This window comes from Bradyrhizobium sp. AZCC 1721 (genome assembly GCF_036924715.1).
Lineage (GTDB): Bacteria > Pseudomonadota > Alphaproteobacteria > Rhizobiales > Xanthobacteraceae > Bradyrhizobium.
Map to the genome: position 1 here is coordinate 6,602,709 of NZ_JAZHSB010000001.1, position 113,225 is coordinate 6,715,933.

Here is a 113,225-nt window from a genome sequence, read left to right on the forward strand (position 1 = left end):
GACGAAACGCCAGTCGAGCGCCGCCGTCATGGCGCCGAACTGGATCGTGTCATGCGCGGAGATGTCCCGTGGCCGCTGCGGCTCGCCGCGCGCCCGGAGATAGCCGGGCGAAGCCACCACGATCCGCCGCATCTCGCCGACATGGCGCGCCACCAGCGTCGAGTCGGGCAGGTGGCCGATTCTAACAGCGAGATCGACGCCGTCCTCAACGAGGTTGATCATGCGGTCGGACAGACGGAGATCGACGGAGACCTCGGGATAGCGCTTCAGGTAGGCGGTCACGATTGCGCTGACATGCAGCCGGCCGAACCCGACCGGCGCCGAGATGACGAGCTGCCCCTCGGGGCGCGTGCGCTCGCCCGCGACGGCGCCCTCGGCCTCCTCGACGTCGGCAAGGATCCGCCGCGCCCGCTCCAGATAGCGTGAGCCGGCGTCGGTCAGCGTCACCTGCCGCGTCGTCCGCTGCAGCAGCCGTGCGCCGAGACGATCCTCCAGCGCCGCAATCAGCCGCGTCACGCCAGACGGAGACAGCCCGAGTTTGCGCGCCGCGGGGGCAAAGCCCCGCAGGTCGGCCACCGCAACAAAGGCCTGCATGGCATCGAGCCGGTCCATGCCTATTATTGCATATCCAGCAATAGTGAAGTGTCAATTCCAAAGATTGTTTAAGTTACGGGAACGTCCATCTTGAAGCCCAAGGACGGTCGTTTAGGCGCTCCGCGGGAGGCTCAGATGTCTGACGTTCACACCTATTCCAGCGATGTCGCCTTCACGCCGGCGGTGAAGGCGATCCAGACCCGCAAGGGCTCGCGCGAGGCCTATGCCAGCGTCGAGGCGCGCGGCGGCTGGCGCGTCGAGATCGACGAAAACCTCGCCAGCTTCCTGGCGGAAACCACGAGCTTCTATCTCGCGACCGCTTCGGCCGACGGCCAGCCTTACATCCAGCACCGCGGCGGGCCGAAGGGCTTTGTCAAAATTCTCGACAACAACACCATTGCGTTCGCCGATTACAGCGGCAACCGGCAGTACATCAGCCAAGGCAATCTATCGGAGAACCCGAAGGCACATATTTTCGTGATGGACTATGCGCATCGCCGGCGCGTGAAGATCTGGGGCGAGGCGCGCGTGGTGGAGGACGATCCGGCGCTCACGAAATCGCTGATGCCGCACGGCTACAAAGCGCGGCCTGAGCAGGTCATCCTGTTCAAGATTGCGGCGTGGGACACCAACTGCCCGCAGCACATCCCGCAGAAGTTCGACGCCGCCGACGTCGCACAGGCATTGGCCGTGCGCGACGCCCGCATTGCCGAACTTGAGAGCGAGCTGGCCGCTTTGCAGGGCCGGCCCGCAGCGGCAACGTCGTAATCAGGCGGCCTGCTGCACCGGCGCCCAGGCGAATTCCGGATAGTACAGCAGCATCATCCGGTCGACATAGGCCGTGAGATTGGCGAACTGCTCGGTCCGCTGCCGTAGTGCCGACTCGAAGAACGGCGTCAGGATTCCGGCGAGCGCGCCGAACGCGGTGGCGTCCATGCCGCAGGGTGTTTCGCCCATCAGGAACGGCTTGTCGCCGAGCTGGACCGACAAAGCAAACAACGAGCGCGCGGCAAGATCGATGTCTTCATCCGGCGCATGGCGGCCGAGGCCGCTGAGCAGGTAGTTCTCGGCGACGCGGAACTGGGCGTCCTCGCGCATCTTCTCGCGTAAGTGCGCCGGCGCGCTATCGAAGAAATGCGCAGGGCCCTTGGCAAAATTGTCGCCATCGACCCAGCGCGCGCCGACCAGCGCCCAATAGATATGATGCTCGATCATCCGCTCGAACGCCCAGGCCTGTGCCCGCGCCTGCAGGCTGAGCGGCGCATCGAAATCGAAACCATATTTGGCTTCCAGATGCGCGCGAATGAAGGTGGAATCGGCGATGGTCTCGGCCTCGTCGACGATGTACGGCAACTGCCCCTTGGGCGAAGCCGGCGGCTTGGCCTTCTCCTTGCGATAGGCAAGACCGGCCATCTTGAGCTGGACCTCGGTCTTGGTCACAAAGGGGCTGATCTCCGGCAGGCCGAAGCCGGCACCGAAGCCGAAAAGGGTAATCATGCTGGTCTCCCGATCTCAAAAACGCGCCCGAGGCTAGCGCCCCCCTGCTGCCACCATGGTGTCAGCAGCAGCAGTGCCGGCCGCCTTCCTCCTGCCGCGGCGAACGGGGCTTGCGCGCCCACGACGCAAGCTGCTCATGCGCCAGGGCGCACACGGCGACGAGCGACCGCCATGCCAGCTCAACCATCGCCCAGCGCAGGTCGGTGGTGACGCAGTGGATGGAAACGAGCTGTTCCAATGCAAATCGGTGGGTATTCACGAGGGGTCCGCGGCTTTGCCGGAAGCCGAATTCGCTGAAAATCGTCATGGACAAGTTCCCTTTAATTGAGGTGTTGTCCCGATATACAAAACCCCTGCTGCCAACATGCTGTCAGCATCGCGGGCCATCGATCAGGAAAAGAGACGAGCCATGAGACGGGCCGACCGGCTGTTTCAGATCATTCAGGTGCTCCGGCGCACCCGGAAGCCTTTGACCGCGGACGCGATCGCGGCGGAGCTGGAGACTTCGAAGCGAACCATCTACCGCGATATAACGACCCTGATCGAACAGCGCGTGCCGATCCGCGGCGAAGCCGGCGTCGGCTACATCCTGGAAAAAGGCTTCGACCTGCCGCCCTTGATGCTGACGCCAGATGAGATCGAGGCCTGCGTGCTCGGCGCGCAATGGGTGGTCGGCCACGCCGATCCCGCATTGGCGCGCGCAGCCCAGGACCTGATGGCGAAAGTCGCCGAGACGGTGCCGGAGCGCTTGCGGCCATTCGTGCTGGAGCCGGCAAGCCGCGCCCGGCGGGCATGGAACCGGGAGCCGGACCGCATCGACATGGTGCGGACACGGGCGCAGATCCACGACGGCAAGAAGATCACGCTGAACTATCGCGACGAGCATGGCCGCGACAGCCAGCGCACGATCTGGCCGATCGCGGTCGGCTATCACGAGGCGGTGCGGATACTGGCGGCGTGGTGCGAACTGCGGAAGGATTTTCGCAGCTTCCGCACCGACCGCGTCGTCGACGCGGTCTATCACGACGAAAAATATCCGGAACGACGCGATATCCTGCGGGCGAAATGGCGGCGCAGCCTGGTCTGGGAAGCGCCGAAAGATACCTGAGGCCGGTCGCTGGTCGCGGCCGTCATTCCGGGCTAAACGCTGAAACATGCAAGGAATCGCCGCCGACAACCAAAACCCCTGCCAAGCCTGCGGCGCCTGCTGCAGCTACTCGCAGAACTGGCCGCGTTTCACCACCGAGGACGATGCCGCGCTCGACCTGATCCCGGAACAATTCGTCAACGAACGGTTGTCGGGAATGCGCTGCGAGGGCGATCGCTGTTCGGCGCTGTCAGGCAAGGTCGGCGAGACGACGTCGTGCCTGGTCTACGCGGTGCGGCCCGAGGTGTGCCGCACCTGCATGCCCGGTGACGTGGAATGCGCGATGGCGCGAAAGCGGCACGGATTGCCGGTGTTGGACGTCGTTCCTGCGAACGCAGGGACCCACAACCACAGGGTTGCGTTGTTGAAGAAGGCCGTCGACCCGCGTGCCCAATAACCACGGCCGCGGCGTATGGGTCCCCGCGTTCGCGGGGACGACTGATAGAGCCTACGCCGTCACCGCTTCGGCAAAATCTTCGTCGTCGATCTCATCCTCGATCGGCTTGAAGGTCGAGAGCGGTTTGGTCGAAAGGGTGATCGGCTTGCGGCCGCCGTGCGATGACGATGAGGCGGAACGCGCGGCGGGTTCGCGCGACAACGCGTAGAGCGTGGAGCCGACCCGGCCGCCGAAATGGATCAGCTCGCGTTCGGTGCAGCTCGCGGCGATGGCGATGGCCAACGCGTGGAGGTGGCTGCGGCGGTAGCAGAACAGTGCCAGCATGGCGCGGACGTCGGATGAAACGCTTTCCACCAGCAACGACAGCCCGTGCGGATTGGCACGGTACATCTCGCCGAGCAGCTCGTCCCGGACCGGACAGAAATCGTTCTCGAAGGCGTCGCGGCTTGAAAACATTGCGGGTTCTCCCTATCCGGAAGATGCCGCGTAATTCTCTAATGAAGGGTTAACCACCTGCACCAGTAGTGTTCCGGGGCGCTTGCCAGTGAAGCCTGAACCGGAATCAGAACGTGATTCGTGCCAGCGTGGGTGCGCCTTCCGAATTCGGAGAAGATTGGACTGATGCCCGCCAGGCGGGGTCAGTTCGCCGCCATGAAAATCGCCAGGCCGAAACCGGTGAGATGATGCAGCGCCTGATCGACGCCGATCAGCGTCCAGAACCACGGATGCTCGTTCTCGAGGGTGACGCCGAACCGGGAGGCGATGATCCCCTTGAGGCGGTCGACGGTGATGTGGATGAAGAAATCGATAAGCGCGACGAACCAGAATCGCGGCGCGACGATCAGGATCAACGCCAGCGATACCGCGAGGTGCACGAGGCAATGCGCAAGCAGCGGCATCGCCCAGCCGGTCTTTTGATCCTTGCCGATCGCCATCCAGGAAGTTTGCAGCATGAAATCGGCAATGACGTGCTTCACCGTGAGAAGCAGCATCCATCCGATCAGCGCACCTACCGGGATCGAGGACGACATCGAAGGAAACAACAAAGCTGACGCCCTTTGGCTGGGACTGACGAGATGGCGAAAAACCGGGGCCTAGGCTGTCAGCGCAATGTTCTTGTCAAACCCGGACTATTCGAACGTTGCATTATTTATGACATCTCCCGCGGCGGAATGCACCTGTGGGTAGTCTGAAAATCGCACGGTGTGGCGGAACTGCGATACTGCGGCAACCTCCCGCAGCGTGGCCCGGGGTAAGGTTACCGGCTGGCGCGGTTTGCAATCCCATGGGAGGGGGCTATCATCGGCCGGCGGGCAAAATTATCATCCTTTTGTATATATTTACGAATTCATTCGGACGGCCCGCGGCGCCAGCTCGGCCGGCGACACGTCCCTGATCCCCGGGTACGAGCCATGAGTGCTGAAGCCGCAACGCCGCATCCGAAAATGCCGCGTCGCCGCATACGGGCCGTCAAGAGCAACCGGACCCAGATCCTGCTGTTTTCCATCCTGACGCTAGTTCTGACCGCCGCCGTGGTGTGGGGTGGCCGGACGCTGCTGCGCAATTCCGAGACGCTGGTATTTGCCGTCGGTGATACCAGCGGCCCGGAGGCGCGCTTCGCCGCCCGGCTGGCGACGGTGCTGAAGAACAACTCCTCGCGGCTGCAGCTCAAGATCGTGCCCAACGGCGACAATGCCAGGGCGTTGTCGCAGTTTGATCGCAAGGAAGCCCACCTTGCGATCTTGCGCACCGACGCCAGGATTCCGCCCCGCGCCCGCGCGCTGGCGATCCTCGAACACGACCTGCTTCTCTTGATCAGCCCGAACGGCAAGAAAATCAAATCCATAGCGGAGCTGAAGAAAAAGAAAATTGCCGTCATAGCCGACAACGAGAGCGGGGCTGCGCTGGTGCGCAATATTCTCGAGCTCTCCGACACCCCGGATGCGGCGGCGCGGGTCCAGATGGCTCCGCCGGGCGCGACCTTCGACCAATTGTTCGCCGCGGGCTTCGGCGCCGTGATCAAGATCGCGCACGCCTCGCAGATCGTAAAGGACAAGAGCTACGCGCAATATGCCAGACGCGGCAGTTTTACACTGAACGCGATCGAATCGGCAAAAGCGATCGCGAGGAAGTACCCGGCGATCTCGGAGGAGACGGTGGCGACCGGAATGCTGTCCGCCTCCCCCGCCGTCCCTGCGGAAGACGTCGAGACGATCGGGCTCGAATGGCTGCTGGTCGCCCAATCCAAGCTCTCGACCACCACCGTGGGCGATCTTGCGCGGATCATCTACGAGAACAAGGCCGAGCTTGCGCTACCCGACGGCTTTGCCTCAAAGATCGAGCCCGCAGAGACCGACAAGGACGCCTTCGTCGTGGCGCATCCGGGCGCTGCCGAATACATCAACGACGACACCAAGTCCTTTGTCGAGCGCTACAGCGATTTGATGTATGTGGCGCTATTGGCGCTCAGCATCATCGGCTCGATCTTTGCCGCCATCTACGCCAAGATCACCCGGATCGCGCCGGAGAAGGCCAGCCAGCTCGCGACCGCGATTCTCGATATCGGCGAACGCGTCGAATACGCCAACTCTCTCGACGCGCTCGACGAACTGCAGGACGAGCTGGAAGCGATCCTGCGCGGCGTGGTGATCGGCTTGCGCGACGGCACCATCAGTAGCGACGGGCTGGATACCTTCAAGCTCGGCTATGAATTCGTGCGCGACGAAATCGGCCTGCGCCGCGAACATCTCAAGCGGCATGCCGCGCAGGATCTTCTGCAGGACGACAAGGTCGTGGTCGTGAAGACGGCGCAGAGCGCGTAAGCGAAGCATGCCCACCATCAGGACCTCGCGCATGGATAGATGGTGGGCACGTCGCTCACGCTCCTTTGCCCACCCTACACGTTAACGGACACCCGTGCCCTTATCTCGGCGATCTTGCGCTTGAGCGCGGCCTGCCGCGGGTCGGGCGAGACGGCGGCGCGCGCTTCGGCTATCGCGCCGGCGAGATCTGACAAGGCCAGCACGCCATCGAAGGTCGGCTTGGCAAGCCCGTCGATGATCGCGTTCCAGTCCGCCATGCCCTGCTGATAGACGTCGCCATAGCCCTCGATCATGGTCGCGGTCTGGATGATCGTGGGCGCGGCTTGGGGTTGTTTGGTCAGGCTGCGGTCGATCATGTGCAGCCAGCGTTCGACCCAGACCCGCTCCTTGGCATAACGCACCGAAAGCAGCCGCCATCGCCGCAGCCCGGCCTCGATCTTGAGGCGGCGAATGCCGAAGCGGCTTTTCGTACTGAAGCGGATGGAGACACGCTTGTGCGACCATCCGGCCCATTCCAGCGCATCCAGGACGTATTCGGCAATGACGGCGGGAAGCACGCCGATCAGCTCTTCAAGCCGGAATTTCCTGATATCCACGGACCCGGCCGACGCGCCGGGCGGGCCATTGAGTTCGGCGAGCTTGAGCTGCGCGATCCGGATCGGGTCCTGATAGCTCATGCGCACCGCCATCAGCCGCGCCATTTCGCCGAGCATCACGTCGTCGACGCCTCGTTTGCCGATGAACCGCCGCAGCCGGTCGACATAGAGCCGGGCGTAGCTCGGGCCCTGATAGTCGGTGAGGAGATGGATGGCCTCGCTCGCCACCGCCATCACCGGCTCCGGCAGTCCATCGGGCAGGAATGGCGGCTCGTCGTCATCCTCGCCGATGAAATCGGCTAGGAGATAACGTAAAGACGACAGGAACCCGCGGTCTGACACTCTCCGTGCTCCGGCCTCTACGCAGGCTTCGGCTCGGCGGTGGACGCCAAATGCTGAGCCAGCCGCTTTTCCGCCGCGTCCAGGTTCTGGAACAGGCGAGCGCTGGCAAGGCGAAGGAAGTAGAAGCCGAACGCGGGGTTCTGCACGTAAAGTTCCTCGACCTTGGTGTAGCTGACGCTCAGGATGAGGCCGCTCTCGATACATTCCAGCGTCTGGGTTCGCGTGTTCGAAGGCGACAGCATGCCGAGTTCGCCGACGATGGCGCCGACCGGCAGCACGATGCCTGATTCAACCAGCTTGAATTTGCCGCTGACGATATAGAGCATGTCCTCGGCCTTCTCGTCCTTGTAGAACAGGATCTCGCCGGCCGTGCAGTTGCGTTCGGTCATGAACGGCTTCAGCCATTCCATCGACAGGTCGCTGTTGACTGATTTCTTCACGTCGCGCACCAACTGCAGCATCTGATGCAGGCGGTAGGAGTTGACCAGCAGCATGGCGAGCTGCACCACCATGACCAGGTAGTTGCGGGCCGGGATCGCCGTCAGGATCAGGATGACGTTGGCGAGAATACCGAAGACCCGCAACGGGATCATGGTCTTCATCGTGGTGGTGGCGACCACGAAAATTGTTGCGAACAGCGCGCCCGCCGTTCCTGCGTGTTGTGCCAGATGAGACGTATCCATTGGAAGCCAACCAAATTCTTCAGGGCGTGAATTTTTCGCGATTCTGCCGCGGCGCCCACTATCGTAATGCCCGCAGGGCCCTTTTGGTATACGAGGAAAAGGCGACGTTTTGTCGGGATTCTCACTATTCCCGGGTAAAATTCACGTCCATATAGCGGCCCGAACCCGACCGCCTGGCGCAGCGGGCGCGAGGGCATCGTTGACGGCCTTCCCGGCGGCAGGCACGGTTCGTTCGCAATGACGGCTGAACAATGGAGCGAATAATGTCCGATACAGCCGAGGCGGCAAGCGCGCCCATCCTCGAGATCAGCGGCCCGCGAGCCACCATCCGCCTCAACCGGCCGAAACATCTGAACCGGCTGCAGAGCGAGGACCTCGGCGAACTCATGAAACTGTTCGACCGGATCGAGGCCGATCCCGCGATCCGCGTGCTGGTGCTGACCGGCACCGGCCGCGCGTTCAGTGCGGGCTATGATCTCAATTCGGTCGCGGACCGAGCGACCAGCGAGAAGGAACAGCCGAGCGCGGGATCGGCATTCGAAGCAGTGGTCGACCGGCTGGAGGACCTCGGCGTGCCAACGATCTGCCGGCTCAATGGCGGCGTCTATGGCGGCTCGACCGACCTGGCGCTGGCCTGCGATTTCCGTGTCGGGGTCGATACGGCCGAAATGTTCATGCCGGCGGCGCGGCTCGGCCTGCACTACTACAAGAGCGGAATTAAGCGCTACGTCTCGCGGCTCGGCGTCGACAATGCAAAGATGCTGTTTCTCACCGCGCAGAAAATTGCCGCGCCGGAAATGCTGCGGATCGGTTACCTCACTGCCATGGTGCCGGTGGAGATGCTGGACGAGGAAGTGGATGGTCTCGCCGCTATCCTGGCCGGCAACGCGCCGCTGGCGATGCGCGGCATGAAGCGCGCCATCAACGAATTCGCCCGCGGCAAGCTTGACGAAGCGGCCGCCGACCTGCGCCATCGCGAAAGCATGCGCAGCGCCGAGATCAAGGAAGGCATCGAGGCGTTCGCGGAAAAGCGGCCGCCGAAGTTCTGAGCGAAAAGTTCAGGCACGCCTGGTACGCATCGCCCGGACCTGCTGGATAGCAGGATCGCGCGCAAGCGCCTGGTAGCGCTTGCTGTCAACCGCATGGATCGCGACGCGCCCCTCGGCATCGGCGTGCACGCCCCAGCCGAAGCGCTTGCCGAGGCCTGACGCTCTCAGGCATGCCTGCCCTTTTGAGAAGAATTCCTCGCGGGCAAGGCTTAGCTCCTGCTTCGTCGCCTTGGCACCGAGCTGCCGGCCGCGGGCGGAGGTCGCGAATATCACGTCGTCGGACGTGTATTTGTAGGGCGCTTCCGCAATCATCTTGTACTGCAGGCCGGCAACCGTCGGATTGCCCGCGCGGGCCGGCGGTTCCTCGCCGCTACGCGCGGGACAATCCTCCGCGACCTGGATGAAGGTGTTGAAGCAGTTGGTGGTGTGAACTGTCTTTGTCATCCAGCGATCAAACCTCGTCGCGCCACTCACCCGCAAGCCGCGGCGTGCTGCGCCGCCATGGCATCATCGGCGGCGCTGATCCGCTGGAAGGCGGGCCCGGCGACGTAATGCGCTCGGCATAGGCCTTGAACACGTCCTTTTCGGGCACGAGGCCGAACATCATCGTCCAACTGAACGCGACGCCCCAGAGAATATCGGCAGCCGTCATGCGGTCCCCGAGCAGATAAGGCCCCCTGGAAAGCTGCGTCTCCAGGACGCCCAGCATGGAGTCGTAGTCGGAATAGGGCGATTGCGTTGGCGGTGCCGGTTCGTGCTTCATGAACTTGTCGATCAGAGCTGGCTCGAAGGACGAACCATAATAGGCGATCCAGCGCAGATACGGGCCACGCCTGGGATCGTCGAGCGCGGGCGTCAGCCCGGCTTCCGGAAACAGGTCGGCGAGATAGATGTAGATGGCGACCTGTTCGGTCACCAGCGCCTCGCCATGGCGGATCAACGGCACCTTGCCCAGCGGATTGATGGCGAGATAGGCCGGCTGCCGCTGCTCGCCCGCCTTCATGTTCAGGACATGAAGATCGTAAGGCGCCCCCAATTCCTCCAGCAGCACCCGCGTGCCGGTCGCGCGGGTCTGCGGCGAGTAATAAAGGGTGATGCGATCCTTGCTGGCCATTGGCAGTCTCCTTTTCGCCCCCACGGGCATCCCCTCTATGCCCGACCATACCTGACATCTTGTGTCAGGTATGGTTTAAGAGAAGCCATGCGCGCAAGCCGGTTGCTTTCCATCCTCACCACCTTGCAGGCGCGGGGACAGGTCACCGCGCCCGAACTCGCTGATACCTGCGAGGTTTCGGTGCGCACCATCTATCGCGACATCGATGCACTCGCCGCCGCCGGCATCCCCATCTATGCCGAGCGCGGCGCGGAAGGCGGCTATCGCCTGCTTGACGGCTATCGCGTGCGGCTGAATGGCCTGTCGCAACCGGAGGCCGAGGCGCTGTTCATGACGGGACTGCCAGGGCCCGCAGCCGCGCTCGGCCTCGACGCCGCAATGATGGCGGCGCAGACCAAGCTGATGGCGGCGCTGCCGGCCAATCTGCGCCCGAATGCCGGCCGGATGCAGGAGCGCTTTCATCTCGATGCCCCAGGCTGGTTCGGCGAGGGCGAGCAGCCCAAACATCTGCGTGCGATTGCCAGCGCGCTGCTGCGCGAGTGCCTGATCGAAATCCGCTACCAAAGCTGGAGGGCCGAGAAGCGCCGCCGCGTCGCGCCGCTCGGGCTCGTGCTGAAGGGCGGAAGCTGGTATCTGGCCGGACACATCGACGGCAGCGTGCGCACCTATCGCGTCGCGCGTGTTCTGGATTGCAACGTTTTGGATGAGCGTTTCGTCCGGCCCACCAATTTCGATCTCGCTGCCTATTGGCAAACCGCAACGCTTCGGCTCGAAGCCGAGATGCATCCGGACTCCGCCACCGTCCGGCTATCGCCGTTTGGCGTAAAACTGCTCGACGCCTTGAGCCAGCCCTATGTGAGGACGCGCACCCGTATCGAGGAGACTGCCGATGCGGCCGGCTGGCGGATTGCCGTCGTGCCGATCGGGAAAACGGTGTGGCATGCCGCCGCCGAACTGCTGCGCCTCGGCGCGGAGGCCGAGGTGCTGGCACCAGCCGAACTGCGCGACAAGATGGCCGAGCTCACACAAGCCATGGCCGCCCGTTATCAGACGGTGCGGAGCGCACATCCTGATCGAAAGGATGTCCGAAAATCTCGTCCCACGAAACACTCCTGAAACACGATTCTCCCCTTCGCACGTGAACGCAAGCCGCGCCTGATCCGACTGATGCGCAGGGACGCAACAACGGCCTCGTGCCAAGCAACTGGAGAGAATGAGTATGTTTCGCAAGGTTACCCTCGGACTGATTGCCGCCGCCTCGCTGACCATTGCCGCTGCAGCGCCCGCTTCCGCCGGCGGCTTCTACCACGGCCATCACTGGGGCCATGGCTACGGCTGGGGTCCTGCCATCGGCGTCGGCTTCGGCGGCGTCTATGTCGACACCGGTTTCAACGGCTGCCTGCAGCAGCGCTGGGTCGAAACCCGCCGCGGCATGCGCCTGCGCACCGTGAACGTCTGCGCCTACTGATCAAACCAGCGCTTGTAAGAAAGATCCCGGCCGCGCCAGCGACCGGGATTTTTCCGCTTGCCTGACACGTTGACCCCTGCCCGCTGCAGCCATATTGTGGCGGCTGCGGTGCAAGCCGCGCCCGGGCCCGCGGGAAGGGTTGAACCCACTTGCAGCTTTCGAGCGAGATCTAGAGCCTTTGTGCAGCCGGTATTGCGGGCCGTCGGCGATGTCATGCACGGAGGTGTCTGATGAACCGGTCTCCCGATCGATTGAATCTCGATCATCTGAAGAAACAAGCCAAGGAATTGATCCGCCTGTATCGAAGCCGCGATCCGGCGGCGATGGCGCGGTTTCGCCATGCGCTGCCGGCGGCGGCCAGCCGCAGCGATGGCGACATTGCGTCCCTCGAACTTCGCCTGCACGACGCGCAATCATGCATCGCGCGCGAGCACGGCTTTGCTTCCTGGCCCGACCTGAAACAATACGTCGAAGTGCAGATGGCAGCGCGCAACGAGCGCGCCGCTCGCGTCCTGCACTGGGCTCAGCTCATCTATTCCGGCGACGTCAGCGGCGCGGCCAACCGCGCCAACCCGCGCGTCGCGCTGCGCATCCTGGCCGATGATCCCGAACTCGTCGCGGGCGATCCTTATCTCGCCTGCGCGACCGGCGACGAAAGCGCGCTGCGGCGAGCGACACAAGCCGATCCGGACTGGATCAACCGTCCCGGCGGCCCGCTGCGATTGCCGCCGCTGTTCGCGGTCGCGCATTCGAGCCTGCTGCGCGTGGAAGAACTTCGCGAGCGCCTGCATCGCTGCGCGCAATCGCTCATCGCGGCAGGCGCCGACGTCAACCAGCACATCTACAGCCGCTGGCCGCCTGGATCGCTGAACGAGCCCGACCAACGCTATCCGCTATCAACGCTCTATGGCGCGGCCGGCAGCAACCATGATCCGACGCTGACCAAATTGCTGCTCGAAACGGGAGCAGATCCCAATGACGGCGAATCGCTTTATCATTCATTGGAGAATCCGGCGTGCACGCGGCTATTGCTGGAGCACGGCGCACGGATCGCAGAGAGCAACGCGATCTACCGTTCGATCGATCTCGAAGACGACACCGCGCTGAAATTGCTTCTGGAGCACGGCGGCGATCCGAACGAGCCGGCGCGGAATAAGCCGCTGACCGATTGGGGCTCGCCTTTGGCATGGGCGATCTACCGCCGGCGCCCCCGCCATGTGAAGGCATTGCTGGAGGCCGGCGCCGACCGGTTGCGACCAACCGGTGACGGCATCAGTCCCTACAGGCTGGCGCTGCAGTTCGGACTCTCCGATGTTGCGGCCCTGCTGCGCGGGCCAGCCGATGCGCCTGACATATCTGATGAGGAACGCTTCGTCGCCGCCTGCGCGCGTGGCGACGAAGCTGAGGCGCGCGCGATTTGCACACGCCGGCCTCATTTGCCGGCCTCGCTGCCGCCGGCACAACTGCGCTTGCTACCCGACATGGCCGCGGCGGGCGCCGACGACGTCGTCAAGCTGATGGTCAGGCTCGGCTGGCCGATCGCGGTGCGCGGCGGCGACTGGGATGCATCCGCGCTCAACCTCGCGGTGTTCCGCGGCGATGCCGCGCTGACGCGCTTCCTGCTTGAATACGGCGCTGATTGGACCGAGCAGCATGGCCACGGCGACAATGCCTGCGGCACACTGGGTTGGGCGTCCTGCAACGAACCGGTCGAAGGCGGCGACTGGCTCGGCTGCGCACGCGCACTGCTCGATCACGGCATGCCGGGTGCGACGGCGATCCCCAACGATCCTGATTGGGTGCTGATCGCCGGCATGCGAAAACGCTTTTCCGACGAGGTCACCGAGGAGCTGCTGGGTCGCGGAGTTTGAACATTCTCCCCTCTCCCCTTGTGGGAGAGGGTGGCTTCGCGAAGCGAAGACGGGTGAGGGGTTGTCTCCGCGGATGGAGACCCCTCATCCGGGCGCCGTAGCCGATGCGAAGCATCGGCGTTCTAAGAGACGGCGGCCAAAGGCCGCCTATGCCACCTTCTCCCACAAGGGGAGAAGGGCTACTCGTCCACAAACGTAACCGTATCTGCCACGCTCGCCCGCGACGTGCGGTAGCTGTTGACCTTGTGGGCGTGGTCGGCATAGCCGAAGGAAATGCCGCAGACCACGCGCCGATCATCCGCCAGATTGAAGTGACGCCGGATCGATCCGGAATGCCGCGCCAGCGCGGCCTGCGGAATGGTGCCGAGGCCGAGCGCTTGCGCCGCCAGCATGAAATTAGAGACATAGGCGCCGCAATCGACCGCGCCATAGATGCCTAGCGGCTCGTCGGTATGAATGATCGCGACATGCGGCGCGCCGAAGAAATTGTAGTTCTGCAGCGCTTGTTTGGCGTAGGCCATCTTGTCGCCGCGCGCGATGCCGAGCGTGTTGTAGAGCTGAAAGCCGCTCTCGCGGCGGCGTTCGAGATAGACGCCGAGATATTCGCGTGGCGGCGTGAAGTCATGATCGTCCTTGGCGCCGGAAGCGGCCTCGGCATAGATCGCCTTGCGGAAGCGCTCCTTGGCCTCACCGCTCGCGATCAGCACCTGCCAGGGCTGGCTGTTGCACCATGACGCCGTGCGCTGCGAAACCTTGAGGACATGCTCGATGGTCTCGCGCGGCACCTCTTGCGGGAGGAACGCGCGCACGGAGTATCGCTCGTTCAGGAGGTCTTCGAGCACGTCGATGCGGTCTTGTTGGTTCACGGCAGTATCCATGGCCTTGCTCGCTTTCGTGCCCCGGACGCAGCGCAGCGCAAAGCGGTGCGCTGCTGAGCCGGGGCCCGTCCAGTGTAGGTCCCGGCTCTGCGGAGCGGCACTGCGCGCCGCACCGCGTCCGGGACACGAGAAATCAACGCACCTTAGCGAGAGATCAGCGCCCCTTGGTCGGGATCTTGTTGAACGGCACGTCCTTGTCGACACGGATGTCGCCGGGGAGGCCGAGCACGCGCTCGGCGATGATGTTGCGCAGGATCTCGTCGGTACCACCGGCAATGCGCATCGAGGGCGAAGAGAGCAGCATCTGCTGGAACTGACCGCGCGCCATTTCCTCATCCGCGCCGGTGAGCGCGCCGGCCGCACCCTGCAGATCCATCGCATAGGTCGCGATATCCTGCAGCATCGAACCCGACACCAGCTTGCCGATCGAGTTTTCCGGGCCCGGCCGTTCGCCCTTCGACAGCGACGAAATCGCGCGGTAGCTCGTGTATTTCAGCCCGCTCGCCTTCACGGCCCAACTCGCTAGCTTGGAGCGCGTGGCGGGATCGTCGATTGCAAGCCCGTCATCGGTCATCAGGTTCGAGCAGAACTCGAACATTTCCGGAAAACCCGTCGCGAGCCGCGAGCCGATCGACATGCGCTCGTTCATCAGCGTGGTCAGCGACACGTTCCAGCCGTCGCCGACCGCGCCAAGGCGCTGGCTGTCCGGAATCACTACATCGGTGAAATAGACCTCGTTGAACTCCTGCATGCCGTTGGCCTGCTTGATCGGCCGCACCTCGACGCCCTTGCTCTTCATGTCGAGGAAGAACATCGTCAGGCCCTTGTGCTTGGGCACGTTGGGATCGGTGCGCGTGATCAGCAGGCCGTAGTCGGAATAGTGCGCGCCAGAGGTCCAGATCTTCTGGCCGTTGACGATCCAGTTGTCGCCCTGCTTCTCCGCGCGCGTGCGCAGCCCCGCGACATCCGAGCCGCCGGCGGGTTCGGAGAAGAGCTGACACCAGATGTGCTCGCCGGAAGCGAGTTTCGGCAAATAGTAGCGCTTATGCTCCTCGCTGCCGAACGCCATCACCGTCGGGCCGCACATGCCCTCGCCGATCTGGAACGGCTGCGTCAGCTTGCCGTAAACGCCCTCTTCCTGCTGCCAGATCACCTTCTCGATCGGGCTGGCGCCGCGGCCGCCATATTCTTTCGGCCAGTGCAGGCAGGCCCAGCCGCCCTCGGCCTTCTTCTTCTGCCAGGCCTTGCCGACATCGACGATATCTTCCTTCTCGAGCCGGATGCGGCCGAGCGAGGATTTTGAGAGCTCCGCCTCGTATTGCTTCGGCGCGTTGGCATCGATCCATTTGCGAGCCGTGGCTCGGAATTCGGCTTCCTGTGGCGTATCGTCGAAGTTCATTGCGGCTTTCTCCTTTGTCTCCGGAGACGTGCCCCGGACGCAGCGCAGCGCGGAAGCGGTGCGCTGCACAGCCGGGGCCCATCAAACTGGCATCGTGTGGGTCCCGGCTCTGCGGAGCGGCGTACCGGACGATGCTTCGCATCGCCGGGGGAACGCCGCACCGCGTCCGGGACACGTGATCTATCTTCCCTTGGTCGGGATCTGATTGAACGGCACGTCCTTGTCGACCCGGATGTCGCCGGGCAAGCCAAGCACGCGCTCGGCGATGATGTTGCGCATGATCTCGTCGGTGCCGCCTTCGACGCGGGTGCCCGGTGCGCGCAGCAGCATCGCCTGGAATTTGCCGGCAACTTCGGCGTCTTCCAGCCCGCTCAGCACGCCGGCAGCGCCCTGCAGGTCGAGCGCATACATCGCGACTTCCTGGACCATCGATCCCGCCACCAGCTTGCCGATGGAATTTTCCGGACCGGGACGCTCGCCCTTCGAGAGCGCCGAGATCGCGCGCATACTGGTGTATCTCAGGCCGCTGGCCTTCACCGCATAGTTCGCCAGCCTCGAACGAACGCTGCGATCCTCGATTGCAGGCCCATCTTCCAGCATCAGGCTGTTGCAGAACTCGAACAGTTCCGGAAAGCCTGTCGCCACGCCTGCTCCGATCGACATGCGCTCGTTCATTAGCGTGGTCAGCGAGACGTTCCAGCCGTCATTGACGGCGCCAAGCCGCTGCGAGTCCGGGATCTTCACGTCGGTAAAATAGACTTCGTTGAAGTCGGACTGGCCGCTGGCCTGCTTGATCGGCCGCACCTCAACGCCGGGGCTCTTCATGTCCAGGAAGAACATCGTGAGGCCCTTGTGCTTCGGCACATTGGGATCGGTGCGCGTGAGCAGGATACCGTAATCCGAATAGTGCGCGCCCGAGGTCCAGATCTTCTGGCCGTTGATGATCCAGTCGTCGCCCTTCTTCTCGGCACGGGTGCGAAGCCCTGCGACGTCGGAGCCGCCGGCGGGTTCGGAGAACAACTGACACCAGATCTTCTCGCCGGAAGCGAGCGGCGGCAGATATTTGCGTTTCTGCTCCTCGCCGGCATAGGCCATCATGGTCGGCCCGCACATGCCATGGCCGATGATGAACATGCCCGAGAGTTTGCCGAACGGCCCCTCTTCCTGCTGCCAGATCACCCGCTCGATCGGCGAGGCGCCGCGGCCGCCATATTCCTTCGGCCAGTGCAGGCAGGCCCACCCCGCTTCGGCCTTCTTCTTCTGCCAGGCCTTTGCGACCTCGAGAATGTTCGCGCCTTTCAGCACGGTGCGGCCGAGCGAGGACTTTCGAAGTTCTTCCTCATACTGCTTCGGCGCGTTGGCGGATATCCATGCGCGGGCCTCGGCGCGGAATGCGGCTTCCTGCGGAGTGTCGTCGAAGTTCATCGGTTTCGTCCTTCAAACTTGGCCCGTCGTCCCTGCGAAAGCAGGGACCCATAACCACCGGCCAAAATAGTAGGCCCGTCTCTCGCAACTTGATTCCAATCGAGGGGCCGCGGAGTATGGGTCCCCGCTTTCGCGGGGACGACGCCGGGTGAACCCTACGCCGGGTTCTTCTTGCGCATGCGATCGATCAACTGATCTTCCCAATACGACAGGCTGCCGAGCGTCAGCGCTGACGCGTTGGCGCGGCGGTAGTACATGTGGCAGTCGAATTCCCAGGTGAAACCCATGCCGCCGTGAACCTGGATGTTGTTCTTGGAGCAGTGCTGGAACGCCTGCGTCGCGCTGATGCGCGAAGCAGCGGCGGCTTCCGGCAATTCGGCGGCATTGGTCGAGAGCGCCCAGGCGCCGTAGTAGCAATTCGAGCGCGCCAGCGTCGCCGAGACGTACATGTCGGCGAGCATGTGCTTCACTGCCTGGAACGAGCCGATCGGCCGGCCGAAAGCGATACGGTCGAGCGCGTAGTCGCGGCCCATCTCGAGCGCGCGATCGGAGCCGCCGACCTGCTCGAACGCCAGCAGCACGGCGGCGCGGTCGAGCACTTGCGTGAGGATGCTCCAGCCATCGCCTGCCGCTCCAAGCGGTTCGGCTTTGGCTTTCGTGAAGGTGAGTTCGGCTTGCCCGCGGGTCGGATCGACGTTGGTCAACGGCTTCGCCTCGACGCCGCCGGCCTTGAGGTCGACCAGGAACAGCGAGATATCGGAATCGCGACCGGTTGAACCGGTCCGGGCAGCGACGACGGCGAAATCGGCAATTGCGCCATCCGGCACCGGCTTCTTGATGCCGTTGAGCGTGCCGCCGGAAGCCTGCAGCTTGATCGCCTTCGGCGACGGATTGCCCTTGCCTTCGAACAGCGCCAGCGTACCGATCGCCTCACCGGACGCGATCTTCGGCAGCCATTTCTGCTTCTGCGCGTCGGAGCCGGCCAGCAGCAGCGCCTCGGCGGCAAGATAGACCGTGGAGGAGAACGGCACCGGCGCATTCGCGCGGCCCATTTCTTCCGCGATCACGCAAAGCTCAAGATGGCCCGCGCCGGCGCCGCCGAACTGTTCGGGAATTGCGACGCCGAGAAAGCCCATTTCGGCGAGGCCTTTCCACAATTCCGTGTCATACGGCACCTTGCCGTCGAGCACCTCGCGCACGGCCTTCGGCGGGCACTTCTCAGTGAGAAATTTCCGCGCCGCGTCGCGCATCTGTTTTTGTTCGTCGGAGAAATCGAAGTTCATGGCGTGTTACTCGGGTTTTGTGTGAGGTGTATCTTTTTAGCTCGTCGTCCCCGCGTTCGCGGGACGACGATGAAGGGTGGTTTTTTCATTGCAGCACAATCACGTCCTCTCCCGGCTGATCAGCATAAAGCTTCTCCACCAGCGCGGCGCGGCGTTCGAGGCCGGCGCGCTGGTTGATGTAGCCCTTGTCGGTGAGTTCATTGCCGTCGATCGAGGGCGGCTCGGCCATCAGCATGGCGCGCGCAATCCGCATGCTGCTGCCGGTGGCGGAGGCGTTATGCGCCTCCAAGCCACGCTTCAGGCAGGCGATCACCTGGGGATGCTTGACCACCTGCTCAAACGTCGCATCGGGACTCCCCACGATCTGCCGGCAGGCGTGCAGATTGGGCCAGGCCAAAAGTCCGATGAACGGACGATCCTGCCCCGTGACCAGCGCGTCGTGCACCACCGGCGTCGCGGCCGCGATGGCATCGGTGCGCAATGAGCCGACATGGACGAAGGTGCCGGTCGTGAGCTTGAAGTCTTCAACCACGCGGCCGGCGAAGATGATGCCCTGCAGCGGATCCTTCTCATCGACGAACACGCCGGCGTCGCCGATGCAGTAAAAACCTTCCTCGTCGAACATCTTCTTCGTCAATTCAGGCTGGCCGAAATAGCCCGGCGTGACGTTGATGCCGCGCAGGCGCAATTCGTATTTGGAGCCGCACGGCACCATCTTCAGCTCGACGCCAGGAAACGGCAGGCCGATCAGGCCGACGCGCTCAGTGTCCCAATAGGTGCCGGTCGAGGTCGGCGCGGTCTCGGTCGAACCCCAGCCGGTGTAGAACACGATGCGCTCGCCGGTGGTCTTCACCGCCAGCGCCTGCATACGGTCGTAAAGATCGTCCGGCAGCCGCGCGCCGCCATAGGCCATCACGGTCAGGTTCTTGAAGAAGCTGCGGCACAGCGCGTCGTCCTTCTCCATCGCAGCAGCTAGCGCCGCGTAGCCGGCGGGGACGTTGGCGTAATAGGTCGGCGATATCTCGTGCAAATTGCGAATGGTCTCCTCGAACTGACCGGGCATCGGGCGGCCGTCGTCGATATAGAGCGTGCCGCCGTCGATCAGCGCCGGGTTGAACAGCGCATTGCCGCCCATGGTGTGATTCCAGGGCATCCAGTCGAGATAGGTAGAAACCGGCCCGTTCGGGTCGCGCCGGCGCACCTGCATCATCATCGCCGCGTTGGCGCACATCATCTCCTGGGTGTTGATGACGGCCTTCGGCATGCCGGTCGAGCCCGAGGTGAACAAGAGCTTGCCGACGGTCTTCGGCGTGATCTTTGAAATCGAGTCTTCGACATCTTTGGTAGCCGGCGTTGCCGCGAGTTCGGCGAACGACACACTCTTGATACCTTCGCAGGGGCGCGCGACATGAACCACAGTGACGCCGGCCAGGTCGATCGCCCTGAGCGCCTTCTCAAAGGTCGGACCGTCCTGCACCATCACGACCGCAGGCTTGATCAGGCTGTAGAGATATTTGAGCTTGAGATGATCCTGGCTCATCAGCGAATAGGCCGGCGACACCGGCGCCGCCGGCAGCCGCGCCTGCATCGCGGCCTGCGTCATCAGTGCGTGCTCGATGGAGTTGCCCGATAGGATCGCGACGGGGCGGCCTGGTTCGAGGCCAAGGTTGAGCAGGCCCTGCGTCAGTCCGTCGACGACGCGCTTGGCTTCGCCGTAGGAGACTTTCCGCCATTGCCGCTCAGCGCCGCCGCGTTGCGCCAGCCAGGTACGCTCCGACGCTTCCCTCGCCCATTTCGAAAGCGACGCCGGAATGTGCTTCTCGTAGGGCTGCAGCGGAATGCGCGACTTCAGGATGATGACGCCATCGGGACGACGCTCGACCGCGATGTCGCGCGGCAACCATTCGATCTTGCGGAAGGCCGGCTTTGTCAGCACCTTTGCTGCACTCCCACTCATATTGCGTCTCCCGGAATTTTTGTCCTTTGCGGATCTTGTCGTCATCGCCTGATATAGACAGGCTTTCGCTTTTCGAGGAAGGCCCTGATGCCTTCGTTGAAATCTTCCGAGCGGCTGCACAACACCAGCGGTTGAGTCACGAGGCGCTCCGCATCACCGTCGTCCCGGCCAAGCGAAGCGCGAGCCGGGACCCATAACCACAGGTCTTCGTTGTTGCGCTACGCTGGGGACCCATCGCGCTTCAACGAGAGCGCTGTGGTTATGGGTCCCCGCGTTCGCGGGGACGACGACCGAGTTTGCCCTACCGCGGCGCCATGCGGATGGCGCCGTCGAGGCGGATGGTCTCGCCGTTGAGCATCGCGTTCTCGACGATGTGCACCGCGAGCGCGCCGTATTCGTCGGGCTCGCCAAGGCGGGCCGGATGCGGCACCTGGGCGCCCAGGCTCTTGCGGGCTTCCTCGTTCAGGCCCATCAGCAGCGGCGTGAAGAAGATGCCGGGGGCAATCGTGTTGACGCGGATCTTCAGGCTCGCGAGATCGCGTGCCGCCGGCAAAGTGAGGCCGACGATGCCGCCCTTGGAGGCGGAATAGGCGATCTGGCCGATCTGGCCTTCATAGGCCGCAACGGAAGCGGTGTTGACGACGACGCCGCGCTCTTCGCCGATGGGGGGCGCGGTGGCGAGCCGCTCGGCGAACAAGCGCAGCGCGTTGAAGGTGCCGATCAGGTTGACGTTGATGATGCGGACGAACTTTTCCAGCGGATAGACGCCGTCCTTGCCGACCACGCGCTGCGAGCCGCCGATGCCGGCGCAGTTCATCAGTACGCGCGCGACACCATGAGCGGCTTCCGCCTTGGCGATCGCCGCCTTCATCTGCTCCTCGCTGGTGACGTCGGCATGAAGGGCTACGCCCTTCACTTCGGCTGCGACCTTCTCGGCATTCTCCTTGTTCTGGTCGAGCACGCCGATCTTGGCGCCCTTCGCGGCCATGGCGCGGGCGGTCGCGGCCCCTAAGCCGGAGCCACCGCCGGTGATGAGAACGGCAACGTCTTTCAACTGCATTTTGAGAACCTTTCCTTGGGTGTTTTCTTCTCTAGTTGGCGAATAGCGAGCGGCGAATGGGTCTATTCGCTACTCGCTATTCGCCCCTTCCCTTCTTCCAGCATTCCGCCGCAGATCAGCGCTTCCATGTGCTTGATGTATTCGCGGCAGACCTCGTCGGTGACCGGACCGACCCCGGTCGCGCGCGACATCGCGTGGCGGCCGAAGAACAGGTGATCGCAGGCGCCGATCAGGCTGGTGTAAAACATGACCGGATCGACCTTGCGGAACTCGCCGGCCTTGATGCCTTCGGCGAGCAGACGGCGGTGAAAGTCGAGCAAGGGCGCGACAAAGAATTGCGAGACTTCGTCTGAGGCTTCCGCGCTGCTCTCGTGCAGGAGATAGTGGATCAGCCGGTTCATGTAGGGGAACTGGTGATAGGCGCGGATGATGCCGCCGATATGCAGGCGAAGCTTTGCCGTCGGCGAGATCGGCTGGCTGATCAGATATTCGAGTTGCGACATCTCGGTCGCGGCGTCCCTGGCCAGAAGCGCCAGCAACAGCCCGTCCTTGTTGCCGAAATGGTATTTCACCAGCGCGGCATTGACGCCCGACTTCTGCGCGATGTCGGACAGCGACACCTCGATCGAGGCGCGCTCGATCATCAGCTCGCTCGCCGCCACAAGCAGCTTCTCGGCGGTGGTGTTTTTGCCGCTCGGGAGCCTGGCCGGTACGCTGGTATTCAACGGTGATCCCATCACTGCTGAGGGGCGGGAAATCTGGCCGCACATAAGCGCATGCCGCGGCTGCACTCAAGAGTTAATTGATTGATTGACTAAATCCCGCAGCCCCCCTTAAATCCGGCCCATCTTTCCAAGCCACAAACAACATTCAGGGAGAACAGACATGGCCGAGGCCTATATCGTCGCCGCCGCACGCACTGCCGGTGGCCGCAAGGGCGGACGTCTCGCAGGCTGGCACCCGGCCGATCTCGCCGCTTCCGTGCTCAATTCGCTGGTCGACCGCACCAGCGTCGACCCGGCCCAGATCGAGGACGTGATCATGGGCTGCGTGATGCAGGCCGGCGAACAATCCAACAACATCGCGCGCAACGCGGTGATGGCCTCGAAGCTGCCTGAGAGCGTGCCCGCCACCTCGGTCGACCGGCAGTGCGGCTCGTCGCAGCAGGCGCTGCACTTTGCGGCGCAGGCAGTGATGGCCGGTTCGATGGATATCGTGATCGCCGCCGGCGTGGAATCGATGACGCGGGTGCCGATGGGGCTTGCTTCGTCGCTGCCGGCCAAGAACGGCTTTGGCCACTACAAGAGTCCAGGCATCGAGGCGAAATATCCGAACATCGTGTTCAGCCAGTTCACCGGCGCGGAAATGATGGCGGAGAAGTACGGGCTCTCCAAGGACCAACTCGACGAGTACTCCTACAACAGCCATCAGCGCGCGATTGCCGCGACGCAAGCCGGCAAGTTCAGGGATGAAATCATTCCGCTGCAGATCACCCGCGCCGACAACTCGACTGACACCCACCATATCGACGAGGGCATCCGCTTCGACGCCAGCCTCGACGGCATCAGGGGCGTCAAGCTGATTGCCGAGAACGGCAAGCACACCGCCGCCAGCGCCAGCCAGATCTGCGACGGCGCCTCCGGAGTGCTGGTGGTCAACGAGAAGGGCCTGAAGTCGCTCGGCGTCAAACCGTTGGCGCGCATCCATCACATGACCATGATGGGCGGCGATCCCGTGATCATGCTGGATGCGCCGCTGCACGCGACCAAGCGGGCGCTGGAAAAGGCCGGCATGTCGATCAATGACATCGACCTGTTCGAGGTCAACGAAGCCTTCGCGGCCGTGCCGGTGGCGTGGCTGAAGACGACGGGCGCCGATCCTGACAGGCTCAACGTCAATGGCGGCGCGATCGCGCTCGGCCATCCGCTCGGCGGCTCCGGCACCAAGCTGATGACCACGCTGGTCAATGCGCTGAAGCAGAACAACAAGCGCTACGGCCTGCAGACCATGTGCGAAGGCGGCGGCATGGCGAACGTGACGATCGTGGAGCGGCTGTAAGTAGCACGCCCTCAGGCGTCACAACAGCAAAGGTGTCGTCCCTGCGAATGCAGGGACCCATAACCACAAATGTTTGTGGTTGTACGTAGCTGGGGCTCCAGCTCGTTTCAATATTCAGAGCGGTGGTTATGGGCCCCTGCGTTCGCAGGGGCGACCACATTATTTTCGGGATTATGAATGACTCACCCCTCGATCCACGCCCGGAATACGCCGAACAAGATCGCCTACCAAATGGCCGGCACCGGCAAGGCGATCACCTATCGCGAGCTTGACGAGCTATCGAACCAGGGCGCGCAATTGTTCCGCAAGCTCGGCTTGAAGGCCGGCGACCACATCGCATTCCTGATGGAAAACCGCCTGGCGTTCATGGAGATCTGCTGGGCGGCACAACGCGCCGGGCTCTATTACACCGCGATCAGCCGCTATCTCACTGAGGAAGAGATCGCCTATATCGTGAACGATTGCGGCGCCAAGGTCTTCATCACCACGCCGCAATGTGCCGACAAGGTCAAGGGCCTGATCAAGGGCGAACCCGGCGAGCCGCTGTTCTTCATGGTTGACGAGCCGGCGCCCGGCTTCCGTTCCTTCGACAAGGAAGCGATTGCGATGCCTGTGACGCCGATTGCAGACGAGGTCGCCGGCTATGACATGCTGTATTCGTCCGGCACCACCGGCCGGCCCAAGGGCATCAAGAAGGAGTTCGAGGGCAAGGCGATCGACGTGCCGAACCCGCTGTTGAAAATTCTCTGCGCCGACATGTGCGGCATGTCGTCCGACAGCATCTATCTGTCGCCGGCGCCGCTCTATCACGCAGCTCCCCTGCGCTTCAACATGATGGCGATCACGCTCGGCGGCACCTCCATCATCATGGAGCACTTCGACGCCGAGGAATTCTTAAAGCTTGTCGAGAAGTACAAGGTCACGCAGTCGCAGCTCGTGCCGACCATGTTCGTGCGGATGCTGAAATTGCCGGACGAGGTGCGCGCGGCTTACGACGTCTCGACGCTGAAAGGCGCGATCCACGCCGCCGCGCCCTGCCCGGTCGACGTGAAAGCGAAAATGATCGAGTGGTGGGGGCCGATCCTGATCGAATATTACGCCGGCTCCGAAGGCAACGGCGTCACCGTTTCAACTTCGCAGCAATGGCTGACCCACCGCGGCACCGTCGGCCGCGCCGTGGTCGGCAAGGTTAAAATCCTCGACGAGAATGACGAGGAGAGACCGACCGGCGAAATCGGCACGGTCTATTTCGCCGACGCGCCTGTTTTCACCTATCACAACGATCCCGAGAAGACCAAGAAGGCCTACAACGCCAAGGGCTGGTCGACGCTCGGCGACGTCGGCTACCTCGACGAGGAAGGCTATCTCTATCTCACCGACCGCAAGAGCTACATGATCATCTCCGGCGGGGTGAACATCTACCCGCAGGAGACCGAGGACATCCTGATCACCCATCCTGCCGTCTCCGACGTCGCCGTGTTCGGCGTGCCCAACGATGAAATGGGCGAGGAGGTCAAGGCCGTGGTGCAGCCGCACGACATGGCAAAAGCCGGCAGGGATCTCGAGGCCGAACTGATCGCGTTCTGCCGAAAACATCTGTCGCCGATCAAGTGCCCCAGGAGCATCGACTTCGAAGCCGAGTTGCCGCGCACGCCGACGGGAAAATTGGTGAAGCGCCACCTGCGCGACAAATATTGGCCGAAGCCGGTGAAAGCGTAATCTCTCCATTGTCGTCCCTGCGAACGCAGGGACCTATAACCGCCGCTGTTGATCGCTTTACAAAGCTGGGGCCACAGCCTTTTATCGCGGCGAACATTTGTGGTTATGGGTCCCGGATCGCGCTCGCTACGCTCACTTGTCCGGGACGACAAGGGAGTGCGCCAGATGAACAAAACAACTTCCCTCCCCGAAATCCCCCTCCCCTCCACCATCCGCTCCCGCTACGTCGATGGCATCAACGGCCTCCGCATGCACGTGCTGGAGGCCGGCTTCGAGACACCCGGCCGTCCGTGCCTCCTGCTCCTGCACGGCTTTCCCGAACTCGCCTATTCCTGGCGCAAGGTGATGCCGGTTCTCGCCGGCGCGGGCTATCACGTGATCGCGCCGGACCAGCGCGGCTATGGCCGCACCACCGGATGGAATCCGGACTATAACGGCGACCTCGCCTCGTTCCGCCTCACCAATCTGGTGCGCGACGCGCTGGGGCTGGTGTCGGCGTTCGGCTACGCAAGCGTCGATGCCGTGATCGGACATGATTTCGGCTCGTCGGTCGCGGCCTGGTGCGCGCTGATACGGCCCGACGTGTTTCGCTCGGTCGTCATGATGAGCGCACCGTTCGGCGGACCTCCATCGCTGCCGTTCAACACCGTGCACGAGCCCGCCAAGCCGGCCGATGATCCCATTCACCGCGAGCTCGCTGCGCTGCCACGCCCGCGAAAACATTACCAATGGTATTACTCGACGCGCGAGGCGAACAACGACATGCACCGCGCGCCGCAGGGCGTCCATGATTTCCTGCGTGCCTATTACCACCACAAGAGCGCCGACTGGAAAGCCAACCAGCCCTACCCGCTGAAATCCTGGAGCGCAGACGAGATCGCAAAGCTGCCGACTTATTATGTGATGGACCTCGCCAACGGCATGGCGGCCACCGTTGCCGAGGAAATGCCGTCGGCCGCCGAAATCGCCGCCAACAAATGGCTGCCGGACAATGAGCTTGCCTTCTACAGCGCCGAGTACCAGCGCAACGGATTCCAGGGCGGGCTGCAGTGGTATCGCTGCGGCACCTCCGGCGCGTTTGTGCCGGAATTGCAGATATGGTCCGGCCGCACCATCGACGTGCCGTCCGCTTTCATCTCGGGCAAGCAGGACTGGGGCACCTATCAGCGCCCCGGCGTCTATGAGGCGATGCAGTCGCGAGCCTGCACCAACATGACCGGCTGCCATCTTGTCGACGGCGCCGGCCACTGGGTGCAGCAGGAGCAGCCCGGCGAAGTGAGCCGGTTATTGATGCAATTCCTGCAACAAGCAGAGGACAACGCAGGGACAAAGGCGAGCCAGTAACGTACCGGCAAGAGACGACCGCCGCTGTACAGCTATTGCTCTTGCCGCACGCACCCAAACTGCGCATCATCCGCGCCGTATTCGGAAACAGAGCGGAGCGTACGCCTTGGCCAAATCGCAATGGAGTTTCAAGACCGCCGTTGAACTATCGGCCGCGCTTGCCGCAAGGAAAGTCTCCGCGGTTGAACTGGCCGAGGACGCGATCGGCCGGATCGAGCGGCACGATGCGAAGATCAACGCGATTTGCGTGCGCGATTTCGAACGCGGCCTTGCCGCCGCCCGCGCGGCCGACGCCGAACTTGCGCGCGGCGTGAAGAAGCCACTGCTCGGCCTCCCGCTGACCGTGAAGGAATCCTACAATATCGCGGGGCTGCCGACGACGTGGGGCATTGCGGCGCAAAAGGATTTCACGCCGACGGAGGATGCGCTGTCGATCTCGCGCGTCAAAGACGCCGGCGGTGTGATCCTTGCGAAAACCAACGTGCCGCTCAACCTCGCGGACTGGCAGAGCTACAACGACATCTACGGCACCACCAATAACCCTTATGATCTCGGCCGCACGCCGGGTGGCTCGTCCGGCGGCTCCTCGGCCGCGCTCGCGGCCGGCTATGGCCCGCTATCGCTCGGCTCCGACATCGGCGGTTCGCTGCGCGTGCCGGCGTTCCATTGCGGCGTCTATGCACACAAGCCGACCTTTGCGCTGGTGCCGGGGCGTGGCCACACCCCGCCGCCATTCCAGCCGCTGCCGCTCGACCGCGACCTTGCCGTGATCGGCCCGATGGCACGCAGCGTCGCCGATCTCTCGCTGCTGCTCGACACCATCGCCGGTCCCGATCCGCTGGAGGCCGGCAAGGGTTACAAACTTGCCCTGCCGCCGCCGCGCCACGGCGCGCTGAAAGATTTTCGCGTGTTGGTGGTTGATACCGACCCGGTCATGCCGACCGACGAGGTGGTGCGCGGCACGATCCACAAGCTCGCCGCCAACCTCGAAAAGGCCGGCACCAAGGTCGATCGCAACAGCCCGTTGCTGCCAAACTTTTCCGAGACGTCCCGGCTCTACATGCGGATGCTGATGTCGTTCCTCGCCGCTTCCTTCCCGCCGGAAATCTATGCCGGCGCGCAGGCCGCCGCCGCCGCGCTACCGCCGAGCGATGTAAGCCTTGCTGCCGAACGCCTGCGGGGCATGGCGCAAAGCCACCGCAACTGGTTGATGGACGACGTCGCGCGTGCGCGCCTGCGGGCGCAATGGCGCGAACTGTTCAAGACCTATGATGCTGTGATCTGTCCGATCATGCCGACCCCGGCCTATCCGCACGACCATTCCGTCGATCAGGAAAAACGTCGCATCGAGATCGACGGCAACGAGCACGTCTATCCCGATCAGCTTTCGTGGCCGGGCATCGCCACCCTACCCGGCTTGCCCGCGACCGCGATCCCGACCGGCTTTTCGCCGGACGGATTGCCGGTCGGTGTGCAGATCGTCGGGCCGTGGCTGGAGGATCGCACAACGCTGAAGCTGGCGGAACTGATCGAGCGCGAATTCGGCGGCTTCAAGCCGCCGCCGATGTTTGATGATTGAAGATCCCTCGTGCCGGGGAGTTGCGCGCAAGCGTATCTCCTCGCCGGGAGGTGAAGCGGTATCGTTGAAAGCGCCATGCGGACTTTCATTCGAAGCGTCATCGCCGTCGTCGCCGGCTTCCTGCTGATGTGGCCGCTTGGCTATGCCTATGCCGCGCTCGGCTGGCCAACGTTCCACTTGTGGGGGCTGATGCATGGCACCTTTGTCGCTGCCTGGCCTACCCTGTCGATCCTGGCATTCCTGGCACTGGGGTATCTGCCGCTTTTCCCGCGCATCGACGACGCAGCGCTTCTGATGGCCGGCCTTGTTTGGGGTCTGTTGCTGGCCACTGCTTTCAACATCCGCCACGCTCTCGGCTTTGAGATTGCCTATGGCCTGTTCAGCGTCACGGCGGTTATCGTTGCAGTACTATGCATCTTTGCCAAACGCCGGCTCCGTTTGGCGCTGCTCGTGGTATCGCCGCTTGTTTTCCTGAACTTGGATCTTCTGCTGGTGCCGCCAGCGCTTGAACAACTCGTGTCTCGAGCCATCTTTGATCTCAAGCAGCTCTTGCCGCCTGTCGCCTTCTCGCTCGCGGGTTACGTGCTTGGCTCGCTCGCCCGTGTCGTGATCAAACGCTCGCCGAGAACAGCGTGATAGCCGCTCTGCAGTGACGAACAAGAACCGGAGGAATCATGAACAACGACCTCGCCGAGCTGACAGAGCTCAACCGCGATTATGTCGCTTCCGTGCAAAACTCCGACGTCAAGCGCTTCGATGAAATCCTTGCCGCCGACTTCTATTGCTCAAATCCCGACAAGACGCTGGTCGACCGCGCGACGTTTCTGAAGCAGACGGCTGTGCCGGTCACGATCAAGAATCTGACCGCGCACGACGTCAAAATCCGTGTGCTCGGCGACTTCGCCATTATCCACGCCGCGACGAGCTATACGACCGCGGACGGCCAGCAGGCTCACGGGCGCTATACCGATTGCTGGGCGAAGCAGAATGGCAAGTGGCTTGCGGTGTCGGCGCACGTGTCGCGGTGAGCAAACATCCAACCCCGCGTCGTCCCTGCGAAAGCAGGGACCCATGACCACTGACGCCGGTTGGGAGAGAAGCCGTCTCACCTTGTACCCATTCCGTGGGCCGCGGCGTATGGGTCCCGGCGTTCGCCGGGACGACGGATGCAATTGCGAACTACGCCTCACGCATCAAACACGATCACGCTGCGTAGCGTCTTGCCGGCTTTCATGTTGGCAAAACCCTCGTTGATTTCGGAGAGCTTCAGCTTGGCCGAGATCCAGTCCTCCAGATGCAGCTTGCCGCGCATGTAGAATTCGACCAGGCGAGGCATGTCGACGCGGAAATGGTTGGAGCCCATCGACGAGCCCTGAATGCGGCGCTCGCGTAGGAAGTCGAAGCCGTGCAGCTCGATCTTCTGGCCGAACGGGATCATGCCGACGATGGTCGCGGTGCCGCCGGCCGCCAGCATCGCGAAGGACTGTTCGGCGGTCTCCTTGCGGCCCAGCACCTCGAAGGAGTGATGCACGCCGCCGCCCGTCAGCTCGCGCACCTGCTGCACCACGTCGCCCCTGGAAGGATCGACGATGTCGGTGGCGCCGAGTTTTGTGGCCAACTGCAGCTTGGCCGGATTGGTGTCGATCGCGATGATGCGGCCAGCGCCAGCGATCGCGGCGCCATTGATCGCGGCCATGCCGACGCCGCCGCAGCCGATCACGGCCACCGTTTCGCCGGCCTGCACTTTTGCGGTGTTCACGACCGCGCCGTAGCCGGTGATGACGCCGCAGCCGATCAAGGCGGCCAGTTCCAGCGGCATGTCCTTGCGGATTTTGACGATGGCGTTCTCGTGCACCAGCATCTGCTCGGCGAACGACGAGAGATTGAGGAACTGATGAAGCTTCTCTTCGCGCGCCCAGGACAGCCGGTTTGACTGACCGGGCAGCATCTTCACGGTCGTGTCGGTGCAGAGCACGGTGCGGCCGGTGGTGCAGTTATCGCAGGTGCCGCAGAACACCGAAAGACACGTCACGACGTGATCGCCGGGCTTTACATAGGTCACATCGGAGCCGACCTTTTCGACCACGCCCGCCGATTCATGCCCAAGCACGGCAGGCAGCGGGTGCGGATACAGTCCCTCCATGAAGTGCAGGTCGGAATGACAGAGGCCGGCGACGCGCGTGCGGATCAGGACCTCGCGCGGACCGGGATTCGGGACGCTGACCTCCTCTATCACGAGCGGCTGGTTGACTTCATGCAGAACGGCGGCCTTCATCGGTGCTTCCCCTTCAATTCTGTTTTTTTGAACCGGTACTGGCTGCAGCCTACGCTGCGACAAGCAATTCGCCAACCTCGGCCATGCCGACGCTGCGTTCGCCGAGCAAATGGCCTGATATCACGCGCTGGGTGGCATTTTCCGCAAGCCGAAACGGATCGCTCGGCGTGACGCGATGGTCGACCACCATCCGCGATAGCAACAGCCGCCTGGCGTCGCCGCGCATCTCGTGGATACGGCCGCCCTCCCAGGCCAGCGCAACGGCGCTGGCGACATGGTAGAGCAGGCTGGTGGCGCGCCGCGCATCGCCTTCATTGTCGGGCCGGCTGGCTACCTCGCGGGCAAAGCCGACCGCGCTGTCGGTCAGTTCACGTAAGCGATTGCGCCAGGCCTGCGGCACGTTGGTGCTGTCGTCGAGGCGGGCGTGCAGATCGGTCGCGAGCGCGGCGTCGGCGCCGTGGCGGCCGACCGCGCGGGTCAGCGCGTCGATTGCGACGATGTTGCCGGTGCCTTCCCAGATCGAGCCGAGATGCGCGTCGCGCAGCAGCCGCGCGGTGGCAAACTCCTCAATGTAGCCGATGCCGCCGCGCATCTCCAACGCATCGCCGCAGACTTTTCGCGCGTCGCGCGTGGCGCGGAATTTCAGCGTCGGCGTCAGGATACGCAACAAAGCCGCCGCATCCTGGCTGCCGGCTTCCGCGCGATCGAGCGCGTCAGCCGTGAGAAAACTCATCGACAGCGCCTGCTCGGTCGGCAGCATGATCTTCATCAACTGCCGCCGCGCCAGCGGCAGGTCGATGATGCGCTGCCCGAACACCACACGGTTCTTCGCCACCGTCATCGCGTCATGGTGCGCGCGCCGCATCAGCGCGGTGGACTTGACGCCATTGGACAACCGTGAGGAGTTGACCATCTCGGCCATCTGCACGAAGCCGCGGTCGAGCTTGCCGACGGCGTAGGCAATCGCGCCCTCAAACTTGATCTCGCCCGACGCCATCGAACGGGTGCCGAGCTTGTCCTTCAGGCGAACGATCCGGTACTGATTCTGCGAGCCGTCATCGAGATACCGTGGCATCAGGAACAGGCCGACGCCGCGCGTGCCGGGACCTGCGCCCTCAGGCCGCGCCAGCAGCATCACAATCTTGGCGTCGGCATTGGAGCAGAACCATTTCTCGCCGTAGAGACGCCAGTGATCGCCTTCCTGCACGGCCCGCGTCGTCAGCGTGCCGACGTCGGAGCCGCCTTCCTTCTCGGTCATGAACTGGCCGCCCTGAGTCAACTTGCTCATGTCGGTCTGGGTCAGGCCGTCGAGATATTTTGCCTTCAACGCGTCGCTGCCGAAACTGTTAAGCAGTTTCGCGCAACCATCCGTGACGTTGATCGGACAGCCCATGCCGAATTCGGTCTGATTGAACAGGAACGTGAAGGCATGCTTGGCGACGACGGGGTATTTATCCGGCCACCCCATGATGCCCTTGCGGATCGACATCGCGTGAATGCCGAACTCGCCGAACGCGGCTTTTTCCAGCTCGCGATAGGCCGGGTGATATTCGATATGTTGGATATCGCGGCCGAACTTGTCGCGCTGGTGCAGCACCGGTGTATGGCGGTCGGCAAGCCGCGCGCATTCGTCGAGATAGCCGCCGGCCAATTCGCCGAGTCGGTCGAGATGCGGCTCGATATGGCGAAACAGCGCGTCCGGCAGATGCAGGCGAAGCAGATCCGTCAACGCCGGATCGGCGCGGTAGAAATTCATCCCCGTCGTATCAGGTGCGAGCAATCCCGGCTGATTGGCTGACGCGGCTGCACGGTCTTGCATGAGTGGATGCATTTTTAGCCCTTGTTCGTTCCGCCCGATGTTGGTCAACTATCGATAACGCGGGCGGACGTGCCGTCAACAACCATAATTGGAGGGCCGCCATGGCGGACGATTGCCAGGCGGAATCGGGTTCCTAGATTACCTAATCCCCACCATCGAGGACTGCGCCCATGGAATTGCCAAGATACAAGATTGCCCTGATTGTTGGTGTCGGCGAGGGATTGAGCGCATCGCTGGCGCGACTGTTCGCGCGCGAAGGCATCAAGGTTGCGCTTGCCGCACGCAAGATCGAGAAGCTTGGCGCGCTCTGCACCGAAACCGGCGCCCGCGCCTTTGCCTGCAACGCGACGGAAGCCGATGAAGTCGAAAGGCTGTTCGGCATGGTCGAACGCGAGATCGGCACGCCCGATCTCGTTGTCTACAACGCCAGCGGCCGCGCGCGCGGCGCCTTCACCGACCTGGTTCCGGCCGAAGTTGCGAATGCGATCGCGGTCTCCGCCTTCGGCGGCTTTCTGGTGGCCCAGCAGGCGGCGACACGCATGCTGCCGAACAAGCACGGCGCGATCCTGTTCACCGGCGCCTCCGCCAGCGTGAAAGGCTATCCGCAGTCGGCGCCGTTCGCGATGGGCAAGTTTGCACTGCGCGGGCTGGCCCAGAGCATGGCGCGCGAATTGTCACCGCAAGGCATCCATGTCGCGCATTTCGTCATCGACGGCGGCATCCGTAGCGCTGCGCGTACGGAGGCTGCCGATCGGCCGGATTCGATGCTCGATCCCGACGCGATTGCGCTGAGCTACTGGAACGTGCTGCAGCAACCGCGCAGCGCCTGGACGTGGGAAGTGGAGCTGCGGCCGTGGGTCGAGAAGTTTTGAGGCAGCCACCGCCGTCATTGCGAGCGCAGCGAAGCAATCCACCGCGCCGCATAAAGGAAGATGGATTGCTTCGTCGCTTCGCTCCTCGCAATGACAGGAATGGGGAAACCATGACAACCGAAACCAGAATCGACACCGGCACCGACGAGCTGCTCTGCGTGATCCGCGACCGCGTCGCCATCATCACGCTGAACCGCCCCGAAGCGCGCAATGCGTTCTCGGATACGCTGACGCCGGCGCTTCGCAGCATGATCAAGAGCTGCGGCGAAAACCCCGAGGTCGGAGCGCTCCTGCTCACCGGCGCGGGCACCGCGTTCTGCGCCGGCGGCAATGTGAAGGGCATGGGCGCGCATCGCCACAAGAAAAAGCTCGAAATGGCGTATGACGAGAAGGTCGCCGACCTGCAGGAGCGGCAGCGCCTGCTTACCGGCGCGCTTGCCTCGGTGCGCAAGCCGACGATTGCGGCGCTGCCCGGCCCCGCGGTCGGCGCTGGCCTCGCGCTCGCGCTGGCCTGCGATATCAGACTAGCGGCGCAATCCGCCTTCGTCTCCACCGGCTATGTCCGCGTCGCGCTCTCCGGCGATTACGGCATCGCCTGGCTGTTGACGCGGCTGGTCGGCACCTCGCGGGCGCGCGAACTGATGTTTACCGGCGACAAGATCGATGCCGCCAGATGCGAGGCGATCGGCCTCGTCAACCGCGTGGTGCCCGACGATAAGCTGCAGACTGAGGCCTTCGCGCTTGCCAGATCCATGGCCGAAGGCCCGACGCTCGCGCTGCGCTACATCAAGGACAATCTCGACGAAGCGCTCCAATTCGATTTCGCCACCGCGCGCGACCACGAGGCCGAGCGCCTCGTCCGCCTGACCACCACCGCCGATCACAAGGAGGCGGTGCAAGCCTTCATCGACAAGCGCAAGCCGGTGTTCAGGGGAAGCTAAAGTTCCTTTCCGCGGGTAGCGGAAAATGGCCCGGTTCTGGAGCGGCCAGAACCGGGCTCAGTGGTCAAACCGCAAGCGAGGACATTGCGCGGGGAGAGACGGCGGCAAGCCGCCAACTGGCGCATGGGATTTCCTGCGGTTCGATACGAACGTGACTTTGGATATCTTTCTGGAAGCGCGTCAGCTTCCAGTCGCCGGGCGTATTGGTAAAGCCGTAGCCGGACTTGCGGGCGAGCGCGATCATGGCATCGTTGGAACGCAGCGTGTCGCCGAAGATGCGCTCGGCGCCGAACGCGGCCGCGCGGCATTCGAGGTTCTTCAACAGCGCCTTGCCGATGCCGTGCCTCTGCCAGTGATCGTCGATCGACAGGCCGAGTTCGATTGCAGCAGTCTGGCTGTCGAAGGCATAGCGCGCTTCGCCGACAATGGTCTCGCGGCCGTCGACCGGCGTGGTCGCGACCACACTGAACCGATCCGCCTCGCCGACATGGATGAAGCGATCGAGTTCGGACGGCGGCAGTTCGCTGGCGGCGCCGAGGAAGCGGTTGTAACGGGAGCGCGCCGAGAGCGCGCGGAAATAGTTCTGCAGCGCCTCGGCGTCGCGCGGCTCGACGAAGCGCACGGTCACGGCCTGGCCATGCCGCGAGCGCAGCACGTCCGAATACTGCCTGAGATCGTCGAAACGCATCGTGGTCATGGCGCGCTCCCGCCGGTCCTCAATGAAAATGGCCGGCGTCCCCCAGACGAGGCGGCGCCGGCCGGCTGCTACTCAAGCCCGCCAGAACGGTTTTTCTGCCTCGTAGGCGACGTCGCTCCAGGAGACGCCGATGTCGTGCAGCTCGCGCTCGGACCACTTGGCCAGCTCGCGGCGGGACTGGTAGCGCTGCCGCCAGACATGGAGGGTCTCGGCCAATTGGCTCAAAATCCCTGGTCCATGATGATTTATCATCGATTCATGCGTGTAAGTGGACATTTTCGGCTCCTGTAGTAATCTGTTGGCGCTAATATCTGCGCTCCTGGGGCCGTTCACAAACGACACTTTGTACCGCTTCGGATGATATAAACTCATGCATTAGGGAGAATCCGGCAATGACCGGCAGACTGCCGTCGCTGAATGGTCTGCGCGCCTTCGAGGCAGCCGCCCGGCATCTGAGCTTCACGCAGGCCGCCTCCGAGCTGAACGTCACGCAGACCGCGATCAGTCACCAGATCAAGCGGCTGGAGGAAGAGCTGGGGGTTCGCCTCTTTGTCCGTCAGAACCGCTCGCTGACGCTGACGGCGGAAGCGCAGGATTACCTTCCCGGCATTCGCGCCGCCTTCAACGATCTCCGGCTCGCGACCGATCGACTGCTGCGCAAAGATGACGACCATGTGCTGACGGTGTCGACGCTGGCCTCGCTGGCCGCCAAATGGCTGCTGCCGCGCCTCACGGCCTTTCAGGAAGCGCAACCGGGGATCGACGTTCGCATCACGACCTCGATCAACCTCGTCGACTTCCAGCGCGACAAGGTCGATGCCGCGATCCGCTACGGCCGCGGCCAATGGCCTGGCGTTCGCGCCGACTGGCTGATGGCGGACGAACTCTTTCCGGTGTGCAGTCCGGCGCTGCTCAAGGGGAACAAGCCACTGAAATGCCCCGAAGACCTCCGCGATCACGTGCTGCTGCATACCAGCAACGCGAATAGCGACGACTGGCGGCTGTGGCTGACGGCGGCCGGGCTGCCGGCCGATTTTTCGAAACAGCCGGGCGTGACTTTCGACATGATCTTCATGACGGTGCAGGCCGCGATCGACGGCCTCGGCGTTGCGATGGGCCGCACCGCCTATGTGCAGGAGGACATCGCCAAGGGACGCTTGGTCGTTCCCTTCAAGATGGCTTTCCCGGTCGATGCCGGTTTCTATCTGGTCTCGCCGGCGGGTAGAGCCGATCCGCCAAAGCTCGCGGCCTTCCGGCAATGGCTGCTCGCCTCCGTTCAGAACCGCGCCTGAGCGTGCAGATATTCCGCATGGCCAGGTGCATGCGACATCGTCGCATGCGGCCATGCTGACGACTGATGCAGGCGCACGAGAGGCGTGACGCGGCCGCTGCATCAGGCTAGAAAATCGCGGGCGGATGGATTTGCCTGGCCGAGCGCCGGTTTGATTTTTGAGGCCAACAACGACAACAAGAGCGCATGGCCGATTTGACAGTCAAGTTCGATGTGCTGGTGATCGGCGGCGGCAACGCCGCTCTCTGCGCCGCCATCAGCGCCCGGCGCGCAGGTGCTTCCGTGCTGGTGCTGGAAGGCGCTCCGAAGTTCTATCGCGGCGGCAACACCCGCCACACCCGCAACATGCGCTGCGCGCACGATGCCGCGACCGACATTCTCACCGGGCCTTACACGGAAGAGGAGTTCTGGGACGATCTGTTGCGGTTGACCGGCGGTCAGACCGACGAGGAACTGGCGAAATTCATGATCAGGGAGTCCAAGGACATTCTGAACTGGATCGTCGAACAGGGCGTGCGCTGGCAACCCTCGCTCGGCGGCACGCTGAGCCTCGGCCGCACCAACTCGTTCTTCCTCGGCGGCGGACGCGCGATGCTGAACGCGCTCTATCTCACCGCGGAAAAACTCGGCGTCGAAATCGTCTACGATGCCGAGGTAATCGACCTCGATATCGAGCACGGCATGTTCCTGTCGGCGAAGCTGAAGCAGCCGATCGACGGCACGAGCGAAATCCGCGCTTCCACGCTGGTCGCCGCCGCCGGCGGCTTTGAAGCCAATATCGAATGGCTAAAGGAATATTGGGGCGAGGCGGCGGATAATTTCCTGATCCGCGGCACGCCCTATAACCGCGGCTCGATCCTGAAAATGCTGCTCGACAAGGGCGTGCAGGACATCGGCGATCCCACCCAATGCCACGCGGTTGCGATCGACGCTCGCGCACCGAAATTCGACGGCGGCATCATTACCCGCCACGACTCGGTCGTGTTCGGCATCGTCGTCAACAAGCACGCCGAGCGCTTCTACGACGAGGGCGAGGATATCTGGCCGAAGCGTTACGCGATCTGGGGGCGGCTTGTGGCCGCGCAACCGGACCAGATCGCCTACATTGTGTTCGATGCATCCGTTCGCAACAGTTTTATGCCGACGCTGTTTCCGCCGCTCGAGGGCGGGAGTATTGCCGAGTTGGCCACCAAGCTCGAGCTCGATCCGGCGGCGCTGGAGAAGACCATCGCCGAATTCAACGCCGCGGTTAAGCCCGGCACATTCGATCACACCATCCTCGACGATTGCCGCACTGAAGGCATCACGCCGCCGAAGACGCATTGGGCGCGCCGGATCGAGACGCCGCCTTACCTCGCCTATCCGGTGCGGCCCGGCATCACCTTCACCTATCTCGGCACCCGCGTGAACAGGCAGGCGCGCATGGTGATGAAGGACGGCACGCCTTCGGCCAACATGTTCGCGGCCGGCGAGATCATGGCCGGCAACGTACTCGGCAAGGGCTATGCGGCCGGTATCGGGATGACCATCGGCAGCGTGTTCGGTCGGGTCGCGGGACGGGAAGCGGCGAAGAATGCGCGGAATTAGACACGCGCTCGGTTCACCTCGCCCCGCCCTTTGCGGGTAGAGGGAGAGAACAACGAAGGGAGGACTTGTGATGCGGCTTGTGATCACTACTGCTGCAGTCGTTCTGATGAACGCGACGCTGGCCCACGCCGCCGAGCCGATCGCGCTACGCGACATGGGTTCGTTCCATGTCGGCGGCCGGCTGGTCGAAATTTCAGGCAAGCCGGTAAAGGAAGTCACCTTCACCCCCGGCGGTGTGCCGGCAAAAGTCGATCCCAACGGCACCTATCAGGTCGAGCAGATGTATGTGCAGTATTTTCTGCCCGCGAACGAAAAGGGCGCCTATCCGCTTCTGATGTGGCATGGCGGCGGGCTCACCGGCGTCACCTACGAGACGACGCCCGACGGGCGCGAGGGCTGGCTGAACTATTTTCTGCGCAAGGGCTGGGCCGTCTACAATTCCGACGCGGTCGAGCGCGGCCGCGCCGGCTGGGCGCAATACCCAGATATCTTCAAGAGTGAGCCGGTATTCCTCTCGACGGCCAATCCGTTCGAGCGGTTTCGGATCGGCGACGGCGTCGGCTCCTACAATCCCGATCCGGCCAAGCGGAAGCTGATGCCGGGCAGCCAGTTTCCGAACGAAGGCTACGAGAATTTCGTCAAGCAGAACGTGCCGCGCTGGACCACCACCGACGATGCCATCATCGCCGCCTATATCGCCGAGATCGACCGCGTTGGCCCTTCCGTCATCCTGTTCCACAGCCAGGCCGGCAGTTTCGGCTTCAAGGTGGCGCAGGCGCGGCCCGACAAGGTCAAGGCGCTGATTGCGATCGAGCCGGCCGGCGTCGGCGATCCCGCCAAGATCGACGTGCTGAAGAACATTCCGACGCTGATCGTCTATGGCGACTACATCGAGAAGGATTCGCGCTGGCCGAAGATTCGCGCCAACGGCCTTGCGTTTGCGGACGCGATCAAGGCGGCGGGCGGCAGCGTCGATGTCGTCGATCTGCCGCAAGCAGGCATCAAGGGCAATTCGCACATGGTGATGATGGACAAGAACAACGCCGAGGTCGCCGCCCTGATCCAGAAGTGGCTGGAGGGCAAGGGGTTGACGAAATAACCGGGTTGGCCGCGAGGGCAGGAAGCAGCACGTCATGCACGGAACGAAGATTCTGGAGGAAGCCGACCGCCTGATGACGGTCTGCAATTCCTGCCGCTATTGCGAGGGGCTCTGCGCAGTGTTTCCGGCGATGGAAATGCGCCGTGCTTTCTCCGACGGCGATCTCAATTATCTCGCCAATCTCTGCCACGGCTGCGGCGCCTGCTACACCGATTGCCAGTTCTCGCCGCCGCACGAATTCAACGTCAATGTGCCGAGGACGCTTGCGGTGGCGCGCGCGGAATCTTATGCGGCCTATGCATGGCCACGCGCTTTCGCGGGCACGTTCGCACGCAACGGACTTGTCATCAGCCTCGTTGCCGCGCTCAGCGTTGCTGCATTCATTTTCGGCTTCGCCGCTTTACACGATCGCCAGGTGCTGTTTGGCACGCATACCGGGCCGGGCGCGTTCTACAAATTGATGCCGCACAATGCGATGGCAGCCCTGTTCGGCGCGGCGTTCCTTTACGCTATCGCAGCGCTGGCGATGGGCGTGCGCGCCTTCTGGCGCGACATCGGCGAGCCCATCGGCATGAAGACCGATGCACGCGCGCTGATGCAGGCCATCCGCGACGCCGGCGAACTGCGCTATCTCGACGGCGGCGGCGTCGGCTGCTTCAACGAGGACGACCGTCCGACCGACCGCCGCCGGCTCTATCATCACCTCACCTTCTACGGTTTTGCGCTGTGCTTTGCCTCGACCTGCGTCGCAACGCTCTATCACTATCTGCTGGCGCGCGAGGCGCCGTATCCGTGGTGGGATCTGCCCGTGGTGCTCGGCACGCTCGGCGGCATCGGGCTGTTGATCGGGCCGATCGGTTTACTCGCTGAACGATGGAAGCGCGATTCCATCCTGGTCGATGAAGCGCGTTACGGCATGGATGTCGCGTTCATCGCGATGCTGCTCCTGACGAGTCTCACGGGCATGGCGCTGCTGATCTTGCGCGAGACGGCAGCGATGGGACCGCTGCTGGCGCTGCATCTCGGCGTGGTGTTTTCGCTATTCGTCACCATGCCCTATGGCAAGTTCGTGCACGGCATTTATCGTTTCGCCGCGCTGGTGCGCTATGCGATGGAGCGGCGGGAGATGGAGCATGTCTGACATCGTCATTGCGAGCCAACGGCTCAGCGGCTTCTTGTGGGCCTTCAGCGCTAGCGTCTAGCGTCAGTACCGTTCCACGATCTGATCGAGCTTCCTGCTGAGCAACCAGGACAGGCCGAGGAATGCGACCAACATCACGATACCCAGGCCCGAAGAGGCATTGTTGATCGACTTCTCCGAGAACTGACCGAAGGCATAGCCGGCCGAGACAACGGCGCCGGACCAAAGACCAGCCGCAACGAAGTTGAGCGCAAGGAAAGTCGACCAGGGCAACCGCGATATCCCGTAGGCAAACCCCGCAAGCCCGCGGATGCCGTGCGGGAAACGATGAAACAGGATCATCCAGACATAGTGACGGTCCGTCAGGCGGACGACGGTCTGCACGGGTCGTTCGAACCGCGGAAAACGATCGAGCAGGCGGGCGCCATAACGCCGCCCGATCCAGAAGCGAATGACGTCGCCGGTGAAACTGCCGAACCAGCACATCACGATGAGCGGGCCAAGACCCAGCGCACCCGAGTGCGCCGCGTAGCCCGCAAATAGCGCTAGCAGCAGGCTATGCGAGGCCGCATAGGCAAACATGAGACTGTAGGCCACATCGCCGTGTTGGCGTATGATGTCGAGGAACGAGGTGAGGTCCGTCGGAAACAGCAATGTAAGCCCGCCCAAACTGGTTCATATGAATATTCCCCCGATTAGCGGGTTCGGGTTGAACGCTAGCACTTCGAAGGACAAGGAAGCCAGTGGGCATACCCACAGCCGCCAGCTTGCACGCCGAGCGTGTTTGCAAGTGAGGCGGGCCGTACAACGGGTTAGGACGCGCACCCATTAATCGAGCTTGATCGGTGCGGCTTGATCGATGTCCACCATGCCCCGATCGCGACCAAATTCCAGAGCACAGCAAAATGACCCGATGTGCCAGAAGGAGACCTCAGCACGAAACTACTCGGCTGCCTTGGTGGATCGACTGAACTCAGCAAAACGCATTGCTGGCCTAGAGCTTCCCAAACTTCAGTTGCTTCCGAAGCTGCTGCGTCTGACCTCTCAGCGTCTCCGAAGGACTTTCTCCAAAGTGCGTGCGGTACGTGACTGAGAACCGGCCCATGTGGGTGAACCCCGTGCTCATGGCAATGTCGGTGACATTCGCTTCCGGATCGGCTCGCAGCAAGGCTTGGCGAACTTGCCTCAAGCGGGCGTTCCGTAGGTAGCGCATCGGCGAGACGCCCTTGAAATCCCTGAAGTGCATATAGAGTGTTCGGCCCGCAACGCCGGTCGCCGTAACGAGGTCGGCCACTGTGACTGCCTGGTCGAGGTGGGCTTCGATATAGTCGACCGCACGCTTCACGTCACGCGGCGCAACCGGCCTCTCGAGACGTCGCAGCGCGTTGCTGTAATTGTGGGGGTGCGACAGCAGCAGCGCGGTAATAATGAACTGCTCGAATTGGCTCATCGTCGTCGGGCTCCAGAGCACCGATCCCGCCTGTTCCAGGTCCGCGACGGCCATCAGCACGTAGCGTGCCAGGCTGCGGCCGTACCCCGCGGCGAGGTCGATGGTGGGCGCAAAGTCGAGGGGGGCGGTTGGTGGCTCGCCGAGTAGGGCGGCAAGCTGACCGGTAAGGCTGGATTTGGTCAAAGACAGTTGGATGCGGCTGCTATCGGCCTCCGATACCAGCCGACAACTCTCGCGCATCGGCGAGATGATCGTGGCGAGGTTCGGATTGCAAACGATGTTGTCATGGCCAATGGTAGCTTCAAGTTGCCCGCGAAGCGGCAGGTGGATCCAGGTGTCCGTGCGGGCGGGGCTCGGAGACAGGACGACCGATGCGCCGCCGTACTGCACGTAACCCACGTAGAAGCCCGGCATGTAAACGCCGTTGAGGCGCGCATCGAGCTGGCGGGCCTGCCGCGCTGCGATGTCGAAGCGGTAGCCTTTCGCGCGCAGAAATGCACCGGTTTCTTCCACATTGCGGCTGTGGAAGATGGGGAGCTGCTCCAGAAGCGGCGCTGTGCCAAGCTGCATGCTCGCCTCCGTGTTGATCGAACATACCACGCATACCGGGGCATGGGCACCGGGGCCGGCAATGTTCCGATCATTCTTGCAGTTTTTGGATAATGATCGTTGGTTCCCGGAGGCGATTTACGCGCCTTGCGGATAGGCCCTCGCGGCAATCGGATATCTAGCACCCAAATGCGCCAGTTAAGCTTCGCGCCCAATGGGGCGGTGCCTATCGACAGAGTGGCCCATCAAGGAGGGAAGCGTCGTGACTGCAGGGCATGTTCACAGAATAGCTCGGCGCCAATTTCTGGGTGAATCGGCTGCAGCGGCTCTGGCCGCAGCCGCGTGCGTGTCTTCGCTGCGACCGACAAGGGCAGCCGTCCATACGGTACCGGTCCACAAATCAGGCAGCCTCGAGACTCTGGTCGTAAGCGACGGCCATTTCTTCCTTCCAGCGGGCTTCCTGGTGACGCCGGACTCTCCGCCCGCCGAGCGCGAAGCCGCCCTGAACGCAGCCGGACAAACCGGCGAACAGCTCCAGCTCGTGAACACTGTCGCGGTGATCCGTAGCCAGTCCGATGTGGTCCTGGTCGACACGGGCACCGGCCCGCGCCACCAGCCCACGGCGGGAAAGCTTGCGGAGAATCTCAAAGCTGCCGGCATCCCACCTGCGGCCGTGACCAAGATCGTTCTGACCCACGGCCATCCCGACCACCTCTGGGGCATCCTCGACGCGAATGACAACCCGATCTATCCGAATGCGAGCTATCTCGTTTCGGCCGCCGAATGGAACCTTTGGGCCAGCCCGGATGTGATGCGAAGGTTGCCGCCAGTGTTGGCAACCAGCGATCGCATCATCAATGGCGCCAAGAACCATTTCTCGCACGTCAAGGACAAGATAAGGACGGTACGGGATGGCGAGGAGATCGTCAGTGGCGTCCAGGTCATCGATACGCCAGGGCATACGCAGGGCCACATCTCGGTCGAAATCGCCGGTGGGGATGGTCTCGTCGTCGTTGCGGACGCGCTTACGCACGCTGTGATCTCGTTCCAGCATCCGTCGTGGCCGGTGCCAGCCGACCATGAGCCCGATCGCGGCATCTCGACCCGCCTACGCCTGCTTGATCGACTCGTCATCGATAAGCGCCGGCTGATCGGCGCGCACCTGCCATTTCCTGGCACGGGCTTCGTCGAGCGCAAGGACGGCGCCTATCGCTTCGTTCCGACCTGAAGTTCGCGCAAAGTCACGTTGAGCGTCATCGCTTTCGGAAGGCGCAGTGAGATGACTGATCAATGGCTGTTCAAGAGCGAGACTTATGACAACTGCAACTGCGCTATGAATTGCGGTTGCCAGTTCAACTTGCCGAGTACCCACGGCTATTGTCAGTCGGCCTTCGTCGGCACCATCGTCGAGGGCCACTTCAACGATACGCCGCTCTCAGGCTTGAACTGGGCGGCGCTGTACAAGTGGCCTGGCGAAATCAAGGACGGAAACGGCCGGCGCCAGATCGTTATCGACGAGCGTGCGGATGAAGCTCAACGGATCGCGCTTGAAACGATCGTCTCAGGCGAGGCATGCGAACCATTGAGCAATCTTTTCGCCGTATTCGCGTCCACATGCTCGGAATTTTGCGAGACGTTGTTCCTGCCGATTGATCTCGATGCGGACTTGGAACTCAGAACCGCAAGGGTAGAGATACCCGGCGTCATGCGGAGCATCGGCAGGCCGAAGATCGACGAGTTTACTGGTCAACCATTCCACATTGCGCTTGCGCGTCCTAGTGGCAGTTTCGAGTTTACCTACGCAGAAGTCGGGCTAGGTACCACGTCGGTCACAGGTGACATGGAAATGGCGTTCGACGATTCATGGGCGCACTTTTGTGTTCACCACTTCAATCAGGATGGCTTGGTCAGGGAGAGATCAAGGCTCACGAAATGGCTTGGCACATGACCGCGCGCTCCCGTGAATGACGCCAGCGTTACCGTTCTGGAAGCGTGACTCCGGAGACGCTTTGAACGCTCACTCGCTGGAGACTCTGTATTGGGTCAAAAGTGGAAGTGGCGGCATTTCCAGAACATGTCGGGTTGGAAAACTCAGGACAGCTTTGCTTGATCGAGAAATGGTTTCCAGCAGAGCGCCTCACAAATCCACCACCACGTAATCGCTCTCCACCGAGACCGCGATGGTCTCTGCCACATACGGTCCCTTCACCACGGCTGATCCCGGCTCGACATTGACCGGATAGGCGCGGGCGCGGAAGCGTTTCGGGTCGCAATAGGACTGCCCGGTGCGGATGTCGAACTCCCAGCCGTGCCAGGGACAGCGGATGATTTCGCCGAGTTTTGTGTATTCGATTTCGCCGGGGTCGGAGGATTGCGCGAGGCCAATCAACGGGCCCTCGCACAGGGCCGCGCCCTGGTGCGGGCAGCGGTTCAGCAGGCCGAAGAACTCGCCCTTGATGTTGAAAATCGCGATCGGCCGGCCGTCGATGTCGAGGAATTTTCGTGTCCCCGGCGGCAATTCGTCCACCGGCGCAATGACGTGCCGAACCATCAAGAAATTCCGTACAGCTTCTTGGCGTTGCCGAGATAGAACGCTTCGCGGTTGGTATCGCTGACGCCGGCCGGCAGGACGCGCGACGGCTCATCAAAGTCCCAATGCGGGTAGTCGGTGGCGAACAGCAGCTTGTCCCAACCGATCCATTCGATGGTCTGGAACAGGTGATCGCGGCGCTCCGGATCTTCCATCGGCTGCGTCGTCCACCAGATGTGGTCGCGGATATATTCCGACGGTTTTCGCTTGAGATGCGGCACCTCGCTGTGCAGCCTCTCAAATGTCTTGTCGAGCCGCCAGCTAAGTGACGGCGCCCAGCCGAAGCCGGCCTCGATCATGACCATCTTCAGTTTCGGGTACCGCTCGAACACGCCTTCGAGCACGAGGCTCGCCAGCGCGGTCTGCTGGCACTGCGAGTGGCCGACCATCTCCTCGATGTAGAAGCTCGGCCAGCCGGACGGCGTGAGCGGATTGCCGCCGAAGCCGAAGGCGTGGACGCCGACCGGCAGCCCGATCTCGTGCGCGGCCTCGTAGATCGGCCAATAGCGGCGCTGGCCGAGCGGTTCGACATTGCGCGAGAGCAGCAGCACCTGAACGAAATTCGGATCGCCCGCGCGCTTGCGGATTTCGACGGCCGAGGCAGGACCGTCCTCATTGGGAACGACGATCGAGGCCTTCAGACGCTTGTCCTTGCTGGTCCATTTCTCGATCTGCCAGTCGTTGATCGCGGAGCAGATCGCGCCGGCCAGATCCTGGTTGCGCAGGCCCTGCCCGCTGGCGAGCGGATTGAGCACCCCGAGTGCTACATTGTAGGGATCGAGAAGCTGTTTCTGCATGAAGGACAGCGAGGAGCCCTGTGGCCCGCCTTCCGGCGGCCAGGCATCGCGGCGCGAGGCGTTGGGCTGCGCCTTCGGATAGGGTGGGCCTTCCATCATGCCGTGATAGGCCTGCTTGCCGTAGGCCTCGAGGTGTTCGTGCCAGCGTTTTGCGAGGAAGGGATAGAGTTCGGTCGCGGTCGCGCGCGCCGGATGGATATCGCAATCGGCGATCGCGGTTTTGAGGCTGACCGGTGATGCGGGCTCCGGACGGTCGCGGAACTGCACATTCATGGCGTCGTCTCCTTCGCGAATTCCAACCGGCCGTAGGTCGCGAGTGGATTATCTATCATAATCTTGCGCACCAGATCGGGCGACAATCCCGGCGGCAGCGCCTCGTCGCCGTCGAACTGCCAGTGCGGATAGTCGGTCGAGAATAGGAGCAATTCGTCCGACTGCATATGGTCAAACAGGCGGTTCAGGGTTGCGGGATCCGGCGGCGCATCTACCGGCTGCAGCGAGAAGCGGATGTTGCTGCGCACAAATTCCAGCGGCGCGCGATCGACCCACGGCGTTTCCATCCGGATGCCGCGCCAGAACTTGTGCAGCCGCCAGAGATAGGCCGGCAACCAGGTGAAGCCTGATTCCAGCATCACCATTTTCAGCTTCGGATGGCGGGCGAACACGCCCTCCACGATCAGGCTGGTGAGCTGGGTCTGGAACGCGGTCGCTTGGGCTACATAGTCCTCGATGTGATAGGAGCCCCAACCGATCGAGGTCGGCGGGTTGTGATAGGCGCTGCCGGCATGGATGCCGACGGCCAAGCCCAGCCGTTCGGCGGCGGCGTAGATCGGCCAGTAGGCGCGTTTTCCGAGCGGCATGTCGCCCATGACCAGCATCAGCACCTGGACGAAGCGCTTATCCTCAGCGCAGCGTTCGATCTCCGCGACCGACTTCTCGACGCTTTGCGTCGGGATCACGATCGAGCCGCGCAGCCGATCGTCCTTGTCGAGCCATTCTTTGGCCAGCCAGTCGTTCAGCGCGCGGCAGAACGCGTCCTGCATGTCCTCGGAGAACACCATCTGCACGCCATAGAGCGGATTGCAGATGCCGAAACGAACGGCGAACCGGTCGAGCGCCTGCTTCTGCATGTCGGCCAGATCGGCGCCCGGCTTGCCCTGCGCCGGCCTCCAGTCCGGCCGCGACGAGATCGGCGAATGGGTGGGATAGGATTGCGAGACCAGATCGGTCATGCCGCGGGTCGTCACCTGGTCGCGCCAGTAGTCGTTCATGTAGGGCAACAGGCTGGTCAGATGCGGAACGGCGGGATGCAGGTCGCAGTCCACGCCACCCGCGATCGGCGACGTCATGGTGTTTCCTCGTATGGCCGCGTCGACGCAGTTGTTTGAGGCATTCAATCAGGGCGGCTCGCGTGCCGCAACTCGGCAAACGTGAACCTCCTGTGCTAGGTGAACATGACTGGCGGGATTTCTGGGAGGTGAGATGAAAGAACTCATAACGATCGCCGAAAAGATCGCGACCCAACTGATCGCGCGGAAACAGACGATTTCGGTGGCGGAATCCTCTACCGGCGGGCTGATCTCGGCGGCGCTATTGTCGGTGCCGGGCGCATCGGCCTATTTCCTGGGCGGCGCCGTGGTCTATACCCGCGACGCGCGTCGGCTGCTGATGGATATCCCGGACGAGGCGATGACGGGCATCCGCTCGGCGTCCGAACCATACGCGAAATTGCTCGCCGCCCAAGTCCGCCAGCGCTTTGCGACCGACTGGGGATTGTCGGAAACTGGCGCGACGGGACCAACCGGCAACCGCTACGGAGATGCCGCGGGCCATAGCTGCATGGCGGTAGCGGGTCCGCAAAACGAAGTGTTCACGCTGGAAACTGGGAGCGCCGACCGACAGGCGAACATGCAGCAATTTGCGAGCACGGCGTTGAATTTGCTGTTGGAGAATTTGTCCAGGTGAGACGTCGTCCCTGCGAACCAGGCCGTGCAAAAACCACGCTCTGGTGCTGGATATTGGGGGCAGAGATTGATTCGGGAGCAGGATGGCACATGTGGAGGGCCAGTCGCGGTATCAGGCGACGCTGTATCCGGAGACGTTGGACGAGGTGATCGCGGCAGACAGCGCGGTGCGGGTCATCGACGGCTTTGTGGACAGCTTGGACCTTGCCGGGCTGGGTTTTTCGAAGGTTGAGGCGGAGGCGACGGGGCGGCCGCCTTACGATCCGCGGGATCTGTTGAAGCTTTATATCTACGGGTATGTGAACCAGATGCGTTCGAGCCGACGGCTCGAACGTGAGGCGCGGCGCAATGTGGAAGTATTTTGGCTGATCAACCGGGTGAGCCCGGCGTTCAAGACCATCGCGGATTTTCGCAAGGATCATCCGGAGGCGATTGCCGGGGTATGCCAGGCCTTTATAAAGTTCTGCCGCGAGCAATCGGCATTTGGAGGCGAAGTCCTGGCGATCGATGGGAGCAAGATTGCTGCGGTTGCAAGCCGCAAGCAGGTGATCACGCAGAAGAAGCTTGCAGAGCGGGATGCGGCGATCGAGCGCAAGATCGCCGAGTATCTGGCGGCGATGGATGAGGCCGATGCCGAGGAGACGCCGGTTGAACCGGCAAAGACCGACGTGGCCGCGGCCCTTGCGGCGTTGAAGGCCCAGCGCGCGGAACTGCAGCAGCAGGCGGAACAGCTGGTTCGGGAAGGGCTCAAGCAGAAGGTTTTGACCGAGCCCGAGGCCAGGCTGATGCGCACGCCGCGCGGCCATCAGGTAGCTTACAATGCACAGATCGCAGTCGATGCCCAGCATGACCTGATCGTCGCTTTCGATCTGACCAACGAGGGCAACGATCTGCAGCAACTCCATCCGATGGCCCGGCAGGGCAAGGCGGCCGTCGGAAGCGATCAGGTGATCGCCGTGGCCGACACCGGCTACTCCAACGGCGCACACGGCAGGCAATGTGAACAGGACGGCATCAAGGCGATCGTACCGCATGCCGAGCGGGTCAACCCGAAGGGAAAGCAATACTTCAGCCGCGATCAGTTCAGCTACGACCGAGAGAGCGACAGCTGGAGCTGCCCGGCAGGTGAGGTCCTCAAGCTCTTCAAGACCTCCCAGACGAAGCAGAAGAAGGAATATAGCACGCGAGCCTGTCCCAGCTGTCCGCTGAAGTCGCAATGCACCAAATCGCCGCGGCGGATCATCGTGCGCAGTTTCCATGAGGACGATCGCGAGGCCATGCACCAGCGGGCTCAGGCCGATCCGAGCTGGATGAAGCTCCGTCGGGAAGTCGCTGAGCACCCCTTCGGGACCATCAAATGGCTGATGGGTATCCCGCGCTTCCTCGTACGAGGATTGCTGAAAGCCAAAGCCGAACTTGCGCTCAGCATCACCGGCTATAACCTCAAGAGGTTGATCGCCATCAAGGGCACACCCGCGCTGCTCAAAGCGCTCAAGCCCTGTGCAGCCTGAGGGCACTTCCTCGTCCACCCGCTTTCCGCGCCTCGCCGACCTTCTTGCACGGCCTGGAACGCAGGCACCCATACGCCGCGGCGGCTTTTTGAGACACGCTGTTCGACGGCTTCGGCTCAACAACCAGACCCGGTGGTTATGGGTCCCTGCGTTCGCAGAGACGACAGAACCTACGCGACAACCTCACCTCTCCCGGAACGAGCGCATCAGTTGGTCGCTGAACGGCTTCATCAGATAGGAGAGCATGGTGCGGTCGCCGGTTTGCACGAAGGCTTCCACCGGCATGCCCGGAATGATCTTTACCTCGCCGAGGCGGGCGACTTCGTCCGGCGGCATCGAGACGCGGATGGTGTAGTAGCTCTGGCCGGTGCGCTGGTCGGTGGTGACGTCGGCGGAGACGCGGGTCACCACGCCGTTGAGTTCCGGCGTGGTGCGCTGGTTGAAGGCGGATAGCCGCAAGAGCGTCTTCTGGCCGATCTGCAGCTTGTCGATGTCCTGCGGATTGACCTTGGCCTCGACCGAGAGATCGTCGGCCTTCGGCACGATCATCATGATGGCGTCGCCCGCGGTGATAACGCCGCCGACGGTGTGCACGGTCGACTGCAGCACCACGCCGTCCTGCGGCGCGCGGATGTCGATGCGGCGCAGTTGATCCTCCGCGGTGACCTTGCGCTCGACGAACTCGCCGATCTTGTCGTTGGTCTCGCGCAGATCCTTGGAGACTTCGCTGACGACGTCCTTGTCGACCTGGATGATCTGCAGTTCGGTTTCGGTGATCTTGCCCCTCGCCTGCGCGCGCGCGGCGATGTATTGCGCACGCTCGCCCGACAGCCGGGCGAGATCGCGCTCCAAAACCGTCAGGCGCGAGATCTGGATCAGGCGCTGCTCGTAGAGCTGACGGACGCCGATCAGCTCTTTCTCGACCAGCGCGATTTCCTTTTCCTTGGCCTGTTCTTGTGCGGTGAGGCCGGCGATTTCCTCATTGAGCTGGGCCACGCGCTCGCGCAGTTGCGATTTCTGCCCCGCGCGCCCGAACACGCGAACCTCGAACAGTTTGGTTTCGCTCGCGATGATGTCGCGGACGTCAGGGTCGTCGGCGCGATCGGAGAGCTGCGGCGGGAACTTGATCTTGTCGAGGCCGCGCTGCTCGGCTTCCAGCCGCGCCGCCCGCGCCCACAAGCCGTTCAGCGTCTTGACCACGATGGCCAAGCTCGCCTTGACCACGGTCTCGTCGAGCCGCACCACGACGTCGCCCGCCTTGACCACGTCGCCGTCGCGCACCCGGACCTCGCCGACCACGCCACCGGTCGGGTGCTGCACCTTCTTGACGTTGGAATCGACCACCACCGAACCCGGCGCGATCAGCGCGCCCGAGATCTGCACGGTCGAGGCCCAGCCGCCGAACCCGCCGGCAATGACCAGCATCAGCGCCAGACCTACGATGAGATGCGAGCGTATCGAGCGGCGCGCGCCTTTCAGGTCCGCGGTCATGATTTTTTCGCAGCTCCCGCTTCGGACACGATCTTGATCGGCGGCGGCGACGGGACGCGCTGCAGCACCTGGCCGAGCACGGTTTCCTTGGGACCGAACGCGTGCATGCGGCCGTCCTTCAAGACCAGCAATTGATCGACGGCCTCGATGCCGATCGGCCGGTGCGCCACCACAACCACGATGGCGCCGCGCTCGCGGGCGGCGCGCACGGCGCGGGTCAGCGCCTCGTCGCCCTCGCTGTCGAGATTGGAGTTCGGCTCGTCGAGCACGATCAGGAACGGATTGCCATAGAGCGCGCGCGCCAGCGCCACGCGCTGCGCCTGACCGGCGGAGAGAGCAGCCCCCTGCTCGCCGATCTGGGTATCGTAGCCCTCGCGCATCTTGATGATCATCTCGTGCACGCCAGCCTCCTTGGCGGCGGCAATGATCGCCTCCGATTTCGCCTCGGGGTCAAAGCGGCAGATGTTCTGCGCCACTGTGCCGGCGAACAGTTCGACGTCCTGCGGCAGATAGCCGATGTGGCGGCCCAGCACGTCCGACGACCATTGGTCGAGCGCCGCGCCGTCGAGCCGCACCTTGCCGCGGCCGGGTGTCCAGACGCCGACCAGCGCACGCACCAGCGATGACTTGCCGGAACCGCTCGGACCGATGACGCCGACGCCGGACCCGGCCTCGACGGCGAAGCTGACGTCCTGCACGATGACGCGCTGGTCGCCCGGCGGCACGATACTGACCGCCTCGACCGACAGCCGCTTCGTGGGCGCCTGCAACAGCGTCTGTTCATTTGCCGGCGGCATTTGCTGCAGGAGTTTTGACAGGCGATGCCAGCTCTGGCGCGCGGCGACAAAACCTTTCCAGTGGGCGATGGCGAGATCGACCGGCGCCAGCGCCCGCGCGCTCAAGATCGAGCCCGCAATGATGATGCCGGCGGTGGCTTCCTGGTGGATCACGAGGTAAGCGCCGACCGCGAGCACCGCCGATTGCAGCATCATGCGCAGGACCTTGGCGACCGCGCCGAGACCGCCGGCGATATCGCTGGCGCGCTGATTGCCTGCCAGATAGGTCTCGTTGGCCTCGCTCCAGCGCTTCATCAGCCGTCCGGACATGCCCATCGCCACCAGCACTTCGGCGTTGCGCCGGCTGGTGGCGGCGAGGTCGCTGCGCCGCGCGGCCAGCGTCATCGCCTCCTTCGCCGGCGTGCGCGACAGGAACTCGGTGATCAGCGTCAGCGTCACCAGAATGACGGCACCGACCAAAGCGGTGACGCCGAGCAGCCAGTGGAACAGAAAGCAGATCGCCAGGTAGAACGGCAGCCACGGCAGATCGAAGAACGCGCCCGGCCCCATGCTGCCGAGGAACGACCTGACATTGTCGAGATCGCGCAAGGGCTGCAGGCCTTCGTTACGGGCGCCGACCATCAGCGGCAGCCGCACCACGGTTTCGAACACGCGCGCATTGATGGCTTCGTCAAGCGCGGTTCCAATACGCCCGAGAATGCGGCCGCGGATCAGGTCGAGACCGCCCTGGGCGATGTAGAGTCCGCCAGCGAGAATCACGAGGCCGACCAGGGTGGGCACGCTGCGGCTGGGCAGCACGCGGTCGTAGACCTCCAGCATGAAAATCGAGCCGGTGAGGTACAGCAGATTGATCATGCAACTCATGACGCCAACGCCGATAAAGGCGTTGCGGCAGGCGCGCAGCGCCTCACCGAGCTCTGAACGCCGGACGCCGGGAGCGGCTGCCATAAATGCGTGTCTCGCCAAAAGGATCAGGTGACGTGCAGGTTTTACCGATGTTTTCGGACACCGTCTATTTAAGTCACGTTAACCCCGATCCAGTTCACCCCCATGACGCGGCTGGAGGCGGCATTCGCGTGATTGGGCAGCTAGTTTGACGGGTTCAGCCTTCGCCTGGCGCGGAAACCGCACCAGAATCACCGAATCGAGACCCGGCCGATCTCGCCGTTGGTATAGAGAAGGACGCCGCTTCCGGCGCCCAGGCCCGCCCGTCGGCCGCCATCGGGCTTGCGCGCGAACGCCGACCCATTCGCCAGCAGGCCGGCGGAATGGGCGATGCCGTGGGTCCGGTCCGCCGGGCCGGCGATGCTTGAGGTTGCCGAACAGGGCTTGGCGTGATGCTCGGCATGGCGCCGCTGATCAAGGCACGGCCCTTCTGCAGTGGATCGCAGATGTGGTGGCCGCGCGAAATAGCGCCGCGCTAGAACCGCCCGCCGGTCCGCAACAGCCGGACGATCAGCAGCAAGATGACGGCGCCGATGGTGGAGTAGACGATCTCGGACACCAGTCCGGTGCCGAGACGGATGCCGAGCTTGGGAAACAGCAGGCTCGCAAGCAGCGCGCCGGCGATGCCCACGAGAATATCGCCGATGATGCCAAAGCCGGTGCCGCGCACGATCTTGCCGGCGAGCCAGCCGGCCACCAGGCCGACAAACAGAATGACGAGAATGCCTTCGTTGGAAATCTGCATGTGAAGCCCCCGGGGTTGCGGCGCAGCCGTACGACAGACAGCCTATCCACGATTGTCCGATGTGACGAGCCGCAATCCGCGCGCCGGTCAACTGCACCTGCGAAGTGAACTTTTTTATGTCACGCGCGTTATGTCGGCATGAAACAGGGCGATATTTGGTATGTGACTTTCGGTCCGGACAAGACGGACGATACTGCGGAGAGCACGGCCCGCTCGACCCGCACCTTCAAATCTGAAATCGACGCCAAGCTGTTTGCAATGCAAATTTTGGCCAAGGGCTGGTCCGCCAGCGCCGGCACGCTCAATTCGCATCAGCCAAAGCAGGTGGTCGGGCCGTCGCAAATCGAGCAGTGGGCTGATCCCGGATTGGGTGGGTGAATCAAATCAGTGTATCGCTTCACCTCTCCCGCTTGCTGGGGAGGTCGCATCGCATCGGAGATGCGATGCGGGTCGGGCTCTCTCCATACGAAGGGTGCGACTCGCGGCGGCACCCCCACCCATAGCCGATGCTACGCATCGGCGTTCTTAAATCAAGGACGGCGGCCCATCGGCCGCCTACGCCTCCCCCGCAAGCGGGAGAGGGAGTGCAGCGCCCGTGTGGCGATCAGGTCGCAGCAGAAACTTCCGCCGCCTCCGCCAGCACACAACGCGCCGTTCGATCCGGCGATACCTGCACATTCGGCGGCAGACGCTCGCTGCAGCGCGGCTGCGCAACCGTGCAGCGTGGCGCGAACGAACAACTGACGGGCGCCTTGTCGAGCGAGGGCGGCGTGCCCGGGATGGTCTCCAGCCGCTGGCCGCGTTTTGCGCCGTGGACGGTAGCAGCCAATAGCCCCTTGGCATAGGGATGCACCGGGGTGCGGACGATGTCGCGCAGGCGGCCCTGCTCCACGATCTGGCCGGCATACATGACCGCGACGCGGTCGCAGATTTCGATGGCGACGCCGATATCGTGGGTCACGAAAATCACGGACATCCCGAACTCGCGCTGCAATTCGCGGAGCAGCAGCAGGATCTGGATCTGCACGGTGGCGTCCAGCGCCGTGGTCGGCTCGTCCGCCAGCAGGATTTTCGGCTTGCACGCCAGCGCCAGCGCGATCATGGCGCGCTGCCGCATGCCACCGCTCATTTCGTGCGGATAGGCCTCTAAGCGGCGCTTGGCGGAGGGAATCCGCACCACCTCCAGCATTTCCAGCGCGCGCGCGAGTCCCTCCTTTTCGCTCTTGCCTTCGTGGCGGATCACGGTTTCCGCAATCTGGCGGCCGATCGTGTAGACGGGGTCGAGCGCCAGCGCGGGCTCTTGAAAGATCATCGAGACGGTCTGGCCGCGAAACGCCGACAGCTCCTCGTCGTTCATTGCGAGCACGTCGCGTCCCAACACCTTCACGGTGCCCGAAATCTGCGTCCGCTTCTTCGGCAACAGCCGCATCAGCGCGCGCAGCGTCACGCTCTTTCCCGAGCCGGATTCGCCGAGCAGGCCCAGCACCTCGCCCTCGCCAAGCGAGAGCGAAATGTCGTTGACGGCATGAACCGTACGTTCGCCGGTGAAGCGGATGTTGAGGTCGCGGATATCGACGAGGTTGCTCATGCCAGTTCGGGTACCTGCTGGTGATAGTCCGTCGCACGCTGGAACGCCGCGCCGATCCGCACCAGCCCGGCCTCATCGAAGGGACGACCGATCAACTGCATGCCGATCGGCAGCGCCTTCTTGGTGAAGCCCGCGGGAATCGAAAGCGACGGCAGGCCGAGATAATTGATCGGGCGGGTGAACCGCGTGATGCGCTGAATCACGGCTTCCGCCTCCAGGCTGTTGCCGACATCGCTCTCGGCAATCGTCGCCGCGGGCATCGGGGCCACCGGCGCGATCACGGCGTCGGTGCCTTCGACCGCGGCGAGGTAGGCGGCCAGCGCCGGACCGCGCCAGCGCATCGCTTCGAGATAGGTCACGGCCGGAATGGCGAGCCCGTTCTGCAGCCGCATCAACACCTGACCGCCGTAATCCTGCGGTCGCTCGATCATCCAGCGCTTGTGGAAGGCAGCCGCCTCGGTGGCAAGCACGATCTGGCAGGCCGCCGTGAGCTGGCGCTGGTCCGGCAGCTCGACCTTGACGATCTCGGCGCCCTCGTTTCTGAGAGTGGCAATAGTCTCATCAAGGACTCGCGCGACCTCGGGATCGAGGTCGTCGACGTAGAAGGCGGTCGGTACGCCGATCTTCAGGCCCTTCATCGAGCCCGTGGTCGCGGCCATGTAGTTCGGCACCGGCCGCGTGGACGTGGTCGGGTCCTCGGGATCCGCACCCGCCATCAGCCCTACGAGCAGCGCGCAGTCCTCGACCGTTTGCGCCAGCGGGCCGACGGTGTCGAGCGATTGCGACAGCGGCATCGCGCCGGCGCGGCTGATCAGGCCGACCGTCGTCTTGAAACCGGTGACGCCGCAGAAATGCGCGGGCATCCGGATCGAGCCGCCGGTATCGGAGCCCAGTGCGGCAAAGGTCAGCCGCGCCGCGACTGCGGAGCCCGAGCCTGATGAAGAGCCGCCGGTGATGTGATCGACATTCCAGGGGTTGCGCACCGCGCCGTAATGCACGTTGTGGCCGGTCGGCCCGTAGGCGAACTCGACCATCTGCAGCGAGCCGAGCCTGACGGATCCGGCGTCCTTCAGGCGCTGCAACGCGGTCGAAGTCGTCGTCGCAACGAAATCGCGCCGGATTTTGGAGCCGCAGGTGACGACCTTGCCGGCCTCGTAATACATGTCCTTGTGCGCCATCGGGACGCCGTGCAGCGGGCCGAGATTTTGGCCCTTGGCGAGCGCGGCGTCAGCGGCATCAGCCGCGGCAAGTGCCTCCTCCGCCTCGATCGCCATGAAGGCGTTGACGCGCGGTTGCCATTGCGCGATGCGGTCGAGGCAGGATTGCGTCACTTCGCGCGAGGACAACTTCTTGCCGGCGATCGCCTTGGCGACCGCGACCGCTGACATCAAGGCCGGTTCGCCGCTCATTTCGACACCTTCGCGTTCTGCACCAGCAGGAAGCTCGCGGGCTCAAGATCCATCGGCAGCGTGCCGGCAATGGGCGCAAACCCGTCAAAGGCCGGGCCGATGGAACTGGCGATGCGGGCGGACACTTCCGCATCCTGCGGCACGCCGGCGACGTCGGTCATTACCTTGACCTGCTTGGGATCGGGTCTTGTCATGCAGCGGTTACTCCCATGTCACTTTTCTTGGCATTTTCTTTGGCCGGTGCGCGACTGTGCCCGGAGCCGGGTATGGCCATGTAGCACGCCGCCTGATGGCCCATTGTATCGACATCGCTGAGTTTTGGCGTCGCATTTGCGCAGAGCGGCTCCGCAAACGGGCAACGGGTGTGAAACCGGCACCCCGACGGCGGGTCGATCGGATTGGGCGGATCGCCGGAGATCGGCGGCGTCTCGGTGCGGTTATCGGGGTCGGACGACGGCATCGCCGCCAGGAGCGCCCGCGTGTAGGGATGTGCCGGCGCATCCCAGACCTTGTCGACCGGGCCGAGTTCGACCACCTCGCCGAGATACATCACCAGCACGCGATCCGAGATGTAGCGCACCACGTTGAGATCGTGGCTGATGAAAAGATAGGTCAGACCGAATTCGCGCTTGAGGTCCGCCAACAGGTTCAGCACCTGGGCTTCGACCGATTTGTCGAGCGCAGACACCGCTTCATCAAGAATCACCAGCCGCGGCGACAACGCCAGCGCACGCGCGATATTGACGCGCTGGCGCTGGCCGCCGGAAATTTCGTGCGGGTAGCGGTTGGCGAAAGTTTCGGGACGCAAGCCAACTTTGCCGAGCAGCTCGCGCGCCAGCGTGCGCGCGGCAGCGTCGGCCATGCCGTGCACCTTGGGGCCGAAGGCGATCGATTCCTCGATGGTCAGGCGCGGATTGAGCGAGGCGTAGCTGTCCTGAAACACCATCTGCATGCCGCGACGCAATTCGCGCAGGGACAACGCGCGGCCGACCTGCATGCCGTCATAGACGATGTCGCCGGCATCGCGCTTCATCAGGTGCATCAGAAGCCGTGCCGTGGTCGACTTGCCGCAGCCGGATTCGCCGACGATGCCGACCGTTTCGCCCTTGGCGATCGAGAACGACACATCATCGACCGCACGCACCGTTTTACGAGGGCTGAACAGGTCGCCGCGCACCGGGAAATGTTTGGTCAGGCCGGTGACCTGCAGCAGCGGTTGCGCCGCCCCGCCGATGTCCTCGACCTGTTCCAGCAATTCGACTGAGGTGGACGTCTCACCCATGCGTCAGTTCCTGATGTCCATGGCGCTGCGCATGCCGTCGCTCAAAAGATTGAAGCAGATCGACACCGCAAAGATCATCACGCCCGGCAGCGCCGCCACCCAGGGATTGATATAGATCGCGGTGCGCAGCGTGTTCAGCATCAAGCCCCATTCCGGCTCCGGCGGTTTGGTGCCGAGCCCGAGGAATGACAGGCCGGCGGCGAGGATCATCGACACCGAGATCAAGCCTGTTGCGTAGACGAAGATCGGCCCGAGAACGTTTCCGAGCATATGCACGCGCATGATGGTAAAAGGTCCGGCGCCGGAGGCGCGCGCGGCTTCCACAAAATCCATGTTACGCACGCCGGTGGTAACGCTTTCGGCGACGCGGGTGATCTGCGGCACGAACACGATGGTCAGCGAGACGATGGAATTGACGATACCCGCGCCCAGCGCGCCGGAGATCGCGATTGCCAGCAGCACCGACGGGAAAGCGTAGAACACGTCCACCGTACGCATGATGGCAGTGTTGAGCCGGCCGCCGACATAGCCGGCGACGAGACCGAGCGAGGTGCCGATCACGAAGGCGAAAATCACCGGCAGGATGCCGATGATCAGCGACAGCCTTCCGCCATAGATCAGCCGCGCCAGCATGTCGCGGCCGAGCTCGTCGGTGCCGAGCGGATAGTTCGGCGTGCCGATATGGCGAAGCCGGCGGATCATCGAGCCCTGATAGGGATCGGCAAGGCCGAGCCACGGCGCCAGCAGCGCGGAGGCGAAGATCAGCACCAGCACGAAAGCGCAGACCATGCTGACCTTGTCGCGCGCGATGCGGCGGCCGACGGTGGCCCAATAGCCACGCGCCTTGGTCGCGGGCGCGGCTTGCAGGGCGGTATCCGACATCACGGTCATGCGTAGACTCTTTGTTGGAGCATGATCTCCGCGCAAACGCGTTCCGCGTTTGTCGCGAGGGAAAACCGGTGCCCACTTTTCCGGATCATGCTCTAACCCCGCTTGATGCGCGGATCGATCGCGGCCTGCGCGATATCGACCAGCAGATTGAGCGTGACGAAGAACAGCGCCAGCACCAAAATCGTGCCTTGCAGCAGCGGCAGGTCGCGCTGGAAGATCGCGGAATTGAGCAGCAAGCCCGAGCCGGGCCATGAGAATACGGTCTCGATCAGGATCGAGCCGCCAAGCATGTAACCCAATTGCAGGCCCATCACCGCGAGCGCGGTCGGCGCGGCGTTCTTGATGACGTGGCGGAACACGTCGAATTCGCGCAACCCTTTGGCGCGCAACGCTTCGACAAAATCCTGGCTCAGGATATCACCGGTCAGCGCGCGGACCGTGCGGGTGATGATGCCCATCGGGATCACCGAGGTCGTGATCGCCGGCAGGATCAGGTATTTCATGTGCTCCCAGTCCCAGCCCCACGAACCGGAGCCGCCGGGACCGGCGCCGACCGCGGGCAGCCAGTTGAGCTGCACCGAGAAGATGATGACCATCACCATGCCGAGCCAGTAATGCGGCACCGAGACGCCGGCGATCGCGATGGAGGTCGCGACCTTGTCGATCCAGGTGTCGCGGAAATAGCCGGCGATCAGGCCGAACATCAGCCCGAGCGTGAAGCCGATCAGCGCGGCGGCAACCGCAAGCGTGACGGTGTTGCCGACGGCGCGCAGGACTTCCGACAGCACCGGGCGGCCTGTCGCAATCGAGCTGCCGAGATCGCCATGGAGCGCGCGCCATAGCCAGAGGCCGAATTGCACCGGCAGCGGCCGGTCGAAGCCGTAAGCCGTGCGCATTTGCGCCGCGAGTTCCTGCGACGCATCCGCCGGCAGCACCGCGACCAGGGGATCGCCGGGCGTGATGTGCACCAGCAGGAAGCACACCAGCGCGACGCTGATCACGATCGGAATGACGTAGACGATACGCCGGGCAATGTAAGCGAACACGGGTTACCTGACTTGATGCAACACGACGAATGCGCAGGTTACAGTAAAGGACGCACGATGCGAGGGTTCCCTCCCCCCTTGCGGGGGGGGGGGGTAGGGAGGGGTGGCCGCACCGGGACTGCCCGTGTGGACCCCTTCCCCCAACCTCGAGAGCGAGCTTCGCTCGCCTCGGACCCCGCAAGGGGAGGGGAGCCTGACCAGTGTGCTCTCACCTCACGGCGCCATCGACACCGGCGAGAAGTCGACGAACCAGCTCTTCGGCTGCACGAAGCCTTTCACCTTCGGGCTCATGGCCCGAGGCGAGACGTCGTGGGCGACGTAGAGGAACGCCGCATCGTCCACCGAGGCCGCGTGCAGTTCAGCCAGCGCCGCGTCACGCGCGGCGGGGTCGAAGGTCTGGCGCGCCTTGGTCACCAGTTCGTCGAACTTGGGATTGTTGATGTAGCCCCAATTGTTCGAGACGGGAGGTGCCATCGACGATTGCAGGAAGCGCACCAGAGCGAAGAACGGATCCATCGCCGCGTAGGTGACGTTGGTGGCGTTGGCGCCGTTGGCGGTCGGATCCTTGGCGCCGCGGCGCCAGTTGGTGAACAGCGTGTTCCATTCGATGACGTCGAGCTGAACGTCGAAATAGCATTCCGCCAATGCCTGCTGCAGATATTCGTTCATCGGCAGAGGCTGCATCTGGCCCGAGCCTGACGCGGAGGTCTGGGTCTTCACCGTCAGCTTCTTGTTCGGGCCGTAGCCCGCCTCTTGCATCAGCTTCTGAGCGGCCTTCAGGTCATATTTGATCTCGAAGGTCGGCTTTCCGCGCCAGGGATGGCCGGGCTCGAACGTGCCGGTCGCCGGCACCATCAGGCCGGCAAGCAGGCCTTCCTTGAGCCCTTCGCGGTCGACGCAGAGATTGGCGGCCTTGCGGACGCGGATGTCGTTCCAGGGCGAGCCCTCGATGCGCGAGAACTGCCACGGCCAGACGTGCGGCGATTCATTGGCCTGGAGCTGGAAGCCCCGCTGCTTGATTTCCCTGACCGCGTCGGGTGCGGGCGCCTCGACCCAGTCGACCTGGCCGGACAGCAAGGCCGCGGTGCGGGCATTGGCCTCCGGCATCGGCAGCAGCACCATCCGATCGACCTTGGGCACGCGGCCCTTGTCCCAATAGCCTTCGTTCTTGACGAGTTCGAGCCGCTCGCGCGGCGTGAACTTCGACATCTTCCAAGGGCCGGTGCCCGAGGCGTCCCTGGCGAACGCCGCCCAGGCGGCCTGCGATTTCGCCTTGGCGTCGGCGCCTTCAGCCTTGTCATAGAAGGCCTGCCACTTGGCAGGGCTCGCCATGAACAGGTTGGTCAGATTGATCGGAAGAAAGCTGTCCGGCTCCTTGGTGGTCAATTCCACCGTCATGTCGTCGATCTTGCGTGCGGAGGCCAGCGTCGGCATGCGCGAGGCAGTGACGCCGACCTGGCTGGCGTCAAAATGCGGCGCATCCTGCTTCAGCACCTTCTCGACGTTCCAAACCACGGCGTCGGCATTGAAGTTGCTGCCGTCATGGAATTTGACGCCGGGGCGCAGCTTGAAGGTCCACTTCTTCTTGTCGGCCTCGTCCACCTTCCATTCGGTCGCGAGGCCCGGAATCATGACGCTTGCCTTGTCGCGGGATGAGAGGTCCCACATCGTCAGGCCGTCATACATCGTCAGCCCGGTGAAGCGGTTGCCCTCAAAACCCTGATCGGGCTGGCCGAGGGTGCGTGGAATATCGGCAGCCGTCATGCCGATCCGCAGCACCGTTTCGGCGCTTGCGAGTTGTGGCAACCCGACCACCAGCGCCGTTGCCAGCAGCCACGCGGTGGCCGTCTTCTTCGATTTGTCGTTACGCATATGCAGCAATCCTCTTTTCAACGCCTGGTGACTAATTCTTATGCAGCCGTATGCAACGCCTGTGCCAAACGGCATGCTTCCCTTCGGGCTATGCGTTTGACCGCACAACTCCTTGTGAAGCGCGCATGCAAGTCAAGTCCAATGCCTAAGCTGGCACCAAGCTTGCATTTTTAGCTCCAAACCCTGCCCGATGGAGCCTAATTCATGCGCACCCGAAATTCGATGCTTCTTGCTGCCGCAACTCTGGCCGTAGGCTTGGCTCTTGGCATCTCCGCGATTTCGGCGCAGGCCGAGACCGTTGTGCGCTACGGCATTTCGATGGCGGACATCCCGCTGACGACCGGCCAGCCCGATCGCGGCGCCGGCGCCTATCAGTTTTCTGCCTATACGATCTACGATCCGCTGGTCGCGTGGGAGATGGACGTCGCCGACCGGCCCGGCAAACTGGTGCCGGGGCTCGCGACCGAATGGAAGGTTGACGAGCAAGACAAGAAGAAATGGCGCTTTTCGCTTCGCAAGGGCGTCAAGTTTCACGACGGCAGCGAGTTCAATGCCGACGCGGTGATCTGGAATCTCGACAAGGTGCTCAACGACAAGGCACCGCAGTTCGACAAGCGGCAGAGCGCGCAGGTGAAGACCCGCCTGCCCTCGGTCGCGAGCTACGCCAAGATCGACGACGCCACCATCGAGATCACGACCAAGGCGGTCGACTCCTTCTTTCCGTATCAGATGCTGTGGTTTCTGGTTTCCAGCCCGGCGCAATATGAAAAGCTTGGCAAGGATTGGGACAAGTTCGCCAGCCAGCCCTCCGGCACCGGGCCGTTCAAACTGACAAAACTCGTGCCGCGCGAACTCGCCGAGCTGACCGGGAATGCCGACTATTGGGACAAGAAGCGGCTTCCGAAGGCCGACAAGATCGTGCTGATCCCGATGCCGGAAGCGCTGACGCGCACCAACGCGCTATTGGCCGGCCAGGTCGACTTGATCGAGACCCCGGCGCCGGACGCGGTGCCGCAGCTCAAATCCGCCGGCATGAAGATCGTCGACAACGTCACGCCGCATGTCTGGAATTATCATTTGAGCGTGTTGCCCGGCTCGCCCTGGACCGACATCCGCCTGCGCAAGGCGCTCAACCTCGCGATCGACCGCGAGGCGGTGGTCGGGCTGATGAACGGTCTGGCGAAACCCGCCAAGGGCCAGGTCGACCCGTCGAGCCCGTGGTTCGGCAAGCCGTCCTTCGAGCTCAAATATGATGTCGCGGCGGCGAAGAAGCTGGTGCAGCAGGCCGGCTATTCGAAGGAGAAGCCGCTGAAGACCACCTTCGTCATCGCGCAGGGCGGTACCGGACAGATGCTGTCGCTGCCGATGAACGAATTCCTGCAGCAAAGTTTCAAGGAGATTGGCATCGAGATCGACTTCAAGGTGGTCGAGCTCGAGACGCTATACACGGCCTGGCGCAAGGGCGCGGCCGACGAGATGAACGCCGGCATCACCTCCAACAACATCGCCTATGTCACGTCAGACCCGCTCTACGCCATCGTCCGCTTCTTCCACTCCGGCCAGATCGCGCCGGTTGGCGTCAACTGGGGCGGCTACAGAAATGCGAAGGTCGATGCACTGATCGACGAAGCCAAGCAGACTTTTGATGTCGCCAAACAGGACGAGCTGCTGGCGCAGGCGCACGCGCAGATCGTCGACGACGCCACGCTGGTATGGGTCGTGCACGACACCAACCCGCATGCGCTGTCGCCGAAGGTGAAGAAATTCGTGCAGGCGCAGCACTGGTTCCAGGATCTGACGCAAATCGGGCTGGAGTAATCTTGTCGTTCCTGCGAACGCAGGGACCCATAACCACAGGACTTAGTTGGAGAGAAGCAAACGAGCTGCAGCGCAAAATAGCTACATCACGCGGTGTGGGCTCCTGCGTTCGCAGGGACGACAGATGAACGCTCTGCAGGATTGTATCGCTTCGCTCCACCATCCTACACTCTTCCGCGCGTCACTTCGTCAGCAGCGCGAAGGCGCCGTTCCAGTCTTCCGGTGGCGGATTTTCGAGATAGCCGCGGATGCGCGCTTCGTAGAGATTGTAGAGCAGCTCCAGCGCGTTTGCCTCGTCGGTCTTGCGGCCGCGGGCTATGACCGCCAGCGCGCCGTCCCAGTCGCGGTTGCGATAGCAGGCGAGCATCTCGATCGTCAGGTTGCGCAGGCGCTGGAAGCGGCCGGACTGCGCGGTGTCCTCGCGGCCAGCGATGGCGTAGATCACCTCCGGCTCCTTCTTGCCTTTCACCATGATGAAGTCGAGCTCGAGAATGGCGAACTTGTCCTTGACCGCGAGCGCGGTCTTGGAGCCGACAATGATAGGAAAACCATATTCCTTCGACTGCCCTTCGAGGCGCGAGGCGAGATTGACGCTGTCGCCGAACACCGAATAATCGAAGCGCTGGTCGGAACCCATGTTCCCGACCACGCAGACGCCGGTATTGAGCCCGATGCCGGCATTGAGCGGGATGAACGGACGTCCCTCTTGCTTGGCCTCCTGCTCGCGCGCCTGGTTGAGCTCGTCGACGCGGTCCAGCATGTCGAGCGCGGCTTCGCAGGCATTGAGCTCGTGGTCCTTGTCATCCAGCGGCGCATTCCAGAACGCCATGATGGCGTCGCCCATGTATTTGTCGATGGTGCCCTTGCGGTCGAGGATGGCGTTGGTCAACGGCGTCAGGAAACGGTTCATCAGCGCCGTGAGGCCCTGCGGGTCGTTCTTGTAGGTCTCCGAGATCGAGGTGAAGCCGCGCATGTCGGAGAACATGATGGTCATCTCGCGCTCCTCGCCGCCAAGCACCAGCTTTTCCGGCGACTGCGCGAGCTGTTCGACCAAGGCCGGCGACAGATACTGGCCGAAGGCGGAGCGGATTTGCCGCCGCTGCGCCTGCTCGCGCACGAAGCTCGCAAAGATCAGCGTCAGATAGATCGACGTGGTCGACATCAGGGGATAGGTGAAATCGATCAGCAGCCGATGCTGCGCGTAGAAATACACCGACGTTCCGATCAGGGCGGTGGCAAACGCCGCACCGAGGGCAACCAGCGTGACCGGTCCGAACAGCGGCGCAAACGCGATCACCAGAAGCCCGAACAGAAGCGCGGTCGCGAACTCGACGGCGATGCCGTAGATCGGCGTCGAGATCACCTCGCCGGTCAAGGTGGTCTCGAGCACCTGGGCGTGGATCTCCACACCGGGCATGGCGCGCGATACCGGAGTGGTCTTGATGTCATTGAGGCCGACCGCCGAGGTGCCGATCAGCACCAGCTTGCCCGCAATCATGTCGGGCGCGACATTTTTCTCCAGCACATTGATCGCGGGGACATAGATGGAGGCATCGTTGCGGGCATAATGAACCCAGATCTGGCCATTACGGTCGGTTGGAATCTGAAACCCCTTGACGCCGATGCTTTTGATGCCGGCCTTTTCGGCCTTGATCAGGATCGTGCCCGAACCGCTGGCGACCCGCAGCATCTCGAACGTGAGCGACGGCAAGGTCTGGCCCTGCGCCTGCATGATCATCGGCACTCGCCGGATGATGCCGTCGCGTTCGGGCTTGATCGTGAACAGGCCCCGCCCGGCGGCGGCGTGCTCCAGCACCGGCACGTTGCGCAACAGGCCGGGGAAATCGAACATGAAGCGCTGCGGCTCCTCGCCCAACATCGCAAGCCCCGTGACCGGCAGCGTCTTGTCGAGCGCCGTGACTTCCTCCGGCAGGCCGGATTCGCCGAGCACGACGCGAGAAGCCTTGATGGCGTCGGCAAAGACCTGGTCGTTGCTGGGCAGCGCGCGCAGCCTGGCGCGGGTTTCCTCGTCGAGATTGCGGAAAGTATCTGCCGCCAAGGCAGGGTTGAGACGGTCGGGCTCCGAAAACACCGCGTCGAACGCGATCACGACCGCGCCGAGCTGGGTCAGTTCGTTGATGAGGTCAGCAAGCCGGGTGCGCGGCCACGGCCACTGCCCGAGTTTTTCCTGGCTCTTCTCGTCGATATCGACGATGGTAACCGGCCTTGCCGTTTTCTTGCGCGGGTCGATGCGCTGGAAAGCGTCAAAAGTCCTGATACGAATTTCCTCGACCGGCGCCGGGTCGGCAATGCGCAGCCAGGCAAACCCGATCAGCAGCGCAAGGCACAGCAGCCGGGCGTAGCCGACGCGCCGCTTGAACCACCTCGGTAGAGCGCGGAGCTTCATGGCTTCGATTGTTGGCTAACTGACGGCGCCAGACAAGCCAGAAGATGGCATCGAAATCCCTGAGTTAGCACGGGTGGCGAAGCGCCATATTAGTGATGCGGCGACACGATGAAGTCGCTCGCATGGAGACCCGCGGTGGCAAGCCCCTTCAAGGTGATGGTGTCGCCAGTATCGAGCGTGATCAGCTTGTCATCGCCGCTGGTCGTCACATGGACTGGATTTGCAAGCCACGCAGTGATGTTCTCGGCGTTCACGAACTGGGCGAACGCACGGAGATCGATATGGTCCTCGCCGACCACGAAGTCCATAATCGTATCGGCACTCGGGTCGTCTTCCGGCGTGAAGACAAGCGTATCGGCATACCCGGTCGCAAAAATGACGTCCTTGCCGGACGTGCCGTTCAAGATCACTTCCGGGCCCGTTCCAGCGTGGTTGAAAATGAAATTGACCGTATCGGCGCCGCCAAAACTATCGGCAACCGTGAGCGTGACTATGTCGGTCTGCGGTTCGGCAGCGTCGTGCATGTAGGCGATACCGCTGTCCAGCATCGTGTTGATTTCCTCAAAATCAAGGTCGCTGCCATTTGCCGGCGTCACACTAGTTACCGGGCTGGCACCGGTCGTCGCTGACATCGCAAAGGTGGTGGATCCGGTAGCATCGACATCCGTGACGTAAAGGCCCGAAAAAGTCGTCGTTTCATCAACATCCTCTGTGACGACGCGATCGGTTCCGATCACGGGCGCATCGTTCGCTCCCTCCACTTCCACCGTCAGCGTCGCAGTGCCGGCAGCACCGTGCACATCGATGGTGTGCACCGCGAAGGTATCCGTATAACTGCCTGCCAGCAGCGCATCGATGGCGGCAGCATTGGGCACATAGACGTAGCTGCCGTCGGCGTGCACCGTGAGCCAACCGTAGAGGCCGGCGACCGCGGTGTTCACCGCACTGGATCCGTCGAGCGCAGCATAACGCAGCGAGGCGGTGTCGTCGCTGTCGCGGTCATTGCCATCCAGCGTGCCCGTAAGATCAGCGAAACTGTCACCGGCCGCGGTATCGGTGAGTTTGCCCGCGATTTCCGCAGTCAATGTCGGCGCGTCGTTGGCGCCGTTCACATCGACGGTGAGAATGGCGGTGCTGACGGTGCCGTGCACGTCGGACGTTTGCACCGTAAACATATCGGTATGGCTGCCTTCGTGTAGCGCGTTGATCGCGGCGGCATTGGCAACGTAGGTGTAGGTGCCGTCGACATTCACCGTGAGCGAACCGTAGAGGCCGGCGACCGCGGTGTTCACCGCACTGGATCCGTCGAGCGCAGCATAGCTCAGCGAGGCGGTCTCATCGTGATCGACATCGTGCCCGGTCAGCGTCCCCGCGAGATTGCCAAAACCGTCATTCGCCGCGCTGTCGGTGAGCTCGCCCGCGATCTCGGCGTCCAGCGTCGGCGCGTCATTGGAGCCGGTGATAGTGACGGTGACCGGCGTGGTGACAACGCCGCCATGATGGTCATTGACCTTGGCGGCGTAGGTCAGCGTCAGCGTTTCGCCATAAGCGAGGAAATCGAACTGGCTGTCGGCCACGTCATAGGACCAATTCACCGAACCATTGTTGGTGTTGCCGAGAACCGGTGTCAGCGTCAGGGCGACCCCGATGTCGTCTTGCTGCTGTGCGGTCAGCAGCAGATCGGTGGTGCCGTCCGCAGCCTTGTAGGTGTAGCCGGCGTATGACGCGGATACGTCCGGCCGGTCGCTGAGATCGAGATCGGCAAAGGTGATGCTGCCGCCGGCGTGGTCCATCGTGGCGCTGCCGGTGCCGGCCATTTCGGTAAAGGTGCCGTTGGTAGTGGTAACCACGGGGTCATCATTGGAGCCGTTGACGGTAATGACCACGTCTTTGGTGGTGACGCCGCCGTGGTGGTCGTCAACCTGCACCGTGTAGGTGAGCGTGATGGCCTCGCCGTCAGCGAGATAGTCGAAATAATGATCCGGGGCCGAGAAGGTCCAGTTCTGGGAACCGGTCGCGCCGCCCGTGGAATCGGTCAACGCGCCCAGCCAAAGCCAGCCGAACTGGGTGTTGTAGTCGATTAGATCCGTCTGGGTGCCGGTTGCGACCACATTGGTAATCGTGACGGCATGCGTATCGGTCCAGTCGACATCGGTGAATGTGATCGCGCCGTTGGCGTGATCCGGCGTCGCCGAGCCAGAGGTGTCGGCGATCTCCAAAATTGCTGCGGATTGTGGACTGCTGGCGATGACGGCCGTATCGTTAGCGCCGGTCACGGTCACGGTGAGCGGCGTGTTGATGATCCCGCCGTGACCGTCATTGACGGTCGCGGTGTAGGTCAGCGTCAGGACTTCGCCATCTGCGAGAAAATCGAACGCGCTATCGGCGACGCTGTAGGTCCAGCTCGCCGAACCGTTGTTTGTATTGCCGGCCGCCTGCGCTACCGTCAGCGCCGCATCGACCGCGTCGAGTTGCCCGGCCGTGAGCGTGAGACTGGCGTCGGCTGCGCTCTGATAGGTGTAGGAAGCAAAGGCGGCGCTCGCCACCGGACGATCGGTCAGGTCGACGTCGGTGAAGCTGATGGTGCCCGATACCGTATGAAGCGCCGGGGATCCGGTCGGATTCGGCTGGCTGGGATTCACCAGCTCGGGGAACCCAGCGTTCGTCACCTCGATGGTCGGAATGTCGTTGGTACCGGAGACGGCGACATCCGCGCCGTCGATCGAGACCGTGATCGACGTCGTAATGACGCCGCCATGGCCGTCATCGACCTGGGCGACGTAGTTGAGCACCAGCGTCTCGCCCTTGGCGATAAAATCGAACTTGTTATCCTCGATGCTGTAGGTCCAGCTTGCCGTGCCGTTGTTGCTGTTTCCGGGAGCCTGCACCACGCCGAGCGGCACCTCGACGGCCAGGATCGCCGCCAACTGTTCCGGCGTCAGCGTCGCGGTGATGTCGTTGCCCGCTGCGTCGTAGTAGCGGAACGGATCGGTCGTGGAGATCGCCACGCTGACGACGGGACGGTCGGTCAGGTCGACATCGCCGAAGGTAACGGTGCCGGACACGGTATCGATCGTCGTATTGCCGGTGCCGATCCGCTCCGTAATCTCGCCCCCGATCGCGGAGATCGTCGGCTTGTCGTTGGTGCCGGTGATGACGATCGTAAACGGCACAAACGTCGTCTCGTTGTTCGGCGCAAAATTGTTGTCGACCCGCGCCATGTAGGTCAGCTTCAGCGTCTCGCCGGTGGCGAGGAAGTCGAACGCGCCGTCGGCGATGTTGTAGGTCCAGGTCGCCGTACCGATGTTCTTGCCGTTGGGATCCTGCACCACGGACAGCGGCACTTCGACCGCCTTGATCGCAGCCAGTTGCTGCGCCGTCAGCGTGGTGGTGACATCGGCGCCCTGCGCGTCCTGATAGACGAAGGAAGAAAACTGCGTACTGACGCTCGGAGTGTCGCCGACGTTGACGTCGATATAGTTGACGATACCCGAGATGCTGTCGAGCGCGGAGCTCGCGGTCACATCGATTCGTTCGGTAGCCGCGCCGCCGAACGCCTCGGCCCGCGGCGGCCCCGGAATATGTACGAGCCTGGGGGGCGGCCCCGGATCCACGGGGGGAGTAGCCCCGCTCGGGATGTTGAGTAGCTGAAGCGTCACGGGAATGAACTCCCCGCCGGTCAGCTTGACGAACAATGTTTCCGGAACGATCGAATCGGTAAAATTGGTAGTGAGCTTGGTGTTCGGATTGTTCAGGTCGGTGAACTTCAGCGAGAACACGTCGCTGATGATCTTCTGCGCGTCGGGCGATAGCTGCACCGACGATTGAAAGCTGACCGTGCCCTGGCCGCTGACAATCGTCTGCGTGCCGGCCCGGTTGACGGTCGCGATCGGCGTCAGCGTGGTCTTGTCGAACAGGATGTAGGAGCCGGTGGTGCCGTCGGGCTCGACCAGCACCTGGAATTTCGCCGGCGGCGCGATACCCGAGCCGGGCACTTCGAAGTCGATCTCGACCAGCACAGCGGTGCCGCGGATGCCCATGGTCGCGACCGGGGTGTCGACCTTCATGTCGCCTTTCTTGGCGGTGGCGCCGGCGACGAACGAGATCGTGCCCTGCACCAGGCTAAGCAGCGATTTGTTGTCCGACCCGTTGGGGTCGTAGACCATTTCGTTCAGCACCATCCTGGCATTCGATGCGAGACCGAACACGCTGCCGTCGATGAAGGTGATACCAAGTGTCGAATCGGAGCCGGACTGGACGACGTCGCCTTTATGGACGGTTTCGCCCTGGTTCAGGATAATCGAGACGCCGTTGCGGATCGCGGTCGCATTGCCCGTCAGCTTGGTGACATGCCCGATCACAGGTGGCGCGACGCTGGCGCTGCCGTCAGCTTGCGCGAACTTGGTGTGCCCGCTCAGCGCGTTGACGATGTCGCCGGTAAGATGGGCGCCATCGGGCGAGGCCAGCGCAGCGCGCTTCTCGCCCTTGAAGTAATCGCGCAGCACGAGCTCGCGGTCGCCGCTGCTGAGGATCAGATCGATGCCCGATCGCTTGAAGTCGCCGCTGAAGAGCAGATCAGCATCAGAAATAATTATGGCGTCGGACGGTGCATGTGTCGAAACTTTGTCGACATTGAACTTGCCGGAAGACGGAAGATGGCCGTGCGATGACAGCAGAGACCCAGAGCCAATATCCGCGCCGGAAAAAGGGTCGAGGGCGCCCGATCCGAATTTGCCGGCGTAGTTCAATGGAACACCAATCTAAATGGTTAAGAAGTATGAAATTTCCCTGCGGGGTTTTCATACCACGCAGGTAAGGAACACAAAAGCAGGCATGCCGCGAATACCCTCGATATGGGGTATGTCGGCAACAGGACCGAAAAGGTCCGGAAAAAGTGTCCGGCGAAAGTGTGGCAAGGAAAAGGCCGGAACTTACTCGGGCTGATCGAAAAATGGGCACGGCCTGCCACGGCATAAAGATAAGCAGTCATAATCATTTATCTCTGCCGCAGCGCAGCGAATGCCGCTTCCTAGTCACCTTAAGACTGATCACCTCGCGGATCCATTCGAAGCCGTCATCGCCTTCAAGGCGTCCGGGACAGGTTGCAATCGTGCACCGAGCGATCCCGTGGGTAAGGTTAATTCGGTGAGCTGTGACCCTTCCGCAACCGTAAACTTTTGCGCCGTGTCCGCCTCCTGTCTCGGATAGCCAAGCGGCCCCGATGAGCGCCGATCTGAGTGGATCGATAAAATCCTCTGCAAACCGGCAAGGCCGCGTTCACGCTCCTTCGCAAACTTCCGATAGGCCTCCCCTCGTTTTAAACGGATCAAAAGCGCCGTTGCCCATCCTGCCCGTTCTGAAATGATCCGGGTACGAGCAGGCAGAGCAAGCCCGCCGATGCCCGGACAAGGGGTGTCAGATGGGGTTGTCAGTCTACGCGCGCGCATGGCGCGCGGGCATCGTCGCGTGCGGCCTGGCCTGGTTCGGGCCTGTCGACCTGCGCGCGGAGACGGGCGAGCCATCCGCGCCGGTGGAGATGATCCAGCGGTCGGCCGAGCCGTTCGGACTTGCCGCATCTTCCCTCACCAGCGGCGGACTGCGCGACAAATGGCTTGGCGTGCAGCGCCGGCTCGACGACGAAATGGTGCAGCTTGCGCTCTGCGAAGGTGACCGTGACGGCTGCGTGTCTCCGGCCGCGCTGAAATTCCTCGACATTGTCGACGCCGCGCGCTTGCGCGAAGGCCGCGCGCGGCTCGGCGAAATCAACCGCGCCGTCAATCTCGCCATCCGGCCGATGAGCGATCTCGCCGAGCACGGCCAGATCGACGTCTGGACGCCACCGCTCGCAACGCTCGCGCGCGGCGGCGGCGACTGCGAGGATTATGCGATCGCGAAATTCATGGCCTTGCGCCGCGCCGGCCTCGCGCCCGACGATCTCAGGATCGTGGTACTGCACGATACCATCCGCGGCGAGGACCATGCGGTGGCTGCCGCGCGGCTGGAGGGGCGCTGGTTGACGCTCGATAACCGCCGCATGGCGATGGTCGAGGACGTCGACGTTAGAAACTTTCAGCCGACATTCGTGATCGGTCAGCACGGCGTGATGCGATATGCCGATGCTCCGCTGCTCGCCGACGCCTCGGGCAATAAGCTTGCGGCTCCGCTTGTCTTGAGCTCTCTGGCCGCTCCGCCGACCGGTCATTCGAACGTGCCAATGGAATGACCGCGCGCAATTGTTGCGCGGCGACGGCGGGCAACAATCTGCTTTCCTTATCTGATCTTTCCTGCCTTACGGCCAATGGTGCGCTGCAGCCGGTATGCCAGCTTGCACTCGTTCGGCGAAAGCGCTCGCGCAAAACATGCGAGACAAATTTTCTCTTTTTCGTTTCGCGCATCGCGTTGATTGACGCGATCCTTCTCACCGGCATAGCATTCCATCAGATCCGCTAGAGATCACTGGGAGGGAATGAGATGACACGTTTGCCGCGCGTTGATTCCGATTGCCTTTTATTTCCTGAAATTGCCGTTACTTCCCGTCGGCCGGCGCGCCTTGCGCAGGCCGTGATCGCAATCGGGCTGGGCCTGACGCTGGGCTGCAGCTCCGCCCTTGCGCAGACACCCGCCAAGGGATCGCCCGAGCACATCAAGGCGGTTACCTCGGCGGTCGACGGCGCATCGATCAAGGCCAACACCGCGACCTCGAGCGACTGGCCGACCATCGGCCTCGACTATGCCGAGACGCGCTTTTCCAAGCTCAACCAGATCAACGCCGACAACGTGAAGAAGCTCGGGCTGGTGTGGAGCTATCCGCTGGAATCCTCCCGCGGCGTCGAGGCGACGCCGGTCGTTGTCGACGGCGTCATGTATCAGACCGCGTCCTGGAGCGTGGTGCACGCCATCGATGCCCGCACCGGCAAGCGGCTCTGGACGTACGATCCGAAGGTCGATCGCACAAAGGGCTACAAAGGCTGCTGCGACGTGGTCAATCGCGGCGTCGCGCTCTGGAAAGGCAAGGTGTTCGTCGGCGCCTATGACGGGCGGCTGATCGCGCTCGATGCCGTCACCGGCAAAGTGGTCTGGGAAAAGGACACGCTGATCGACAAGGAGCATTCCTACACCATCACCGGCGCGCCGCGCGTGTTCAACGGCAAGGTCGTGATCGGCAATGGCGGCGCGGAATACGGCGCCCGCGGCTACGTCGCCGCTTACGACGCCGAAACCGGCAATCAGGCCTGGCGCTGGTTCACGGTACCGGGCGATCCGTCAAAACCGTTCGAAGATGAATCAATGGCGGCTGCCGCCAAGACCTGGGACCCCGCCGGTAAATACTGGATCAACGGCGGCGGCGGAACGGCGTGGGATACCATCACCTTCGATCCGGACCTCAACCTCGTCTATATCGGCACCGGCAACGGCTCACCGTGGAATCGGGATGTGCGCAGCCCATCCGGCGGCGACAACCTCTATCTGGCCTCGCTGGTCGCGCTGAACGCCGACACCGGAAAATACGTCTGGCACTATCAGGAGACGCCCGGCGACCACTGGGACTACACCTCCACCCAGCCGATGATCCTCGCCGACCTCACCATCGATGGCACGCCGCGCAAGGTGATCCTGCACGCGCCGAAGAACGGCTTCTTCTTCGTCGTCGACCGCACCAACGGCAAGTTCATCTCGGCCAAGAACTTCGTTGATGTGAACTGGGCGACCGGCTACGACGCCAACGGCCGGCCGATCGAGGTGAAGGAGGCGCGCGGGAGGGAACAGTATGACAGCATCCCGGGCCCGTACGGCGCCCATAACTGGCATCCGATGTCGTTCAATCCGCAGACCGGGCTCGTCTATCTGCCGGCGCAGAACATTCCGGTGAACCTGACGCCGGAAACGGCGTTCAAGCACAACGCGCAGGAGCCCGGCAAATTCGCTTCTGCGGCGGGCTGGAACCTTGGCTTCATGCTCAACGCGACGCCGCCGAAGAGCGCGCCGTTCGGCCGCCTGCTCGCGTGGGATCCGGTGAAGCAGAAGGAAGCCTGGCGCGCGGAATATGTAGCGCCGTGGAACGGCGGCACGCTCACCACCGCGGGCAACCTCGTTTTCCAGGGCACGGCGGACGGCCGCTTCATCGCCTACAACGCCACGACGGGCGAAAAGCTCTGGGAGGCGCCGGTCGGTACCGGCGTGGTTGCGGCCGCCTCGACCTATCTGGTCGACGGCAAGCAGTATGTCTCAATCGCGGTCGGCTGGGGCGGCGTGTTCGGAATTGCCGCCCGCGCCACCGAACTGCAGAGCCCTGGCACGGTCTATACCTTCGCGATCGATGGCAAAGCGCCACCGCCGGCCTTCGTGAAGTACCAGACCGAAGGCCTGCTCGCCGGCGTCAAGTACGATCCGAAGGACGTTCCAGAAGGCACTGCGCTCTATGTCACCGCCTGCGCGCAATGCCACGGCGTGCCCGGCGTCGACAAGGGCGGCAATGTCAGGAACCTCGGCTACGTTTCCAAGGAGACCATCGAGAACCTGAAGAACTTCGTGTTCAAGGGCCCGTTCCACGATCAGGGCATGCCTGACTTCACCGGCAAGCTGACCGAAGCCGACGTGGTGAAGATCCAGGCCTTTATCCAAGGCACCGCGGACGCGATAAGGCCGAAGTGACGACGACAGACCGGGGCGCGCGCCAGCGCGAACCCGGGATCTCGAGATTCTCAGATGCGCAGTTGCGCATCTGAGGTCCGGTTCTTCAGACCATCCGGAATGACGGGATGGATTGCTTTTTCGCTGGGGCTACCTGCTCAGTGCGACCTCCTTGAACGCCGCCACGAGGGCCCGTTCCAACTTTCCCTGCATCCTGGACAGAATGCCGTATGCCTCCGCCCGGGGCATGGTGGGCTTGTAGTGCCGATGCTCAATCAGCGCGGCGAAGATATCGGAAATGGTCAGCACGCGAACGATATCGGGGATACTCTCGGCACAGAGCGCATCCGGATATCCGCTGCCATCGAGATACTCGTGATGATGCCGGACAGCATCCAGGATCTCGGCGGAAATACCTGTCTGGGCTTTGAGAAAATCGTATCCAGCCACCGGATGGCTCTCGATAAGTGCGCGCTCCTCGGCGTCCAGCCGTCCGGGCTTGTCCAGGATCGCCAGCGGGATGGTTGCTTTGCCGATATCATGAAACATGGCGGCAGAGTGCAGCCGCTCAAGATCGGTTCTCCGCAGTCCCAGGCTGAGCCCAAAGTCAATGGCCACGCCGGTTACGAGGAGGCAGTGCTGGTAGGTCCCCTCGTGATGGCGCCGCACCGTCGTGAGCCATTCAGTGAGCCCGCGCTCTGTGATGCGATCGGCGATTTTCTTGCCAGCTTCTTTCGTCCCGATCACATCTATCGGCTCGCCCAACGACGCCGCGGTGAACATCGATCCAATGGCGGCAGCCGCGACCTCAACCGCGTTGTCTTGCTGCGGCGCCCCGGGTGGAGAGGCGCGTTCCGGGTCGGCCGGATCGGCTAATGCAGCGAGCAATTTGGACTGGTTGATTGTGCTCGGTACAACGAGCGTCGCTCCCAGCGCATAGGCCTGCGAGATGCAGACGTGAGATGGTTCTTCGACAAGGAATATACGCTTTGGGACCTTGGCCATGCGGACACTCCTCTTCTTGAGCGCCGCGATGTTTCTGACGACACGTAGATCGGCGCAGACAACCACCGCGTGAGGCGCCTGCGAGAGATTTGCGTCGACGTCGAGCCGTTCCGCTGCTATGCGAACTCTGCGGTCAAGAATGCCGCAAAGGTCGGACAACTTGGCGGCATCATCCGCCAGAACATGCACAAACATCAGGGCCGTCTCCGTTGAGCGACTTACTTGCGCGTCTTCAGGCCCAAAACGAACCCCGATCCTCAGGGGGCTCGTTCAACCATATCAGCGCCTCCCGCAATTCCAGGAACACGACTCGCTCTTTTGCGGTTGATGATACCTCTCCGCCGGAGAGGTAGAGAAGGAAGCCCTTACCCTCGTCATGAAACAGAGCTTCCTTGGCCTCAAAAACTGCGAGGGAGGGGACTTCGATGAAGGAGATCGTTCGCGAAGAGACTAGCTGCATGTGAGATCGCTGGTCATCCAAGGTCCAGCCCTGCAATACTGACTTGATGCGCACCAGCAAGACGATCATTCTTGCCCGAGTGCCCTTTCCCCTTCTCCGTGCGGAATCGAACGCCTGCCTGTGCCCCGTTGACCCAAACCAACTCGCACCGGCGAAACGCCATACCGGTGGAGGACAGAACCAGGAAAAATTCCTGTGTCTTGAGTACGTCGGTAGAGCCCTCCACCTCAAGCTTGGCGCCGCTAGCAGAAACGTCGAGAAGAGTGCAACTTCGTCGCCATGTCCCATCGACACCCATGATGTTAACGAGATGCTTGCATTCAAAGTGAACGCGGGCTGCCTTTCGATTATTCCACCTCATTGCAATCCCCCGGAATAGAGGCACCAAGTTTAACTAAAGCAATTTTGGAGCTCGGAGATGAGCGGCCTCACCACGCGCGGCTTCGATGAGCTGATCGATCCTCGCGGACTGCGCGAGCAAATGTTCTCTGGCCGCCCCACTCCCGATCTGCCTGATGAAAAATTGGATGCACATGTTTGCGAGATCAAGAATGAGGATGGCGCGGCGCAAATCCTCCGTTTGGTGAATTTGCAGACCTTCAATGCTCGACAGCAGCGCGGCGGCGTTGGTCAGAACGTCAAATGGTCTCTCACGCACGGAGCCTGGTCGAGGTTTCCGCTGGTGAGGCTGATGGGACTCTAGGACCGTAGACATTTGAGTGTCGCAATTCGTCTGAAGCGATCAAAAAGTAAAATGAAACCGACATGCCACGCACAAGCATACCACTGGGGCAGCCCAGCCTTGACTAGCTTTGCGCAGGCCATGACAAACCGGAGCTGCGCCGATCCGCTATTGCCCGCGCATGTGTTGAATTCCACGCCATCGTTCTTAATGCGGGGTTATCTATTCGGCAGGATTGGTGGTTTGGCACCGAAAATTCGGCGGAAAAGATGTCGAAATTCGGCAGGCCCGAGGCGAACCGCTGAGGCTGTTGTTTTCCGCCAAGCCAGCTCGACCCGTAATACTCCGGGGGTCAGAAGCTCGATCCGTAATGCTCCGGGGATCAGAAGTTGATCAAAGTCAAACTCCGTTCTGGCGTCAATGATATGCTCATCATGTCGTTACCGGGGACGCCTACTACCTGATGAACAGCGACGCTCTGCCAACACTCGCGCCAAAAGCATTTCGCTTCAGCGACATTGATCAGTTTCGAAGTTCTGTACGAAATCTGGCCGTGGAATTCACCCCGCTTGTGCGGAAAATCTCGGCTGCGCAAATCATCCTGAATCTGCCGGGTTGCGACATCAATTTCACTCGGTCCTTCCCCCGAATTGTGGAAGGCCAACTTGCCCCAAATTGCACCGCCGTCGGATTTTCGATGGACGACGGTGTACCCATTCGCTTCAACGGGGTCGAAAGAGATCGGTCGGCCATTGCGATCGGAAGTAATGGTGCTGCATACACCACGGTCGAACGGGCCGAACGGCAGTACACATCGGTTATCTTCACGCAGGAAATGCAAGATCGTGGATGGCCCCAGGCGGGCCCGAATTGGAAGGTGTTTGAAACGAGCGTATCAGCGCACCATCGGCTCCGCGAGCTGGTGAGGCAGATCTTATCAAACACCTCGGGTTTCGACGCCTCCGAAGTGAGCGAGGTTTCCTCTGCGATGCGTGAGTCGCTGGTTGCCGCCATCGATGCCGCGTTCGCCAATGTTGTCGATGCAAAATGGGCGTCTCGTGCGAACTCCATCAGGCATTTCAAGATTTTTCGAGACATCCAGGCAGTATTGTCCGGTAGCATCGGGCGGCCGGTCTACAGCGGAGAACTTGCGAGACATGTCGGTGTCTCGGTGCGAACTATGCACGATGCGGTTCAGCGATACCAGGGCATGAGCCTCCATCGATATCTACGCATCAGACGGCTATGGCTCGCGCGCCAGCGATTGCTGGCAGGGACGGGCAGCGTCAAGGCGTGCGCACTTGCCTGCGGCTTTTGGCACCTCGGAGATTTCGCCAGGAGCTATCACTTGCAATTTGGCGAGTCGCCCTCAGAAACCCTGCCCAAATCGCTTCAGCGATGAAGCCGGCATGAGGTACTCAGTACCGGCCGCCGCCGGCCCTGAGTGATTCTGCAGCCGCGCGAGCAGAACTGCAGGTCAGGGTGTAGCGCGCCATGCTTCACCGGCAAAAGATAAGGGCTGCGCGATCTTCTCGCGCAGCCCCCTTTCACGTGAAGCCCTGTCGTTAGAGCAAAGCGCCGCTCAGAACATCAGGCCTTCCTTGACCAGCACCCAGCGGCCGTTCTTGATCTGCTGGACCTGGGTAATCGTGTTGGCCAGATGGTCGGTCTTGGAGAACTTGGTCGGCGGCGAGTTGAAAATGTCGCGGAACTGCTCGCCTGACTCCAGCGCGCTCATCATCTTCTGGCCGGTCAGGTCCTTGCCAGCCTTCTCGGCGTAGAACGCAAACGTCATCATGGCGTTGTAGCCGATGATCGCCTGGGTGTTGGCGTCCGAGCCGAACATCTTCTTGTAGTTGGCTAGCCAGTCCTTGACCTTGCCCTTGGCGGTGTCTTCGTACGGAATTTCGAAACCGGAAGCCGCGTAGAGGCCTTCCACCGCGTCCTTGCCGAGCGCCGGCACTTCCAAAACGTTGGTCGGCGTCGCACCGAGGAAGGTGACGTCCCAACCAAGCTTCTTGGCCTCGCCCATCGCGCCGATGGTTTCGCGGATCACCGTGCCGAGCACGACGACATCGCAGCCGTCGGACTTCATCTTGGCGATCTGCGCACTGAAGTCGGAAGCGCCGCGCTTGTAGCTGGTGACAGAGGCCGGCTCCAGCTTCATCGCCTTGACCTGCTGCGTGAAGCCGTCAAGCACGTTCTTCCCGTACTCGTCGTCCTGATGCAGGATACAGGGCTTCTTGAAACCCTTGGTCTCCAGCATGTACTTGACGGCGGCGCGGGTGCTCTCGACGTAAGGCAACAGGTTGTTGAACTTCAGTCTCTCCTGCGGCTTCGCCGGATCGAACTTGAAGGTGAATTCGGCCGCTGTCAGCGGGAAGAGCTGCATGACACCGGCGTCGAACAGGATGTCCTGCGCGGCGAGCACGGTGGGAGATCCCATCGGGCCGACCATGGCGAAGACCTTGTCGCGCTCGACCATCTTCTGCGAGGCCAGCACGGCGCGCTTCGGATCGTAGCCGCTGTCTTCGATGATCAGCTTGATCTTGCGGCCGTGGATGCCGCCGGCAGTATTGATCTCTTCGGCTGCCATCTTCATGCCGTTGGATACCGGCACGCCCCAGACCTTGATCGGACCGGACAGGTCCTGATGGGTACCGATGACGATCTCATTGGCCGAGATGCCTTGATCGGTAACCTTGGTTTGGGCTGCGGCCGGCAATTGGGTCAGCGCAAGGGCGCTCACCGCAAGGCCCAGCACCTTGAACGATTTCGACATTGCAGTCTCCTCTTCCTTGGCCCGTGTTGCGCGAAGGGTGGGCCTTCTCAGTCCTTCGCCGTTTTCAAATACTTGGTTCCAAATGTTCGCCTACGCCACCGCCCGTTCGCGATACATGGCGTCGATCTCGGCGGCGTAGCGCTTGTTCACGAAGCTGCGCTTCAGCTTCATGGTCGGCGTCAGCTCCTCGTCCTCGGGAGTCAACTGACGCTCGATGAGGTAGAACTTCTTGATGGTTTCGACGCGCGCGAAGTTGGCGTTGACCGCCTCGATCTCGCGCTGGATCAAGTCCTGGATCTCCTGCGCACGGCACAGGCTGGCATAATTGGTGAAGGGAATATTGTGGTCCTGCGCGTATTTCTCGACATTCTCCTGGTCGATCATGACGAGGCAGGTCAAATACGGCCGCTTGTCGCCGATCACCACGGCATCCGAGACATAGGGCGAGAATTTTAGCTGGTTCTCGATCTCCGACGGCGTGATGTTCTTGCCGCCCGAGGTGATGATGATGTCCTTCATCCGATCAGTGATCTTGACGAAGCCTTCATTGTCGATCGAGCCGACGTCGCCGGTGTGCAGCCATCCCTTGGCGTCGATGGTCTCGGCGGTCTTCTCCGGCTGGTTCAGATAGCCCATGAACAGGAAGTCGCCACGGATCAGGATTTCGCCCTGCGGCGATATCGCAACCTCGCCCCACGGCGCGGCCTTGCCGACCGACCCGAGCTTGATGCGATCGGGCGGCATGATGGTCGCGACGCCGCAATTCTCGGTCTGGCCGTAGACCTCGCGCATGTCGAGGCCGAGCGCGAGATACCAGCGGATCAGGTCCGGCGCGATCGGGGCCGCGCCGGTAAAGGCCAGCCGGCACCGGTCGAGCCCGAGCATGCGGCGGATGTTGCGGAACACCAGCCAATAGGCGGCGCGGTTGGCCAGCCGCAAGGACAGTGGCGGCGTATCGCCCTGCAGCTTGTACTCGGTCATCCGATTGCCGATGGCGAGCGCGTTGCGGTACATCCAGTTCTGGAACGTGGTCGCATCCTTCAGCGCGATCGTGATTCCGGAATAGAACTTTTCCCAAATTCTCGGCACCGCGAGGAAGGCGGTCGGCTGCACCTCGCGCAGATTGTCCGGCACGGTCTCCGGGCTCTCGGCGAAATTCATCACCGATCCCAGCGCCAGCGAGACGTAATAGCCGCCGATCCGCTCGGCGACGTGGCAGAGCGGCAGGAACACCAGCCGTTCCTCGTTGTCGGTCGACGGAAACAGGTCATTGGCGTGGCGCATCTGGTGCGTCACGCTGCGGTTGGAATGCATGGCGCCCTTGGGTGGGCCGGTGGTGCCCGAGGTGTAGACCAGGATGGCGAGATCGCCTGCGCTGCGGCTTCCGATCATCTCGTCCCACAGCCCCTCGTTGCCCAGCGCATGGTTGCGACCGAGCGCCATGAACTCGGCCAGCGACAACACCATAGGGTCGCTGAAACCGGTCAGGCCTTCCATGTCGAACACGACGATCTTCTGCAGCGTCGGGCAACGCGAACGGCAGGCGAGTATCTTGTCGAGCTGTTCCTCGTCCTCGGCGAAGATCACCTTGGTCGAAGAATCGTTGATCAAATATTCAACCTGCGACGAGGAGTCGGTCGGGTAGATGCCGGATGAAACGCCGCCGGCGCAGAGGATGCCCATGTCGGCATAGACCCATTCCGGCACGGCGTTGGCGATGATCGAGGCGACGTCCCCGGGCCGGAACCCGCTGGCATGCAGACCATAGGCCACGTCCTTGGATATCTGCAGCCATTCGCGCCAACTGGTCGGCTGCCAGATGCCGAACTTCTTTTCGCGGATCGCCGGCCGGTCGCCGCGTGTTTCCACGGACAGCAAGAAGCTCTTCGCGATCGTGTCGGCGACCGTCAGCACTGCCGGTCTGGCCATGCGCATCTCCTCCCTCTGTCGCCTGCCCTCCGGTGCCGGTGTTCGAACCGGTCTTGGTTTTCGAAGCAGGCTCGAATTTAGCTCTAACTCGTTCTTAACGCCATGCTTTTGACTGCGACGGTTAACGCCAGATCTTCTGACGCCAGATCTTCTAACGCCAAGTCTTCTAACGCCAAGTCTTCTAACGCCACGTCTTCTTCTTTTTCCAGCGCCGCTCGCCGCGGGCGCCCTCTTCCTTGGCACCGAGATAGAATTCCTGGATGTCCTTTGAACTCATCAGCCGCTCACAGGTGTCGTTCATCACGACTCGGCCGATTTCCAGCACGTAGCCGTAATGCGCGGTCTCCAGCGCTACCTTGGCGTTCTGCTCGACCAGCAGGATCGACATGCCCTGCTCCTCGTTGACGCGCTTGATGATGGTGAAGATCTCTTTCACCAAGATCGGCGACAGCCCGAGCGAGGGCTCGTCCAAAAGTAGTAGGGTCGGACGGTTCATCAGCGCCCGCCCGATCGCCAGCATCTGCTGCTCGCCGCCGGAAAGTTGCCCGGCCGGCTGGTTGATGCGTTCCCTCAGCCGCGGGAAATAGCCGTAGACGCGATCGAGATCCTCGGCGACGCCGGCCCGATCCTTGCGCGGATAGGCGCCCATCATCAGATTTTCGCGTACCGAGAGGAATGGAAACACCTCGCGCCCCTCCGGCACGTGGCTCAAGCCCAGCCGGACGATCTTGTCGGCTTCCATGCGCTGGATCGGCTTGCCCAGAAACTCGATCGAGCCTTTTTGCGGATCGAGAATGCCGGAGATGGTCTTGAGCACCGTGGTCTTGCCGGCGCCGTTGGCGCCGAGCAGGGTGACGATGCGGCCGCGCGGCACCTCGAGGCTGATGCCGCGGATGGCCATGATCGGCCCGTAATAGCTCTCGATATTGCTGAGCTTGAGAATGATGTCGGAAGCGCTCATGGCATCATCCTCATGCGCCGAGATAGGCGGCGACGACGTCGGGATGGCGCTGCACCTCGGACGGCGAGCCCATTGCCAGCACGCGGCCGTAGTTAAGCGCAATCACACGGTCGGAGACGCGGTTGACCAGAGTCATGTCGTGCTCGACCATCAAGACGGTGATGCCAAGCTCGGTCTTCATGTCGCGGATCCAGAACGACATGTCCTCGGTCTCCTCGACATTGAGCCCGGAGGACGGCTCGTCCAGCAGGATCAGCTTCGGCTCGGAGCACAGCGCGCGCGCCAGCTCGATCACCTTGCGGACCCCGTAAGGCAGCCCCGAGATCAGCTTGTCGCGATAGGCTTCGAGATCGAGGAATTCGATCACCTGCTCGACGCGGCGGCGATGCATCTTTTCGCCGGCGCGCACGCTCGGCAGGAACAACAGTTCCTGCCAGAGCCGCGTGGTGGAGTGGCGGTGCCGGCCGACCAGGAGATTGCTCAGCATGGTCGCATTCTCGAACAATTCGATGTTCTGGAAGGTGCGGGCGATGCCGAGGCCTGCGATATCGTAGGCCGGCTGATTGGTAATATCCTGGTCCTCGAAGAAGATCCTGCCCGAGGTCGGTGGATAAATCCGCGAGATCAGGTTGAAGATTGAACTCTTGCCGGCGCCGTTCGGGCCGATGATCGAGAGTATCTCGCCCTTCTCCACAGCGAAGCTGACGGAATCGACAGCTTTGAGGCCGCCGAAGTGCAGAGAGAGATTTTCGGCACGGAAATAGCTCATCGGTTCCGCTCCGATTTCACGTAGATCTTCTGGCGTTTGAAGGTAGCGCGCTTGTAGAGCGGGAAGAGCTGGAAGAAGAGTTTTATCTTCAGCCAGCGGCCGTAGAGACCGAGCGGCTCGAACAGCACGAACAGCACGATGATCACCCCGTAGATGGCGCCCTTCAAGCCATTGGCGGACGCAATGGCGGCGACATTGTCGTTAATTTTGCCCGCCGCAATGCTGTCGGTGCCAAAGGTCGCTGCGATGCCGGCGATGATGCCGGGCAGGTCGTCCTTCAGGTACGTCAGGAACGGATCGATCATGACCAGAAAGATTGCACCTAGCACCGCGCCGTGCAGGCTGAAGGCGCCGCCGATCAGGATCACGATGATGAACTCGATCGAGAGCTGCAGCGTGAACATTTCCGGCGAGATGAAGGAGAGCTTGTGCGCGAACAGCACGCCGGCGAGGCCTGTGATCGCCGCGCTGATCGCAAACGACTTCACCTTGTAGAGCGACACGTTGACGCCCATGCTGCGCGCCGCGGTTTCGCTGTCGCGTATCGCGACGAAGGCGCGTCCTGTCGGCGAGCGCAGCAGATTGAGCGTGCCGACGATGGTGAGGATCAGTACGGCAAGACAGAGATAGTAGAAGGTCGGGCCGTTTTGCGGCACTGCCTGCCCGAACAGGCTCAGCGTCTTGACCCGCATGCCCTCGTTGCCGTGGGTTACGCTTTCCCAACGCGCCAGCACCTCTTCAACGATGAAGGCGAAGGAAATTGTCGCGATGACGAGATAGATGCCCGTCAGCCGCAGCGCCGGGAATCCGACCAGCGCGCCGACCACGCCGGTCAACAGGCCCCCGGCCAGGAAATAGACCGGAAACGGCACGTTGAACTGCTGCAGATAGGCCGCCGTGTAGGCGCCGATCGCCAGAAAGGCGGCGTGCCCGAGTGAGGCCTGCCCGGTGAAGCCGGTGAGAATCATCAGTCCCACGCCCACCGTCGCATAGATACAGACGAACACCAGTTGGCTGACGAGGTAGCTGGAAAGCACAAACGGCGCGATCAGGAGAAACGCCAGCAGGATACCGTAGGAGACGACGTAGCCGCTGTGCGGAAACAGTTTGATGTCGTCTTCGTAATCCGTCTTGAAGAGAAAACGCATTAGACCTTCTTCCGCATGTGAACACCGAACAGGCCTTCGGGCTTGAGCAGCAGCACCACCAGAAGGACGATGTAGGGAGCGACGTCTTTCCAGCCCTGCGGCAGGTAGAAGCCGGCCATGCTCTCGATCACGCCGATCAGCACGCCTCCGACCACGGCGCCGGGGATCGAGCCGAAACCGCCGAGCACGGCGGCGGGAAATGCTTTCAGACCCAGCACCAGTCCGACATTGGAGTGAATGAAAGTGATCGGCGCCAACAGCACGCCGGCTGCGGTCGCGACCGCCGCAGCGATCGCCCACACGATCGAGACCACGCGCTTGACCGGAATGCCCATGTAGTAGGCAGCCAGCATGTTCTCGGAGCTGGCGCGCATCGCGGTGCCGAGCGTGGTGCGGTTGAAGAACAGGTACAGCAACGCGCAGAGGATGATGGTGGCGGCGATCACCGACAGCTTGTCGTATGCGAGCACCAACGAGCCGATTCGCAGCACACCGTCGCTGAACGGCGTTTCGATCTTGAAATCGTCGGTGCCCCAGATCATGCCGACGATCGAGCGCAGGAAGTATCCGAGCCCGATCGTTGCCATGATAATGGAAAACTGCGGATAACCGAGAATCGGGCGCACGACGACGCGTTCGGCCAACATGCCGAACAGGGCCATGGCGATGACGGCACCGGCGAATCCGAGCCAGTAATTGAGACCAAGCATGCCGATGAATGTGAAGGCGAAGAATCCGCCCAGCATCATCAAATCGCCCTGGGCGAAATTGACGACCTCGGTTGCCTTGTAAATGAGCACGAAACCGAGCGCGATCAGGCCATAGACGCAGCCGAGCGCGATGCCACTCACGAGCTGCTGAACGAAGTCCAGCATCATTTCCCTCCCCGATGCCGGGCGATTCTGTCGATCGCCTCTTTCGCATCTTGTGTCTACACGCTGCCCCGCATCCACGATGCCTGCAGCCGCATATGTCCCGTCGCATTGAGCCCAAAGCGCCGACCGCTGTCAACAAAGCGCTGCGAGCGGCGCCGTTAACAATTGCGGAGAAATGCCGCAGCCCCGGGAAGTTGCGGGGTCGGCGCGATTTGGTCCACCAGATTCACCGCGCCGAAAGTTCTTCGGTTCATGGTCCGCGACGAACAACTGGATCGTTCCGAAATCATGAAAGCGGATGTATCGGCGCTCGAGGTGCGAGGGTTAACGAAGCGTTTTGACCGCCCGGCGGTCGATGCGCTCGATCTCACCGTTCGCACCGGCGAGTTCTATGCCCTGCTCGGCCCCAACGGCGCCGGCAAGACCACGACCTTGCGCATGGTCGCCGGTCTGCTCAAGCCCGACGCCGGCTCTGTATCCATATTGGGCATCGATGCGCTTGCCGATCCCGTCGCCGCCAAGCAGATCATGGCCTGGGTTTCCGACGAGCCGATGATCTACGACAAGCTGACGCCGCTGGAATATCTCGAATTCGTCGCCGGCCTGTGGGGCATCGATCCCGCAACTTCCGAAACTTCCGCTCACCAGCTTCTGGCGTCGCTCGGGCTGGAGCCGCATCTGCACGAACGCTGCGAGGGATTTTCCAAGGGCATGCGGCAGAAGGTGGCGCTCGCCGGCGCACTGGTTCACGATCCCCGGCTGATCATCCTGGACGAGCCGCTGACCGGGCTCGACGCGCTGTCGGCGCGTCACGTCAAGGGATTGCTGCAGGAGCGCGTCCGCTCCGGCTGCACCGTGATCATGACGACGCATATTCTCGAAGTCGCCGAGCGGATGGCCGACCGGATCGGCGTCATCGCCGCGGGACGGCTGGTGGCCGAGGGTACGCTCAGCGAGCTGCGCCAGCAGAATGGCCGCGGCGACACCAGCCTCGAAGACATGTTCATCGCGCTCGTCGACGCCGGGGCGGCAGCCGCATGAGTTCGGCCGCGGCGCTCACCTGGTTTGCCCGGCACGAAATCCGGCTGGCCTGGCGCGAATGGCTGGCCATGATGACCGGCAGCCGGGGAAAGCGAAAGCGCGCGATCATCTTCCTGGTCGTGTTCGCCGCCATCATGCACCTGCCAGCCTATGCGGTGATCGGCCGCTTTGCCGATTTGCAGGCGCCGCTAGGCAAGCCCGAACTGATCGTCATCACCGCGACGATCTTTCTCGCCTGGGCATTGATGCTGTCGCAGGCGATCGAATCCGTGACGCGGGTGTTTTACGCCCGCGCCGATCTCGACCTCCTGATGTCGTCACCGGCCAACCTCGCCAACGTGTTCTCGGTGCGGATCGCGGCGATCGCGCTGTCCGTCATCGGAATGGCGCTGCTGCTGTCGACGCCCTTTGTCGACGTTCTCGTGATCGGCGGCGGCGCGCGCTGGCTCTCGGCGTTCGGCGTCGTCGTCGCCATCGGCCTTTCGGCTGCAGCGGTAGCGATCGCGATCACCGTGCTGCTGTTCAGGCTGATCGGCCCGAGCCGCACCCGCCTCGTCGCACAGATCGTGGCCGCCGTCATCGGCGCCGGCTTCGTCATCGCGCTCCAGGTCGCGGCCATTCTTTCCTACGGTACGTTGTCACGCTTCGCCGTGCTGACCTCCGATGCCGCTTCAGCCTATGCGCCTGATCTCGACAGTCCGCTGTGGTGGCCGGCTCGCGCGGCGATCGGCGACGGCATGGTGCTGTCATGGCTCATGGCCGGCGGGCTCCTGCTGCTCGGCGCGGTGATGGCGGTCTTTTCGCCGCGATTTGCCGATACCGTCGTCCGTGTCGCCGCAACCACGCGCGCTGTCCGTCGCGGGCCGCACGCTACTGCATTTCGCGGCGGCTCGCGGCAACGGGCGCTACGCACCAAGGAGTTCCTGCTGCTGCGGCGCGACCCATGGCTGCTGTCGCAAAGCCTGATGCAACTGCTCTATCTGGTGCCGCCAGCCCTGATGCTGTGGCGAAGCTTTTCCGATAGCTCTGACGCGATCGTGCTGATCACGCCCGTGATCGTGATGGCGGCGGGCCAGCTTGCCGGCGGCCTCGCATGGTTGACGATCTCAGGAGAAGATGCCGCCGACCTGGTCGCAACCGCACCGCTGCCGCCCTCGCGCATGATCCGCGCCAAGGTCGAAGTGGTGCTGATCGCCATCGGCGCCATCTTCACGCCGCTGATCGCAGCCCTTGCGTTTGCTTCCTTGACGCAGGCGATCGTCACCGCGCTCGGCGTCATTATCGCGACCGTCTCCGCCGCCGCGATCCAGCTCTGGTTCCGCGTGCAGGCCAAACGCACCCAGTTCCGCCGCCGCCAGACCTCGTCGCGACTGGCGACCTTCGCGGAAGCCTTCTGCTCGATCGGCTGGGCTGCGACGTCAGCTCTCGCTGCCACCATTCCAGTTGCCGCCGTGATCAGCGGCGCGCTGACCGCCGGTATTCTGGCTGCGACATGGAAGATCAGCCCGCGGCGGGGCTGAGCGACCTCCACCAATGTGCTAGCATCTCAAGGTTGCGTTATATACCGCGGCAAAGTCGACTTATCGGCGAACCAGCTCCATCACAGCCGCCGCAAACGCCTCCGGCGCTTCCTGCGGCAGATTGTGCCCGACGCGCGGCACCACGCGATGGACGCGGCGGCCGGTGAATTTCGGTGCGCTGGCGGTGCCATCGGTTGCGGGGGCCACGCCATCGTCGGCGCCATCCAGCGTGATTGACGGCACGGTGATGGGAGGAAGTGCCGCCAGCCGGCGCTGGATGTCGGCATATTGCGGATCGCCTTCGGCCAGACCGAAGCGGTGGCGATAGCTGTGGATCACCACATCGACGTAATCGGGATTGTCGTGGGCCATTGCAGTCCGCTCGAAGCAGGCATCGTCGAACGACCAGTTCGGCGACCACTGCGTCCACAATATTCGGGCGATCTCGCGCCGGTTGGCGGCAAGGCCGGCGCGGCCGCGCTCGAGCTGGAAGTAATACTGGTACCACAGCGCCACCTCGCGTTCGCCGCGCATCGGCACCATGGCGTTGGCAATATCCTGGATCAGATAGGAATTGACGCAGACGAGCCCGAGGCAACGCTCCGGCCATAGCGCCGCGCCGACGCAGGCCGCGCGGCCACCCCAGTCGTAGCCGGCGAACACCGCGCGCTGGATGCCGAGCGCCTCCATCAGCGCCATCATGTCCGCGCCGACCGCCGCCTGTTCGCCCGAGCGCGGCGTTGCGGCATCGCGAAACCGGGTCGGACCATAGCCGCGCAGATAGGGAGCGATGACACGGCAGCCCTGGGCAGCCAGCTGCGGCGCGACGTCGACATAGGAATGAATGTCGTAGGGAAAGCCATGCATCAGCATCACGGCGGGGCCATCCGCCGGGCCCGCCTCGTAATAGGCGATGCTGAGCGGGCCGGCATCGACCTGCCGCAGCGGCTCCAGCCGCTTCGATGACGGGGCACGCGAGGCCGGGGCGGCGGGTTCTTCAGTCACGGCGAACTCCCAGGTTGTTTCTTACAATATGTCATAGCCCGGCCCCGATGAAGCAAATCCGGCGCGCTGCCGTGCGCGAATGCCATGACCTCTCCCGAATTCGGCGATACAGTGTCGCTCACGGCCTTCACCGCTGACGGGTCATGCCATGTTGCGATCCCTTGCTGTCGCCCTCGCCTTCCTCGGTTCGCTGATCGTCCCGGCGGCCGCCCAACAGCAGCCTTTACGCAGCGAATGCCTCGCGATGGCTAATGCGCCGCCACGCGCCGTTCCGGTCAGCCTGCGCCGCACCGCCGCCAAGGTGGAAGAGGTCGCGATTACCTATGTCGGACATTCCACCTACTACATCGACACGCCCGACGGCGTGCGGATCGCGACCGACTTCAACGGCGCCTACCGGACCGGCCGCCTGCCTGATGTCGTTACCATGAACCGCGCGCACTCGACGCATTACACGTTGTTCCCTGACCCGAAGATTGCGCACGTGTTGCATGGCTGGGGCGAGAATGGACAGGCGGCGCATATCTCAACGCGCGTCGGCGACGTCCATATCCGCAACGTGCCGACCGACATCCGCCGCTACTATGGCGAGGGCTCCAGCGGCGGCATGATCAAGGACGGCAACTCGATCTTCATCTTCGAAGTCGCCGGCCTCTGCATCGGCCATCTCGGACATCTGCACCACAAACTCGACGAGACGCATTTTGCGGCGATCGGCCGGCTCGACATCGTGATGGTGCCGATCGACGGCACCTATACGATGTCGCTCGACGGCGTTTCCGAGATCACCCGGCGGCTGCGTTCCTCCATCGTGCTGCCGATGCATCGCTTCGCCACTCCGCTCGACGAATTCATGCGTCTGATCGGGCAGCAATTCCAGATCGATCAGCGGAGCGAGCGAACCTTGAAGATTTCGCGCGACACGCTGCCGGGCACGCCGACGGTGATCATTCTGGAGGGCGTGTAGGCGCATCGCTAGTAACGCCGTCATTGCAAGCCAACCGGGCGCGCATTCGCGCGATCCGTTGGCACGCAACGACGGGCAACAACAATCAAGGGAGCGACGTCCATGGCCAGCACTGCACCCGCCTCCAGGAGCGGGCTCTATGCCGATCCGCGCGAAGACTGGCTGGCGCAGCACACCGAAGAGATCATCGATCCCGCCCTCCCGATCGTCGACCCGCATCACCATCTCTGGGACCGCGGCGGCCTGCGCTACATGATCGAGGAAATGGCTACAGACATTGCCTCCGGTCATAACATTATCGCGACCGTCTATGTCGATTGCCGCTCGATGTACCGCGCGCAGGGGCCGGAAGCGTTTCGCCCGGTCGGCGAAGTCGAGTTCGCCAATGGCGTTGCGGCGATGGCGGCGAGCGGCGGCTATGGCAAGGCCGCGATCTGTGCCGGCATCGTCAGCCACGTCAACCTGCTGCTCGGCGAAGGCGCAAGAGCCGTGCTGGAAGCGGAGATCGCTGCCGGCAACGGCCGCTTCCGCGGCATCCGGCACTCCTCGGCCTGGGATGCCGATCCCAATGTCGCCGGCATGTATGCGACGCGGCCGCAAGGGTTGTTGCTCGACAGCACGTTTCGCAGGGGCTTTGCCTGCCTCGCGCCATTGGGCCTGAGCTTCGACGCCTGGCTGTTTCATCCGCAGATCGGCGAACTCACCGATCTCGCCCGAGCTTTCCCTGACACCAAAATCGTGCTCGATCATTGCGGCGGTCCGGTCGGCATCGGCCGCTTTGCCGGCCGGCGCGAGGAGGTGTTCTCGGAATGGAAGGCCTCGATCCAGGAAATCGCGCGATGCCCGAACGTCGTGGTGAAGCTCGGCGGGCTCGCGATGTGCCTGCTCGGCTACGACTTTCATCTGCGCCCGAAGCCGCCGTCTTCGGAACAGACCGCCGCCGCGTGGCGTCCCTATATCGAAACCTGCATCGAGGCCTTTGGGCCCGATCGATGCATGTTCGAAAGCAATTTTCCGCCTGATAAAGGCCAGTGCAGCTATCAGGTGATTTTCAACGCGTTCAAGCGTATCGCCGCACAATACAGCGAGGCCGAGAAGACGGCGCTGTTTTCGAAGACGGCGACCGACTTCTACAGGCTCTTGCTGGGTTAGTTACGCCCACTCGCCCTTGCGGAATACCGGGACGCGGCTTCCGTCGGCGTGAATGCCGTCAATGTCGGTTTCGGCCGATCCGATCATCCAGTCGATGTGAATGAGGCTCTTGTTGCCGCCCTGTGCCGCAATCTGTTCCGGCGTCAGCTTGTCGCCGCCAACAAAGCATTTCGAGTAGCACTGGCCGAGCGCGATGTGGGAAGCGGCATTCTCGTCGAACAGCGTGTTGAAGAACAACAGACCGCTTTTTGAGATCGGCGAGGAATGCGGCACCAGCGCCACTTCGCCGAGACGCGCCGCGCCCTCGTCGGTGTCGAGCACCTTCTTGAGCACCTCCTCGCCGCGCGAGGCCCTTGCCTCGACGATGCGACCTTCCTCGAACCTGACCGCGATGTTGTCGATCAGCGTGCCCTGATAGGACAGCGGCTTGGAGGAGACGACATGCCCGCTGACGCGCCGGCAATGCGGCGTGGTGAAGACTTCCTCGGTCGGGATGTTGGCATTGCAGGTAATGCCGTTCTTCGCGGTCGAGGCGCCGCCTTCCCATTCGTGGCCGTCGGCAAGGCCGATCGTCAGATCAGTGCCCGGGCCGGAATATTTCAGCGCGTGGAAGCGCTGGCCGTTCAGCCATTCGGTGCGCTCGCGCAGCACGGCGTTGTGTTTTTCCCAGGCGGCGACGGCGCCATCCTGATCGACGCGGGACGCCGCAAAAATCGCATCCGCCAGTTTTTCCACCGCGACGTCCTCGGGGACGTCAGGGAAAACCTGTTTGGCCCAGGACGGACTCGGATAGGCGATGATGTTCCAGTTGGTATCGAAATTGACGATCTTCTCCAGCGCCGGCTGATAGGCGATCGAATTGGCCTTGCTGGCACGCGCCACTTTCACGGGATCCTCGCCCGACAGCAGCATCGGATTGTCGCCGACGATGGCCAAGCGCGCGGTGTTGGCGCCGAACGCCTTCGCCATGCCCTCATAGAGCCAGTTGGCGGCACGATCGAAACCGGCCTCGTGGCCGTAGCGGTAGCGCGCCAGCGTGATCGCCTCGTCCGACAGTAACGGCGTCACCAAACCCGCGCCGGCCTGGTACGCATGTACGGCAATCCGGCGCACCAGCGGCAGCGCGACCGAGGGCGCGGTCAGCAGCAGGTCCTGCCCCGGCTGTAGCCGCAAGCCGACCTTGACCGCGACTTCGGCGAGGCGGTCGAGCTTTACGGGATCAATCGAGACGGAAGCGTTTCGCTCAGGTGCGGTCATGATTCTTTCGGCCAATGCTGAAGGATTTTTAAGGCTTCGCAAGCTTCGACCATGATGACGCAATCATGTCAAAAGCGAGCGAAGCGCCTGACAGCAGCAATAGCACAAGAATGGCCCGGCGAAAGCCGGCCTCGTTGATGTTCCGGAATGCAATAATGCCAAGCCGGGAACCCCGGCTCGGATCAAGTCAACGTGGCAAAGGCGGACATCCTACAATCCCCTTACCGTCAGCACGATGGCGTCGGCGCCCGCTTTGCGATCGACGGAGATTTCCTGATATTCCGGCGAATTCTGAAATTCCTTTGCCGCGGCGTCATCGGGAAATTCCATGATCACGACCTTGTCGCGCGGCCATTCGCCTTCCAGTACGACCGGATCTGCGTCCGCTACCAGCAGCTTGCCACGGAATTTCTTGAATACGCCCATGAAACGCGCCTGATAGCGATCGTAGAGTTCGCGGCGGGTGAACTTCAACTGGGCGATGATGTAGACGCTCATGACGGCTCCTCATTTGAGGGTTGCGCGGCGGGGGCCGTTGAGGTCTCGGTCATGCCGGTCAGCCGCGAAACTTCTTCTTTTTCTTCTTACCGAGTGCAGGTGCCTCCTTCTTGCCGAATGCAGGCGCCTCGCGTTCATGCCGCGGTTTTCCGGCGTGAGCCGGCCTGTCCCGATGCGGTTTCTTCCTATCGTAATGCACTTCCTTGTCAAACCCTGCCCGGTCAGGGCTCTTTGCGTTTTTGCGGTGCGGTTTCGGTGTCCGTTCCTGCTCGCGTGCCTCGTCGCGCGGCGGAGCATTCGTCATCGCCTCGATGCGAATGCTGTCTTCCTTGTCGGGACGGCGGATTCGCGCGGCGAAGCGGTCGGCGACACGCGCGGAAATCTCGAACTCGGTGACGCTGTCCAGAATGCGGATGGTGCCGATATCTTCCTTCTTGATGCTGCCGCGGCGGCACAGCATCGGCAGCAGCCAACGCGCTTCTGCGTTCTTCCGGCGTCCGATCGCGGCGCTGAACCACACGGTGTCCTCCGCCATGCGATGGCGCGCCGCGGATTTCGTTGGCTTCACTCCCCTTCCAGCCTCGCGATCGGCCCGCTCGCGGGCGCGCTCGGCCCGAGATTTGACGCGCTCCTCGCCGGGATCGACGATGTCCTCGGGAGAGGGCAACCGCGCGCGATAGAGCCGTGCCAGCGCGGTGGCGATCTCTTGCGACGACCGTTCCGCAAGCAAGGTTTGCGCGAGTGCCTCATCCTCCGCCGTTATTTCGCCTGCGAACACATCATCGCGCAGCAGCCGCTCCTGATCCAGCTTGCGAATTTCATCGGGCTGCGGCGCCAGGCCCCAGGCCGCGTCGATCCCGGCGAGCTTGAGCAACATATCCGCGCGACGCCGCCGCGCCGGCGGCACCAGCAAGATGCTGACGCCCTTGCGACCGGCCCGCCCGGTGCGCCCCGAGCGATGCTGCATGACTTCCGGATCGTTCGGCAGATCGGCGTGGATGACGAGGTCCAGGTTCGGCAAATCGATGCCGCGCGCGGCAACGTCGGTCGCAACGCAAACGCGGGCGCGGCCGTCGCGCAAGGCCTGCAGCGCCAGCGTTCGCTCGTTCTGGGTCAACTCGCCCGACAGCGCCACCACGGAGAAGCCGCGCTCCAGCAGCGTTGCCTGCAGATGCCGCACGGCCTCGCGCGTGTTGCAGAACACCAGCGTGCCAGGCGATTCGAAATAGCGGAGGAGATTGACGACGGCGTGCTCGACATCACCGGCGGCGATCCGGATCGCGCGATACTCGATATCGGCATGACCGCCCTCGTCGCCGGCGACTTCTACGCGGAAGGCCTGCTGCTGATATTCCTTTGCCAGCGCGATGATACCCTGCGGCAGGGTCGCCGAGAACAGCAGCGTGCGGCGGTCGTCCGGTGTGGCCTGCAGGATGAATTCCATATCCTCACGGAAGCCGAGATCGAGCATCTCGTCAGCCTCGTCGAGCACGATCGCCTTCAACTCGCTGACGTCGAGTCGGCCGCGCCGCAAATGATCGCAGAGCCGCCCCGGCGTGCCGACCACGATATGGGCGCCCGCGGCCAGTTCGCGCTGCTCGCGGCGCGGATCCATGCCGCCGACGCAGGAAACCACGCGCGCCTCCGCGTGCTGATAGAGCCAGCCGAGTTCGCGGTGCACCTGAAGCGCAAGCTCGCGGGTCGGCGCGACAATCAATGCAAGGGGCGCGGCAGCCCGCTCGAATCGTTCGGCGCCATCCAGCAGGTTCGTTCCAATCGCCAGACCATAGGCGACCGTTTTGCCGGAACCGGTTTGCGCAGAAACGAGCAGGTCACGGCCATCAGCTTCGTCGGCCAGCACCGCCGTCTGCACCGGTGTCAGCCGATCGTAGTTGCGTTCCGCCAAAGCTCGGGCGAGCGGCGCATTTGCGGGCAGTAATGTCACGAGATGTCAGACCTTGGTTGGCGTTGTCGGCCGGGAATATGAAAAGGGCGCCTCGAACCGAAATGACTTAAAAAGCTGCGCATTGACGACGCGCAGCCGCACGGCCTGACGGATTTGAATGAGGTGGGGATGCTTTAGGCGAAATCCAGCCGGGACGCCATCCATTCTTTGCAGGTCAGCCGATCACTTCTGCGACGGTTAACCTTCCACGCTGCCGGCTGGGAATTCCGGGATGATCCGCTACACTAGGGCTTTCCGGGTATTTCAACCGTGGTTTTCAACTTAAGCTTATGGGGCCATGCACCGTGACCGCGTTCAAGACCATCCGCGCCCGCGCCGAAAAGCGCAAGGGCGGGCCGAAAGCACTCGCCGAGCTGCTGCCGGCCAAGCCGGACCCGAAGGCGCTCGCCAAGCTCGGCGACGACCGGATTCTCGCCGAAATGACCAAGCGGGTGTTCTGCGCGGGCTTTGCCTGGAGCGTGATCGAGAGCAAATGGCTGGGCTTCGAGAAAGCGTTTCTAGGCTTCAAGCCCGGGCCGCTGACGCTGCAGCCGGATGATTTCTGGGACGGCCTGATGAAGGACACCCGCATCGTGCGCAACGGCGCCAAGATCATGTCGGTGCGCGCCAATGCCGGCTTCGTCCGCGACGTTGCGAAGGAGCACGGCAGTTTCGGCAAGTTCCTTGCGAACTGGCCGTCGTCGGACCAGGCCGGATTGCTGGAACTGCTGGCCAAGCGCGGCAGCCGGCTCGGTGGCAATACCGGGCAGATGATGCTGCGTTTCCTCGGCTGGGACGGATTCGTCACCTCCAGAGACGTCGTGCTGTGCCTGCGCGATGCCGGGCTCGACATCGCGGAGACCGTCACCTCCAAGCGCGATCTCGCCAAGGTGCAGGCGCAATTCAACGCCTGGGCCGAAGAGACCGGCCTTCCTTATGTGCAGCTTTCGCGGATTTGCGCGCTGTCGATCGGCGAGAATTACGCTGCGGAGAAGCTCGCGAGCATGATGGGCGCCGACGATTGATGGGTATCGCTGCGCTCCATCATCCTACGCGATCTCAAATCACGAAAAATCCGTGCGTACCGTCGCGACGGAGCTGCTCGACGAGGCCGTATTCCCAGTCGAGATAGGCCTGCATCGCGCTTTCCTTGACATCGGTGCCCTCATAGGGCCGGCGATAGCGGTGTGACGGATCGGGTTTTGGGATCACGCGCGGCGGCCCGATTTCCAGCGTGGCGTCGTAGCCCCCTTCAAGCACGTAAGTTTCCCAGCCCATTTGTGCCAGCCAGGACGCCGTCATGTCGGCGCGCACGCTCATGTTGTCCGTCAGCACGATCCGGGCGCCGCGCACCGGCGCCGCCATATCGATTTCCTGCACCAATTGCCCGCCGGCGTAATGGCGGAAGCCCGTGATATGGCCAGCCGTGTATTCCTCCTCCGAGCGGACGTCGAAGCAGTAGAGCGTACGGTTGGCCTGCGCCTGCAACGCCACCATTTCCTCTGATCCGATATGCCGGACGCCGGCGCGATAGGCGACGTCGCGGGCATTGGCTTCGCCGCCTTTGATGGCACCGACCTCGCCGCGCCTGTCACTGCCATGTTCGAGATGTTGTTTGGCCAGCGTCCAGTCGATGGTGCCGTTGCGCAGCGCCCGCACCTTGTTCGCGACGCCGGCATTGATCAGCGACTGTGTGCCGATGATCGAGCGGGTGCGGCCTGCGCAATTGACGATGATGGTGGTCTCGGGATCCGGCGCGGCGCGGCCGGCGCGCAACACCAGTTCGGCGCCGGGCACGCTGATGGAGCCCGGGATGTTCATGGTGGCGTATTCATCGAAGCGGCGGACATCGAGGATTTGGATATTGGCGCCGCTCGCAATCAGGGCGCCGACTTCCTCGGCAGCGAGCGAAGGCGTGTGCCGCCGCGACTCGACCAGTTCGCCGAAGGCCTTGGCGTAGGAATTGACGTCCTCGAACACCTCATAGCCCGCCGACTTCCAGCCCTGTAGCCCGCCGTCGAGCTGGCGGACATTGGTATAGCCCAACGCTTTCAGGTGGTCCGCCGCTACGGTGACGAGGCCTTCACCGGCGTCATAGAGCACGATCGGCACATCCTTGCGCGGCAGCCGCGTCTCCGCTTCGAGCGCGATCCGGTCGGCCGCCATGTTGGCGGCAAACAGGGCATGGCCGCTGGCGAACACGGCCTCGTGCCTGACATCGAGCAGCGCGATTTCCTCGCGCAGCAGCAGCGCGGCGCGAACTTGCGAGGGGGTAACTGAGGGTACGGTCATGGACGGAGATTCCGAAAACGGCATATGATCGCTTGCATAACAGGCACTCTGGGCACTCGATGGATCTCAAACAACTGCGGACTTTCCGGGCCGTAGCCGAACTTGGAAGCCTGAGCAAGGCTGCGGACCGGCTGCGTGCCGCACAGCCGGCGCTGAGCCGCCACATCAAGCTGCTCGAGCACGAGCTTCGCGTCGAACTGTTCGTCCGCAACGGGCGCGGCATGCTCTTGACCAGCGCGGGCCGGATGCTGCTCGACCGCACCACCGGCCTGATCCGCCAGATCGAGCAGGTCAGCGACGACCTCAAATCGGCGAACGGCAATCCGGCGGGCCGCGTCATCCTCGGGCTGGTGCCGACGGTCAGCGCCGTCCTGTCCGGACGGTTTGCCCGCCGCGTCCTTAACGAGTTTCCCGACGTCTCGCTGCGCATCGTAGAGAGCTATGGCGGGCATCTGGTCGAATGGCTGCACCGCGGCGAGATGGATCTCGCGATCATCTATGGTCCTGCCGTCGATCTCCATCTTCAGGTCCAGTCGATCGGCCGTGAGGATATCGTCGCTGTCGGGCCGCCGGGGTCGGGGCTGAACAAGCGCAAGCAGGTCGATCTCAAATGGCTGGTGAAGCAGAAGCTGATCCTGCCGAGCATCTCGCATGGCCTGCGGGCGCTGTTGGAGAAGGCGCTGGCGCGCGAAAAACTGAAGTTGGAGGCCATGATCGAAGTCGATTCCTACCGCGCCCAGATCAGCCTGATGGAGGAAGGGCTCGGCTACACGCTGCTGCCGCCCTCGGCCATCCGCACCGAGGTGGCGGCGAAACGGCTGGAGATGGCTGCCGTAAGTCCCGCCGTGTCGCGCGAATTGATTCTGGCCTCGCCGATCGCCCACCCGCCGTCGATCGCCACGACCACGATCGCGACGCTGATCGTATCGGAGATTCAACAGCTTTCCAGGGAAGGACGCTGGAAGATCAACATGACGGCGTAGCTGCGCCTCAATTATACAGCGCCTCGTCTCCCAACACCGATTGCCGGAAGCGCGTCGTCAGGATGACGCCGTCGGCAGGCGGCATCACGAACACCAGCGCCTCGGGATTGATCTTGATCTGCGCGAAAACCGTTCCTCGCCCTTCATGCGCGAGGTCGCGCAGTTCGGTGACTTCCGCCATCGTGCGAACGATGCGCGAGGTGCGGATGCCGCAGGCGGTCGCGATGGCGGCAAGGTCAACGCCAGAGGCGGTGGGGGTTTTCTGCATGCCGGTCTCGCCGAAGCGCTCGTTGTCGAGAACGGCGATCGTGAGATTCTTCGGCGCCTCCACCGCGATCGTGGCGAGCGAGCCGATATTCATCAGCATCTCGCCGTCCCCGGTGATGACGAGCACCTTGCGCTTGGGCTGCGCCAGCGCCAACCCAAGCCCGATCATCGAGGCGGCGCCCATGGCGCCCCAGAGCGGAAAATTGTTCGGATGGTCGCCGGCGGCGGAGACGTCCCAGTTCGGCGCGCCGAGCCCGGCGATGGCGAGGAGGTCGGCGCGGTCGCGCAACAATTCGTTGACGACATCGCGGCGATGCAGAAGCGCGTTCGGATTGCTCATTTGCGGGCAAGCTCCTTGAAATTCTTGGCGCCAAGCACGCGCTGGCCGATCAGGACCGCCACCGGCTTCCAGGTGTTGAAGGCGAGGTTCGCCGCGCCCTGCACGGTGGAGGCGACGAGATCAGGCTCGTCGACCTTGTTCACGATCACGCCCATGGCCTCCAGCGAGGGCCGCGTGCCCTGCCCCATCGGGATCTGCCACGGATTGAACTCGCCCCAATCGCCGCGCATGGTGACGATCATCAATAACGGCATGTGGCAGATGACGGGCAGCGACAGCATGTTGATGCAATTGCCGACGCCGCTCGACTGCAACAGCAGCACGCCGCGCTCGCCGCCGAGCCACGCGCCCGCCAGCATCGCTACGCCCTCTTCCTCCGTCGTCAGCGTGACGACGCGAGTCTCGGGATCGGCCTCGAAGGAGCGGATCAGGCGGCTGTGGCCGGCGTCCGGAACCATCGCGACCTGGCGAATGCCGGTGTCCTTGAGCACGCGGTAGATCTCGTCCGGCCACGTCGGCAGCGCCGGTGCGGCCTCGGCGCGTGATTTTGCTGCTTCCGCCATCGGGCTCAATTTCCTCCGGGATTCCAAGGGTTGGTTGACGTGCAGAATAGACCGCGATGAGAGTTCGAGGAATTTGAATGTGGACATGGCTTCTATCGCAAAATTGAAAGGCTGGGGGGAGCCAAAGCGTCATGCCGCATGGCTGGCACGCCGACGTTTGGCCCGTCCACGCAGCCGAAATTATTTCGGGAACCTGCTGGCTCCTGCAGCATCCAACCCCAATACCCTGTTATTGGTGGATATCATGCACCAGGCCCACATACCCGACATCGCGCGCCTCGACACCGGCGACGCCGAGTTGGTGCGCCGCGCGCTGGCCCGCGACGAGGCGGCGGTGCGCGCGATCATGCAGGCGAATAATCGCAGGCTGTACCGGCTCGCCCGCGGCATTCTGCGCAACGATGGCGAGGCCGAAGACGTCGTGCAGGAGGCCTATGTCCGTGCCTTCACCCATCTGGAAAACTTTCGCGGGGATTCCAGCCTGTCGACGTGGTTGTCGCGTATCACCATGAATGAGGCACTCGGCCGGCTGCGCCGCCAGCGGCCCACCGTCGAACTGGACTCATTGCCGCAGGGCGCGCTGGAGGCCCAGATCATCCAGTTTCCTCTTGCCACCGACGATCCGGAAAAATCCATGGCCCAGCGTGAAATTCAGCATGTCGTCGAACACGCCATCGACGAATTGCCGGAAGCGTTCCGTCTCGTCTTCATCACCCGCGTGATCGAGGGGATGAATGTGGAAGAGACCGCCGAAATTCTCGGGCTGAAGCCGGAGACGGTAAAAACCCGACTGCACCGCGCCCGCACCATGCTGCGCGACATCGTCGAGAACAAGATTGGTCCCGTGGTGATGGAGGCGTTCCCCTTTGCCGGCCGGCGCTGCGAACGCCTGACGGAGGCCGTGCTGAAGCGGCTGGGCTTCGACTAACTTTTCCGGGAACCTCTGCACTTCACGCCCATCCAACTCCTGTTCATCAACGCGCGGTCCGCCGCGCCACAGGAGTATCAAACCATGTTCATACGATTGAGCGCGGCGATCGCCGCATTGAGCCTTCTTGGCAGCGCCGTGGTGGCGCAAGGCGCAAAACCCACCGATCCCCAGATCGCGCATATCGCCTACACGGCGGGCGTCATCGACATCAACGCCGCCAAACAGGCGATCGCGAAAGCCAGCAACAAGGACGTCAAGGCATTCGCGCAAGACATGGTGCGCGACCATGAGGCCGTGAACAAGCAGGCGCTCGACCTGGTCAAGAAGCTGAAGGTGACGCCGGAGGACAACGACACCAGCAAGACGCTTTCGAAGCAGGCCACCGAGAAACTCGCCGAGCTCGACAAGCTGAAAGGCGCCGAATACGACAAGGCCTATCTCGCCAACGAGGTCGCCTACCACAAGAACGTCAACAGCGCGCTGGAGGCGCAGTTGATTCCGTCAGCCAGCAATGCCGAGCTGAAGAGCCTGCTACAAACCGGCCTGAGGATTTTTCAAGGCCACCAGCAGCACGCCGAACAAGTCGCCGCCAAGCTGAAGTAGGAGACCGCCATGCGTCCGGGACGATACCTGCGCCTCTTCGCCGCCCTGCTGCTTGGCGCGGCGGCCGTCCCGGCGCATGCAGCGACGATCCAGATCACGATCGACAATCTGGTGTTCGCGCCGGCCGAGGTGTCTGCCAAGGTCGGCGACACCATCGAATGGATCAACAAGGACGTGTTCGCCCACACCGCGACCGCGCGCAACGGCGATTTCGATGTCGCCACGCCGCCGAACAAGACAGTGACGTCGGTGCTGACGAAGGCCGGCAGTGTCGAATATTACTGCCGCTACCATCCGAACATGAAGGCGGTGCTGACGATTGCGCCGTAGCCGCTGGCGAGGCGGCTCAGGCGGCGCGCACCGAGCTGAGGAATTTGCCGACCTCGCGCTTCAGCCGGTCGCTTTCGCCGGACAGCGATTTTGCCGCTGATAGCACCTGCGCGGAGGCGGAGCCGGTCTCGCTGGCACCGCGCTGCACGTCCGTGATGTTGGCGGAGACTTGCTGCGTGCCGTTGGCGGCCTGCTGCACGTTGCGGGATATTTCCTGGGTCGCCGCGCCCTGCTGCTCGACGGCGGCGGCGATGGTGGCGGCAATCTCCGACATCCGTCCGATGGTATCGCCGATCTCCTTGATGGCGCCGACCGATTCCTGCGTCGCCGCCTGGATGCCCGATATCTGCTGGCTGATCTCGCCGGTCGCTTTCGCAGTCTGCTCGGCCAACGCTTTCACTTCGGAGGCGACCACCGCAAAACCGCGCCCCGCCTCGCCCGCGCGCGCCGCTTCGATGGTGGCATTCAGCGCCAAGAGGTTGGTCTGGCCCGCGATGGTGTTGATCAGCTCCACCACGTCGCCGATGCGGGCGGCAGCCTTGGCGAGTTCGGCGACGCGGTCATTGGTCTTCTGCGCCTGCTCCACCGCCTCGCTGGCGATGCGCGCCGAGCCCTGGACCTGACGGCTGATCTCGTTGACCGACGATGCCATCTCTTCGGTGGCGGATGCCACCGATTGCACGTTGGTGGAGGCTTCTTCGGATGCCACCGCAACCATGGTGGTCCGCTCTTCGGAACGTTCCGCGGTTGCCGTCAGCGTGCCGGCGGAGGCTTCCAGCTCGGTCGACGCCTGCGACACGATCTCGATGATCTCGCCGATCATCGCCTCGAAATCGCTGGTGATCCGATCGACGCGCTGGCCGCGCTGGATTTTTACATCGGCTTCCACCGCGGCCGCCTCGTCGGCGGCCGTCTTGGCGATAAGGGCGTCCTTGAAAACCTGCAGCGAGCCCGCCATGGCGCCGATTTCGTCGGCACGCTCGATGGTCGGGATCGTGACGTCATGCCGGCCGGCAGCGAGTTCGCCGACCACGCCGGTCAAGTTTGCCAGCGGCGTGATCACGCGCCGCCGCAGCATCACCGTGACGCCGGCAAGCACGGCGAGCAGCGCCGCGACGGCGATGCTTGCCAGCGCCAGCATCGTGAGCGCGCCATCGCGCGCGGCCCCTGCACGCTCGGCGGCTTCCGCGAGCGCCGCATCGCGCACCGCGAAGAAGGCCTGCACCGCAGGCACGATCGTTCCGGCAAGCTGATCCGAGTTGATATTGTAGTTGCCGTCGGCGCGCCCAGCCGCCATCTCCTTTTCAAGCCATGGCGCGGCCTTGGCGAAATAGCCCTCGATGGCATCGTTCATCGCTTTCGCAAGCCGCGGCGGACTGCCGATCTGATCGACGCCGGCCTCGATCCGCTCGCGGTCGAGATCGACGCGGCCCTGGGCGCGGTCGGTGATGGAAATTTCAGCCGCCGTGAGCGGGCGGCGCGTGCTGATCGCAAGCGACATGGTGGCGGCGCGGCCTCCGGCGGAGATCCGCAGATCCTGCGCGGTGCGGGCGACATTGAGCAGCGCCGTCAGCGACGCATCCGCCATCGCCACCTGGTTTTCCAGCCGGTTCAACAGCGGCTCGAGGATTCCGACAACGGCGGCAATGCCCGGCAGAAAGCCCTTGACCGCCGCCGGGTCGCGCCCGCTCATCGGCAGGCTCAGTGCGCGATCGCTCGCCGCGCGAACCTCGGCAAGCTTGGCCGCCGCCTGGTTCAGGCCCTGAACAATCGCTGCGCCATCGTTGAGCGCGCCCACCACCGTTCGCGCCCTGGCGAACGCTGCATCGGCCGCCTGCACCGCTTTCGCGACGGTCTCCATCTGCTCGGGTGTCGCGGCCGTTTCCTTGAACAGCGGGCCGACATAGGGCGCCCGATAGCCGGCGACCTGCTGGCCAACCGCCAGCACCGCGCCATAGGCCTCCACGGTCTTGATCGCCTCGCTCTTGCTGGCAAAGGTGCGGTATTGCGGGACAAGGACTCCGGCGCCAAGGACGACCGCCAGGACCGTCACCGAGAGCATCGATAGTGCAAAAAGCCGACCGATCCGCATTTTTTGTTTCCGCTCTGCCAAGGAGAAGCGGGCAACGTAGGCAGGACGGACTAAGGCCGGCTTAAATCGAGGCCGGTAGTACTACGGGGTTAGCGTCTCAAATGTCGTGGTGCGGCTAGCTGGCAAGGCGAGAAAATTGGAGCGGGCGAAGGGAATCGAACCCTCGTATGCAGCTTGGGAAGCTGCCGTTCTACCATTGAACTACGCCCGCGGGTCGCATCTCATGCTTAGCCGACCTTGCGCGATCCGCCAAGCTGTTCCATTGGCCGTCTTGCTCGCGGTCGACTTCGCCAAAATTCCATGCGATTCGTCAGGCCGGTGGTATGATTCGCGTCCGGGGCTGGTGGCGTATGACGGGGCGTGGCTACAGCATTTTCGACACGGCGATCGGCCGCTGCGGGATCGCGTGGAGCCCGGCGGGCATTATCGGCGTGCAGCTCCCGGAAGTCCGCGAGATCGACACGCGGCGGCGGCTCTATCAGCTCTATCCTGATGCCCGCGAGCTTCGCCCGCCAGCGAACGTCCAGGTCGCGATCGAAGGCATCATCGCGCTGTCGCGCGGGGCGGCGTGCGATCTGTCCGACGTTGCGCTCGATCTGACCGGCATTCCTGCCTTCAACCAGCGCGTCTATGCCTATACGCGCGCGATCCCGCGCGGCGAAACGCGGACCTATGCGGAAGTGGCCGCCAGCCTTCGTGCTTCAGGCGCGGTCTCTTCGGTGGCGCGGGTGATCGGCCGCAACCCCTTCATGATCATCGTACCTTGTCATCGCGTGCTCGAAGCCGGCCATTATGCCGACAAGATCTCAGCCTTTGGCGGGGCGATCTCCAAGCGGCGGCTGCTCTCGATCGAGGGCGCCAGCCAGACCTCCGGCAAGACATTGTTCGACGTGCTGCTGCCGGTTGCACCGCCGCGCCCGCATCCTTAAGTAGGCGGGATGATCGCGACCACGCTTCTCGAACGCAAATCCATATCCGTCTTCGACTTTCGCTGCACCGCGGGACCGCGCGACAAGCCGTTCGCGGAGCAGCATGGCGGTCATTCGATTTCCTATGTGCGCAAAGGCAGTTTCGGCCTGCGCAGCCGCGGCAAGTGCAGCGAACTGGTGGTGGGATCGGTGCTGATCGGCCATCCCGGCGATGAATATACCTGCACCCACGAGCACGTCTGCGGCGACGAGTGCCTGTCGTTCTTCTTCGCCTCCGAGCTGGTGGAAACCATCGGCGATAGCCGGTCGCCATGGCAGATCGGCTCAGCGCCGCCGCTGCCGGAGCTCGTCGTGCTTGGCGAGCTGGCGCAAGCGGCAGCAGATGGCAGCAGCGACATCGGCCTCGACGAGATCGGTCAGGTGCTGGCGAGCCGCTTTGTCGAGGTAGTTTCCGGCAGGTCCCGCAAATCCGGTCCTGATGCGGCGCGCGACCGCCGCCGCGCGGTGGAAACCGCACTGTGGATCGATGCCAATTCGCACCGTCAGATCAATCTGGAGGACGCCGCGGCCGAAGCCGGGATCAGCCCGTTCCATTTCCTGCGCTTGTTCTCGCAAGCGCTTGGCGTCACCCCGCACCAATATCTGGTGCGCTCGCGGCTGCGCCATGCCGCGCGGCGCTTGGCCGACGACGACAGCCCGATCACCGACATCGCCTATGACGTCGGTTTTGCCGACCTCTCCAATTTCGTGCGCACGTTCCATCGCGCCGCCGGAGCATCGCCGCTGAAATTCCGCCAGGCCTCGCGGGGCATGCGCAAGATTTTCCAAGAACGGCTGGCCCTCCACTGACTAGGCTTTCTCCAGGCCGCGCGAGTTCGCGGCACTTTCTTGCTGGAGAATGTCATGTACGACCACATCGGATTACGCGTCGGCGATCTCGACGCCAGCGTGCGCTTCTATACGGCAGTGCTCGCGCCTCTCGGCTTCGTGCTGTGCTCGCGGGATGATTCCGGCGCAGGCTTCGGCCCGAAGGGCGCGCCCGCGCTCTGGCTGCATCTGCACAAGGGATCTTCAGGCTCGGCCGCGCATGTCGCGTTCCGCGCCCAGGATCATGCGGCGATCAAGCAATTCCACGCCGAAGGCCTGAAGGCCGGCGGCCGCGACAATGGCGGCGCCGGACTGCGCGCGGACTACAGCCCAACCTATTACGCCGCGTTTTTGATCGACCCCGACGGCAACAATGTCGAGGCGGTTTGTACGTAATGCGCCGCTCTCTCCACGTCATTGCGAGGAGCGAAGCGACGAAGCAATCCATGTCTCGGCAGGTGGCGAGATGGATTGCTTCGCTCCGCTCGCAATGACGGCGGAACATCCATCCTCCTACAACAAGGAATCATCCATGGCTTCCATTCACAAAGACATCCCCCTCGACGCTTCCCCCAACGACGTCTGGGACGCATTGCGCGATTTCGGCGCGCTGCATACCCGGCTGGTACCCGGCTTCGTCACCGACACCAAGCTCGACGGCGATGCGCGCATCGTCACCTTTGCCAACGGCACCGTCGCGCGCGAGACGCTGGTCGATTGCGACGACGAGCGAATGCGGCTGGTCTATGCGATCAACAGCGATCGTGTGAAGCATTATAGCGCGTCCGCCCAGGTGTTCGCTGATGGCGACGCGCGCAGCCGATTGGTCTGGATCGTCGACGTATTGCCGAACGAGATCGCGCCCTACGTCTCCTCACAGATGGACCAAGGCGTGCTTGCCATGCAGAAGGCGTTCGGACGAAGCGCGGCGTGACCATGCATTACCGGCACAAGCTGGCGTGATCCTTCTCACAGATTGGCTCCCTGCCCACTCCCAGCCTCGGCGCGTGCGTCCGAATGGCGCCGCGCCCGCGGCCGCCGGCGCATGAGGAGCAGAACCATGACGGGAGCTGACAAGGTGGTGTGCCAGGCGGCCACGCTGCTGTTGCTGTTCGCCCTGACGTCGACGCCGGCAAAGGCGCAATTTACCGGCTTCGGCGGCGGTGACGGCTCAGACATGATGACGCAGATGGCGCCGATGCTGGAAATGATGAAGGCCAAGATGGGCAAGCGCCGCTTTGCCATGATGATGCAGACCATGGGCCCGATGATGAGCCGCATGATGGAAGGCGGTGGCGGGTTCGGCGGCATGATGGGCAGCGGAATGCCCAGCGGCTTGGGCAGCGGGTATGGCGGCTACGTTCCCGAGGGTTACGGCGTGAACGCCGGTGGAATGAATTTCGGCGGCGGCGGCGATTTCATGGCCTGCTCGGCGGCGCTGGCGGCGGCGAGCTGGTGAGCATGGTCCCGCAACTGATGCGCATGGCCAATGTCGGCAGCGGCCGATCAGGGCGGCGGCATAGGCGAAGGTAGTTGTTCTCGTCATTGCGAGCCACCCGGTCGGCGCGAAGCGCCGCCGGATGACAGGCTCCGCGAAGCAATCCATCTTTCCGCGTACGAGGCTAGATGGATTTCTTCGTCGCTTCGCTCCTCGCAATGACGATCGTTACGACAGCGCCGGACTAACCGCGGGCACCCGCTGCTTCGGCCCCCAGCGCGTCAGCACCACGCTCGCGCATGAGAGCACGCCGAGCAGCACCATGGAGGCCGCCGCCAGCATGAAGAAGTTCTGCGCGGTGGCGTCGTGCGTCAACAGCCACCAGCCACCGACGCCGATGAACAACAGCCGCGCGGTCTGCGCCATCACCGGGCCGATCACCTTGGCCGCGCCCTGCGACGAAAAGTACATCGCGGTGGCAAGGCCGAGGAAGGCGTACATCGGCGCCGCCGTCGAAAGATATTGACGGCTCGCGGCACGCACGGCCGCATCGTCGGTGAAGAGGTTGACCCAGATGTCGGGGAAGATTGCGATGAAGGTCGCGAATGTGCCGACCGAGGCGAATGCGACGAGCCCCGCCGTCCAGGCAATCTTGCGGGCCCGCGCGATGCGCTGCGCTCCGACGGCCATGCCGACCATCGGAACCGAAGCGATGCCGACAGCAAATGAGATCGAGGTCAGCATGAATTCGAGCCGCGCGCCGATGCCGTAGCCGGCGAGGACTTCGGTGCCAAAACTGGCCAGCATGTGGGTGAAGATACCGATCGTCAGCACCGACTGAAGCGGCGAGAAGCAGGCGATCGCCCCGACCTTCAGGATGTCGATGAACATCGACCACTGAATACGAAGGCCCCTGACCTTGGGAACGACGCGCGCGCGGCCGGAAAACAGATACCAGGACATCACGGAGATGCTGATCAGGTAAGCGATCAGCGAACCGGCCGCGACGCCGCTCATGCCGAACTGCGGGATCGGGCCGAGCCCCAAGCCCAGCGTGCCGCCGAGAATGATCTGGCAAATCGCCGACGACAGCATCAACAGCGACGGCAGCTTCATGTTGCCGGTGCCGCGCAAAATGCCGGACATCGTGTTCATCAGCCACGGCACCACGGCGCCGCCGAAGAATATCTGCGTGTAGGCGATCGCTTGGGTCAGCACGTTGCCGCGGCCGCCGAGCAGTTCGAACAGTTTGGGGCCGAAGATCAGCATGCCCAGCATGAAGGCCAACCCGAAGCAGAGGCCGATCAGCAGCGCATGCGCGGCAAGGGTCGAGGCTCGGTCGAGGTCGCCGGCGCCGAGCGCACGCGCGATCGCGGATGCCACGCCGCCCCCCATCGCTCCACCCGACATGGTCATGGTCAGGATCACGGTAGGAAACACCAGCGCCATCGCGGCGAGCGACTCCACGCCGAGCCGTCCGATGTAGGAGGTCTCGGCGATGACGACGCAGGTGCCCGCGGTGAGCGCGATTACATTCGGCCAGGCCAGCCACAACAGCGTGCGCAGGATCGGGCCGTCGAGCAGCGCGTTTTTCGCCGGCGCCGCCGGTGGCGGAAGCGGACGCTCGTGCTCGTCTACGGGAATTTCGGCAACGCCGAGATCGGACATTTCTGCTCCCAGCGCGCGGATTTGGGCAAGCCGCGGCGCGCTGCTTCCTAGCATGGCGGAGGCTGAATCCACGTGCACGGGGCGCAATGGGGGCCTGCGGGATTGCGTGGCGGGCCTTAGGCCGGCTGTTTCACAGGGAATTCATGCCGGAACACGAACGTTCGGGCCCGCACGGCATTGTACGGGCGATATCCCGGAGAACCCTGCCATGCGCAAGACCCTCCTCCTGGCCATTGGCGTCGGCGCGTTGGCGCTGCCGCTAGCCGCCTGTAGCGACCCCAAGGAGACCGCGACCGTGGCGCAGAGCTATGGTCCTTCGCCCAACCTGCCGCCACCGGAACATTCCTGGATCCCGACGGTGGACATCGCAACCGTCAAGCGTTGGCCGAACGGCGCCACGCCGACCGCCGCAAACGGCATGACGGTCAGCGCCTTTGCCCTCGACCTCGAACATCCGCGTACCGTCTACACACTGCGGAACGGCGACGTGCTGGTTGCCGAGAGCAACGCGCCGCCGAAGCAGGGCGGCGGCATGAGCATCAAGGGCTTCATCTACAAGCAGGCGCAGAACTGGGCGGGCGCCGGCGTTCCCAGCGCCAACCGCATCACGCTGCTGCGCGATGCCGACGGCGACGGCGTTGCCGAGCTAAGAACCACCTTCATCAGCGGGCTGAATTCGCCCTTCGGCATGGTGCTGGTTGGCGACGAGCTCTATGTCGCCAATTCCGATGCGATCATGAAATTCCCTTATCGCGAAGGCGACACCAAGATCGGCGGACCCGGCGTCAAGCTTGCGGACCTGCCCGCCGGCAACCTCAATCATCACTGGACCAAGGATCTCACCGCCAGCCCCGACGGCACCAAGCTCTATGCAACGGTCGGCTCCAACAGCAATGTCGGTGAAAACGGCATGGATGCCGAGAAGGATCGCGCGGCGGTGCTGGAAGTCGATCGCGCCAGCGGTCAATGGCGCGTGTTCGCTTCAGGCCTGCGCAATCCGAATGGTCCGGCCTGGAATCCAGTGACCGGCGAACTCTGGGTCGTGGTCAACGAGCGTGACGAACTCGGCAACGATCTGGTGCCGGACTACATGACGTCGGTGAAGGACGGCGCGTTCTACGGCTGGCCATACAGCTATTTTGGCGACCATGTCGACACCCGCGTCGAGCCGCGGCGGCCTGATCTCGTGCAGAAGGCGATGGCCCCGGATTATGCGTTGGGCGCGCACACAGCCTCGCTCGGGCTGACGTTTAACACCGGCAAGCTGTTTCCTGCCGAGATGGAGGGCGGCGCCTTCATCGGACAGCACGGCTCCTGGAATCGTAAGCCCCCCTCCGGCTACAAGGTGATCTTTGTCCCCTTCAAGGACGGCAAGCCATCCGGACCGCCGCAGGACGTGCTCACCGGTTTCCTCAACGACAAGGGCCAGGCGCAGGGCCGCCCGGTCGGGGTGCGGCTCGATAAGCAGGGCGCGCTGCTGGTGGCTGACGATGTCGGCAACACGATCTGGCGCGTGACGCCGGCGGCGAGGTCGGCATCGCGGTAAAAGCAACACAGTTTCCCACGGCCGGCCCGGCTGGGGACAACGCTCCCGAAGGGGCGAGTTCCGCACGTTAGCGGGAACGAGCGCGCCGGCTCCACGTTGACCCCCTGCCGGTTCCCAGATCAGTGGGATGGCAGCGTGGACGAATGGCCGTGTTATCACAGGTCAACGTGCCCCTTAGCAACTTGCGCGCGATTACCATCGTCATCGTGGTCGCGTTTCACTCCGTGCTGCCGTACCTCGCATCGCAACCTGCCGATCCCTTTCCGTTCGACGCACCGCCCTATCGCTGGATTGCATTCCCAATCCTCGATAGCCAGCGCTGGTTCGGCTTCGACCTGTTTTGCGCGTGGCAGGATGTCAGCCTGATGTCGCTGATGTTCTTGCTGGCCGGTCTGTTCACGCCGTCCAGCCTTGGCCGCAAGGGGCCTCGCACCTACACCTTGGAGCGCTCGTGGCGGATCGGCCTGCCGTTCGTTTTTGCCGTCGGCGTTCTCAGCCCTCTCGCCTACTTCGCGTCCTATCGGCTGACCGCGGCCGATCCCTCCTTCAGCGCCTTTTGGCAACACTGGCGCGCGCTTCCGATGTGGCCTGCCGGGCCGCAATGGTTTTTGTGGCAGATCTTTCTGCTGGGCGCCGTTGCCGCCGCCCTCCACGCGTTCGCCCCGCATTGGCTTCGGGCATTGAGCACGCTGGTCGCCCGCGTTGCCGATCGCCCGCTAATGTTCTTCATTGCGCTGGCGGCGCTCTCTGCGCTGGCCTATGTGCCGCTGGCGATGGCCTTCACACCGTGGGAGTGGACTTTTCTCGGCCCATTTTCATTTCAGCTCAGCCGGCCGCTGCACTACGTGGTCTATTTCTTCGCCGGATTTGCGATTGGCAGCCACGGCCCCGAGCACAGCATACTGCGTCCCGATGGTCCACTTGCACGTCATTGGCTGGCCTGGCTTGCGGCCGCCATCGCTAGCATGTCCGTATGGGGCGGGTTCACATCGCTGACCTTGCCGGAGTGGCAGGCGAGCGCGCCGCTCTTTCGTCTGGCTTCGGCGCTGGCGTTTCCAGTTGCTTCCGCGGCCGCCGCTCTGTGTCTGCTCGCGATCTGCCTTCGGCTGCTGCAATCGCGCGACCGCCTGCTCGATAGCCTCTCCAGCAATGCCTATAGCATCTATCTGCTGCACTACGCCGTGGTCGTGTGGCTGCAATACGCGCTGCTTGATGTCGATCTCAACGCGATCGGCAAGGCGACGATCGTTTTTGCCGCTGCGCTCGCCGCAAGTCTGGCTGCAAGCGCCGGAATGAAGATCGGCGGGAGAGCGCTGGTTTCGCGCCATTCCGAGCCACAAGACGAGAGAGCCATCGCCAATCAACCGCGATAACGGATGCCGACATGTCGCTGGTACTGACACTTGCGTCCCGCAACCTGTTCCACGATCGGCTTCGCTTCGTCGCGACCATGGTCGGAATCGTCTTCTCGGTCGTCCTCGTCATGATCCAGATGGGCCTGTTCCTCGGGTTCGGCCGAATGGTCACGACCATGATCGACAATGCCTCCGCCGATTTGTGGATCCTGCCCAAGGGCGCCAAATGCTTCGAGGATCCTTCGCTGCTCGACGTCAAGCTGCGCGACCGCGTCGCCACCATGGAGGGCGTTAGTTGGGCCGTCCCGCTCGTGATCGGCTTTTCGGACTGGCGCCTGGAGCGCGGCGAGGTGACGCCGGTCTTCATTGTGAGCGCCGACCTGCGCGACGGCAGCCTGCAACCGTTCAACGTCGTGGACGGCAACGTGCAGGCGCTGACGCAAGGAGCGAACGTTGCGGTCGACCGCTCCTATTTTGACCGGCTCGGTGTCAGCGGCGTCGGCTCGACGGCAGAAGTCCGTGGCCGCAAGGTGCGCGTGGTCGCGGTCACCGACGGCATCCGCTCGTTCGCCACGACGCCGTACGTGTTTGTGGATCTGAAAAACGCGCGCAACTACACCGGAACGCCGCGCGATCGCGCCAGCAGCGTTCTGGTTCGGCTGAAAGGCGATGCCGATCGGGAGAAGGCGCTCAGCGCCATTCGCGCGGAGGTCGGCGATGCAGAGGTTCTCACGTCGGACGATTTCCGCAGCCGCAGCCGGTCGTTCTGGCTGTTTGGCACGGGGGCCGGAGCCGCGCTGTTTGCCGGCGCATTGCTCGGAGTGATCGTCGGCACCGTGATCGTCGCGCAGACGCTTTACTCCAGCACCAAGGATCATCTGAATGAATTCGCCACCCTGCGCGCGATGGGTTCCTCGAACGCCTATATCTACACCGTGATCATCTATCAGGCACTCATCAACGCCGTGATCGGATTTGCGATCGCCGCCGGGATCGGCTCGATCGTCGTCCAGATCACCGCCAAAAGCGCGTTGCCGATCGTCATCACGCCATGGCTGATGGCGGCGTTGTTCGCGCTGACGGTGGTGATGTGCGTAGCATCCGGCATTGGAGCAATCATCCGTGTCGTTCGTATCGACCCAGCCACGGTGTTCATGCGATGAATGACCATGTAGTCGAAGCCAAGTCGGTCGAAAAGAGGCTGGGTCGCGGCGCCGGCGAGGTGCACGCGTTGCGCGGCATCGACCTCTCGCTGCGGCGGGGCGAGTTGACGTTGCTGATGGGCCCTTCGGGGAGCGGCAAGACTACGCTGCTGTTGGTTCTCGGATGCATGCTGACGCCGAGTTCAGGCAGCGTCACCATATGCGGGACGCCGACAGCCGACGCCGACAAGGAAGCGCTCGCCAGGATTCGGCGCGAGCATATTGGCTTCGTATTCCAGTCCTATCATTTATTCCCGACGCTGACCGCGACCCAGAACGTGCAATTGGCGCTGGATATTCGTGGCGAGCACGGCAGGCGCGCGGCGCAGAAATCGCGGGAGGCCCTAGCAATGGTCGGGCTCGAGCAAAAGGTGGACAGTTTGCCGGGAGGTCTCAGCGGCGGCGAGCAGCAGAGGGTCGCCATCGCGCGGGCTCTCGTCGCAAACCCTTCCGTCGTTCTTGCCGACGAGCCGACCGGGGCACTGGATGGAAAAAACGGCCAGAGCATCATGCGTATTCTCGCCGAGACCGCCCATGAGCGTGAGCGGGCGGTGCTGGTCGTCACCCACGATCCGCGCGTCCTCCCCTACGCCGATCGCATTGTCGAGATCGAGGACGGTCTTATCGTGCAAGAGCCTACCGACCGTCCGCGCATGCCCACAGCCGTGCCGTTCAGGGCCTGAGCGCAAGGCCCGCCATGAGCCTGCGAGCCGAACTTTTGCGCATCGGTATTCGCATGTTGCTCAAGCGGCGCGGCGGGAGTCTCGATGTCGAGCAATGGCGGCGAAACATGCGTGCGATGGAGCGGTTTGTGCCGCATCCGCCCGCCCGGAGCACAACAGTCGAGATCGAGGCCGGTCGGGTGCGATTTCACCGGGTTACCACACCGGCATCCCGGCCCGAACGTAACGTGCTTTATCTCCACGGCGGCGCCTATGTTTCCGGCGCGCCGGTCCATTACCGGCACTTCCTCTGGCGGATTGCCGACGCCTTGCAAGCCCGCGTCTGGGCGCTCGAATACCGCCTCGCTCCGGAACACGCTTTTCCGGCAGCGCTTGAGGATGCCGTGGAGGGCTATCGTTGGCTCGTCGATCACGCGCCCGATAGTCGCCAGTTGTTCGTAGTGGGAGATTCGGCCGGCGGCGGCCTGGCGCTGGGCCTGCTGTTGAGGCTCCGTGACGATGGCAAGCCGCTTCCGGCCGCGGCCGTCGCCTTGTCGCCCTGGACCGATCTGGCCCTGACCGGCGCTTCGCTGAAGACGAATGCAGCGGCCGATCCGATGCTGAATGTCGAGGATCTTCCCGATCTGGCGAAGCTCTATCTCGGCGGAGCCGATCCGCGCACGCCCTACGCTTCGCCGCTCTACGGCGATCCCGCCGGATTGCCGCCGGTACTTATTCAAGTCGGCAGCGATGAAATTCTGAAGGACGACGCCGTCCGCATGGTGGAGAAGCTGCGGTCGCACAATCCGCGCAGCAAGCTCGAGATCTGGCGGCGCATGCCGCACGTCTGGCAATTATTCGTGCCGGTGTTGCCGGAAGCCCGTCAGGCGATTGCGCAGATCGGCGAGTTTATCTCTGACGTGCGCGGCTGAGGCGCGCCGGCGCAGGCGATCACACCCGGAAGTGCTTGGAGAGCTTCAACCCCTGCGCCTGGTAGTTCGAACCGATGCGCTGGCCGTACATCGCGTCGGGCCGCGACAGCATTTTCTCGTAGACCAGACGGCCGACGATCTGGCCGTGCTCGAGGATGAACGGCACCTCGCGCGAGCGCACTTCGAGTACGGCGCGCGCGCCCTGCCCGCCGGCACCGGCATAGCCGAAGCCGGGATCGAAGAATCCGGCGTAGTGCACGCGGAATTCGCCGACCAGGGGATCGAACGGCACCATTTCGGCGGCGTAATCCGGCGGCACCTGCACGGCCTCCTTCGAGGCCAGGATGTAGAACTCGCCGGGATCGAGGATGAGGCTGCCGTCTGACCGTGCCGGGATCGGCTCCCAGAATTCATCGACCGCATAGCCGCCGCGGCGGTCGAC

105 protein-coding genes, 1 tRNA gene and 2 pseudogenes (2 of these 108 cut by a window edge) are annotated in these 113,225 nt (G+C 63.1%); 50 read left to right on the forward strand and 58 right to left on the reverse strand.

What is annotated here, in order from left to right:
* Positions 1–612 carry the 5' portion of a LysR family transcriptional regulator gene (locus tag V1273_RS31530; protein WP_334365265.1) on the reverse strand. The gene continues 282 nt to the left of window position 1, outside the view, so the window shows 612 of its 894 coding nt (coding positions 1–612); its start codon is at positions 610–612; its stop codon lies beyond the left edge, outside the window.
* 117 nt (positions 613–729) lie between these two features.
* Between V1273_RS31530 and V1273_RS31535 the strand changes: the two genes are divergently transcribed.
* On the forward strand, positions 730–1,362 hold the full coding sequence (locus tag V1273_RS31535; protein WP_334411874.1) for a pyridoxamine 5'-phosphate oxidase family protein: 633 nt from the start codon (positions 730–732) through the stop codon (positions 1,360–1,362).
* Here V1273_RS31535 and V1273_RS31540 read toward each other — a convergent pair whose 3' ends face one another.
* Together V1273_RS31540 and V1273_RS31545 are read right to left on the reverse strand one after the other, a co-directional pair.
* Positions 1,363–2,091, reverse strand: coding sequence for a glutathione S-transferase family protein (locus V1273_RS31540; RefSeq protein WP_334365267.1), 729 nt, complete (start codon positions 2,089–2,091; stop codon positions 1,363–1,365).
* 61 nt (positions 2,092–2,152) lie between these two features.
* Entirely contained in the window at positions 2,153–2,398 is a 246-nt protein-coding gene (locus V1273_RS31545) for a hypothetical protein (protein ID WP_334365268.1), read from the reverse strand.
* A 102-nt stretch (positions 2,399–2,500) separates the two neighbouring features.
* On the opposite strand from V1273_RS31545, the gene V1273_RS31550 reads away from it, so the two are divergent.
* Together V1273_RS31550 and V1273_RS31555 are read left to right on the forward strand one after the other, a co-directional pair.
* Positions 2,501–3,199 (forward strand): helix-turn-helix transcriptional regulator, encoded by a 699-nt coding sequence (locus V1273_RS31550; protein ID WP_028351726.1) that lies wholly within the window; start codon positions 2,501–2,503, stop codon positions 3,197–3,199.
* 46 nt (positions 3,200–3,245) lie between these two features.
* A complete protein-coding gene (locus V1273_RS31555; protein ID WP_334411875.1) occupies positions 3,246–3,635 on the forward strand; it encodes a YkgJ family cysteine cluster protein in 390 nt (129 codons plus the stop codon).
* 51 nt (positions 3,636–3,686) lie between these two features.
* On the opposite strand, the gene V1273_RS31560 is transcribed toward V1273_RS31555, so the two are convergent.
* A complete protein-coding gene (locus tag V1273_RS31560; protein ID WP_065747542.1) occupies positions 3,687–4,091 on the reverse strand; it encodes a hypothetical protein in 405 nt (134 codons plus the stop codon).
* 182 nt (positions 4,092–4,273) lie between these two features.
* On the reverse strand, positions 4,274–4,627 hold the full coding sequence (locus tag V1273_RS31565) for a DUF3307 domain-containing protein (RefSeq protein WP_334412297.1): 354 nt from the start codon (positions 4,625–4,627) through the stop codon (positions 4,274–4,276).
* 420 nt (positions 4,628–5,047) lie between these two features.
* On the opposite strand from V1273_RS31565, the gene V1273_RS31570 reads away from it, so the two are divergent.
* Complete coding sequence (locus tag V1273_RS31570) at positions 5,048–6,457, forward strand: TAXI family TRAP transporter solute-binding subunit (RefSeq protein WP_334411876.1); 1,410 nt, start codon at positions 5,048–5,050, stop codon at positions 6,455–6,457.
* Positions 6,458–6,531: 74 nt separating this feature from the next.
* Here the strand turns inward: V1273_RS31570 and V1273_RS31575 are convergent, their stop codons facing one another.
* Both V1273_RS31575 and V1273_RS31580 read right to left on the reverse strand, forming a co-directional pair.
* Complete coding sequence (locus V1273_RS31575) at positions 6,532–7,395, reverse strand: DUF6537 domain-containing protein (protein ID WP_334411877.1); 864 nt, start codon at positions 7,393–7,395, stop codon at positions 6,532–6,534.
* A gap of 17 nt (positions 7,396–7,412) precedes the next feature.
* Positions 7,413–8,078 carry a Crp/Fnr family transcriptional regulator gene (locus V1273_RS31580; protein WP_334365272.1) on the reverse strand — a complete coding sequence of 222 codons (666 nt, stop codon included), beginning with the start codon at positions 8,076–8,078 and terminating at the stop codon, positions 7,413–7,415.
* A 263-nt stretch (positions 8,079–8,341) separates the two neighbouring features.
* Between V1273_RS31580 and V1273_RS31585 the strand changes: the two genes are divergently transcribed.
* Positions 8,342–9,127: an enoyl-CoA hydratase/isomerase family protein gene (locus V1273_RS31585; protein WP_334411878.1), complete on the forward strand. Its 786-nt coding sequence runs from the start codon at positions 8,342–8,344 to the stop codon at positions 9,125–9,127.
* A 9-nt stretch (positions 9,128–9,136) separates the two neighbouring features.
* On the opposite strand, the gene V1273_RS31590 is transcribed toward V1273_RS31585, so the two are convergent.
* Positions 9,137–9,571, reverse strand: coding sequence for a DUF6157 family protein (locus V1273_RS31590; RefSeq protein WP_334411879.1), 435 nt, complete (start codon positions 9,569–9,571; stop codon positions 9,137–9,139).
* 26 nt (positions 9,572–9,597) lie between these two features.
* A pseudogene (locus tag V1273_RS31595) lies at positions 9,598–10,241 on the reverse strand (glutathione S-transferase family protein).
* A gap of 87 nt (positions 10,242–10,328) precedes the next feature.
* Between V1273_RS31595 and V1273_RS31600 the strand changes: the two are divergent.
* The 3 genes from V1273_RS31600 (at position 10,329) to V1273_RS31610 (ending at position 13,580) form a co-directional block, all read left to right on the forward strand.
* Entirely contained in the window at positions 10,329–11,357 is a 1,029-nt protein-coding gene (locus tag V1273_RS31600; RefSeq protein ID WP_334411880.1) for a helix-turn-helix transcriptional regulator, read from the forward strand.
* A gap of 97 nt (positions 11,358–11,454) precedes the next feature.
* Complete coding sequence (locus V1273_RS31605) at positions 11,455–11,709, forward strand: hypothetical protein (RefSeq protein WP_442894123.1); 255 nt, start codon at positions 11,455–11,457, stop codon at positions 11,707–11,709.
* Between the two features lie 230 nt (positions 11,710–11,939).
* Complete coding sequence (locus tag V1273_RS31610) at positions 11,940–13,580, forward strand: ankyrin repeat domain-containing protein (RefSeq protein ID WP_334411881.1); 1,641 nt, start codon at positions 11,940–11,942, stop codon at positions 13,578–13,580.
* 179 nt (positions 13,581–13,759) lie between these two features.
* Here the strand turns inward: V1273_RS31610 and V1273_RS31615 are convergent, their stop codons facing one another.
* From V1273_RS31615 to V1273_RS31650, 8 genes and pseudogenes are all read right to left on the reverse strand, one after another.
* Positions 13,760–14,458: a nitroreductase gene (locus V1273_RS31615; RefSeq protein ID WP_334411882.1), complete on the reverse strand. Its 699-nt coding sequence runs from the start codon at positions 14,456–14,458 to the stop codon at positions 13,760–13,762.
* Between the two features lie 154 nt (positions 14,459–14,612).
* A complete protein-coding gene (locus V1273_RS31620) occupies positions 14,613–15,857 on the reverse strand; it encodes an acyl-CoA dehydrogenase (RefSeq protein WP_334365280.1) in 1,245 nt (414 codons plus the stop codon).
* Between the two features lie 180 nt (positions 15,858–16,037).
* Positions 16,038–17,282 (reverse strand): acyl-CoA dehydrogenase, encoded by a 1,245-nt coding sequence (locus V1273_RS31625; protein WP_334380029.1) that lies wholly within the window; start codon positions 17,280–17,282, stop codon positions 16,038–16,040.
* Positions 17,283–17,437: 155 nt separating this feature from the next.
* Positions 17,438–18,565, reverse strand: coding sequence for an acyl-CoA dehydrogenase family protein (locus tag V1273_RS31630; protein ID WP_334411883.1), 1,128 nt, complete (start codon positions 18,563–18,565; stop codon positions 17,438–17,440).
* Positions 18,566–18,650: 85 nt separating this feature from the next.
* The gene (locus tag V1273_RS31635; RefSeq protein WP_334411884.1) at positions 18,651–20,522 is read right to left on the reverse strand and encodes an AMP-binding protein; all 1,872 of its coding nucleotides are present in this window, start codon (positions 20,520–20,522) and stop codon (positions 18,651–18,653) included.
* A gap of 41 nt (positions 20,523–20,563) precedes the next feature.
* Positions 20,564–20,647, reverse strand: a pseudogene (locus V1273_RS31640) (enoyl-CoA hydratase/isomerase family protein); the annotation flags it as partial.
* A 176-nt stretch (positions 20,648–20,823) separates the two neighbouring features.
* A complete protein-coding gene (locus V1273_RS31645; protein ID WP_334380026.1) occupies positions 20,824–21,582 on the reverse strand; it encodes an SDR family NAD(P)-dependent oxidoreductase in 759 nt (252 codons plus the stop codon).
* 62 nt (positions 21,583–21,644) lie between these two features.
* Positions 21,645–22,319: a TetR family transcriptional regulator gene (locus V1273_RS31650; protein WP_334380025.1), complete on the reverse strand. Its 675-nt coding sequence runs from the start codon at positions 22,317–22,319 to the stop codon at positions 21,645–21,647.
* A gap of 148 nt (positions 22,320–22,467) precedes the next feature.
* Here V1273_RS31650 and V1273_RS31655 point away from each other — a divergent pair, with 148 nt between their 5' ends.
* From V1273_RS31655 to V1273_RS31680, 6 genes are all read left to right on the forward strand, one after another.
* Positions 22,468–23,640 carry an acetyl-CoA C-acetyltransferase gene (locus V1273_RS31655; RefSeq protein WP_334380024.1) on the forward strand — a complete coding sequence of 391 codons (1,173 nt, stop codon included), beginning with the start codon at positions 22,468–22,470 and terminating at the stop codon, positions 23,638–23,640.
* A 177-nt stretch (positions 23,641–23,817) separates the two neighbouring features.
* Complete coding sequence (locus tag V1273_RS31660; RefSeq protein ID WP_334365286.1) at positions 23,818–25,359, forward strand: acyl-CoA synthetase; 1,542 nt, start codon at positions 23,818–23,820, stop codon at positions 25,357–25,359.
* Positions 25,360–25,524: 165 nt separating this feature from the next.
* Entirely contained in the window at positions 25,525–26,703 is a 1,179-nt protein-coding gene (locus tag V1273_RS31665; protein WP_334365287.1) for an alpha/beta fold hydrolase, read from the forward strand.
* A 106-nt stretch (positions 26,704–26,809) separates the two neighbouring features.
* Entirely contained in the window at positions 26,810–28,282 is a 1,473-nt protein-coding gene (locus V1273_RS31670; protein ID WP_334365288.1) for an amidase, read from the forward strand.
* Positions 28,283–28,357: 75 nt separating this feature from the next.
* The gene (locus V1273_RS31675; RefSeq protein ID WP_334365289.1) at positions 28,358–28,918 is read left to right on the forward strand and encodes a hypothetical protein; all 561 of its coding nucleotides are present in this window, start codon (positions 28,358–28,360) and stop codon (positions 28,916–28,918) included.
* Positions 28,919–28,956: 38 nt separating this feature from the next.
* The gene (locus tag V1273_RS31680) at positions 28,957–29,310 is read left to right on the forward strand and encodes a nuclear transport factor 2 family protein (protein ID WP_334365290.1); all 354 of its coding nucleotides are present in this window, start codon (positions 28,957–28,959) and stop codon (positions 29,308–29,310) included.
* Between the two features lie 158 nt (positions 29,311–29,468).
* On the opposite strand, the gene V1273_RS31685 is transcribed toward V1273_RS31680, so the two are convergent.
* The gene (locus V1273_RS31685; RefSeq protein WP_334365291.1) at positions 29,469–30,557 is read right to left on the reverse strand and encodes a Zn-dependent alcohol dehydrogenase; all 1,089 of its coding nucleotides are present in this window, start codon (positions 30,555–30,557) and stop codon (positions 29,469–29,471) included.
* A gap of 49 nt (positions 30,558–30,606) precedes the next feature.
* Positions 30,607–32,376, reverse strand: a complete 1,770-nt coding sequence (locus V1273_RS31690; RefSeq protein WP_442894124.1) for an acyl-CoA dehydrogenase family protein — start codon at positions 32,374–32,376, stop codon at positions 30,607–30,609.
* Positions 32,377–32,546: 170 nt separating this feature from the next.
* Here V1273_RS31690 and V1273_RS31695 point away from each other — a divergent pair, with 170 nt between their 5' ends.
* Positions 32,547–33,248 (forward strand): SDR family NAD(P)-dependent oxidoreductase, encoded by a 702-nt coding sequence (locus tag V1273_RS31695; RefSeq protein WP_334411886.1) that lies wholly within the window; start codon positions 32,547–32,549, stop codon positions 33,246–33,248.
* Between the two features lie 110 nt (positions 33,249–33,358).
* A complete protein-coding gene (locus V1273_RS31700; protein ID WP_334411887.1) occupies positions 33,359–34,189 on the forward strand; it encodes an enoyl-CoA hydratase in 831 nt (276 codons plus the stop codon).
* Between the two features lie 64 nt (positions 34,190–34,253).
* Here the strand turns inward: V1273_RS31700 and V1273_RS31705 are convergent, their stop codons facing one another.
* Positions 34,254–34,886 carry a GNAT family N-acetyltransferase gene (locus V1273_RS31705; RefSeq protein ID WP_334411888.1) on the reverse strand — a complete coding sequence of 211 codons (633 nt, stop codon included), beginning with the start codon at positions 34,884–34,886 and terminating at the stop codon, positions 34,254–34,256.
* A gap of 72 nt (positions 34,887–34,958) precedes the next feature.
* Entirely contained in the window at positions 34,959–35,162 is a 204-nt protein-coding gene (locus V1273_RS31710; RefSeq protein WP_028351757.1) for a DUF1127 domain-containing protein, read from the reverse strand.
* Positions 35,163–35,278: 116 nt separating this feature from the next.
* Between V1273_RS31710 and V1273_RS31715 the strand changes: the two genes are divergently transcribed.
* From V1273_RS31715 to tcuB, 4 genes are all read left to right on the forward strand, one after another.
* Positions 35,279–36,178 carry a transcriptional regulator GcvA gene (locus V1273_RS31715; RefSeq protein ID WP_057841145.1) on the forward strand — a complete coding sequence of 300 codons (900 nt, stop codon included), beginning with the start codon at positions 35,279–35,281 and terminating at the stop codon, positions 36,176–36,178.
* A gap of 194 nt (positions 36,179–36,372) precedes the next feature.
* Positions 36,373–37,764: an FAD-dependent tricarballylate dehydrogenase TcuA gene (tcuA, locus tag V1273_RS31720; RefSeq protein WP_334384114.1), complete on the forward strand. Its 1,392-nt coding sequence runs from the start codon at positions 36,373–36,375 to the stop codon at positions 37,762–37,764.
* Positions 37,765–37,834: 70 nt separating this feature from the next.
* The gene (locus V1273_RS31725; protein ID WP_334411889.1) at positions 37,835–38,863 is read left to right on the forward strand and encodes an esterase; all 1,029 of its coding nucleotides are present in this window, start codon (positions 37,835–37,837) and stop codon (positions 38,861–38,863) included.
* A gap of 34 nt (positions 38,864–38,897) precedes the next feature.
* Positions 38,898–40,004 carry a tricarballylate utilization 4Fe-4S protein TcuB gene (gene tcuB, locus V1273_RS31730; protein ID WP_334411890.1) on the forward strand — a complete coding sequence of 369 codons (1,107 nt, stop codon included), beginning with the start codon at positions 38,898–38,900 and terminating at the stop codon, positions 40,002–40,004.
* A 63-nt stretch (positions 40,005–40,067) separates the two neighbouring features.
* Here tcuB and V1273_RS31735 read toward each other — a convergent pair whose 3' ends face one another.
* Positions 40,068–40,658: a DedA family protein gene (locus V1273_RS31735; protein WP_334365297.1), complete on the reverse strand. Its 591-nt coding sequence runs from the start codon at positions 40,656–40,658 to the stop codon at positions 40,068–40,070.
* 340 nt (positions 40,659–40,998) lie between these two features.
* Positions 40,999–42,024, reverse strand: a complete 1,026-nt coding sequence (locus V1273_RS31740; protein ID WP_334365298.1) for an AraC family transcriptional regulator — start codon at positions 42,022–42,024, stop codon at positions 40,999–41,001.
* 325 nt (positions 42,025–42,349) lie between these two features.
* Here V1273_RS31740 and V1273_RS31745 point away from each other — a divergent pair, with 325 nt between their 5' ends.
* Both V1273_RS31745 and V1273_RS31750 read left to right on the forward strand, forming a co-directional pair.
* Positions 42,350–43,231, forward strand: a complete 882-nt coding sequence (locus V1273_RS31745) for an MBL fold metallo-hydrolase (RefSeq protein ID WP_334365299.1) — start codon at positions 42,350–42,352, stop codon at positions 43,229–43,231.
* 51 nt (positions 43,232–43,282) lie between these two features.
* Positions 43,283–43,951 carry a DUF1326 domain-containing protein gene (locus V1273_RS31750; protein WP_334411891.1) on the forward strand — a complete coding sequence of 223 codons (669 nt, stop codon included), beginning with the start codon at positions 43,283–43,285 and terminating at the stop codon, positions 43,949–43,951.
* Between the two features lie 189 nt (positions 43,952–44,140).
* On the opposite strand, the gene V1273_RS31755 is transcribed toward V1273_RS31750, so the two are convergent.
* Genes V1273_RS31755 through V1273_RS31765 form a run of 3 tightly spaced genes read right to left on the reverse strand, consistent with a single transcriptional unit; the run spans position 44,141 to position 46,739 of the window.
* A complete protein-coding gene (locus tag V1273_RS31755; RefSeq protein WP_057860734.1) occupies positions 44,141–44,554 on the reverse strand; it encodes a Rieske (2Fe-2S) protein in 414 nt (137 codons plus the stop codon).
* Entirely contained in the window at positions 44,554–45,663 is a 1,110-nt protein-coding gene (locus tag V1273_RS31760; protein ID WP_334380012.1) for an amidohydrolase family protein, read from the reverse strand. The genes V1273_RS31755 and V1273_RS31760 overlap by 1 nt, the downstream gene beginning before the upstream one ends.
* The gene (locus tag V1273_RS31765) at positions 45,660–46,739 is read right to left on the reverse strand and encodes an amidohydrolase family protein (protein WP_334411892.1); all 1,080 of its coding nucleotides are present in this window, start codon (positions 46,737–46,739) and stop codon (positions 45,660–45,662) included. Before V1273_RS31765 ends, V1273_RS31760 begins: the two co-directional genes overlap by 4 nt.
* Before the next feature lie 133 nt (positions 46,740–46,872).
* Here V1273_RS31765 and V1273_RS31770 point away from each other — a divergent pair, with 133 nt between their 5' ends.
* On the forward strand, positions 46,873–47,355 hold the full coding sequence (locus V1273_RS31770) for a CinA family protein (RefSeq protein WP_334411893.1): 483 nt from the start codon (positions 46,873–46,875) through the stop codon (positions 47,353–47,355).
* 82 nt (positions 47,356–47,437) lie between these two features.
* Positions 47,438–48,865, forward strand: coding sequence for an IS1182 family transposase (locus V1273_RS31775; RefSeq protein WP_334411894.1), 1,428 nt, complete (start codon positions 47,438–47,440; stop codon positions 48,863–48,865).
* A gap of 183 nt (positions 48,866–49,048) precedes the next feature.
* Here the strand turns inward: V1273_RS31775 and V1273_RS31780 are convergent, their stop codons facing one another.
* The 3 genes from V1273_RS31780 to V1273_RS31790 form a co-directional block, all read right to left on the reverse strand.
* A complete protein-coding gene (locus V1273_RS31780) occupies positions 49,049–50,356 on the reverse strand; it encodes an HlyD family type I secretion periplasmic adaptor subunit (protein WP_334365304.1) in 1,308 nt (435 codons plus the stop codon).
* Positions 50,353–52,101, reverse strand: a complete 1,749-nt coding sequence (locus tag V1273_RS31785; protein ID WP_334411895.1) for a type I secretion system permease/ATPase — start codon at positions 52,099–52,101, stop codon at positions 50,353–50,355. Before V1273_RS31785 ends, V1273_RS31780 begins: the two co-directional genes overlap by 4 nt.
* A gap of 472 nt (positions 52,102–52,573) precedes the next feature.
* Positions 52,574–52,843, reverse strand: a complete 270-nt coding sequence (locus tag V1273_RS31790) for a GlsB/YeaQ/YmgE family stress response membrane protein (protein ID WP_171581084.1) — start codon at positions 52,841–52,843, stop codon at positions 52,574–52,576.
* Positions 52,844–52,981: 138 nt separating this feature from the next.
* On the opposite strand from V1273_RS31790, the gene V1273_RS31795 reads away from it, so the two are divergent.
* Positions 52,982–53,221 (forward strand): hypothetical protein, encoded by a 240-nt coding sequence (locus V1273_RS31795; RefSeq protein ID WP_334411896.1) that lies wholly within the window; start codon positions 52,982–52,984, stop codon positions 53,219–53,221.
* A 226-nt stretch (positions 53,222–53,447) separates the two neighbouring features.
* On the opposite strand, the gene V1273_RS31800 is transcribed toward V1273_RS31795, so the two are convergent.
* The 7 genes from V1273_RS31800 to V1273_RS31830 all read right to left on the reverse strand — a co-directional run bounded on the left by V1273_RS31800 (position 53,448) and on the right by V1273_RS31830 (position 60,931).
* Complete coding sequence (locus V1273_RS31800; RefSeq protein ID WP_334365307.1) at positions 53,448–54,431, reverse strand: ABC transporter ATP-binding protein; 984 nt, start codon at positions 54,429–54,431, stop codon at positions 53,448–53,450.
* On the reverse strand, positions 54,428–55,840 hold the full coding sequence (locus tag V1273_RS31805) for an amidase (RefSeq protein WP_334411897.1): 1,413 nt from the start codon (positions 55,838–55,840) through the stop codon (positions 54,428–54,430). Before V1273_RS31805 ends, V1273_RS31800 begins: the two co-directional genes overlap by 4 nt.
* Positions 55,837–56,034 (reverse strand): hypothetical protein, encoded by a 198-nt coding sequence (locus tag V1273_RS31810; RefSeq protein WP_334411898.1) that lies wholly within the window; start codon positions 56,032–56,034, stop codon positions 55,837–55,839. The genes V1273_RS31805 and V1273_RS31810 overlap by 4 nt, the downstream gene beginning before the upstream one ends.
* Entirely contained in the window at positions 56,031–57,122 is a 1,092-nt protein-coding gene (locus V1273_RS31815; RefSeq protein ID WP_334365310.1) for an ABC transporter ATP-binding protein, read from the reverse strand. The genes V1273_RS31810 and V1273_RS31815 overlap by 4 nt, the downstream gene beginning before the upstream one ends.
* Positions 57,123–57,125: 3 nt before the next feature.
* On the reverse strand, positions 57,126–58,004 hold the full coding sequence (locus V1273_RS31820) for an ABC transporter permease (RefSeq protein WP_035728661.1): 879 nt from the start codon (positions 58,002–58,004) through the stop codon (positions 57,126–57,128).
* A 101-nt stretch (positions 58,005–58,105) separates the two neighbouring features.
* Entirely contained in the window at positions 58,106–59,059 is a 954-nt protein-coding gene (locus V1273_RS31825) for an ABC transporter permease (protein WP_334411899.1), read from the reverse strand.
* Positions 59,060–59,272: 213 nt separating this feature from the next.
* Positions 59,273–60,931 carry an ABC transporter substrate-binding protein gene (locus V1273_RS31830; protein WP_334365312.1) on the reverse strand — a complete coding sequence of 553 codons (1,659 nt, stop codon included), beginning with the start codon at positions 60,929–60,931 and terminating at the stop codon, positions 59,273–59,275.
* A 204-nt stretch (positions 60,932–61,135) separates the two neighbouring features.
* Between V1273_RS31830 and V1273_RS31835 the strand changes: the two genes are divergently transcribed.
* Complete coding sequence (locus tag V1273_RS31835) at positions 61,136–62,749, forward strand: ABC transporter substrate-binding protein (protein WP_334365313.1); 1,614 nt, start codon at positions 61,136–61,138, stop codon at positions 62,747–62,749.
* 181 nt (positions 62,750–62,930) lie between these two features.
* On the opposite strand, the gene V1273_RS31840 is transcribed toward V1273_RS31835, so the two are convergent.
* Both V1273_RS31840 and V1273_RS31845 read right to left on the reverse strand, forming a co-directional pair.
* The gene (locus tag V1273_RS31840; protein WP_334365314.1) at positions 62,931–65,156 is read right to left on the reverse strand and encodes a CHASE2 domain-containing protein; all 2,226 of its coding nucleotides are present in this window, start codon (positions 65,154–65,156) and stop codon (positions 62,931–62,933) included.
* Positions 65,157–65,245: 89 nt separating this feature from the next.
* Positions 65,246–69,904, reverse strand: coding sequence for a VCBS domain-containing protein (locus V1273_RS31845; protein ID WP_334411900.1), 4,659 nt, complete (start codon positions 69,902–69,904; stop codon positions 65,246–65,248).
* Between the two features lie 671 nt (positions 69,905–70,575).
* Here V1273_RS31845 and V1273_RS31850 point away from each other — a divergent pair.
* From V1273_RS31850 to V1273_RS31860, 3 genes are read left to right on the forward strand one after another with little or no spacing between them, the layout of a single operon-like run.
* Positions 70,576–71,379 carry a transglutaminase-like cysteine peptidase gene (locus tag V1273_RS31850; protein WP_334411901.1) on the forward strand — a complete coding sequence of 268 codons (804 nt, stop codon included), beginning with the start codon at positions 70,576–70,578 and terminating at the stop codon, positions 71,377–71,379.
* Entirely contained in the window at positions 71,376–71,606 is a 231-nt protein-coding gene (locus tag V1273_RS31855; protein WP_334411902.1) for a hypothetical protein, read from the forward strand. The genes V1273_RS31850 and V1273_RS31855 overlap by 4 nt, the downstream gene beginning before the upstream one ends.
* Positions 71,607–71,627: 21 nt before the next feature.
* On the forward strand, positions 71,628–73,808 hold the full coding sequence (locus V1273_RS31860; RefSeq protein ID WP_334411903.1) for a PQQ-dependent dehydrogenase, methanol/ethanol family: 2,181 nt from the start codon (positions 71,628–71,630) through the stop codon (positions 73,806–73,808).
* 129 nt (positions 73,809–73,937) lie between these two features.
* Here V1273_RS31860 and V1273_RS31865 read toward each other — a convergent pair whose 3' ends face one another.
* The 3 genes from V1273_RS31865 to V1273_RS31875 are packed head-to-tail and all read right to left on the reverse strand — an operon-like array spanning position 73,938 to position 75,613.
* The gene (locus tag V1273_RS31865; protein ID WP_334411904.1) at positions 73,938–74,987 is read right to left on the reverse strand and encodes an HD-GYP domain-containing protein; all 1,050 of its coding nucleotides are present in this window, start codon (positions 74,985–74,987) and stop codon (positions 73,938–73,940) included.
* A 37-nt stretch (positions 74,988–75,024) separates the two neighbouring features.
* Positions 75,025–75,321 (reverse strand): hypothetical protein, encoded by a 297-nt coding sequence (locus V1273_RS31870; RefSeq protein ID WP_334412324.1) that lies wholly within the window; start codon positions 75,319–75,321, stop codon positions 75,025–75,027.
* Complete coding sequence (locus tag V1273_RS31875; protein ID WP_334365318.1) at positions 75,266–75,613, reverse strand: PilZ domain-containing protein; 348 nt, start codon at positions 75,611–75,613, stop codon at positions 75,266–75,268. Before V1273_RS31875 ends, V1273_RS31870 begins: the two co-directional genes overlap by 56 nt.
* 57 nt (positions 75,614–75,670) lie before the next feature.
* On the opposite strand from V1273_RS31875, the gene V1273_RS31880 reads away from it, so the two are divergent.
* On the forward strand, positions 75,671–75,955 hold the full coding sequence (locus V1273_RS31880; protein ID WP_334411905.1) for a hypothetical protein: 285 nt from the start codon (positions 75,671–75,673) through the stop codon (positions 75,953–75,955).
* 442 nt (positions 75,956–76,397) lie between these two features.
* Positions 76,398–77,336, forward strand: coding sequence for an AraC family transcriptional regulator (locus V1273_RS31885; RefSeq protein ID WP_334411906.1), 939 nt, complete (start codon positions 76,398–76,400; stop codon positions 77,334–77,336).
* A gap of 180 nt (positions 77,337–77,516) precedes the next feature.
* Here the strand turns inward: V1273_RS31885 and V1273_RS31890 are convergent, their stop codons facing one another.
* The 6 genes from V1273_RS31890 to V1273_RS31915 all read right to left on the reverse strand — a co-directional run bounded on the left by V1273_RS31890 (position 77,517) and on the right by V1273_RS31915 (position 84,398).
* Positions 77,517–78,716, reverse strand: coding sequence for an ABC transporter substrate-binding protein (locus tag V1273_RS31890; RefSeq protein ID WP_334365321.1), 1,200 nt, complete (start codon positions 78,714–78,716; stop codon positions 77,517–77,519).
* Between the two features lie 90 nt (positions 78,717–78,806).
* A complete protein-coding gene (locus V1273_RS31895) occupies positions 78,807–80,645 on the reverse strand; it encodes an AMP-dependent synthetase/ligase (protein WP_334365322.1) in 1,839 nt (612 codons plus the stop codon).
* Between the two features lie 181 nt (positions 80,646–80,826).
* On the reverse strand, positions 80,827–81,606 hold the full coding sequence (locus V1273_RS31900) for an ABC transporter ATP-binding protein (RefSeq protein ID WP_334365323.1): 780 nt from the start codon (positions 81,604–81,606) through the stop codon (positions 80,827–80,829).
* Positions 81,607–81,616: 10 nt separating this feature from the next.
* Positions 81,617–82,375 (reverse strand): ABC transporter ATP-binding protein, encoded by a 759-nt coding sequence (locus tag V1273_RS31905; RefSeq protein WP_028351788.1) that lies wholly within the window; start codon positions 82,373–82,375, stop codon positions 81,617–81,619.
* On the reverse strand, positions 82,372–83,523 hold the full coding sequence (locus V1273_RS31910) for a branched-chain amino acid ABC transporter permease (RefSeq protein ID WP_334411907.1): 1,152 nt from the start codon (positions 83,521–83,523) through the stop codon (positions 82,372–82,374). Before V1273_RS31910 ends, V1273_RS31905 begins: the two co-directional genes overlap by 4 nt.
* Positions 83,523–84,398 (reverse strand): branched-chain amino acid ABC transporter permease, encoded by an 876-nt coding sequence (locus V1273_RS31915; RefSeq protein WP_334365325.1) that lies wholly within the window; start codon positions 84,396–84,398, stop codon positions 83,523–83,525. Before V1273_RS31915 ends, V1273_RS31910 begins: the two co-directional genes overlap by 1 nt.
* 288 nt (positions 84,399–84,686) lie before the next feature.
* Here V1273_RS31915 and V1273_RS31920 point away from each other — a divergent pair, with 288 nt between their 5' ends.
* Positions 84,687–85,439, forward strand: coding sequence for an ABC transporter ATP-binding protein (locus V1273_RS31920; protein WP_334365326.1), 753 nt, complete (start codon positions 84,687–84,689; stop codon positions 85,437–85,439).
* On the forward strand, positions 85,436–86,959 hold the full coding sequence (locus tag V1273_RS31925) for a permease (RefSeq protein ID WP_334411908.1): 1,524 nt from the start codon (positions 85,436–85,438) through the stop codon (positions 86,957–86,959). The genes V1273_RS31920 and V1273_RS31925 overlap by 4 nt, the downstream gene beginning before the upstream one ends.
* Positions 86,960–87,019: 60 nt before the next feature.
* On the opposite strand, the gene V1273_RS31930 is transcribed toward V1273_RS31925, so the two are convergent.
* Positions 87,020–87,904 carry an alpha/beta fold hydrolase gene (locus tag V1273_RS31930; RefSeq protein WP_442894175.1) on the reverse strand — a complete coding sequence of 295 codons (885 nt, stop codon included), beginning with the start codon at positions 87,902–87,904 and terminating at the stop codon, positions 87,020–87,022.
* Between the two features lie 208 nt (positions 87,905–88,112).
* Between V1273_RS31930 and V1273_RS31935 the strand changes: the two genes are divergently transcribed.
* Complete coding sequence (locus V1273_RS31935; RefSeq protein ID WP_334365329.1) at positions 88,113–88,931, forward strand: MBL fold metallo-hydrolase; 819 nt, start codon at positions 88,113–88,115, stop codon at positions 88,929–88,931.
* Between the two features lie 102 nt (positions 88,932–89,033).
* Positions 89,034–90,083 carry an amidohydrolase family protein gene (locus V1273_RS31940; protein ID WP_334379999.1) on the forward strand — a complete coding sequence of 350 codons (1,050 nt, stop codon included), beginning with the start codon at positions 89,034–89,036 and terminating at the stop codon, positions 90,081–90,083.
* Here the strand turns inward: V1273_RS31940 and V1273_RS31945 are convergent, their stop codons facing one another.
* The 3 genes from V1273_RS31945 to V1273_RS31955 form a co-directional block, all read right to left on the reverse strand.
* On the reverse strand, positions 90,084–91,340 hold the full coding sequence (locus V1273_RS31945; RefSeq protein WP_334365331.1) for an aminopeptidase: 1,257 nt from the start codon (positions 91,338–91,340) through the stop codon (positions 90,084–90,086).
* Positions 91,341–91,550: 210 nt separating this feature from the next.
* Positions 91,551–91,838 carry a DUF1330 domain-containing protein gene (locus V1273_RS31950; RefSeq protein WP_334379998.1) on the reverse strand — a complete coding sequence of 96 codons (288 nt, stop codon included), beginning with the start codon at positions 91,836–91,838 and terminating at the stop codon, positions 91,551–91,553.
* A gap of 58 nt (positions 91,839–91,896) precedes the next feature.
* Positions 91,897–93,783: a DEAD/DEAH box helicase gene (locus tag V1273_RS31955; RefSeq protein WP_334411909.1), complete on the reverse strand. Its 1,887-nt coding sequence runs from the start codon at positions 93,781–93,783 to the stop codon at positions 91,897–91,899.
* 305 nt (positions 93,784–94,088) lie between these two features.
* Between V1273_RS31955 and V1273_RS31960 the strand changes: the two genes are divergently transcribed.
* The gene (locus V1273_RS31960; protein WP_334411910.1) at positions 94,089–94,808 is read left to right on the forward strand and encodes a DNA-3-methyladenine glycosylase I; all 720 of its coding nucleotides are present in this window, start codon (positions 94,089–94,091) and stop codon (positions 94,806–94,808) included.
* A gap of 34 nt (positions 94,809–94,842) precedes the next feature.
* Here the strand turns inward: V1273_RS31960 and V1273_RS31965 are convergent, their stop codons facing one another.
* The gene (locus V1273_RS31965) at positions 94,843–96,075 is read right to left on the reverse strand and encodes a rhodanese-like domain-containing protein (protein ID WP_334411911.1); all 1,233 of its coding nucleotides are present in this window, start codon (positions 96,073–96,075) and stop codon (positions 94,843–94,845) included.
* 59 nt (positions 96,076–96,134) lie between these two features.
* On the opposite strand from V1273_RS31965, the gene V1273_RS31970 reads away from it, so the two are divergent.
* Complete coding sequence (locus tag V1273_RS31970) at positions 96,135–97,058, forward strand: LysR family transcriptional regulator (RefSeq protein ID WP_334365335.1); 924 nt, start codon at positions 96,135–96,137, stop codon at positions 97,056–97,058.
* A 7-nt stretch (positions 97,059–97,065) separates the two neighbouring features.
* On the opposite strand, the gene V1273_RS31975 is transcribed toward V1273_RS31970, so the two are convergent.
* Positions 97,066–97,665 carry a thiamine pyrophosphate-dependent enzyme gene (locus V1273_RS31975; RefSeq protein WP_334379994.1) on the reverse strand — a complete coding sequence of 200 codons (600 nt, stop codon included), beginning with the start codon at positions 97,663–97,665 and terminating at the stop codon, positions 97,066–97,068.
* Positions 97,662–98,228, reverse strand: a complete 567-nt coding sequence (locus tag V1273_RS31980) for a thiamine pyrophosphate-binding protein (RefSeq protein WP_334411912.1) — start codon at positions 98,226–98,228, stop codon at positions 97,662–97,664. The genes V1273_RS31975 and V1273_RS31980 overlap by 4 nt, the downstream gene beginning before the upstream one ends.
* A gap of 244 nt (positions 98,229–98,472) precedes the next feature.
* Here V1273_RS31980 and V1273_RS31985 point away from each other — a divergent pair, with 244 nt between their 5' ends.
* The 3 genes from V1273_RS31985 (at position 98,473) to V1273_RS31995 (ending at position 100,092) form a co-directional block, all read left to right on the forward strand.
* Positions 98,473–99,156: an RNA polymerase sigma factor gene (locus tag V1273_RS31985; RefSeq protein WP_334384113.1), complete on the forward strand. Its 684-nt coding sequence runs from the start codon at positions 98,473–98,475 to the stop codon at positions 99,154–99,156.
* An 84-nt stretch (positions 99,157–99,240) separates the two neighbouring features.
* Positions 99,241–99,762, forward strand: coding sequence for a DUF4142 domain-containing protein (locus V1273_RS31990; protein WP_334365338.1), 522 nt, complete (start codon positions 99,241–99,243; stop codon positions 99,760–99,762).
* Positions 99,763–99,771: 9 nt separating this feature from the next.
* Positions 99,772–100,092 (forward strand): cupredoxin domain-containing protein, encoded by a 321-nt coding sequence (locus V1273_RS31995; RefSeq protein WP_334411913.1) that lies wholly within the window; start codon positions 99,772–99,774, stop codon positions 100,090–100,092.
* 16 nt (positions 100,093–100,108) lie between these two features.
* On the opposite strand, the gene V1273_RS32000 is transcribed toward V1273_RS31995, so the two are convergent.
* On the reverse strand, positions 100,109–102,184 hold the full coding sequence (locus tag V1273_RS32000) for a methyl-accepting chemotaxis protein (RefSeq protein ID WP_334411914.1): 2,076 nt from the start codon (positions 102,182–102,184) through the stop codon (positions 100,109–100,111).
* 137 nt (positions 102,185–102,321) lie between these two features.
* A tRNA-Gly gene (locus tag V1273_RS32005) sits at positions 102,322–102,395 on the reverse strand.
* 139 nt (positions 102,396–102,534) lie between these two features.
* On the opposite strand from V1273_RS32005, the gene V1273_RS32010 reads away from it, so the two are divergent.
* The 5 genes from V1273_RS32010 (at position 102,535) to V1273_RS32030 (ending at position 105,439) form a co-directional block, all read left to right on the forward strand.
* On the forward strand, positions 102,535–103,113 hold the full coding sequence (locus V1273_RS32010) for a methylated-DNA--[protein]-cysteine S-methyltransferase (RefSeq protein WP_334412299.1): 579 nt from the start codon (positions 102,535–102,537) through the stop codon (positions 103,111–103,113).
* A gap of 9 nt (positions 103,114–103,122) precedes the next feature.
* A complete protein-coding gene (locus V1273_RS32015) occupies positions 103,123–103,962 on the forward strand; it encodes a helix-turn-helix transcriptional regulator (RefSeq protein WP_334411915.1) in 840 nt (279 codons plus the stop codon).
* 54 nt (positions 103,963–104,016) lie between these two features.
* Complete coding sequence (locus V1273_RS32020; RefSeq protein ID WP_334411916.1) at positions 104,017–104,376, forward strand: VOC family protein; 360 nt, start codon at positions 104,017–104,019, stop codon at positions 104,374–104,376.
* A gap of 136 nt (positions 104,377–104,512) precedes the next feature.
* Positions 104,513–104,914 (forward strand): SRPBCC family protein, encoded by a 402-nt coding sequence (locus tag V1273_RS32025; protein ID WP_334411917.1) that lies wholly within the window; start codon positions 104,513–104,515, stop codon positions 104,912–104,914.
* 126 nt (positions 104,915–105,040) lie between these two features.
* Positions 105,041–105,439, forward strand: coding sequence for a hypothetical protein (locus V1273_RS32030; protein ID WP_334411918.1), 399 nt, complete (start codon positions 105,041–105,043; stop codon positions 105,437–105,439).
* Between the two features lie 207 nt (positions 105,440–105,646).
* Here the strand turns inward: V1273_RS32030 and V1273_RS32035 are convergent, their stop codons facing one another.
* Positions 105,647–107,086, reverse strand: coding sequence for an MATE family efflux transporter (locus tag V1273_RS32035; RefSeq protein WP_334365346.1), 1,440 nt, complete (start codon positions 107,084–107,086; stop codon positions 105,647–105,649).
* A gap of 208 nt (positions 107,087–107,294) precedes the next feature.
* Here V1273_RS32035 and V1273_RS32040 point away from each other — a divergent pair, with 208 nt between their 5' ends.
* From V1273_RS32040 to V1273_RS32060, 5 genes are all read left to right on the forward strand, one after another.
* Positions 107,295–108,632, forward strand: a complete 1,338-nt coding sequence (locus V1273_RS32040; RefSeq protein WP_334411919.1) for a PQQ-dependent sugar dehydrogenase — start codon at positions 107,295–107,297, stop codon at positions 108,630–108,632.
* Between the two features lie 143 nt (positions 108,633–108,775).
* A complete protein-coding gene (locus tag V1273_RS32045; RefSeq protein WP_334379983.1) occupies positions 108,776–110,005 on the forward strand; it encodes an acyltransferase family protein in 1,230 nt (409 codons plus the stop codon).
* A gap of 11 nt (positions 110,006–110,016) precedes the next feature.
* On the forward strand, positions 110,017–111,150 hold the full coding sequence (locus tag V1273_RS32050) for an ABC transporter permease (RefSeq protein ID WP_334365349.1): 1,134 nt from the start codon (positions 110,017–110,019) through the stop codon (positions 111,148–111,150).
* Positions 111,147–111,872, forward strand: coding sequence for an ABC transporter ATP-binding protein (locus V1273_RS32055; RefSeq protein WP_334365350.1), 726 nt, complete (start codon positions 111,147–111,149; stop codon positions 111,870–111,872). The genes V1273_RS32050 and V1273_RS32055 overlap by 4 nt, the downstream gene beginning before the upstream one ends.
* A 14-nt stretch (positions 111,873–111,886) precedes the next feature.
* Positions 111,887–112,783: an alpha/beta hydrolase gene (locus V1273_RS32060; RefSeq protein WP_334411920.1), complete on the forward strand. Its 897-nt coding sequence runs from the start codon at positions 111,887–111,889 to the stop codon at positions 112,781–112,783.
* A 19-nt stretch (positions 112,784–112,802) separates the two neighbouring features.
* On the opposite strand, the gene V1273_RS32065 is transcribed toward V1273_RS32060, so the two are convergent.
* On the reverse strand, positions 112,803–113,225 hold the 3' portion of the coding sequence (locus V1273_RS32065) for a 2'-deoxycytidine 5'-triphosphate deaminase (RefSeq protein WP_334379981.1). 684 nt of this gene lie beyond the right edge of the window; the window shows 423 of its 1,107 coding nt (coding positions 685–1,107); the start codon falls outside the window, past its right edge; its stop codon occupies positions 112,803–112,805.

What these genes read in the sequence shown, in the direction of transcription:
- V1273_RS31560 (WP_065747542.1), bottom strand. Translation starts at nt 4,091, where the DNA reads ATGTTTTCAAGCCGCGACGCCTTCGAGAACGATTTCTGTCCGGTCCGG.
- V1273_RS32030 (WP_334411918.1), top strand. Translation starts at nt 105,041, where the DNA reads ATGACGGGAGCTGACAAGGTGGTGTGCCAGGCGGCCACGCTGCTGTTG.
- V1273_RS32025 (WP_334411917.1), top strand. Translation starts at nt 104,513, where the DNA reads ATGGCTTCCATTCACAAAGACATCCCCCTCGACGCTTCCCCCAACGAC.
- V1273_RS31600 (WP_334411880.1), top strand. Translation starts at nt 10,329, where the DNA reads ATGCGCGCAAGCCGGTTGCTTTCCATCCTCACCACCTTGCAGGCGCGG.
- V1273_RS31650 (WP_334380025.1), bottom strand. Translation starts at nt 22,319, where the DNA reads ATGGGATCACCGTTGAATACCAGCGTACCGGCCAGGCTCCCGAGCGGC.
- V1273_RS31970 (WP_334365335.1), top strand. Translation starts at nt 96,135, where the DNA reads ATGGATCTCAAACAACTGCGGACTTTCCGGGCCGTAGCCGAACTTGGA.
- V1273_RS32020 (WP_334411916.1), top strand. Translation starts at nt 104,017, where the DNA reads ATGTACGACCACATCGGATTACGCGTCGGCGATCTCGACGCCAGCGTG.
- V1273_RS31585 (WP_334411878.1), top strand. Translation starts at nt 8,342, where the DNA reads ATGTCCGATACAGCCGAGGCGGCAAGCGCGCCCATCCTCGAGATCAGC.
- V1273_RS31905 (WP_028351788.1), bottom strand. Translation starts at nt 82,375, where the DNA reads ATGAGCTATTTCCGTGCCGAAAATCTCTCTCTGCACTTCGGCGGCCTC.
- V1273_RS32055 (WP_334365350.1), top strand. Translation starts at nt 111,147, where the DNA reads ATGAATGACCATGTAGTCGAAGCCAAGTCGGTCGAAAAGAGGCTGGGT.
- V1273_RS31980 (WP_334411912.1), bottom strand. Translation starts at nt 98,228, where the DNA reads ATGGCGGAAGCAGCAAAATCACGCGCCGAGGCCGCACCGGCGCTGCCG.
- V1273_RS31935 (WP_334365329.1), top strand. Translation starts at nt 88,113, where the DNA reads ATGTTGCGATCCCTTGCTGTCGCCCTCGCCTTCCTCGGTTCGCTGATC.
- V1273_RS31890 (WP_334365321.1), bottom strand. Translation starts at nt 78,716, where the DNA reads ATGTCGAAATCGTTCAAGGTGCTGGGCCTTGCGGTGAGCGCCCTTGCG.
- V1273_RS31945 (WP_334365331.1), bottom strand. Translation starts at nt 91,340, where the DNA reads ATGACCGCACCTGAGCGAAACGCTTCCGTCTCGATTGATCCCGTAAAG.
- V1273_RS31810 (WP_334411898.1), bottom strand. Translation starts at nt 56,034, where the DNA reads ATGACAAGACCCGATCCCAAGCAGGTCAAGGTAATGACCGACGTCGCC.
- V1273_RS31775 (WP_334411894.1), top strand. Translation starts at nt 47,438, where the DNA reads ATGGCACATGTGGAGGGCCAGTCGCGGTATCAGGCGACGCTGTATCCG.
- V1273_RS31895 (WP_334365322.1), bottom strand. Translation starts at nt 80,645, where the DNA reads ATGGCCAGACCGGCAGTGCTGACGGTCGCCGACACGATCGCGAAGAGC.
- V1273_RS31920 (WP_334365326.1), top strand. Translation starts at nt 84,687, where the DNA reads ATGAAAGCGGATGTATCGGCGCTCGAGGTGCGAGGGTTAACGAAGCGT.
- V1273_RS31855 (WP_334411902.1), top strand. Translation starts at nt 71,376, where the DNA reads ATGACCGCGCGCAATTGTTGCGCGGCGACGGCGGGCAACAATCTGCTT.
- V1273_RS31950 (WP_334379998.1), bottom strand. Translation starts at nt 91,838, where the DNA reads ATGAGCGTCTACATCATCGCCCAGTTGAAGTTCACCCGCCGCGAACTC.
- V1273_RS31750 (WP_334411891.1), top strand. Translation starts at nt 43,283, where the DNA reads ATGACTGATCAATGGCTGTTCAAGAGCGAGACTTATGACAACTGCAAC.
- V1273_RS31815 (WP_334365310.1), bottom strand. Translation starts at nt 57,122, where the DNA reads ATGGGTGAGACGTCCACCTCAGTCGAATTGCTGGAACAGGTCGAGGAC.
- V1273_RS32045 (WP_334379983.1), top strand. Translation starts at nt 108,776, where the DNA reads ATGGCCGTGTTATCACAGGTCAACGTGCCCCTTAGCAACTTGCGCGCG.
- V1273_RS31645 (WP_334380026.1), bottom strand. Translation starts at nt 21,582, where the DNA reads ATGCAGTTGAAAGACGTTGCCGTTCTCATCACCGGCGGTGGCTCCGGC.
- V1273_RS31660 (WP_334365286.1), top strand. Translation starts at nt 23,818, where the DNA reads ATGACTCACCCCTCGATCCACGCCCGGAATACGCCGAACAAGATCGCC.
- V1273_RS32010 (WP_334412299.1), top strand. Translation starts at nt 102,535, where the DNA reads ATGACGGGGCGTGGCTACAGCATTTTCGACACGGCGATCGGCCGCTGC.
- V1273_RS31725 (WP_334411889.1), top strand. Translation starts at nt 37,835, where the DNA reads ATGCGGCTTGTGATCACTACTGCTGCAGTCGTTCTGATGAACGCGACG.
- V1273_RS31545 (WP_334365268.1), bottom strand. Translation starts at nt 2,398, where the DNA reads ATGACGATTTTCAGCGAATTCGGCTTCCGGCAAAGCCGCGGACCCCTC.
- V1273_RS31915 (WP_334365325.1), bottom strand. Translation starts at nt 84,398, where the DNA reads ATGCTGGACTTCGTTCAGCAGCTCGTGAGTGGCATCGCGCTCGGCTGC.
- V1273_RS32035 (WP_334365346.1), bottom strand. Translation starts at nt 107,086, where the DNA reads ATGTCCGATCTCGGCGTTGCCGAAATTCCCGTAGACGAGCACGAGCGT.
- V1273_RS31685 (WP_334365291.1), bottom strand. Translation starts at nt 30,557, where the DNA reads ATGAAGGCCGCCGTTCTGCATGAAGTCAACCAGCCGCTCGTGATAGAG.
- V1273_RS31570 (WP_334411876.1), top strand. Translation starts at nt 5,048, where the DNA reads ATGAGTGCTGAAGCCGCAACGCCGCATCCGAAAATGCCGCGTCGCCGC.
- V1273_RS31740 (WP_334365298.1), bottom strand. Translation starts at nt 42,024, where the DNA reads ATGCAGCTTGGCACAGCGCCGCTTCTGGAGCAGCTCCCCATCTTCCAC.
- V1273_RS31800 (WP_334365307.1), bottom strand. Translation starts at nt 54,431, where the DNA reads ATGAGCAACCTCGTCGATATCCGCGACCTCAACATCCGCTTCACCGGC.
- V1273_RS31695 (WP_334411886.1), top strand. Translation starts at nt 32,547, where the DNA reads ATGGAATTGCCAAGATACAAGATTGCCCTGATTGTTGGTGTCGGCGAG.
- V1273_RS31605 (WP_442894123.1), top strand. Translation starts at nt 11,455, where the DNA reads ATGAGTATGTTTCGCAAGGTTACCCTCGGACTGATTGCCGCCGCCTCG.
- V1273_RS31910 (WP_334411907.1), bottom strand. Translation starts at nt 83,523, where the DNA reads ATGCGTTTTCTCTTCAAGACGGATTACGAAGACGACATCAAACTGTTT.
- V1273_RS31620 (WP_334365280.1), bottom strand. Translation starts at nt 15,857, where the DNA reads ATGAACTTCGACGATACGCCACAGGAAGCCGAATTCCGAGCCACGGCT.
- V1273_RS31635 (WP_334411884.1), bottom strand. Translation starts at nt 20,522, where the DNA reads ATGAGTGGGAGTGCAGCAAAGGTGCTGACAAAGCCGGCCTTCCGCAAG.
- V1273_RS31550 (WP_028351726.1), top strand. Translation starts at nt 2,501, where the DNA reads ATGAGACGGGCCGACCGGCTGTTTCAGATCATTCAGGTGCTCCGGCGC.
- V1273_RS31535 (WP_334411874.1), top strand. Translation starts at nt 730, where the DNA reads ATGTCTGACGTTCACACCTATTCCAGCGATGTCGCCTTCACGCCGGCG.
- V1273_RS31555 (WP_334411875.1), top strand. Translation starts at nt 3,246, where the DNA reads ATGCAAGGAATCGCCGCCGACAACCAAAACCCCTGCCAAGCCTGCGGC.
- V1273_RS31820 (WP_035728661.1), bottom strand. Translation starts at nt 58,004, where the DNA reads ATGTCGGATACCGCCCTGCAAGCCGCGCCCGCGACCAAGGCGCGTGGC.
- V1273_RS31840 (WP_334365314.1), bottom strand. Translation starts at nt 65,156, where the DNA reads ATGAAGCTCCGCGCTCTACCGAGGTGGTTCAAGCGGCGCGTCGGCTAC.
- V1273_RS31590 (WP_334411879.1), bottom strand. Translation starts at nt 9,571, where the DNA reads ATGACAAAGACAGTTCACACCACCAACTGCTTCAACACCTTCATCCAG.
- V1273_RS31565 (WP_334412297.1), bottom strand. Translation starts at nt 4,627, where the DNA reads ATGCTGCTTCTCACGGTGAAGCACGTCATTGCCGATTTCATGCTGCAA.
- V1273_RS31790 (WP_171581084.1), bottom strand. Translation starts at nt 52,843, where the DNA reads ATGCAGATTTCCAACGAAGGCATTCTCGTCATTCTGTTTGTCGGCCTG.
- V1273_RS31765 (WP_334411892.1), bottom strand. Translation starts at nt 46,739, where the DNA reads ATGACGTCGCCGATCGCGGGTGGCGTGGACTGCGACCTGCATCCCGCC.
- V1273_RS31885 (WP_334411906.1), top strand. Translation starts at nt 76,398, where the DNA reads ATGAACAGCGACGCTCTGCCAACACTCGCGCCAAAAGCATTTCGCTTC.
- V1273_RS31925 (WP_334411908.1), top strand. Translation starts at nt 85,436, where the DNA reads ATGAGTTCGGCCGCGGCGCTCACCTGGTTTGCCCGGCACGAAATCCGG.
- V1273_RS31865 (WP_334411904.1), bottom strand. Translation starts at nt 74,987, where the DNA reads ATGTTTGTGCATGTTCTGGCGGATGATGCCGCCAAGTTGTCCGACCTT.
- V1273_RS31760 (WP_334380012.1), bottom strand. Translation starts at nt 45,663, where the DNA reads ATGAATGTGCAGTTCCGCGACCGTCCGGAGCCCGCATCACCGGTCAGC.
- V1273_RS31860 (WP_334411903.1), top strand. Translation starts at nt 71,628, where the DNA reads ATGACACGTTTGCCGCGCGTTGATTCCGATTGCCTTTTATTTCCTGAA.
- tcuB (WP_334411890.1), top strand. Translation starts at nt 38,898, where the DNA reads ATGCACGGAACGAAGATTCTGGAGGAAGCCGACCGCCTGATGACGGTC.
- V1273_RS31630 (WP_334411883.1), bottom strand. Translation starts at nt 18,565, where the DNA reads ATGAACTTCGATTTCTCCGACGAACAAAAACAGATGCGCGACGCGGCG.
- V1273_RS31705 (WP_334411888.1), bottom strand. Translation starts at nt 34,886, where the DNA reads ATGACCACGATGCGTTTCGACGATCTCAGGCAGTATTCGGACGTGCTG.
- V1273_RS31985 (WP_334384113.1), top strand. Translation starts at nt 98,473, where the DNA reads ATGCACCAGGCCCACATACCCGACATCGCGCGCCTCGACACCGGCGAC.
- V1273_RS31655 (WP_334380024.1), top strand. Translation starts at nt 22,468, where the DNA reads ATGGCCGAGGCCTATATCGTCGCCGCCGCACGCACTGCCGGTGGCCGC.
- V1273_RS31580 (WP_334365272.1), bottom strand. Translation starts at nt 8,078, where the DNA reads ATGGATACGTCTCATCTGGCACAACACGCAGGAACGGCGGGCGCGCTG.
- V1273_RS31870 (WP_334412324.1), bottom strand. Translation starts at nt 75,321, where the DNA reads ATGATCGTCTTGCTGGTGCGCATCAAGTCAGTATTGCAGGGCTGGACC.
- V1273_RS32050 (WP_334365349.1), top strand. Translation starts at nt 110,017, where the DNA reads ATGTCGCTGGTACTGACACTTGCGTCCCGCAACCTGTTCCACGATCGG.
- V1273_RS31875 (WP_334365318.1), bottom strand. Translation starts at nt 75,613, where the DNA reads ATGAGGTGGAATAATCGAAAGGCAGCCCGCGTTCACTTTGAATGCAAG.
- V1273_RS31795 (WP_334411896.1), top strand. Translation starts at nt 52,982, where the DNA reads ATGAAACAGGGCGATATTTGGTATGTGACTTTCGGTCCGGACAAGACG.
- V1273_RS31770 (WP_334411893.1), top strand. Translation starts at nt 46,873, where the DNA reads ATGAAAGAACTCATAACGATCGCCGAAAAGATCGCGACCCAACTGATC.
- V1273_RS31710 (WP_028351757.1), bottom strand. Translation starts at nt 35,162, where the DNA reads ATGTCCACTTACACGCATGAATCGATGATAAATCATCATGGACCAGGG.
- V1273_RS31615 (WP_334411882.1), bottom strand. Translation starts at nt 14,458, where the DNA reads ATGGATACTGCCGTGAACCAACAAGACCGCATCGACGTGCTCGAAGAC.
- V1273_RS31665 (WP_334365287.1), top strand. Translation starts at nt 25,525, where the DNA reads ATGAACAAAACAACTTCCCTCCCCGAAATCCCCCTCCCCTCCACCATC.
- V1273_RS31975 (WP_334379994.1), bottom strand. Translation starts at nt 97,665, where the DNA reads ATGAGCAATCCGAACGCGCTTCTGCATCGCCGCGATGTCGTCAACGAA.
- V1273_RS31755 (WP_057860734.1), bottom strand. Translation starts at nt 44,554, where the DNA reads ATGGTTCGGCACGTCATTGCGCCGGTGGACGAATTGCCGCCGGGGACA.
- V1273_RS31805 (WP_334411897.1), bottom strand. Translation starts at nt 55,840, where the DNA reads ATGAGCGGCGAACCGGCCTTGATGTCAGCGGTCGCGGTCGCCAAGGCG.
- V1273_RS31940 (WP_334379999.1), top strand. Translation starts at nt 89,034, where the DNA reads ATGGCCAGCACTGCACCCGCCTCCAGGAGCGGGCTCTATGCCGATCCG.
- V1273_RS31680 (WP_334365290.1), top strand. Translation starts at nt 28,957, where the DNA reads ATGAACAACGACCTCGCCGAGCTGACAGAGCTCAACCGCGATTATGTC.
- V1273_RS32040 (WP_334411919.1), top strand. Translation starts at nt 107,295, where the DNA reads ATGCGCAAGACCCTCCTCCTGGCCATTGGCGTCGGCGCGTTGGCGCTG.
- V1273_RS31700 (WP_334411887.1), top strand. Translation starts at nt 33,359, where the DNA reads ATGACAACCGAAACCAGAATCGACACCGGCACCGACGAGCTGCTCTGC.
- V1273_RS31785 (WP_334411895.1), bottom strand. Translation starts at nt 52,101, where the DNA reads ATGGCAGCCGCTCCCGGCGTCCGGCGTTCAGAGCTCGGTGAGGCGCTG.
- V1273_RS31995 (WP_334411913.1), top strand. Translation starts at nt 99,772, where the DNA reads ATGCGTCCGGGACGATACCTGCGCCTCTTCGCCGCCCTGCTGCTTGGC.
- V1273_RS31610 (WP_334411881.1), top strand. Translation starts at nt 11,940, where the DNA reads ATGAACCGGTCTCCCGATCGATTGAATCTCGATCATCTGAAGAAACAA.
- V1273_RS32000 (WP_334411914.1), bottom strand. Translation starts at nt 102,184, where the DNA reads ATGCGGATCGGTCGGCTTTTTGCACTATCGATGCTCTCGGTGACGGTC.
- V1273_RS31715 (WP_057841145.1), top strand. Translation starts at nt 35,279, where the DNA reads ATGACCGGCAGACTGCCGTCGCTGAATGGTCTGCGCGCCTTCGAGGCA.
- V1273_RS31900 (WP_334365323.1), bottom strand. Translation starts at nt 81,606, where the DNA reads ATGAGCGCTTCCGACATCATTCTCAAGCTCAGCAATATCGAGAGCTAT.
- V1273_RS31690 (WP_442894124.1), bottom strand. Translation starts at nt 32,376, where the DNA reads ATGCAAGACCGTGCAGCCGCGTCAGCCAATCAGCCGGGATTGCTCGCA.
- V1273_RS31780 (WP_334365304.1), bottom strand. Translation starts at nt 50,356, where the DNA reads ATGACCGCGGACCTGAAAGGCGCGCGCCGCTCGATACGCTCGCATCTC.
- V1273_RS32015 (WP_334411915.1), top strand. Translation starts at nt 103,123, where the DNA reads ATGATCGCGACCACGCTTCTCGAACGCAAATCCATATCCGTCTTCGAC.
- V1273_RS31675 (WP_334365289.1), top strand. Translation starts at nt 28,358, where the DNA reads ATGCGGACTTTCATTCGAAGCGTCATCGCCGTCGTCGCCGGCTTCCTG.
- V1273_RS31625 (WP_334380029.1), bottom strand. Translation starts at nt 17,282, where the DNA reads ATGAACTTCGACGACACTCCGCAGGAAGCCGCATTCCGCGCCGAGGCC.
- V1273_RS31880 (WP_334411905.1), top strand. Translation starts at nt 75,671, where the DNA reads ATGAGCGGCCTCACCACGCGCGGCTTCGATGAGCTGATCGATCCTCGC.
- V1273_RS31990 (WP_334365338.1), top strand. Translation starts at nt 99,241, where the DNA reads ATGTTCATACGATTGAGCGCGGCGATCGCCGCATTGAGCCTTCTTGGC.
- V1273_RS31850 (WP_334411901.1), top strand. Translation starts at nt 70,576, where the DNA reads ATGGGGTTGTCAGTCTACGCGCGCGCATGGCGCGCGGGCATCGTCGCG.
- V1273_RS31835 (WP_334365313.1), top strand. Translation starts at nt 61,136, where the DNA reads ATGCGCACCCGAAATTCGATGCTTCTTGCTGCCGCAACTCTGGCCGTA.
- V1273_RS31965 (WP_334411911.1), bottom strand. Translation starts at nt 96,075, where the DNA reads ATGACCGTACCCTCAGTTACCCCCTCGCAAGTTCGCGCCGCGCTGCTG.
- V1273_RS31540 (WP_334365267.1), bottom strand. Translation starts at nt 2,091, where the DNA reads ATGATTACCCTTTTCGGCTTCGGTGCCGGCTTCGGCCTGCCGGAGATC.
- V1273_RS32060 (WP_334411920.1), top strand. Translation starts at nt 111,887, where the DNA reads ATGAGCCTGCGAGCCGAACTTTTGCGCATCGGTATTCGCATGTTGCTC.
- V1273_RS31830 (WP_334365312.1), bottom strand. Translation starts at nt 60,931, where the DNA reads ATGCGTAACGACAAATCGAAGAAGACGGCCACCGCGTGGCTGCTGGCA.